This window comes from Anaerocolumna sp. AGMB13025 (genome assembly GCF_029689925.1).
GTDB lineage: Bacteria > Bacillota > Clostridia > Lachnospirales > Lachnospiraceae > Anaerocolumna.
In genome coordinates this window covers 120,001-235,343 of sequence record NZ_CP121445.1, presented here as the reverse complement: position 1 = coordinate 235,343, position 115,343 = coordinate 120,001, and the positions used below count along the sequence as shown (strand labels likewise).

General features: G+C 38.8%; 80 protein-coding genes, 4 tRNA genes and 1 rRNA gene (2 of these 85 only partly in view). 42 read left to right on the top strand and 43 right to left on the bottom strand.

Features of this window, described 5'->3' with window-relative positions; genetic code table 11:
• Nucleotides 1-350, top strand: the 3' portion of a protein-coding gene (locus QA584_RS00930) for a MurR/RpiR family transcriptional regulator (protein ID WP_278272651.1). Its footprint begins 508 nt before the window's first position; the window shows 350 of its 858 coding nt (coding positions 509-858); its start codon lies beyond the left edge, outside the window; it ends in the stop codon at nt 348-350.
• 375 nt (nt 351-725) lie between these two features.
• Here the strand turns inward: QA584_RS00930 and QA584_RS00925 are convergent, their stop codons facing one another.
• The 4 genes from QA584_RS00925 to QA584_RS00910 form a co-directional block, all read right to left on the bottom strand.
• Nucleotides 726-2,318 carry a DEAD/DEAH box helicase gene (locus QA584_RS00925; protein ID WP_278272650.1) on the bottom strand — a complete coding sequence of 531 codons (1,593 nt, stop codon included), beginning with the start codon at nt 2,316-2,318 and terminating at the stop codon, nt 726-728.
• Nucleotides 2,319-2,755: 437 nt separating this feature from the next.
• Nucleotides 2,756-3,622 carry a carbohydrate ABC transporter permease gene (locus QA584_RS00920; RefSeq protein WP_278272649.1) on the bottom strand — a complete coding sequence of 289 codons (867 nt, stop codon included), beginning with the start codon at nt 3,620-3,622 and terminating at the stop codon, nt 2,756-2,758.
• The gene (locus tag QA584_RS00915) at nt 3,622-4,530 is read right to left on the bottom strand and encodes a carbohydrate ABC transporter permease (protein WP_278272648.1); all 909 of its coding nucleotides are present in this window, start codon (nt 4,528-4,530) and stop codon (nt 3,622-3,624) included. The genes QA584_RS00920 and QA584_RS00915 overlap by 1 nt, the downstream gene beginning before the upstream one ends.
• Before the next feature lie 78 nt (nt 4,531-4,608).
• On the bottom strand, nt 4,609-5,958 hold the full coding sequence (locus QA584_RS00910) for an ABC transporter substrate-binding protein (RefSeq protein ID WP_278272647.1): 1,350 nt from the start codon (nt 5,956-5,958) through the stop codon (nt 4,609-4,611).
• A 446-nt stretch (nt 5,959-6,404) separates the two neighbouring features.
• On the opposite strand from QA584_RS00910, the gene QA584_RS00905 reads away from it, so the two are divergent.
• Together QA584_RS00905 and QA584_RS00900 are read left to right on the top strand one after the other, a co-directional pair.
• The gene (locus QA584_RS00905) at nt 6,405-8,141 is read left to right on the top strand and encodes a sensor histidine kinase (RefSeq protein ID WP_278272646.1); all 1,737 of its coding nucleotides are present in this window, start codon (nt 6,405-6,407) and stop codon (nt 8,139-8,141) included.
• A gap of 2 nt (nt 8,142-8,143) precedes the next feature.
• Nucleotides 8,144-9,712, top strand: a complete 1,569-nt coding sequence (locus QA584_RS00900) for a response regulator transcription factor (RefSeq protein WP_278272645.1) — start codon at nt 8,144-8,146, stop codon at nt 9,710-9,712.
• 129 nt (nt 9,713-9,841) lie between these two features.
• Here QA584_RS00900 and QA584_RS00895 read toward each other — a convergent pair whose 3' ends face one another.
• The 4 genes from QA584_RS00895 to QA584_RS00880 all read right to left on the bottom strand — a co-directional run bounded on the left by QA584_RS00895 (nt 9,842) and on the right by QA584_RS00880 (nt 17,783).
• Nucleotides 9,842-11,980 carry a glycosyl hydrolase gene (locus QA584_RS00895; protein WP_278272644.1) on the bottom strand — a complete coding sequence of 713 codons (2,139 nt, stop codon included), beginning with the start codon at nt 11,978-11,980 and terminating at the stop codon, nt 9,842-9,844.
• A 321-nt stretch (nt 11,981-12,301) separates the two neighbouring features.
• Complete coding sequence (locus tag QA584_RS00890; RefSeq protein WP_278272643.1) at nt 12,302-13,270, bottom strand: DHH family phosphoesterase; 969 nt, start codon at nt 13,268-13,270, stop codon at nt 12,302-12,304.
• Nucleotides 13,271-13,473: 203 nt separating this feature from the next.
• A complete protein-coding gene (clpB, locus tag QA584_RS00885; RefSeq protein WP_278272642.1) occupies nt 13,474-16,056 on the bottom strand; it encodes an ATP-dependent chaperone ClpB in 2,583 nt (860 codons plus the stop codon).
• Nucleotides 16,057-16,226: 170 nt separating this feature from the next.
• Nucleotides 16,227-17,783: a ClC family H(+)/Cl(-) exchange transporter gene (locus QA584_RS00880; protein WP_278272641.1), complete on the bottom strand. Its 1,557-nt coding sequence runs from the start codon at nt 17,781-17,783 to the stop codon at nt 16,227-16,229.
• Between the two features lie 692 nt (nt 17,784-18,475).
• Between QA584_RS00880 and QA584_RS00875 the strand changes: the two genes are divergently transcribed.
• From QA584_RS00875 to QA584_RS00865, 3 genes are all read left to right on the top strand, one after another.
• Nucleotides 18,476-19,045, top strand: a complete 570-nt coding sequence (locus tag QA584_RS00875; protein WP_278272640.1) for an N-acetylmuramoyl-L-alanine amidase family protein — start codon at nt 18,476-18,478, stop codon at nt 19,043-19,045.
• 81 nt (nt 19,046-19,126) lie between these two features.
• Nucleotides 19,127-20,869 carry a S8 family peptidase gene (locus tag QA584_RS00870; RefSeq protein WP_278272639.1) on the top strand — a complete coding sequence of 581 codons (1,743 nt, stop codon included), beginning with the start codon at nt 19,127-19,129 and terminating at the stop codon, nt 20,867-20,869.
• A gap of 89 nt (nt 20,870-20,958) precedes the next feature.
• The gene (locus QA584_RS00865; protein WP_278272638.1) at nt 20,959-22,665 is read left to right on the top strand and encodes a S8 family peptidase; all 1,707 of its coding nucleotides are present in this window, start codon (nt 20,959-20,961) and stop codon (nt 22,663-22,665) included.
• A gap of 115 nt (nt 22,666-22,780) precedes the next feature.
• Here the strand turns inward: QA584_RS00865 and QA584_RS00860 are convergent, their stop codons facing one another.
• From QA584_RS00860 to QA584_RS00840, 5 genes are read right to left on the bottom strand one after another with little or no spacing between them, the layout of a single operon-like run.
• A complete protein-coding gene (locus QA584_RS00860) occupies nt 22,781-23,803 on the bottom strand; it encodes a M42 family metallopeptidase (protein ID WP_278272637.1) in 1,023 nt (340 codons plus the stop codon).
• 15 nt (nt 23,804-23,818) lie between these two features.
• Nucleotides 23,819-24,391, bottom strand: coding sequence for a cyclase family protein (locus tag QA584_RS00855; RefSeq protein ID WP_278272636.1), 573 nt, complete (start codon nt 24,389-24,391; stop codon nt 23,819-23,821).
• Between the two features lie 59 nt (nt 24,392-24,450).
• A complete protein-coding gene (locus QA584_RS00850; RefSeq protein WP_278272635.1) occupies nt 24,451-25,212 on the bottom strand; it encodes an exodeoxyribonuclease III in 762 nt (253 codons plus the stop codon).
• Nucleotides 25,213-25,234: 22 nt separating this feature from the next.
• Complete coding sequence (locus QA584_RS00845) at nt 25,235-25,894, bottom strand: HAD family hydrolase (protein WP_278272634.1); 660 nt, start codon at nt 25,892-25,894, stop codon at nt 25,235-25,237.
• 49 nt (nt 25,895-25,943) lie between these two features.
• Nucleotides 25,944-26,465: an STM3941 family protein gene (locus tag QA584_RS00840; RefSeq protein WP_278272633.1), complete on the bottom strand. Its 522-nt coding sequence runs from the start codon at nt 26,463-26,465 to the stop codon at nt 25,944-25,946.
• Between the two features lie 291 nt (nt 26,466-26,756).
• On the opposite strand from QA584_RS00840, the gene QA584_RS00835 reads away from it, so the two are divergent.
• Nucleotides 26,757-27,590 carry an HAD family hydrolase gene (locus QA584_RS00835; protein WP_278272632.1) on the top strand — a complete coding sequence of 278 codons (834 nt, stop codon included), beginning with the start codon at nt 26,757-26,759 and terminating at the stop codon, nt 27,588-27,590.
• 154 nt (nt 27,591-27,744) lie between these two features.
• On the top strand, nt 27,745-28,992 hold the full coding sequence (locus QA584_RS00830; protein WP_278272631.1) for an MFS transporter: 1,248 nt from the start codon (nt 27,745-27,747) through the stop codon (nt 28,990-28,992).
• Between the two features lie 471 nt (nt 28,993-29,463).
• Here the strand turns inward: QA584_RS00830 and QA584_RS00825 are convergent, their stop codons facing one another.
• Nucleotides 29,464-30,030 (bottom strand): hypothetical protein, encoded by a 567-nt coding sequence (locus QA584_RS00825; RefSeq protein ID WP_278272630.1) that lies wholly within the window; start codon nt 30,028-30,030, stop codon nt 29,464-29,466.
• Nucleotides 30,031-30,851: 821 nt separating this feature from the next.
• On the opposite strand from QA584_RS00825, the gene QA584_RS00820 reads away from it, so the two are divergent.
• The 5 genes from QA584_RS00820 to QA584_RS00800 all read left to right on the top strand — a co-directional run bounded on the left by QA584_RS00820 (nt 30,852) and on the right by QA584_RS00800 (nt 37,405).
• Entirely contained in the window at nt 30,852-32,651 is a 1,800-nt protein-coding gene (locus tag QA584_RS00820; RefSeq protein ID WP_278272629.1) for an ABC transporter ATP-binding protein, read from the top strand.
• Nucleotides 32,651-34,447, top strand: coding sequence for an ATP-binding cassette domain-containing protein (locus QA584_RS00815; protein ID WP_278272628.1), 1,797 nt, complete (start codon nt 32,651-32,653; stop codon nt 34,445-34,447). Before QA584_RS00820 ends, QA584_RS00815 begins: the two co-directional genes overlap by 1 nt.
• Nucleotides 34,448-34,733: 286 nt before the next feature.
• A tRNA-Gly gene (locus QA584_RS00810) sits at nt 34,734-34,804 on the top strand.
• A gap of 160 nt (nt 34,805-34,964) precedes the next feature.
• Nucleotides 34,965-35,600 carry a hypothetical protein gene (locus tag QA584_RS00805; protein ID WP_278272627.1) on the top strand — a complete coding sequence of 212 codons (636 nt, stop codon included), beginning with the start codon at nt 34,965-34,967 and terminating at the stop codon, nt 35,598-35,600.
• A 974-nt stretch (nt 35,601-36,574) separates the two neighbouring features.
• Nucleotides 36,575-37,405, top strand: a complete 831-nt coding sequence (locus QA584_RS00800; RefSeq protein WP_278272626.1) for a hypothetical protein — start codon at nt 36,575-36,577, stop codon at nt 37,403-37,405.
• Between the two features lie 177 nt (nt 37,406-37,582).
• On the opposite strand, the gene QA584_RS00795 is transcribed toward QA584_RS00800, so the two are convergent.
• The 5 genes from QA584_RS00795 to QA584_RS00775 form a co-directional block, all read right to left on the bottom strand.
• Complete coding sequence (locus QA584_RS00795; RefSeq protein WP_278272625.1) at nt 37,583-38,503, bottom strand: LysR family transcriptional regulator; 921 nt, start codon at nt 38,501-38,503, stop codon at nt 37,583-37,585.
• Nucleotides 38,504-38,609: 106 nt separating this feature from the next.
• Nucleotides 38,610-39,905: an SLC13 family permease gene (locus tag QA584_RS00790; RefSeq protein ID WP_278272624.1), complete on the bottom strand. Its 1,296-nt coding sequence runs from the start codon at nt 39,903-39,905 to the stop codon at nt 38,610-38,612.
• 26 nt (nt 39,906-39,931) lie between these two features.
• Nucleotides 39,932-40,237, bottom strand: a complete 306-nt coding sequence (locus tag QA584_RS00785; protein WP_278272623.1) for a DUF4387 domain-containing protein — start codon at nt 40,235-40,237, stop codon at nt 39,932-39,934.
• Nucleotide 40,238: 1 nt separating this feature from the next.
• A complete protein-coding gene (locus QA584_RS00780; RefSeq protein ID WP_278272622.1) occupies nt 40,239-41,609 on the bottom strand; it encodes an acyclic terpene utilization AtuA family protein in 1,371 nt (456 codons plus the stop codon).
• Nucleotides 41,610-41,977: 368 nt separating this feature from the next.
• Nucleotides 41,978-42,595 carry an HAD family hydrolase gene (locus QA584_RS00775; protein WP_278272621.1) on the bottom strand — a complete coding sequence of 206 codons (618 nt, stop codon included), beginning with the start codon at nt 42,593-42,595 and terminating at the stop codon, nt 41,978-41,980.
• 117 nt (nt 42,596-42,712) lie between these two features.
• Between QA584_RS00775 and QA584_RS00770 the strand changes: the two genes are divergently transcribed.
• On the top strand, nt 42,713-43,609 hold the full coding sequence (locus tag QA584_RS00770; protein ID WP_278272620.1) for an AraC family transcriptional regulator: 897 nt from the start codon (nt 42,713-42,715) through the stop codon (nt 43,607-43,609).
• A gap of 1 nt (nt 43,610) precedes the next feature.
• Here QA584_RS00770 and QA584_RS00765 read toward each other — a convergent pair whose 3' ends face one another.
• Nucleotides 43,611-44,024 (bottom strand): hypothetical protein, encoded by a 414-nt coding sequence (locus tag QA584_RS00765; protein WP_278272619.1) that lies wholly within the window; start codon nt 44,022-44,024, stop codon nt 43,611-43,613.
• Nucleotides 44,025-44,205: 181 nt separating this feature from the next.
• On the opposite strand from QA584_RS00765, the gene QA584_RS00760 reads away from it, so the two are divergent.
• From QA584_RS00760 to QA584_RS00725, 8 genes are all read left to right on the top strand, one after another.
• Nucleotides 44,206-44,820, top strand: a complete 615-nt coding sequence (locus QA584_RS00760; RefSeq protein ID WP_278272618.1) for a TetR/AcrR family transcriptional regulator — start codon at nt 44,206-44,208, stop codon at nt 44,818-44,820.
• 468 nt (nt 44,821-45,288) lie between these two features.
• Complete coding sequence (locus QA584_RS00755; protein WP_278272617.1) at nt 45,289-46,572, top strand: radical SAM/SPASM domain-containing protein; 1,284 nt, start codon at nt 45,289-45,291, stop codon at nt 46,570-46,572.
• A gap of 42 nt (nt 46,573-46,614) precedes the next feature.
• The gene (locus QA584_RS00750) at nt 46,615-48,198 is read left to right on the top strand and encodes an ABC transporter transmembrane domain-containing protein (protein WP_278272616.1); all 1,584 of its coding nucleotides are present in this window, start codon (nt 46,615-46,617) and stop codon (nt 48,196-48,198) included.
• A gap of 113 nt (nt 48,199-48,311) precedes the next feature.
• Nucleotides 48,312-50,108, top strand: a complete 1,797-nt coding sequence (locus QA584_RS00745; protein ID WP_278272615.1) for a M13 family metallopeptidase — start codon at nt 48,312-48,314, stop codon at nt 50,106-50,108.
• A gap of 96 nt (nt 50,109-50,204) precedes the next feature.
• Nucleotides 50,205-50,885, top strand: coding sequence for a response regulator transcription factor (locus tag QA584_RS00740; RefSeq protein ID WP_278272614.1), 681 nt, complete (start codon nt 50,205-50,207; stop codon nt 50,883-50,885).
• Complete coding sequence (locus QA584_RS00735; protein WP_278272613.1) at nt 50,872-51,945, top strand: sensor histidine kinase; 1,074 nt, start codon at nt 50,872-50,874, stop codon at nt 51,943-51,945. Before QA584_RS00740 ends, QA584_RS00735 begins: the two co-directional genes overlap by 14 nt.
• Before the next feature lie 357 nt (nt 51,946-52,302).
• Nucleotides 52,303-53,250, top strand: a complete 948-nt coding sequence (locus QA584_RS00730; protein ID WP_278272612.1) for an ABC transporter ATP-binding protein — start codon at nt 52,303-52,305, stop codon at nt 53,248-53,250.
• Entirely contained in the window at nt 53,247-54,065 is an 819-nt protein-coding gene (locus QA584_RS00725) for an ABC transporter permease (protein ID WP_278272611.1), read from the top strand. Before QA584_RS00730 ends, QA584_RS00725 begins: the two co-directional genes overlap by 4 nt.
• 330 nt (nt 54,066-54,395) lie before the next feature.
• On the opposite strand, the gene QA584_RS00720 is transcribed toward QA584_RS00725, so the two are convergent.
• The 7 genes from QA584_RS00720 to QA584_RS00690 all read right to left on the bottom strand — a co-directional run bounded on the left by QA584_RS00720 (nt 54,396) and on the right by QA584_RS00690 (nt 68,664).
• The gene (locus QA584_RS00720; RefSeq protein WP_278272610.1) at nt 54,396-57,626 is read right to left on the bottom strand and encodes a X2-like carbohydrate binding domain-containing protein; all 3,231 of its coding nucleotides are present in this window, start codon (nt 57,624-57,626) and stop codon (nt 54,396-54,398) included.
• 576 nt (nt 57,627-58,202) lie between these two features.
• Entirely contained in the window at nt 58,203-59,717 is a 1,515-nt protein-coding gene (locus QA584_RS00715; protein WP_278272609.1) for a DUF5605 domain-containing protein, read from the bottom strand.
• 334 nt (nt 59,718-60,051) lie between these two features.
• Complete coding sequence (locus QA584_RS00710) at nt 60,052-61,506, bottom strand: GH39 family glycosyl hydrolase (protein WP_278272608.1); 1,455 nt, start codon at nt 61,504-61,506, stop codon at nt 60,052-60,054.
• Nucleotides 61,507-61,927: 421 nt separating this feature from the next.
• The gene (locus tag QA584_RS00705) at nt 61,928-64,609 is read right to left on the bottom strand and encodes a glycosyl hydrolase (RefSeq protein WP_278272607.1); all 2,682 of its coding nucleotides are present in this window, start codon (nt 64,607-64,609) and stop codon (nt 61,928-61,930) included.
• 45 nt (nt 64,610-64,654) lie between these two features.
• Nucleotides 64,655-65,551, bottom strand: a complete 897-nt coding sequence (locus QA584_RS00700) for a carbohydrate ABC transporter permease (protein WP_278272606.1) — start codon at nt 65,549-65,551, stop codon at nt 64,655-64,657.
• A gap of 358 nt (nt 65,552-65,909) precedes the next feature.
• Nucleotides 65,910-66,863, bottom strand: coding sequence for an ABC transporter permease (locus tag QA584_RS00695; RefSeq protein ID WP_278272605.1), 954 nt, complete (start codon nt 66,861-66,863; stop codon nt 65,910-65,912).
• A 181-nt stretch (nt 66,864-67,044) separates the two neighbouring features.
• Nucleotides 67,045-68,664: an ABC transporter substrate-binding protein gene (locus QA584_RS00690; RefSeq protein WP_278272604.1), complete on the bottom strand. Its 1,620-nt coding sequence runs from the start codon at nt 68,662-68,664 to the stop codon at nt 67,045-67,047.
• A gap of 251 nt (nt 68,665-68,915) precedes the next feature.
• Here QA584_RS00690 and QA584_RS00685 point away from each other — a divergent pair, with 251 nt between their 5' ends.
• The 4 genes from QA584_RS00685 (at nt 68,916) to QA584_RS00670 (ending at nt 74,670) form a co-directional block, all read left to right on the top strand.
• A complete protein-coding gene (locus QA584_RS00685) occupies nt 68,916-70,673 on the top strand; it encodes a sensor histidine kinase (protein WP_278272603.1) in 1,758 nt (585 codons plus the stop codon).
• Between the two features lie 24 nt (nt 70,674-70,697).
• Nucleotides 70,698-72,299 (top strand): response regulator transcription factor, encoded by a 1,602-nt coding sequence (locus QA584_RS00680; RefSeq protein WP_278272602.1) that lies wholly within the window; start codon nt 70,698-70,700, stop codon nt 72,297-72,299.
• A gap of 345 nt (nt 72,300-72,644) precedes the next feature.
• Nucleotides 72,645-74,294, top strand: a complete 1,650-nt coding sequence (locus tag QA584_RS00675) for a tetratricopeptide repeat protein (protein ID WP_278272601.1) — start codon at nt 72,645-72,647, stop codon at nt 74,292-74,294.
• Nucleotides 74,295-74,597: 303 nt separating this feature from the next.
• Nucleotides 74,598-74,670, top strand: a tRNA-Ala gene (locus QA584_RS00670).
• Between the two features lie 242 nt (nt 74,671-74,912).
• Here QA584_RS00670 and QA584_RS00665 read toward each other — a convergent pair.
• From QA584_RS00665 to QA584_RS00655, 3 genes are all read right to left on the bottom strand, one after another.
• On the bottom strand, nt 74,913-75,491 hold the full coding sequence (locus QA584_RS00665) for a DUF4411 family protein (protein ID WP_278272600.1): 579 nt from the start codon (nt 75,489-75,491) through the stop codon (nt 74,913-74,915).
• Nucleotides 75,492-75,494: 3 nt separating this feature from the next.
• Complete coding sequence (locus QA584_RS00660; RefSeq protein ID WP_278272599.1) at nt 75,495-76,658, bottom strand: ImmA/IrrE family metallo-endopeptidase; 1,164 nt, start codon at nt 76,656-76,658, stop codon at nt 75,495-75,497.
• A gap of 398 nt (nt 76,659-77,056) precedes the next feature.
• Nucleotides 77,057-77,497: a type II toxin-antitoxin system PemK/MazF family toxin gene (locus QA584_RS00655; RefSeq protein WP_278272598.1), complete on the bottom strand. Its 441-nt coding sequence runs from the start codon at nt 77,495-77,497 to the stop codon at nt 77,057-77,059.
• A 1,143-nt stretch (nt 77,498-78,640) separates the two neighbouring features.
• Between QA584_RS00655 and QA584_RS00650 the strand changes: the two genes are divergently transcribed.
• Nucleotides 78,641-78,835 carry a hypothetical protein gene (locus QA584_RS00650; RefSeq protein WP_278272597.1) on the top strand — a complete coding sequence of 65 codons (195 nt, stop codon included), beginning with the start codon at nt 78,641-78,643 and terminating at the stop codon, nt 78,833-78,835.
• 276 nt (nt 78,836-79,111) lie between these two features.
• Here QA584_RS00650 and QA584_RS00645 read toward each other — a convergent pair whose 3' ends face one another.
• From QA584_RS00645 to QA584_RS00630, 4 genes are all read right to left on the bottom strand, one after another.
• On the bottom strand, nt 79,112-79,546 hold the full coding sequence (locus QA584_RS00645; RefSeq protein ID WP_278272596.1) for a DUF3021 family protein: 435 nt from the start codon (nt 79,544-79,546) through the stop codon (nt 79,112-79,114).
• Between the two features lie 13 nt (nt 79,547-79,559).
• Nucleotides 79,560-79,997: a LytTR family DNA-binding domain-containing protein gene (locus tag QA584_RS00640; RefSeq protein ID WP_278272595.1), complete on the bottom strand. Its 438-nt coding sequence runs from the start codon at nt 79,995-79,997 to the stop codon at nt 79,560-79,562.
• 12 nt (nt 79,998-80,009) lie between these two features.
• A complete protein-coding gene (locus QA584_RS00635) occupies nt 80,010-80,921 on the bottom strand; it encodes an ABC transporter permease (RefSeq protein WP_278272594.1) in 912 nt (303 codons plus the stop codon).
• Nucleotides 80,922-81,115: 194 nt separating this feature from the next.
• Complete coding sequence (locus QA584_RS00630) at nt 81,116-82,024, bottom strand: ABC transporter ATP-binding protein (RefSeq protein ID WP_278272593.1); 909 nt, start codon at nt 82,022-82,024, stop codon at nt 81,116-81,118.
• 417 nt (nt 82,025-82,441) lie between these two features.
• Between QA584_RS00630 and QA584_RS00625 the strand changes: the two genes are divergently transcribed.
• Both QA584_RS00625 and QA584_RS00620 read left to right on the top strand, forming a co-directional pair.
• The gene (locus tag QA584_RS00625; protein WP_278272592.1) at nt 82,442-82,618 is read left to right on the top strand and encodes a hypothetical protein; all 177 of its coding nucleotides are present in this window, start codon (nt 82,442-82,444) and stop codon (nt 82,616-82,618) included.
• A 152-nt stretch (nt 82,619-82,770) separates the two neighbouring features.
• Nucleotides 82,771-84,138, top strand: coding sequence for a PhoH family protein (locus QA584_RS00620; RefSeq protein ID WP_278272591.1), 1,368 nt, complete (start codon nt 82,771-82,773; stop codon nt 84,136-84,138).
• Nucleotides 84,139-84,142: 4 nt separating this feature from the next.
• On the opposite strand, the gene QA584_RS00615 is transcribed toward QA584_RS00620, so the two are convergent.
• On the bottom strand, nt 84,143-85,372 hold the full coding sequence (locus QA584_RS00615) for an MFS transporter (protein WP_278272590.1): 1,230 nt from the start codon (nt 85,370-85,372) through the stop codon (nt 84,143-84,145).
• Nucleotides 85,373-85,741: 369 nt separating this feature from the next.
• Between QA584_RS00615 and QA584_RS00610 the strand changes: the two genes are divergently transcribed.
• On the top strand, nt 85,742-86,710 hold the full coding sequence (locus QA584_RS00610; protein ID WP_278272589.1) for a serine hydrolase domain-containing protein: 969 nt from the start codon (nt 85,742-85,744) through the stop codon (nt 86,708-86,710).
• A 194-nt stretch (nt 86,711-86,904) separates the two neighbouring features.
• Here QA584_RS00610 and QA584_RS00605 read toward each other — a convergent pair whose 3' ends face one another.
• Entirely contained in the window at nt 86,905-91,671 is a 4,767-nt protein-coding gene (locus QA584_RS00605) for a cadherin-like beta sandwich domain-containing protein (protein WP_278272588.1), read from the bottom strand.
• Between the two features lie 465 nt (nt 91,672-92,136).
• Between QA584_RS00605 and QA584_RS00600 the strand changes: the two genes are divergently transcribed.
• Both QA584_RS00600 and QA584_RS00595 read left to right on the top strand, forming a co-directional pair.
• Entirely contained in the window at nt 92,137-92,508 is a 372-nt protein-coding gene (locus QA584_RS00600) for a BlaI/MecI/CopY family transcriptional regulator (RefSeq protein ID WP_278272587.1), read from the top strand.
• A 4-nt stretch (nt 92,509-92,512) separates the two neighbouring features.
• A complete protein-coding gene (locus QA584_RS00595; protein WP_278272586.1) occupies nt 92,513-93,982 on the top strand; it encodes a M56 family metallopeptidase in 1,470 nt (489 codons plus the stop codon).
• A gap of 161 nt (nt 93,983-94,143) precedes the next feature.
• On the opposite strand, the gene hisS is transcribed toward QA584_RS00595, so the two are convergent.
• From hisS to QA584_RS00580, 3 genes are all read right to left on the bottom strand, one after another.
• Nucleotides 94,144-95,406 carry a histidine--tRNA ligase gene (gene hisS / locus QA584_RS00590; RefSeq protein WP_278272585.1) on the bottom strand — a complete coding sequence of 421 codons (1,263 nt, stop codon included), beginning with the start codon at nt 95,404-95,406 and terminating at the stop codon, nt 94,144-94,146.
• A 586-nt stretch (nt 95,407-95,992) separates the two neighbouring features.
• Nucleotides 95,993-98,494, bottom strand: a complete 2,502-nt coding sequence (locus QA584_RS00585) for a leucine-rich repeat domain-containing protein (RefSeq protein WP_278272584.1) — start codon at nt 98,492-98,494, stop codon at nt 95,993-95,995.
• A gap of 97 nt (nt 98,495-98,591) precedes the next feature.
• On the bottom strand, nt 98,592-99,734 hold the full coding sequence (locus tag QA584_RS00580; protein ID WP_278272583.1) for a glycerate kinase: 1,143 nt from the start codon (nt 99,732-99,734) through the stop codon (nt 98,592-98,594).
• Between the two features lie 643 nt (nt 99,735-100,377).
• Here QA584_RS00580 and QA584_RS00575 point away from each other — a divergent pair.
• From QA584_RS00575 to QA584_RS00530, 10 genes are all read left to right on the top strand, one after another.
• Nucleotides 100,378-101,121 carry a response regulator transcription factor gene (locus QA584_RS00575; RefSeq protein WP_278272582.1) on the top strand — a complete coding sequence of 248 codons (744 nt, stop codon included), beginning with the start codon at nt 100,378-100,380 and terminating at the stop codon, nt 101,119-101,121.
• Nucleotides 101,118-102,947, top strand: coding sequence for a sensor histidine kinase (locus QA584_RS00570; protein ID WP_278272581.1), 1,830 nt, complete (start codon nt 101,118-101,120; stop codon nt 102,945-102,947). The genes QA584_RS00575 and QA584_RS00570 overlap by 4 nt, the downstream gene beginning before the upstream one ends.
• 176 nt (nt 102,948-103,123) lie before the next feature.
• Nucleotides 103,124-104,479: an ABC transporter substrate-binding protein gene (locus QA584_RS00565; RefSeq protein ID WP_278272580.1), complete on the top strand. Its 1,356-nt coding sequence runs from the start codon at nt 103,124-103,126 to the stop codon at nt 104,477-104,479.
• Nucleotides 104,480-104,632: 153 nt separating this feature from the next.
• Nucleotides 104,633-105,526 carry a carbohydrate ABC transporter permease gene (locus QA584_RS00560; RefSeq protein ID WP_278272579.1) on the top strand — a complete coding sequence of 298 codons (894 nt, stop codon included), beginning with the start codon at nt 104,633-104,635 and terminating at the stop codon, nt 105,524-105,526.
• Nucleotides 105,527-106,027: 501 nt separating this feature from the next.
• Nucleotides 106,028-106,876, top strand: a complete 849-nt coding sequence (locus QA584_RS00555) for a carbohydrate ABC transporter permease (protein ID WP_278272578.1) — start codon at nt 106,028-106,030, stop codon at nt 106,874-106,876.
• Between the two features lie 14 nt (nt 106,877-106,890).
• Nucleotides 106,891-108,474 carry a glycoside hydrolase family 43 protein gene (locus tag QA584_RS00550; RefSeq protein WP_278272577.1) on the top strand — a complete coding sequence of 528 codons (1,584 nt, stop codon included), beginning with the start codon at nt 106,891-106,893 and terminating at the stop codon, nt 108,472-108,474.
• A gap of 655 nt (nt 108,475-109,129) precedes the next feature.
• Complete coding sequence (locus tag QA584_RS00545) at nt 109,130-109,954, top strand: transketolase (RefSeq protein ID WP_278272576.1); 825 nt, start codon at nt 109,130-109,132, stop codon at nt 109,952-109,954.
• Nucleotides 109,955-109,970: 16 nt separating this feature from the next.
• Entirely contained in the window at nt 109,971-110,900 is a 930-nt protein-coding gene (locus QA584_RS00540; protein WP_278272575.1) for a transketolase family protein, read from the top strand.
• A gap of 436 nt (nt 110,901-111,336) precedes the next feature.
• Entirely contained in the window at nt 111,337-112,221 is an 885-nt protein-coding gene (gene garR, locus QA584_RS00535) for a 2-hydroxy-3-oxopropionate reductase (protein ID WP_278272574.1), read from the top strand.
• A 96-nt stretch (nt 112,222-112,317) separates the two neighbouring features.
• Nucleotides 112,318-113,127 carry an SDR family NAD(P)-dependent oxidoreductase gene (locus QA584_RS00530; RefSeq protein ID WP_278272573.1) on the top strand — a complete coding sequence of 270 codons (810 nt, stop codon included), beginning with the start codon at nt 112,318-112,320 and terminating at the stop codon, nt 113,125-113,127.
• Nucleotides 113,128-113,398: 271 nt separating this feature from the next.
• Here the strand turns inward: QA584_RS00530 and QA584_RS00525 are convergent, their stop codons facing one another.
• From QA584_RS00525 to QA584_RS00510, 4 genes are all read right to left on the bottom strand, one after another.
• The gene (locus QA584_RS00525; protein WP_278272572.1) at nt 113,399-113,950 is read right to left on the bottom strand and encodes a helix-turn-helix domain-containing protein; all 552 of its coding nucleotides are present in this window, start codon (nt 113,948-113,950) and stop codon (nt 113,399-113,401) included.
• A gap of 273 nt (nt 113,951-114,223) precedes the next feature.
• Nucleotides 114,224-114,294, bottom strand: a tRNA-Cys gene (locus QA584_RS00520).
• A 112-nt stretch (nt 114,295-114,406) separates the two neighbouring features.
• Nucleotides 114,407-114,478, bottom strand: a tRNA-Asn gene (locus QA584_RS00515).
• A 128-nt stretch (nt 114,479-114,606) separates the two neighbouring features.
• Nucleotides 114,607-115,343 (bottom strand): 23S ribosomal RNA (locus QA584_RS00510) (it continues 2,235 nt past the right edge of the window).

Here is a 115,343-nt window from a genome sequence, read left to right as displayed (position 1 = left end):
GTAACATAGCTCCGGGAGATTTATCCATATTTATCGCTCCTACCATTATGATGCGGGACATCTACCAGATTGCCAATGCTTCCCTGGAACGCGGAGCGAAAAATCTTACCATAACCAGTTATGATTCCCCAAAACTGGGTGACATATCTGATTATAAGTTTATTATTTCTGATAAGATTGTGGCAAATAATTCTGTATCATTATCCAACAATCTCATGTTTTTATACGTAATCGATATTATATATACTGCTTTGCTGGGAAGCGATAAAGCCCTGAGACAGAAAAAATTAAACAGTGATGCAATTCTTAATAACTTCCAGATGATGGACGCTTATGGTTATGATTATTAATTGAAAAAACAGCGCTTGCAGGATGAACTTTCCTAACGAAAAATAGACCGCTGCAAATTTTAATAATTACTTTAAAGTAATTAATTCGAATTTGCAGCGGTCTTTATATAATCCGAAAGTGTCAAGACAACTATATCTATACAACTTTCTTTATAACTATTTTTTTCTATTCAACTATTTTATATAGTAATAGTATACAGATATTTCTATTTACTACTATTAACATACAGATAGTTCTATATACTATTACTATACAGATAGTTCTAAATTCCATTACTATACAAATATTTCTATTTTCTTTTTTCTATATTAATATTTCCAGTTTGTTTTTTCTATATAAATATATCTAGATACTATCTTTCTCTACTGTATCTGTTACTTCCTGTTAGCCGGTTCAATATTAATGCTCTTTCCTTTGATCTTAGCGTCCTTCATAACCTGAATCACGTCAGATGCATACTCTCTTGGCACTTCTACAAAGGTATATTTGTCATACATATCAATAGAACCGATTAATTTGCCGGGCATTCCGGTTTCACCGGCAATAGCACCTAAAATATCTCCCGGTCTGGTGTTCTGCTTTTTGCCTATATTAATAAAGAGTCTGACCATACCAGCTTCTGCTCCGGTATCGCCGTAATCCTCATAACTTGCTTTTTCTTCAATCTGCTCGTTGTCTTCACCCATGGTCATCTTAAGGAAGGCTGCCGCAATATCAAGGGAGGTGTAATCTTCCACATTCACACGGGATTCAATAATTTCTACCATCTTTGCTAAATCTTCCGAAACGATAATGTTATTGACACGGTCTAAAATCTTCTCAGCCTTAACAGCCGTCACATCATTAATAGAAGGAATGGGCTGAGCAATAATCTTAGTCTTGCAATATCTCTGGATATCCTTTAATTTATATACTTCCTTGCCTACTACCAAGGTAAAAGCCCTTCCGGTACGACCTGCACGTCCGGTACGGCCGATACGGTGAACATAATATTCATCATCCTGGGGAACATCATAGTTAAAAACTGCTTCCACATCGTCTACGTCAATACCTCTTGCGGCAACATCCGTAGCTACTAAAATTTCTGTTTTGCCGTTACGGAAACTGTTCATGACACGGTCACGTTGCTGCTGCTTTAAATCACCGTGAAGTCCCTCTGCAAAATATCCTCTGCCCTGAAGCACAGATACCAGCTCATCCACCTGTTTCTTCGTATTACAAAACACCAGGGAAAGCTTCGGGTCATACATATCGATTAGACGGCATAAAACTTCTTCTTTATTCTTTGGCTTTACTTCATAATAATACTGCTCAATCTTAGGTACGGTTAATTCTTTCTTAACCACCTTAATAATTTCCGCATTCTTTTGGTAGGTTCTTGCAATATCCATAATGGGCTTTGGCATAGTAGCGGAAAATAATACAGTCTGTCTTTCTTCCGGTACATCCTTTAATATGGTTTCAATATCTTCACGAAAACCCATATTTAACATCTCATCGGCTTCATCCAGTACAATCAGCTTTACTTCATCAAATTTAACAGTCTTTCTTCTCATATGGTCCATAACACGACCGGGGGTTCCAATTACGATTTGGGTACCGGCTTTTAAGGAACGAATCTGCTTGGAGATTTCCTGTCCGCCGTAGATTGGAAGTACTTTTATGCCGTGAAGGAAGGTAGCTAATTTTCTGATTTCATCAGCGATCTGAATGGCTAATTCTCTGGTGGGACTTAATACGACAGCCTGTAAATGTCTATTTTTAGGATCAATTGCCTGTAACAGGGGAATTCCAAAAGCAGCGGTTTTACCGGTTCCTGTCTGAGCCTGCCCCACAATATCCTTACCGGATAACATAATGGGAATCGCATTGGCCTGTATCGGAGATGCTTCTTCAAATCCCATTTCAACGATTGCCTTTAATATCGGTTCACTAATTCCTAATTCCTCAAATTTCGTTGTCTGCATTCTTATTTCGGTTCCTTTCTTTCTAAAAGCTCTTTCTTATTTTATCCTGGTTACGGAGGATTAAGTCCAAGATTTTTAATCCTCCCCTAATATGTTTACCCGTAACAAAAGAGTCTTTGTAGACTCAAGCACCGGCAGTTATGATTTCTTAAAAATCTTCCCAGTGCAGCATGTGCATCCATAACAGAGTGTTTTATATGAATAGGAAAACTCCTATTGCATAAAAAAAGCTCTTGGCCTTTTTTGGACAGAGAGCTTAAATATATAATGTATGAACTATACTATTCTTAAACTATTCCTATGCTCCAGATGCTTAATCCAGATAAATATACCAACCGTATTATAACACGGTAAATTGGTTTCGTCAATTATTTTCTTAAAATAATATAATTATAGAAATTTTTCTGTAAATTCAAAAAATTCCATCTATTTTAAACTTATCCTTTTACCGCTCCGGCAGCGATACCATTAATAAATTGCTTTTGCAAAACCGTAAACATAATAATCAAAGGAAGTGCACTTAAGACACAGGCTGCAAATAAAATATTCCATTGGGCCGGATTTTCCCTGTCCCCTAAAAACTGTATCATACCAACCGGCAGGGAATACTGGGCAGATTTTGAGATGAAAACCATAGGAAAGAAATAATCATTCCAAATCCACAAGGACTGGGTAATGACTACGGAAACCGTTGCCGGTTTTAACAAGGGGAACACAATACTTTTATACCGCTGCCAAAGATTAGTACCATCTAAGTACGCGGATTCCTCCACCTCTACCGGGACTCCCTTTAAAAATCCCGTAAATAAAAAGGTTGAAAAAGGAAGGCTGCAAGTAATAAACATAATCATGGGGGTAAATCTGTTGTTCGGAATATTTAAGTTTCCAAACATTTGGGCAATTGGCACAATTACCATCTGGGCAGGAATTACCAAACCCGCGATGAAGAAATAGTACAATCCTTTACTAAGTCTGGCTTTAATCCTTGCAATAGGATATGCTGCCATAGAAGATATTAATACAATAATCAGGACAGAACCACCGGTGGTCATAATACTGTTTAATAACTGCTTTGGATAATTCATTTTTTGAAACGCTTTTATATAACTATCCAGGGAAAATTGAGAAAACAGATTTAGTGGTGACTGCATATTGCCCGGTTCACGCAGGGAACTGGAGAATACGATTAATAGTGGTGAAATAATCACGATGCAAAAGAGGATCAGTAAAATGTATATAAGAAATATAGAAAGGGAAAACTTTTCGGTCTTTTCTTTTTCTTTATATGAATTCTTTTTAGCCATTATAATTCCACCTCTTTCTTATTTAAAAACACAAGCATAAATATGGTAATTGCTATTATAACGATAAAAGATACTACGGAGAACGCACTTGCCTTACCCATCATCTGGTCGGTAAAGGCGATTTTATATATGGTAAACATCAACGTGTTTGTAGATTTACCGGGTCCCCCATTAGTCATAATAAAGGAATAGTCAAAAGCTTTCAGGCCGGCAATTACATTTAATATCATGTTAATGGTTATAGTCGCTGAAATAAGAGGTATTTTAATCTTTCTAATAAGCTGCCACTCCGTACAGCCGTCTATCTTTCCTGCCTCGATCAAACTGTCGTCTACGGTCTGAAGACCTGCAAGATATATAATCATAGTGGTACCAAAGCCTTTCCAGATATCAACGGTCGATATACCAAAAAGTGCTGTTTTATAATTACCCAGTATGTTAAAAGAAGAACCGTCCAACCCGATTAAATTCATAATAGAAGCAATCATGCCCGAATCCGGCATATATACATAAGACCAGATAAACCCTACTACGATCGCACTGAATAATGCCGGTATATAAGCCGCGGTACGGAAAAATCCTTTTCCCCGTAACTTAAGGTTAAGTAACAGTGCCATAACCAGACCAAGAAGATTACTGCCAATAACAATGGTAATTGCATAAACTAACGTATTCTTGATAGAGTTAATTAGTGTACCCTCTTTCAATAAAGTCAAATAATTCTTAAATCCTACAAAATCATAATTATGGTCAATTCCGTTGAAATTCGTGATGCTGTAATAGAACAATTGAAATACCGGTATTACCCAAAAAATTAAGAACAGTATCAAGGCCGGTAATACGAATAGATACATCCTCCTTGGAAAAACTAACGAAAGAATACCGGATGATTTTTTCTTTTTTTTCATAGCTCCTCCTTAATGGAACGGGAGGCTGCAAAATAACTGTCTATATAAGGCTTCCAGTTATTTTGCAGCATACCCTGTTTATTTTTCGGCATTCAGTTCTTCAAATTTTGTCTGCATACCTTTTACAATGTCCTCTACTGTAGTACCCTGTCCTCCGATGCTTTCACTGAATAAGGTTTCCATTTCAGTTTCCGTACCGGAAGGCCAGCCCTGATTGCACCAATAGAAGGATTTTCCGTCATTATATAAATCCAGGAAGTTTTTAAACAGTGGATTTACTTTATCAGAACCATATCCATAAGTAACGATTACCTTACCGGAATCTGCATAAGCTTTATAAATATCAGATTCTCCGTCAAACCATAAATCCAGGATTTTTTTACATTCCTCTTTATATTTGGAACCGGAATACACCGCAGGTCCAGCACCCATAGCCATGGAAGCGTAGGTTTGTTCACCTACCGCATTACCTGGTAACGGGAAGTATCCTCTTTCAAAATCAACTGCACCTTTTGCCTGAATCGCTGTTGCATTAAAGGAACCGTCAAAGGTCATTGCAGCTTCTCCGTCTACAAACTTCTGGATTGCCTGCTGCGCACCAAGTCCAAGGGAATTCGAAGCAATATAACCTTTATCATATAAAGTCTTATACATCTCAAGTACCGTATCCCAGATTCCCTTATCGGTAAATTTCGTCTCTCCGGTCCTTAACTGGTCGTCATAGGAGGGATTATTAGGATATACTTTATTTGCCGCCAGCTGGTATAGACCAAACTGCATAACATACATGTCTTTGTCACCCATTACAATCGGCTGGATACCGGCATTCTTTAAGGTTTCACATGCCTTTAAGAATTCCTCCCAGTTTGTCGGTACGGATAATCCGTTGGCATCAAACATATCCTTATTATAATAAGTACCAAGCATAGTAACCCCACCGGGTATACCATATACTTCATTGTTATATTTAAAGGACTCTAACCCTGCCTCCCCTACTTTATCCATTACTTTAAGGTCCGTTAAGGGCTCTAAATATCCTGCTTTTGCAAGACCGATTACCGAATTTGCTCCTGCATACTTAGGCTGAACCAGGATAAGATCAGGGCATTCTCCAGAAGCCAGCTTTGTTTTTAAAGAAGTATAATACTGGTCATCGGGAAGCTTTGTCACTTCCAGTGTAATGTTTGGGAATGCATCATGTACAAGTTTTGGAAGAATTTCTGTTTCAAAATCATTCTCTGCTGTAGTTCCCGAATACATCATTGTAATAGTAATATTTTCTTTGCTGCCGCCTTTGTCACCACTGCCGGTATTGGTATTCGAGCCGGTGTCAGTGCCGTTGCCGGATGACGTACTTTTACAGCCGGTTAAGGCAGACACTACCAGTATACCTGTTAAGGCCAGTGTCAGGATTTTTTTAAGTTTCATAAATTAACCTCCTCAAATTAATAAATGTTTTTTGTTGCTGATATGATAATATCATACCTTTAGTGCATTTTTGTTGGAACATGAAGTATACTATTGTTGGATTTATGATTCTATATTAAGAATTGATTTTTAGAAAAGTATTTCAATCCATATTTTGTGCAAAATTGACTTTTTGGCACTTGATTCTAATTAAATGTTTGACAAAGTTTCTGTTCCACATTAAAGTTATAATACAAGCAGCACATTTTAGAAAGGTTGCCACACTAAGTATCTTTCACACATTCTTATTTGTGGCAGTATCCCAGGCCAGCCTGGGATATGCAATGGGTGTAAACGTTGTGAAAGAAATTTATAATGAGAAAGGTTGCCACACTGAGTATCTTTCACACAATTCTTATTAGTGGCAGTATCCCAGGCCAGCCTGGGATATGCAATGGGTGTACATCATGAGCTTAAGAAAAAAGTTCTTTTTAATTTTTATGCTGATTTCCAATCTGCCCATCTTAATTATGACCATTTATACCTATAACCGGTATACTTACCTGATTAACCGTCAGACTACCCAGGTTGCAGACAGTATTGTGGAAAATGCTTTGTCCACTGCCAATACGACCTTGAGTAATATTAAGCACATCTCTGAGCTGTTTAACTTTGATGCCGGAAGCAAAGAATCCATTGTTAGTGAACTGCATAAATATACCGGCAGTAAAAGGGATTATACCACTTATGATGTATTTAATACCAATAACAATCTTAAATTAATCTGCCAAAACCTTATTTTTAATTCCTCTTATATCAACGGTATTTTTGTCTTCACTCCCAGCGGTGAAATTTTAGGCTACGGCTATGGCGGTAATATTGATATCCGGTACGGGTATAACCCGGTTAATGCCAAATGGTACAAGCAGACCCTTAAATTAGAGGGAAAAACCTATATTGACGGAATACGCTCCAAAGAATATATTATTAACTCCAAACCCTCTATTTCTTTTTCCTCTGCAATATACGATGTTTATACAAAGGAATTTTTAGGGGTGCTCTTAATCGATTGTTCCCCCAAGGTTTTTGATTTATCTACCGTTAACACACTGCCGGATACCGCTTTATTATCCATTGAGCAGGGTAATCAGATTCTATACAGCAATATCGATACTCTGGCAAAGGATTTTAGCTATAAGAATTCCATTAAATATAACAAGAAACTGGACTGGAATAATTTATCTTTCGTGGCTGCATTTAATACAGTAGGACTTTACAGAGAGTTTAATTCCACCAGACTTACCTTATTTGCTATTTCTATCGTCTGTGCACTGGTTTTTATTATTATCTCCATTTTTCTCTCCACCTCCTTAACTAAGCCAATTATCCACTTAAGTAAAAAGATGTCGGTCCGGGGTGGTGATCATACGGTTGATAAGGAACCTTATCTGAACCGGACCGATGAAATCGGTATCCTTTATAATGAATACCAGCGGATGATTGAAGAATTAAATCTCTACATTAAGAACGAACTGGAAAATAAACTGATTACTCTGGATTCCCAGATGAAATCCTTAGAGGCCCAGATTAATTCCCACTTTTTATATAACACCTTAGAATCCATTAACAGTATCGCAGAAATTGAAGAGGTTGAAAGTATCAGCACCATGTCACTGGCACTTGGGGATATGTTCCGTTACAGCATTAAAACCACCAGCGAGCTGGTAACCATAGCAGATGAGCTAAAACATGTTAAGGATTACAGTTCTATTCAACAGATACGTTTTGATAACCGGTTTGAACTGCGCTTACTGATACCGCCTGAAATGTATTCCTTAAAGATACTAAAATTAGTACTCCAACCCATTGTGGAAAATGCTTTCTATCATGGTCTTAAGTATTGCAGTGCGGGAAGTCTCATAATCTTAAACGGATATGTAAAACAGGATATGATTTACCTGTCGGTTTTTGACAACGGTACCGGTATGACCCCAGAACGTCTGGAAGAACTGAATAAAAGTCTTCTTGAAAAAGCACATTTTACAGAACTTGGTCATAGAAACAAGCAAAGTATCGGTTTAAAAAACATCCATACACGAATTCAGCTTTATTATGGGGAAGGCTATGGGATGCAGATACAAAGCCAGCAGAATTACGGTACTACCATAACCTTAAAGGTACCGCTTTTAAAGGGAGGAGATTAACTATGTATACGTATATTGTGGTAGATGATGAATCCTTAATCCGAAAAGGAACCATCAAAAAATTAAGCTCTATTTCAGACCGGGTAACCTGTATCGGGGAAGCCTCTAACGGCAGGGAAGCCCTGACGCTAATTGAAGAACTGAATCCAGATATTATAATAACGGATATGAATATGCCGGTTATGGACGGCGGCGAATTTCTTCCGGAAATCACAAAGAAATATCCGGATAAGCACATTATTGTAATAAGCGGATATAAAGATTTTGAATATACCAGACATGCCATTAAGGCAAATGCCGTGGACTATATCTTAAAGCCTTTCCGTAAGGAGGATTTAATCGAGTCTGTTGAAAATGCCCTCCGGCTCATTGAAGATTCCACCCTAATGCAAAAGCAGCTGGTTTCGAATAAAGCAGAGAAGGAGAATGCCCAGTATGATTATGACATTACCATGCTAAAAAACAGTATCCTTGGCTATCATACCACCGAACTACGCTTAACCTCTGAGAAGCTGAATTTCATTAATGATACCCATAATCTGGTTTTAGTGACCCTCCACTCGAAATCTCCCCTGACAGAAGAAACCCTCCAAAGTTTCCTGAAGGAAAATGGTTTTGGAGATTTGGCTCTTTATTTACAGCATATCCATAATCAGAATCTGGGCTTTATGATATTATTTATCCCACAGCGATCGGCTCTTGGGACCAGGGATCTGTGCAGTCAGGTTATTCGGAGCCTGTCCTCCCTTTTTGCTGCGAGTCACACTATAACCTCCTTTGGCGTTAGTGAAAGCCATAGTTCCCTGACAGAACTTAACGAAGCTTTTATGGAAACGGTGAAGGCTCTAAATCATATGGAGGTAAAAGAACAGGGAAAGACATACTTCTTTAACCAGATTACGAATACTTCAACCCTTGCCATTGAATGGACACGCTCTGAGGAATTAATGTTCCGTATTGAAGCTGGTATGACGGAGGAGATTTCCTCCCTTTTAGAGGATTTATTCCATTATATCACCGAACTGCCCACCTGCACCCTTTATGATGCTAAAAACTACTTATTTGCCCTGGCTGACCAGACGAAATTAATTATGACCAGATATTTTGACCAGGTTGATCCAAATTCCATTAACTCCAGCGTTCAGAATATTCTTAATACCATGTTCAGTTTGAAGGAAATTAAGGAGTATTATCTCCAGTTTTTTACCAACATCTCAAAAATTCTGGCGGAGAAAAGTGTTTATGCTACGGATAACACCATAGAGAAAATGAAGATTTATATAGAACGAAATTACCAAAAGGATTTAACCATAGAGTTTATTTCTTCCCTGCTCTATATGAACCGCAGTTACTTAAGCCATCTTTTTAAAGAAAAAACCGGTGATACCTTTATTAATTATGTAAATTCCGTCAGACTTTTAAAAGCAAAACAACTGTTAAAAGACACGGATAAAAAACTATACACCATTGCAAAAGCCGTAGGCTATGATAATGTTAAGTATTTTTTCCGTGTCTTTAAACGTTATGAGAAAGTAACACCCGAACAATACCGAAGTAATTTCAGGCAATAAGGGTTGTTATACTATGTGCCGTGGTAATAGTGTGCTGTAAATAAAGTACTGTATACATGGCACCGTTATATGACACTGTTACATGAGGCACTGATTAAGAAGTGGTTCAAGTGTGTATTCCAGTTCCTTTTATTTGAGACCACCAACAAGGAATAAAGTCCGGTTGCCGGGTATGGTAAAGGATATTTCATACCCTCCCCTGCTGGACTTTCTTGCAGCCGGACGACTTATTTCACCTGTTTCAGGATTATAAAGTTCAGGCTCTGAGGTTACATCCACCCAGACCGTTAACTCTTCCTCCTTTTCATTGTAATTAGTAAAATTATAGATTCTCTCCTTATCCTTAATATAACGGGATACCCCTACTCCGTAGACTCGTTCTCCGTCATGGATATAAGGATCAATTAATCTGGCCGGGTAACTGGATAAACTATGTGCCATTTCGTCTACCCCTTTACGGATTTCAAAGGGAAGCTCTACCGTATCCTGGCAGTAACGAATTAAGGCAGATATCTTATCAAAGGTTATATGCTTTGTATTGTCAAGATCTGGCAGCTTTTCAGTCCTCATATGGGAACCATCTTTTGCAACCACCTCTTTCAGCTCGGATTCATAACTTAGGATACAGCCGCCGTTCTCAGAGAATTCATTCAAGAGCCTGACCATGTCCACTGTAAGGATTTCCGTTAACGGCAGGATAAAGACCTGAAAGCGTTCTTTTGATAAGGTGTTAACCAGTTCTTTTCCTTCTACTCTGAAATTGCAGGCAGCATCCCCATGTAAAATATCATAATCCAGATTTTTATCCGTAAGACCGTTGCACAAAAGCTGGAACTGATTATCAATAAACTTAGCCCGCTCCTCCTTAATCCAGGGTCCTTCCTTCCAGAAACCAGTCTTAACCGTAAGGTCCGGTTCAAAATAATTCCAGAAGGTCTCCATTGGGGTATACACAAGGATTTCCGCCTCATGTCTGCCGTCACTTAATAGTTTCATCATACGGTTAGCCATTTTTACATAGCCCGGCATATAATCCCAGTATTTCCACTGGTAAAAATAAGAGGGCGGAAAGTCCTTGCTTCTTTCGTCTCTTATGGAGTAATAGAAACCATGCATAATAATTAAATTAATTCCCTGCTGAAACAGCCAGTTAGAGATACGTACCATATCTTCATAGGTTATATCCCAGCCGGAGGCGCCGAACGCTTCACAGGCAATACGGCTCTTACCGTAACTATGGCAGGCACTTACTGCAAATTTCGCATCCAGGCTTCCGATACCATTTCCCAGATGATCGATTGCAGGTACGTGAAAATACTGATATCCCCGAAGCATATCCCCCCCAAAATAGGATTGGGCAGCGATCGTCTCTTCCCCCAGAAAATGTCCCATTGACTTCATATTATGCTGATTACACCAATCATAAACCTGTTTAAAAGTGGCTTCGTTATAAAGGTCTGATATGACATCATAATAATCATAACGGAATTTATTAGACCGGCCGGTTTTGCGGATTAATAATGGTAAGAAGGGCAGCATATCATAGCCTTTTCTCTTTAAGAATTCCTCCGGCAGGGTTTTCGTCCAGGGCATGGCATTGCAGAACCTGGTTTCATCCATAAAGATACCGGATATGATTTTACCGAATTCCTCCCCCATTTGTTCTAGATATTTTTCATGGGTTTTTTCAATAAATACGCCAATGGCTTCTTTGCTTAGATAATCCACGCATAACTTTCCAACCGGCTCGTACTCATCGACTGCCACATAAACTTTTATTATGTCTGTTTCTTTTTGGGCTGTAAAGTTATATGGGTTTTCCTGAATCATGAGGTCTTCTATTTTGTCACCGGTGAAGGCCGAAACCGCAATATAATTCCTTCCAGTTAAATCCAGTACAAAACTTTCATTTTCCTTTAAGTGTATGGTTTCAAACTGTAAATAATGCTCCCGGTATTTTTCCTCCAGGGTTATTGACCAGGAACAGTTTCCGCTTGGCCAGTTATTTTCATCATAAAGCCAGATTTTCTGTCCATTTTCCTTGCAGTTTTCTATTACACTTTTTATCCGGTCGAACCAATCCTGACTGAGATATTCATTTTGCAGTCCAAACCTGGAATGGACCACCGGCTGGTTTGCAGAAATCCGCTTCATAATTGCTAATTGTTCTTTTGTTCTCTCATCCGTTATTTCGTCATTCCAAAACCAGAAACCGGATACGCTGTAATCCGGGTCCGTGATGGGATTTAGGAAAAATTCTTTATCCATGGGCATACTCCTTATTATTTTATTGTAACGACTTATCTGCCAGGAAAACGCTGACGCACCAACAGCAATTTCATTTGAAATGGTACTGCTGTCTCTTGCCCTCCAGACTTTTTGTTTCATAGGAATTTCAGAGGATTTACTTATTCCTAGTTAAAATATAAGAAAACTATACGAGATGCAGATATGCAAGCCAACAGACAAGCCGCTTTTATACCTACTACTAGTATAGTTTACTTTTAGTATCTTTTTGTTATGAATATTGGTGTACTTTTGTTGGGTAGATATCTTAGTTGCCTTTCAATTCAAATAAGGTCTGCTTTCCTAGTTACTTATGACCAGTTGTATTACCCTTTGTTCTACCAGATGTGCCATTTTAGTGATTTCCTCTTCCGTATTCAGATTGGGCAGAAAACCTGCCGCCATGGTGGCATGACCGCCTCCATCTCCTAATCCGGTAAGGGCTTCTTTAATTATTTTTCCGGCATCTACCGTCTTTGCTTCACTGCGTACCGAAAACTTAAGACCTCCGACCCGGTAAGAATAAACGAGAGTAAAATCGACTTCCGATAAGGTCATTAAGAAATCGGAAATACTGCCAATAATGGCTTCAGAACAATCATCTCCTATTTTAGCAATCCCGATTCTTCCGTGGAGCCTGAGGTTAGAGATTGCCTCCTGATAGGCGAGAAGGTCATTTCTCCTAAGACTGCTGCTTTCAAAACTTAACAGAATATCCTTATCCGCTCTTTTATACAGGTGGCAGAACATATCTACATCCAGATTCACTGCCCTTCTGGTCAGATTCGCAGTATCCATCTTAATGCCGTAGGCTAGCGCAGTTGCTAACTCTACCGGTATCTCGATCTTATTCTCAATAAAATACCAGGCTATTACTGTGGAGCAAGCCCCCACCTGACTTCTTATATCATAGAAACGGTATTCGGAGACCTCCTGCCTGGGGTGGTGGTCGATACAGGCTATCTTTTTCCCGATAAAATTCACCATGTTAACGTTGCCCATCTGTCCGTCCACCAGTATAATTTCATCATCTTCGTTCATAACAAATTCTTTATTATTATATATCTCAATGTTCAGCAGTTCTATCATCTTTAAGGTATTGTACTTATCAGTCTGCCCATTATAACAGATAGTAGAGGTTATTCCCCTCTGGCTTAACAGATATTGTAACCCGAATGCAGATGCCAGCGCATCCTGATCCGGATAGTTATGCATCTGTATATATATATGCTCTTTGGTTATTACTTTTACTAATTCATCTAACTTTGTCATACCTGGGGCACCTCATAGAATACAGTGGGAACGGGTTCAAGGGTATTATACCGTATTCCTGCTAGAAATGCACGGGAAAATTATTACACTTATAAAAGGGGTGCAGCAGCAGTATGCCTGTTACATAACATACCTTCTACTGTACCCCAAAGAGATTACGTACTTTTTTATACCGCTGCATTTCTGCTTAGTAAGCCATCTTCTTATTTAATACTTGCAGTCAATTTATCATTCCTTACATCAATAAGAATCGTATCCTGTTCTCTGACTTCGTTGCTAAGGATCAATCTGGCACTTAACGTCTCGATATGCTTTTGCAGATACCGCTTAAGGGGTCTTGCACCATACACGGGATCATAGGCCTGTTCTGCTACAAAGTTCTTAGCTCCGGTGGTCAGTTCTATGGTAATTTCTTTGTCGGATAACCGCTTATTTAAGTCTGCAATCAGAAGTTCAATTATATTCCCGATATTATCTCTGGTAAGAGGCTTAAACAAAATGATTTCATCTAAACGGTTTAAGAACTCCGGACGAAAATGGTTTCTTAAATCATTCATTACCAAAGCTTCACAATTCTCAGAAATATTGCCGTCGGCCCCGATGCCTTCTAAGAGGAAAGCAGAACCTATATTTGAAGTCATAATTAATATCGTATTCTTAAAATCCACAGTCCTTCCCTGGGAGTCTGTAATTCTTCCGTCATCCAAAACCTGCAGCAGTACATTAAAGACATCCGGATGGGCCTTTTCAATCTCATCGAATAGTACAACCGAATATGGTTTTCTTCTTACTGCTTCCGTTAATTGTCCCCCTTCTTCATAACCTACATATCCGGGAGGTGCCCCGATTAATCTGGAAACGGAGTACTTCTCCATATATTCACTCATATCAATACGGACCATATTCTGCTCATTATCAAAAAGAGAAGCTGCCAGTGCTTTGGCAAGTTCTGTTTTACCGACACCGGTGGGACCAAGGAATAAGAAGGAACCAATGGGTTTTGCCGGGTCTTTTATTCCTGCTTTGGAACGGAGAATGGCATCAGAGACTTTGGTTACCCCTTCCTCTTGTCCGATGACCCGTTTATGAAGTTCTGTGTCCAGATGGAGGGTTTTATTTCGTTCACTTTCCGTTAACTTGGCTACCGGAACACCGGTCCATCTGGAAACGATTTTTGCAATTTCCTCTTCGCTGACATTCTCATGAACTAAGGTATGGGCTTCTTTTTTAACCTTATCCTCTTCTTCTGTAAGCTGTCTGGTAAGGGAGGGAAGTTTACCATATTTTAGCTCAGCGGCTTTATTTAAGTCGTAATTCCGTTCTGCTATTTCAATTTCGTTATTGAGGGCTTCCAGTTCTTCTCTATATTTTCTTACCTTTTCTACGGCTGCCTTTTCATTGTCCCATTTTGCTTTTCCTGCGGCAAAAATTTCTCTTTGTTCCGCCAGTTCTTTTCTTAAATCCTCAAGGCGTTCTGCACTTAAGCGGTCGGTTTCTTTCTTAAGAGCAGCTTCTTCTATCTCCATCTGCATAATCCGCCTTTGGATATCATCTAGTTCCGTAGGCATCGAGTCAAGCTCTGTCTTAATAAGGGCACAGGCTTCATCAACCAGGTCAATGGCTTTGTCCGGCAGGAATCGGTCGGAGATATAACGGTTTGATAATACCGCTGCTGATACTAAGGCGCTGTCCGTTATCTTAACCCCGTGGAATACTTCGTATCGGTCTTTTAAGCCCCTAAGGATGGAAATGGTATCCTCAACGGTTGGTTCTTCCACCATAACCGGCTGAAAACGACGTTCTAAAGCTGCATCCTTTTCAATATACAAGCGGTATTCATTCAGGGTGGTAGCACCGATACAGTGGAGTTCTCCTCTGGCAAGCATGGGCTTTAACATATTGCCTGCATCCATGGCCCCTTCTGTCTTGCCGGCTCCTACAATGGTATGAAGCTCATCTATGAACAAAATAATCTGACCATCACTGTTCTTAACTTCTTCTAATACTGCTTTTAACCGTTCCTCGAATTCACCACGGTATTTAGCTCCTGCAACCAAAGCTCCCATATCCAGGGCAAATATCTTCTTATCCTTAAGAGCCTCCGGCACATCTCCCCGAACAATTCTCTGGGCAAGTCCTTCTACTACGGCAGTTTTACCAACACCTGGCTCACCTATTAGAACAGGATTATTCTTAGTCTTTCTAGAAAGAATCCGGATCACATTACGGATTTCGGAATCTCTGCCGATAACCGGATCAAGTTTCTGGGCTTTGGCCCGCTCCACCAGGTCAGAACCATACTTCTCCAGCGTATCATAGGTTGCTTCCGGATTGTCGCTGGTTACCTTTTGATTCCCTCTTACGGACTGGAGCGCCTGCAAAAAGTCTTCTCTGGTAATACGGAAATTATGAAACAGTTCTTTTACCTCACGGTTCGGCTGTTTTAGCAGACTTAAGAAGAGGTGTTCCACGGATACGTATTCATCCCCCATCTGCTTTGCTTCATTTTCCGCATAAATCAATACCTTGTTCAAATCATTACTGATATATTCCTGTCCGCCGCTTACCTTCGGCCTCTTATTCAAAAGCCCGGTCACCTGGGCAGTAAAAACCTCCATGGTGATGTCCATTTTCTTTAATAATTTTTGAATCAGACTATCTTCAACCGTTATCAAACTGTACAGTAAATGCTCCTGATCAATTTCCTGATGTCCGTAATCCATAGCAGTCTTTTCACATTCCTGCACCACCTGCATGGATTTTTGTGTGAATTTGTTAATGTTCATAGGGTTACACCAGCCTTTCCACTTATATAAAAATTTAGTTTAAGTTAATCCTTATCTGTTCTATAACCACTATAACACCTATAATATAGTTTTGCAAGAGGAATTTTTACAATTTTAACGAATGATTTGACACCTGCAACAACGATTAAAGGAAGAAAGCTTTTATTCTGCTAAGTCAACTGATCCGTAACATAACAGTAACCTTCCAGATTCATTCGTATATCCTTATACTGTTCTTCCGGCGACATAATTACCAGATAGTCTCCGGGCATAATAATGGTATTTCCTTTCGGGATAATTTCTTTCATTCCCCTTCTGATTCCAACGATTAATACACCTTCCGGCCATGCAATTTCACTGATTTTCTTTCTGCATATCATGCTGCCGAGCTCTACTGGGAATTCATGGATTCCGCCCTTTTCCTCATCTAACATTTTGCTGCCATTGCTTTCAACAAATCTCTCAAGGAGCGCCTCATAGATTGGCTCGGTTTTTAATAGGTCTGAAAGAAACAGGGCAATAAAGGAACACGCTGCTACGGGAAGCATATGAACCAGCGTTCCTGACATTTCAACCGTCAACAAGATACTGGTTACCGGTGCTTTTACCGATGCCGATAAAACACCAGCCATAGCACATACTGCAAAATCCGCCAGGTATTGAGAGGGTACTCCCACATTCCTTGCTGACAAACCTACTATACTACCCGCCAGTGCCCCTACGGATAAAATAGGGAGAAATATTCCCCCCGGCACACCGCTTCCAAAACTTGTGCTGGTAAACAACAATTTAACAAGAAGTAAGACTGCCAAAAATACAATCCCCTTCTCGGCATTTTCCGATAAACGTATCAGATTCTGCCCTCCTCCAAGTACTTCCGGAAGAAAAATACCGCAGGGCAGGGCAATCAATAACGCAATACAGGGTCTGAAAGCTGCCGGAACTTTACTATACAGGGATTGAAACCCAAGAAGAGAGCGATTCATTAAGGTGCCGACAATTCCCGCTATGACACCTAATGGCAGCAGCCAAATATAAAGATTTATGGGTAATTGAGGTGTCGCTGTAAAATGAAGCACTGGTTTTAGTCCAAAGAAATTCTTAGAAACAAAATCTGCTGTCAGTGAAGCTGTGGTTGCAGATATTAGAATAAGTGGCGAAAAACTTCGGTGAACTTCTTCCAAAGCAAATATGATACCGGATAATGGGGCATTAAATGCTGCGGATAAACCGGCTGCCGCACCGCCTGTAATTAGATAGTTTTCTTCAATATGGGTATTGGTTAACTTTTTTGATAAGAGTTTTCCTCCGGCTGCTCCAATCTGAATAGAAGGGCCCTCCCTGCCTAAAGACAACCCAAAAAGGGAACAGACTAGTCCTCCGGCATAACGGACTGCCAGAATAGAATACCATTTCATTTTCATTCCATATAGCAGTACGCCTTCTGTCTGGGGAATTCCGCTTCCGGAAGCCATTGGCTCCAATTTAACAAACCACCCGATTAACAAACCTGCTCCTGCGATCAGTAAAAGCCATAGAACTATGTAATTCGGATGCCCTCGCAAATATTCATATAGTTTACCTGCATATTCCGTGCCATATTCAATACCAATACGGTAAAGAACCGTCAATAACCCGGCAAATACTCCTATTAATATACTTTTAAAAGCAATCTTCCATTTTGTCTGGTTGAAATTAGATAATAATTTGTGTACCTTAGTCTGCATTTTACTCTCACTTCCTGTCATGATTAAACTGTAAAAGCATCTCTGCCATATTAGCTATCGCGATGCCGAAAAGAGTTATCATATTGGACAATCAACAAGATACCTTTTCACTTTTTACATATCCTAAAATTTAACAGAGTCAATTATAGCACTAAACTATTCGAAAAACAAATATACTTGACAATAAAGATAGTTCTTCTGCCCCTAACTAACATATACCCTCAATGTGAAACGCCCTCTCCTTACCTTTAATTTTTTAAGATGAAATAAGTTAAATAGAATATTAAAAATGATCACTATGACGTTATTTCTGAGTAAATCATGACCTTATACGGCGGCCCGTACGGGGGTAATCAAATTAAAACCAAAGACCCAGCAGTATCCTGGCAGGCTTGTAATTTTTTTGTATTGGGAAGAACCCTCCTGGCACTTAAACCTGGAGAACTGCGCCAAGGAGGAAAAGAGCAACTGTCTGAACGAAGTGAGTTTTGCTCTTTTCCTCCTGCTTTAAGCAGTTCACCAGGTTTTAGTGCCAGAAGGGTTCTTTCCCTACAAAAAAATTACAAGCCTGCCAGGATACTGCCGCCCCCTTTTAATAACTCCCGTTCGCCATCACCAACGCCCCCCCAAGTAACATCTTTCCCCACTTAGAATATAATGTTAATAATAAGAAAACAGAAAGAAGTGTTACTTTGGCTATCAAAATTTTTATAGATCAGGGCCATAATCCAAGCGGTAACTTTAACAGCGGAGCGGTAGCGAACGGCGTGCAGGAATCCGAAGTCAATTATCAGGTCGGTATTGATTTGCAGAATTTATTAAATAGTGATCCCAGATTTGAAGCCCGTGTCTCAAGACCAACTCCGACTACCGTCCTTGGTACAACAAACACCACCAGTCTTGCGGAACGAGTCCGTCTGGCCAACGAATGGCCTGCGGACTATTTCATCAGCATCCATTGCAATTCTAATCCAAATCCCGCAGTCAACGGAACCGAAGTCTATATCTATCAGTATATGACCCAGGCAAACTGGCTGGCCGAACAGATTCTGAATGCAGTTGTTCAAACCGTAGGAACCAAAAATAACGGAATACGGGTGAATCAGTCCCTCTATGTTTTAAGAAGAACAAACATGCCCTCCTTACTGATTGAATTAGCTTATGTTACAAACGTTTCCGATGCACAGAAACTACGAGATGACCAGGCTCTCTTTGCCCAGGGCATCTATCAGGGAATACTCCGGTATTTTGGCTTCGCTTAAGTACAAAATTTTTGAATACCCGGCACTTTTTCTTATATACATCATATAGATTAATAAGAATACTTATTGGTTGGGATAGCTATGACAGACCAGGAGAGATACCAGATTACCAGTAATGATTATGCCGATTTATTAATTGAATATAACGGTAATATGGACGTTTTCAAATATTATCCCAGTGGTTCGATAAATTATATTAATGAGGATTTTGCAATTCTTCACATTCCGGTATACAATATGACCCAGGACAGTATCAGTAAGTATGGGTATTTTTCCATACCAACCTGCTTTGGCCTGTTATCTGTCTGTCAGAATACCAGTTACGAAGCAGACAGCCTGCCTAATGACCCTCCTCAAAATGAATTAACCGGTCAGGGTGTTTTAATCGGTTTTATTGATACCGGAATTGATTATACCAATCCTGTATTTCTAACTTCTGAAAATACGACCAGAATCCTCTCCCTTTGGGATCAGACTGTGGACAGTGACAGATATCCCGAAGGTTTTTATTATGGAACGGAATACAGCAGAGATAGGATTAATGAGGCATTAGCGGTCCCGGATCCTCTGTCAGTTGTTCCAAGTCTCGATGAAATCGGTCATGGAACTGCTCTGGCAGGCGTTGCGGCCGGTTCACCTGAGGACCAGCACAGTTTTTCAGGAATTGCACCAGATGCTGACTTTCTTATCGTTAAACTAAAACAAGCCAAACCATATCTGAAAGAATTCTTTATCATACCTGAAAATGCAATCTGCTATCAGGAAAACGACATTGTATTAGGTGTAAAATATCTGTTCCAGACTGCCAAACGGTTAAACCGCCCTCTGGTCATCTGCCTGGGTATTGGAACCGGGCAAAGTGATCATACCGGCAACCGGATCATCAGCAGATACTTAGCAGCCGTTGGTGCCGTGACAGGAAATGCCATCATTGTGTCAGCCGGTAACGAAGGAAACCGCAGACATCATTACTATGGAGCTATTGAAAATCCACTGGACACAGATAATGTATTTTTAAATGTAGGAAAGGATGAACCAGGGTTTTCCATGCAGTTTCGGAGTACTTCCCCCAACCAGTTCTGGTTTGATATCTATGCCCCTACCGGAGAATTTGTGGTCACTATTCCCCCAATTCCTAATAAAACTCTGGCATATCATTACAAGGACACTACTCTGGTAGTTGACAACAGCCTTTTAGAGCCTCAGACCAATACCCAATTGATGGTTTTCCGTATCCGTAAACCGGCTGCCGGAATCTGGCGGTTATATACTTATAATAAATTAGAATCCTTACCCATGCAGTTTCACCTGTGGCTTCCTATCCAGGATTTTATCAGTAAAAGTACTTTCTTTTACCGGTCGGATAACTATACCACAATTACGGCACCCGGTAACCAGCTGCGGCTGATCTGCAGCACTGCTTATAACCCAGCCGACAAGACCTTATATTATTATGCCAGTAAAGGTTTTACCATAAACAATGAACCAAAACCAGACCTTACCGCACCGGGGGTAGATATCATAAGCCCAACTACAAACAATCATTTTGCCGCCAGTACAGGTACCAGTATTTCTGCCGCCTATATAGCCGGAGTAACTGCTTTGATATTGGAATGGGGCATTGTAAGAGGTCATTACACCAAAATGAATACAGCTAACATAAAGCGATTATTAATCCAGGGTGCCGACCGTGATCCCTTAATAACCTATCCAAGCCCGGACTGGGGTTATGGCATCTTAAATATTACCAAAGTAGTTAATTCTTTGACTATGCTCTTGCCAAATACTACCTCTGCTATTCCCCCTTCCCCTTATCTGACCTAACCTGACCTTTCGATTCTTACTATAATCTGACACATTTTATGTAAATAAACATATATCTGAAATAATAATAGATAAAGGATATCAAAGCTATGAATGAGGAAGAAAAATATAAGGTAGCAAGCAACGCTTATGCGGATCTGTTAATAGAATATAATGAAGATTATAGCCGGTTAGAAAGTTATCCGAACAGCTCTTATAATTTAATCGATCATAAGTTTGCCGTGGTTCATATTCCGGTCGGTAATATGACACCGGACAGCATATCAAAATACGGTTATGCTACATTGCCAAACTGCTATGGCTTATTATCCGCCCCCGGTTATAATACTACGGGAATATCCAAAATCCGAAATATCCCTGATTTGGAATTAAGGGGCAGAGGGGTTTTAATCGGTTTCGTAGATACCGGCATTGATTATACTCATCCCGCCTTTAAGAATTCTGATAATACCACCAGAATCATCTCCCTCTGGGATCAGACGGTTGAGGACGGTAATTCTCCGGATGGGTATTATTACGGAACAGAATATGACAGAGATCTCATTAATACAGCTTTAAGAAGCGAAACTCCCTTATCTATTGTGCCCAGCACCGATGAAGTCGGTCATGGCACCATGCTTGCCGGCATTGCTGCCGGTACACCGGTAAGTAACCATGGCTTTATGGGGGTGGTGCCCAGTTCGGACTTAGCTATCGTAAAATTAAAAACTGCCAAACCTTACCTTAAAAAATTTTTTGCCATTCCGGAAGGCTCGGACTGCTATCAGGAAAATGATATTATTTTAGGTGTCAAATACTTAACTCAACTCGCGAAACGTATAAACCGGCCAATTGCAATCTGTATCGGAATGGGTACTTCTCAGGGTGATCATGAGGGACATGGCATCTTAAGCCAGTATTTGTCCTCCGTTATAGAAAATCCAGGCACTGCAGTTATCGTATCTGCCGGAAATGAAGGAAATACCGGACACCATTATTACGGTGAAAAAAAACCAAACAAAAGCCCTGATACAGTTGAACTTTTTGTTGCAAACCATGATTCCGGTTTTTCCATGGAATTCTGGGGCTTGTCACCGAATAATTTCTGGCTTGATATCTTTGCTCCTACCGGTGAGTTTGTAACAAGAATTCCGCCTCTCCTGCGGCATACCTTGAATATTACCCTTCATGATACCAGCATCACCGTGGACACCGATCCGAAAGAATCCCACACAAACAAACAATTTATCCTGTTTCGGTTCCATAATCCAATACCTGGTGTATGGAGATTCTTAATTTATGAAGAGAAAAGCGACCTGCCTTTAAAATATCACTTATGGCTTCCTATCAGCGGATTCATATCACCGGGAACATTTTTTACAAAATCCAATAATGAAACCACAATAACCACTCCTGGTAATTCCATCGGTCCAATCTGTGTTACGGCTTACAATTATGTAAACCAAAGCTTATATTACAATGCAAGCCGGGGATTTACACTGCTTAACTACCCCAAAGCAGATTTAGCCGCTCCCGGGGTTAATATATTATGTCCCACAAAAGACAGCCAGTTCGTGAATGCCACCGGTTCCAGCATTGCTGCCGCCCACGCCGCCGGAATAGCTGCCATGCTGCTGGAATGGGGTATCATTCGCGGCAACTGCACCACCCTGAATAATGCTTACATCAAGAAACTAATGATACAAGGAGCCCGACGAAGCTACAACCTGGAATATCCCCATCCGGACTGGGGTTACGGACTATTAGACATCTTCAGAACCTATCAGTTACTGACAGCAGACAGAACCAGAATATAAATTAAGGGCCGACTAAAATCCAAGGACTCATTTACTTGGGAATGCCCAAGTCAATAACCCTAAGATTTTAGTCAGCCTCTTTCGTAAACGAAATCTATAAGCCTTCCTTACTCTTTTAAATCACATAAACCTTCAAAAGCTTTAAGGTATTCATAAGCGAATCCCTATGGGTCCGCTCCATACCATGGGAAGCATGAATGCCCTGCCCTATTAATGCACCCTTAATGTTATGACCTCCCCGCATGGCTGCCGATACATCAGAACCGTAATGAGGGAAAACATCCACTGCATAATCAATTCCATTCTCTTTTGCCAGATTAATTAAGTCGGTCGTCAAATCATAATCATAGGGTCCGGAAGAATCTTTGGCGCAGATGGATACGGCATATTCCGTACCGTTTAAATCATCTCCTAAAGCACCCATATCCACCGCTATAAACTCTGTAATATCCTCTGGAATCCAGCTGGCACCAAAACCAACCTCTTCGTAATTGCTGATTAAGAGCTTTATGTTTCGCTTTGGTGTAAGCCCGTGCTCCGACATATCCTTAAGTAGACCAAGCAGTACGGCAACCGAAGCTTTATCATCCAAGTGCCTGGATTTAATGAAGCCTTTTTCTGTATATTCAAAATTAGCCAAAAAGCTGACATAATCTCCGCTGTTTATTCCCAGTTTTAGCACATCTTCTCGGTTCTTAACCACTTCATCAATACGGATTTCCATATTTCTTTCGGTACGGTCTAAGGTTCTGGCATCATCAAAGGTATGTACAGAGGGACTTTTTGATAAGATGGTACCGGTATAGACCTTACCTTCCCTTGTATGTATCTTGCAGTAACTGCCCTCGATACTCTGCATGGTATATCCGCCTACCATGGTAAACTTTAACATTCCTTCCCCTGATACCGAACGGACCATGGCACCTAACGTATCTACGTGAGCGGACAATCCTAACGTCTCACCGCCTAATCCTTTCACCTGAATGACCAGACCGCCCTTTTTGCTCATTTCACAGGCATATCCAAAACCCTCTGCCTCTTTTCTTACAAACTCCATGACTTCCCTGGTATAACCGGAGGGACTTGGTATATTAACCAGCGTCTCCAGGGTTTTAATGATATAATCCATTGTATCCATAATTAAACTCCTGTTCTATAACTCAATCAGCACTGCCCTGCAGGGAGCGCCGTCACTGCCGCCAAGCTTAACCGGTGCTGCGGATAACAGATAATTGCCCTCAGGTACGTCACCTAATCGGACACCTTCTAAGAGGACTACTTCCTTGGCCAGTAATTCCAGATGGACTTCTTTTGGTGCGTCTGCAGGTCCAAAACTCTGTCCTTCGATTCCAATCAGTTCCATGTTATATTCGTTCATCAGCTTTGCAAGTTCTAAGGTAACTACCACATCACCTTTTAATAACAGCCTTTTTTCACTATATTTTAGGACATCTCTCATTTGCGCTGCATCCGGCTGATGGGTAAATTCAACTACACTGCAATTGCCGATACATTTGCTTAAATCCAGCTCATCAATAGTTTTGCCGTCTTCATGGAAATGATAAGGGGCATCCACATGGGTTCCGTTATGGGTACACATATTAAGCACCGTAACATTGCAGGGAGCTCCTTCCTTGATTTGTAACTGGCGCAGGTAGGTCGGAGGCACATCTCCAGGATAAACAACACTGGTAAATAGCTCCTGTGTAATATCATATAGTTTCATAATAAAGCTCCTTTGTATTTGAGAATTGTTCTTCTAGTCAATAAATCCCAGGCAGCTGCTTATTCTCCCAAAGAGATGTCCAGTTCTACCGGACAGTGGTCACTTCCCAGGATATCTTTATGGATGATACTGTCTTTTATCTTCGATTTGATTTTTTCAGATACGATAAAATAATCAATCCGCCAGCCCACATTCTTTTCCCTGGCATGGAACATATAAGACCACCAGGTGTAAGCGCCGGTCTCCTCCGGATAAAGGAAACGGAAGGAATCCACAAAGCCGCTGTTTAAAAGCTCTGTCATCTTGCCCCTCTCTTCCTTGGAAAAACCCGCATTTCCGATATTGGATTTGGCATTTTTTAAATCAATCTCATTATGCGCCACATTTAAATCCCCGCATAAGATAACCGGTTTGACCTGTTCTAATTTCACCAGATAGTTGCGGAAGTCATCCTCCCACTCCATTCGGTAGTCAAGTCTTGCTAACTCTCTCTGGGCATTTGGCGTATATGCTGTTACCAGATAGAATTCTTCAAATTCCAGGGTAATGGACCTGCCTTCCTCATTGTGTTTTTCAAGCCCTAAATCATATGCTACGGATAAAGGCTCTATTCTTGTAAATATTGCGGTACCGGAATAACCTTTTTTAACTGCACTGTTCCAGTACTGAGTATATCCTTCCAAAGATAATTCCGACTGTTCTTTCTGCATCTTTGTTTCCTGTATGCAGAATACGTCCGCTTCCACCTGATGGAAGAAATCCAAAAATCCCTTATTAAGACAAGCCCTAAGTCCATTTACATTCCAGGATATCAATCTCATATACGGCTCCTCCCTGCCCGTACTAACGGGCGTCGTCCTTTAATAAAATTGTCTTTAGTTCCAAAATTGTTTCTGCAATTTGTCCTGCTCCAGCCTGGGTTAATTCCTCCCTGGTGCCATAACCATATAGCACACCAATGGAGTCAATTCCGTTCTCTTTGGCTCCTTCAATGTCATGGAACCTGTCCCCCACCATAACCACCTGTTCCAAATCGGTTATATGGTTCTTATGAAGTGCGTAACGGATCACATCCCCTTTTTTAGATCTGGTAGAGTCCATACTGGCACCGCAGATATCAGTAAAATACCCCTCCAAATGAAAGTATTCCAGTATCATTTTAGCGAACTTCTCCGGCTTGGAGGTAGCTAAAATCAGCGTTCTTCCTGCATTCTTAAGACTTTGCAGCAAGTCTTTCATACCTTCATATTCATAATTCTGGTACATACCCTTTACAGTAAAATACTCTCTATATAATTCAATTCCCCGGTCCGCTTCTGCTTCTGTGAATCCCCAGAAGTCCATAAAACCATACTTTAGCGGCGGTCCGATATGTTTTCGCAGGGTTTTTAAATCCTCTACTTCGATTCCCATATGGTGCAGGGCATATTGAATGGATTTTGTAATGCCCTCCTCCGGTTCTGTAACGGTACCATCCAGATCTAATAATATATACTGTTTCAAATCTTTATTCCTTTCTGCCTGTCAATTTAGCCTTGGTAGACATGAAGTCTTAATCGTATAAACTGCTGTAGTCATTGAGTCTCTTGTTAAGCAGGGTAAAGATATCCTCCAGCGACATATCCTTTGCCTTTTCCACATGAATGGTAAGGGGAGGGTGCTGATTATCTATATTACATTTGGCTATTTTCTGCTTTATGGGTGATAATTTATCCAGGAAGAGGGGTTCATCCTTGGGAATCACTCCGATTACTCTCTGCCCCATGTTGTTAATTATGCAAAACTTCTCAATATCCTGAAAGGGTATATACCCTATAGAACTGCGGTCAGAACTATCGATAATGCCGTCAAAGGTTATGGTCAGCAATGGCTTTCTCTGAAGAGCCCGCCCCAGATAAATGAGAAAACCGATACCGGAAATAATCATAGATAATAATCCGGTAATCCATAACAGCGTCTTTCGTTCCCGCATGCCGATAATCCATATAATAACCGATAGAATTAATAACAATAAACCGATTGACATTAGTTTTATCGTTTTCGATTGTCGTTCCTCGATTACAATCTTTTCCACAAAAAAACCTCCCTTATGTTTAAGGAACCCTACTATTTCAAATCATTGTATATTATTTTATATGTTAATGTAAAAAAAAGCAAGTGAACAAGCCATTATTTTTCAGATAAACTGCGGCTTTTGATTGCATTTTCCAGCTCGTATACCGGGCAGAATGCAGATTGGCCACACCTGTCTTTTCTTTCACATTGACGATATGATCCGTTATTAGTATACTAATCCTGAAACAGGTTAAAAAATGGACCGGCTTAATCCGCCTGTCATATCCAAAACCCGGGAAAGGTCACTCATATGAACACTTTATATATTTCTGATTTAGACGGCACCTTACTTGATCAAAATGCCGAAATCTCCCAATTCACGCTGAATGCTTTAAATGCCCTGATTAAGGAGGGCATGAATTTCACTGTTGCCACCGCCAGAAGTGCAGCCTCGGTTAACAGCATATTAAAAGACGTAATTCTACCTCTGCCCATCATCCTTATGAATGGGGTTTTAGTCTATGATTTTACTCTTAGGCGTTATCTCAATATTGAATATTTAGCCAAAGACAGCCTGTTATTTATACAGGGAATTTTAAAAGAATTCCAATTGACAGGATTTATGTATGAGATTATAGACCATAAACAGATGACTTATTATGAGGAACTAAGCAATCGTGCCCAAAAAGACTTTTATGAGGAACGGGTCAGAAAATACCATAAAGAATTTAAACAGGTATCGGATTTTTCCCTGGTAGCTCCAGAGCATATTATTTACTTTTCCATTTTAGATACCAGGGAACATTTAGACCGTGCCTGTGAGAAACTTAAAAACCGCTCAGATATTTCCTATGCTTATTATAAAGATGTCTATTCTGTGGAGGGGTTATGGTATCTTGAAATCTTCAGCGTAAATGCCACCAAGTACAATGCGGTTAACTATCTTAGGGAACATTATCATTTTGAAAGGGTGGTAGGCTTCGGTGATAATTTAAATGACCTGCCTTTATTTCAGGCATGTGAGGTTACCTGTGCGGTAAGCAATGCCAGAGAAGAAGTAAAAGCCGCGGCGGACCATATTTTAGATAGCAACACACAAGACGGTGTCGTAAAATGGCTGAAACGTAATTATCCCTTAGCTTAGGCGGAGGCTCTTAAATCATAATAAATAACTTGCCATATTCCTTAAAAGAAGGTAAACTGTATCTCGAGTTCATAACATACATAAAAAGCCTTACTTTAAGGGAATGGTTTTAAGATCCTCTTACCTTAGAAGTATATCCGCAGCAGGAGATAACATGGAGCGTTTAGCGAATCAGTTAACAATTAAATACGCCTTTTTACAAAGCACCTACTGGATCTGCCAGTGTGCTATCTATAGTTTTGCAGCAGTCTTTCTGCAATCCAAGAATTTTAATAACATGCAGATTGGCATTGTACTTGCACTGGCTGCCATTCTATCTATAATATTGCAGCCTGTAGTAGCTGCCTTTGCAGATAAAACAAAGAAAGTACCCCTCCGTTATATCGTCGCGGTACTGATGGTTATGGTTTATCTGCTGGTTATACTTTTATATCTATTGCCGAATTCCTTTTTATTGACAGCGGTAATCTATGTAATAGTTGGCGCTATATCATTTACCTTAAATCCTCTTTTTAATTCCCTGGCTCTGGAATACTTAAATCGTGGAATACCTATGAATTATGGTCTGGCAAGAGGTATGGGTTCCATCGCCTTTGCCATTATGTCTTACCTGCTCGGCAATTTGGTAAACCGGTTTGGAGCAGGAATCATCCCTGTCATGTTTATCGGGACTTACTGTTTTGCAATTCTCTCGGCTTTCTTATTTAAAATAGAGCTGCCGGAAACCATGGTTTCCACCGACCTAAATCCTGGTTCTGGCATATCCGTTACCAGCGGGAGGGAACCGTTCAAAGAGACTGCACCCACTGGTATTTTAACTTTTTTTATAAAGTACAAGAAGTTTTCTTTCTTTTTGATTGGTGTGTCCATGATTTTTTATTCACACAGCCTGATTAATACTTACTTAATCAATATAATGAAGCAGGTTGGGGGCGGAAGTACGGATATGGGAATCTCCCTCTCCATAGCAGCGACCTTAGAACTGCCGGCCATGGCAGGATTCATATATATTATAAGAAAAATATCCAGCAATAAACTGGTCATGGTAGCAGCATTTTTCTTCTTTATCAAGGCTTTTATTACCTGGCTGGCCCCAAATGTACTCATGATCCACGTCTCCCAGGCCTGTCAGATGCTGTCCTATGCCATTTTTACTCCTGCTTCGGTTTATTATGTGAATTCTATCGTAGAAGATCACGATAAGGTGAAGGGTCAGGCCATGCTGGGAGTAGCAACCTTGGGAATCGCCGGTTCCATTGCCAATATAACCGGTGGTAAAATTCTGGATACCTTTGGAGTTTCAGATATGCTGCTCCTGGGCACCCTGGTTACTGCCCTTGGATTTGTTATTGTAATGTTTTCAACAGAGAAGCCAAGGGAAAAAGCCAAGGGCATGAGTTAGCTGATTCCTGCTTTTTTCCTTATACGCTTTGTAACTATTATAAAAGCCTGATCCTATATTTCCCTTCCTTTTTAGGAAACTAATTAAAGTTTCTGTTGATTTTGGAAGTAAAATATAAGGTCAGGCCTTTTTCATATTGTATCTTATTAATAAAGCTTTGTAATGCTTTTATTTAAAGTTCTAAGCCAATAATCAGGTACTTCATCTGATTATTGAATCGTTTTTATCTAGCTTTTATTTCGCTTTATTTAGCTTTTATCTTTTTATTTAGTTTTTATCTAGTTTTTATCTAGTTTTTATTTAGCTTTTATCTAGCTTTTACTTAGCTTTTACTTAGCTTTTTCTAGTTTTTACCCAGCTTTTGTCTAGTTTTTATCTAGTTTTTATCCATCTTTTACCTAGTATTTACCTGGTTTTTACCAGTTAATAAATTTGGGTATTATAAATTTTTTTCCTGTACTTTTCCTTCGATTAACGTACTTTCTTTACGCTTGCCGGTACGGAAACAACATTCTGGATCGGTTTCCATACAAATAACGCAATGGTAAAGTCAACCATGCTGTGAATGATGGTTCCCACACCCACAAGACCGATTACGGTTGCTAAATAGCCCTTATCATAATAAGTACTTGGCATCGCTGTTCCCCAATAAAAGAAAGTTACTACCCCTACCTCAAACACCGCATGGATTAGGGATACAAATAAACCGAATAAAACAGTGCTTTTTGTTGTACTGAGTAAATTCCCATATTTCTTAAGGATAAATCCACCAACAGTTGCAAATACGATATGACTAAAAGCACGCAGTACAATTACAAGAGGAAAGCCGGCAATTAAGAATCCAAACCCGCTGATGATTGCCACTGCAATTGCTACAAAGGGTGAGATGAACATGGCAATGAAGATCGGCACATGACTTGCCAGGGTGTAAGATGCCGGTGGAATCACAATCTTGGGTGCATACATGGGAATTAATATCCCGATTGCACTAAGTAAGGCTGCAATCGTCATTGTTTGTAATTTGTAGTTCCGATTCATAAAATCCTCCTGACTTTCGTTTGAAGTTAAGTGGAACAGCTTTTTTACCGTTTTGATTTTTTGTATACTTGTCTGTCTTGTCACCTGTAATGTCAAATGTATTTTAGCTTATATGAACCCAAAAGTCAAGTGTAAATCCTTGTATCTTTCAGACAGAAATACCCGGAGCCCCTCCTGGTATTTTTAGTAAACTTTAACAAACATCATTTATTTTATTATTATAACTTGCAAAACCGAATGATAAATGGTAACTTTATACAGTAGAAAAAATTAAAAAAGGAGGTCAGGCAAAATGATTATTTTAATAAGAAACACAAATCAACAAAATATTACCCGCATGACCGGCCTATATAAGGATATGACGCAGATTATAACATATATGCAGATAGCCCCAGGTTGTGCTTAACCTGGGGTTTTTTTATGTCAAAAAACCATAAGCCGGATTGTTTTTATATCTGGGAGCCACAGGTGTTTTCCGCCTGTGGCTTTTTTATCGAATAAGAAAGTGCTCCTATTCGATAAAAAACCCTCCGGGAGGATGCACATGACGCGCCAAGGAATTTGTCACTATCGTGACAGCGCATCAGCGCCAGAGTCTGGCGAGCCAGACTCTTTGTTCCTCGAATAAGAAAGTGCTCCTATTCGATAAAAAACCCTCCGGGAGGATGCACATGACGCGCCAAGGAATTTGTCACTATCGTGACAGCGCATCAGCGCCAGAGTCTGGCGAGCCAGACTCTTTGTTCCTGCCTGACAGGTCAGATAGCTATTATTTTTAACTTACTATTTATGCCGCCCCTTGGTGGCGGAATGGAGATTTTATGAAAAAGTATATAAAAAATTACACTGGTTTATTAACCAAATATTTAAAGAACTGTAAATTGCAATTACTATTCTTAAGCCTGATTATGGGTGCAAGCATAATAATCCAGTTGCTTAACCCACAAATAGTCCGGTATTTTATTGATGGAATAGAGAAACAGAAACCAATGGATACCCTGTTTATTGCTGCAGTATTATTTATCCTATCTGCATTAATCCAGCAGGTCCTGGCTGTGGGGTCTACCTTTTTCAGCCAGAACATCGGCTGGAGGGCAACCAATTCCCTCCGGCTTGACTTAGTAAAGCATTGTCTGAGTCTTGATATGACTTTTTTTAAGGAACACCAGTCCGGGGAGATTGTAGAACGGATCGATGGTGACGTAACCGCCTTATTTAACTTTTTTTCCAAACTCTTTGTAAGTTTTATTAACAATATTCTTTTAATGGGCGGTATTATTCTCATCCTGACTATCCAAAGCCCGGTAGTGGGAGTCTTCTTTTTCCTCTTTCTGCTTTTTTCCCTGGCGGTTATGTGGAAAACTCAGGGTGGTGCAGTTGATAACTTTGGGAAAGAGCGGGAGCTCAATGCCCGGTTTTATGGATTTTTAGGGGAACATCTAGGCAGTACCGAGGATATTCAGACCAACGGTGCCAGACCTTATGTTATGGAGCGTTTCTACCACCTGCTAAGAAAATGGCTGCCCGTACAGTTAAAAGCCTTCCTGTCCGGTTACAAAATCTGGATTACTTTAGAAGGTGTCTTCGGAGCAGGTAATGTCATGATCTTTGCCTTGGGGGGATATTTGTGGTATACAAGAAGGATCTCTATTGGTATGGTTTACCTTATGATTAACTACATCCAGCTGTTGGAAAAACCTCTGGAACAATTAAGGGAACAACTGCTGGATATCCAAAAGGCATCTGCCAGTATCCTTCGTATGGAGGAGTTATTCCAGATAAAATCAAAAATTGAAACAACAGAGGCTTTAGATACCAGCAAAGAACCTGAAGTATCCCTAGTATCCTCCTGCCACTCTCCGGTAAATGCATATAAACAATCTGATACTGCACTAAGCCTTAAGCAGGTGTCATTTGAATATGAAGATAACTTACCGGTTTTAACTAACATATCCTTTTCCCTTCAAACGGGTAAAATCCTTGGAATCCTTGGTCATACCGGCTGTGGAAAATCCACCCTGGCAAGGCTTATCGTAAGATTCTATGACCCGGGAGCCGGCAGTATTTATCTGAATAACAAACCATTAAAAAGCATCAGTCAGGAGGAATTAAGAAACCAAATTGCCTATGTGACCCAGGAGGTACAGTTATTCCATGCCAGTGTACGGGATAACATTACATTTTTTAATACCGCAATTGATGATTCTCTGATTACCCGAACGATTTATGAAATGGGTTTAAAAGACTGGTATGAGAATTTAAGTGATGGTCTTGATACCCTGATACAGTCCGGGGGAGGAATGTCCTCCGGCGAAGCACAGCTCTTAACCTTAGTACGGCTATTTTTAAAGAATCCAAAATTAGTGATACTGGATGAAGCTTCAGCAAGACTTGACCCTATAACGGAACGGCTGGTGGACCAGGCTCTTAATAAACTTATGGAAGGCAGGGCCTGCATCATTATTGCCCACAGACTTAAAACCGTAGAACAGGCTGATGATATTTTGATTTTAGAAAGGGGCGCTATGCTAGAATACGGGAAACGGGAACACCTGTTACAAAAGGCAGATTCCAAACTAAATGAATTACTACGATACGGTATCGAGGAGGTGCTGGTTTAATGGAAACAAATACTCTTCATGACGGTACGGACAACTCAGCTAAGCTTAAGAAAATCTCTGTCCTGCCTTTGTTTTGGAAAATGATGACTTATAAATCAGGATTATATACTCTAAACTGCTTTCTTTGGGCATTGATTCATGTGGAACCCCTTATATTGGGTCTTATCTTTAATCATTTTTTTAATATCTTAATTCCAGGGGAACAATTTACCCTGAATCTGCTAAGTATTATTGCAGTAACAATAGCCTATGCCGCCGGCAGAATGATAAACATTCATTTCGGCGCTATGGCGGATAATACTCACCGTTTTATCATGAGTGGGCTGCTAAGAAGAAATATGTTTGAAGGTATCTTAAAAAAGCCCGGGGCGAATTCCATGCCCTGTTCCCAGGGGGAAGCCTTAAACTGCTTCCGGGATGATGCCGGAACCATTGAGAATTCCATCAGCTGGACTCTGGACTTTATAGGAAATGTAGTGTTTGTAATTGTTGCAGTTACTATAATGGTTAGCATTAATGCCAGAATAACCCTGTTTGTATTTACCCCTTTAGTAGCAGTGGTAGCCCTCGTCCAGATGCTTCGCTCCAAACTCCTGAAATACAGAGAGGCTTCCAGAGAAGCCACGGGACTGGTAACCGGTGCCATGGGTGAAATATTCTCAGCCGTCCAGGCCATCAAAGTAGCCGGAGAAGAAGAAAACGTAACCCGCCACCTGGAAGAACTAAACCGGAAACGTCACAAAATGATGTTAAAAGACACTTTGCTGACCCAGACCCTTTACTCTGTCTTTTACAATACCGTAAGTATTGGAACCGGTTTTATACTTTTACTTGCGGCAGGCTCTATGAAAAGTGGAGCCATGACAGTGGGCGAATTGTCCCTCTTTATCTATTATCTGAATTTTATATCTGATTTTACCAGTTTTTTTGGGAGCTTTATTGCCAATAACAGACAGGCAAAGATATCATTTCTTCGGATTGCAGAATTAATGCAGGAGGATACCCCTGACAAAGCGGTAGCACATAAGGAACTTTATCTGAAAACAAAACCTCAGCAAAGTGCTGCAAATCAGGCATTTGAGAGGAATGAACTAAATGAGTTATCCGTAGAGGGGCTGACATATAAATATGAATCTTCCGGTAATGGTATAGAAGATATTCATTTTAATTTAAAGAACGGTTCGTTTACGGTCATTACCGGACGGATTGGCTCCGGTAAATCCACCTTATTAAAAGTACTTCTAGGATTATTGCCCGCTGAAAAAGGCAGTATTAAGTGGAACGGCAAACCGGTAACGGATTCCGAATTCTTCGTAACGCCCCATTGTGCCTACACTCCCCAGATACCTAACCTGTTCAGTGACAGCATTAAAAATAATATCCTGTTCGGATTAAAGGAAGAGGAAGTTGACCTGGAGGCTTCCCTTTACTCGGCGGTTTTGGAGACGGATCTAACGGAACTGGAAAACGGACTGGAAACCGTAATCGGTCCCAAAGGCGTAAAACTCTCCGGCGGACAGATACAAAGAGTTGCCGTAGCCCGAATGTTTGCCAGAACAGCGGAACTTCTGGTCTTTGATGATATCTCCAGTGCTCTGGACGTGGAAACGGAAAATAAATTATGGAGCAGGTTATTTCATAACCGCCCTGCTGCCTGCCTTGTAGTATCCAACCGTAGAGGTGCACTAAAACAGGCAGACCAGATCATTGTTATGAAGGAGGGCCGGATTGCGGCAGTGGGTAAATTAGAGGAATTGTTGATAAGTTGTAATGAAATGAAAGAGATTTGGGGATAAAGCGGAACGCTTCTAAATCTGGCAGAGTGCAGTTTTTATATAGTATTTACCGGGTTTTTCCCCGTAAATACTATACTAAAATTCAAGCGGTTAGGATAAGAGATTAAAGAGGGCTGGGCGGTTCTTAAGTTAGAACAGTCTATGGTTGGGCCCAATGGCGCGACAGATCAACATTGGATATGGAAGCTATAAATTTAAAATTATTGAAAAATTATATTGTAAATGGAATAAATTAGCTATATAATATACAAGTATGGATATAAATTTCATATGTGGAAGTAATCCTGCGGATATGGTTCAGTGGTAGAATGCGAGCTTCCCAAGCTTGAGATGCGGGTTCGATTCCCGTTATCCGCTTAGATGAAATGTATGGGAAACCTTTAATATATGGGTTTCCCCTTTTTTGTTTAAGTCAAAACAAAAACTAAAGAAGCTCTGTAAAAAATTGTGTTAATATAATTATTCTGTTATAATTTACTTAACTAACCGTGCTATCTGTTTCATTAAGGAGATAGAAGTGAAGAAAATTATTATAGCACTATCAGCATTATTATTAGTAGTAATGTTTTTTGGTACATACGCAAATAGTGTAGAAGAAAAATATGTGCCCTTAAAATGTGTCGATATCAATGAACTTTCCACTTTACCTTATGAAGATACCTATAGCTTTCAAGAAGTTCTTACAGATATGCAGCATAACAATCTAATAAGTAAAGAAAAAATTAATCAATTTAAAGCTGACAATAGTCAACCTTCTTCACAATCAAATCAAGATATACGTTATGCAATATGTTATATGGAAGCATATACTTTTAATAAAGATAAATTTCTTGGCTCCAATACTTATGAATTGCAACCAAGAATATATTTAGGATTACTTTATGATGATAGTACTTTTGCTCCAGCTAAAATAGTTTCTTTGGATTCGCCTTTTATTTTTACTAAAACTGGTGATCAGTGTATATTTATAGGTGATATTTTTTATAAACTTGAATCTGGAAATCGTATTTTTGTGGGGATTCATGGAGATGTTTATAAAACAGCTAAGGAAGTAAAGAAAAGTTCATCCATTTCCTATAGTACAAGAGCTAAAGATTATTTAAAAAATATAGCATTTGATAGAAATTATTATTCAGCTGAATTGAAGCCTTGAGCATCTTTTATTCTTCCCGCGTGATTCCATAAGTTTTAAGAATCACGCTTTTCCTGTTATCCTTTGTAGAATCATTAAGAGCATCAGCCCAAAAGCTAATGCTTTTTTTATGTGTCATATAAGTAGGCAATAGTCGCCAGGATGGGTGAAAGTAAGACTATGAAATAAAGAATTAAGTCGCTGTATTATCTGGGATTGAACGTTATCACAATTAGGCACTGGCGAATCACTGGCAGGTATCGTCAAGTATGATTCTCTACTGCTATCTGTCGACTACTAATTTGGCTCTTAAAAGGCGGTCGTATAGAATGATTCATTCCGATATAGGTGAAGTATATACTTTTATAGTTTCTATATATTATACATACTATTGTTTTTATGATATGCTTTGTTTGGACATAATTAATTAGTTAACTCAAACTTCGAGGTAAATAAACTAAAAACACTTGATAAAATCATCCCAAAATCTGAATTGAAAGCATGATTATGCCATGTTTCATAAGTGCTTTATTCTGAGTCTGAAAATTCACTTATGACTTTTTCAGGTGGTTCAGACTCAAAATGCACACTGTTTGACGAGCATCGCAAGGAGTTTGTGCTTTTTTGGGTCTTGCTTTACCGCATAAAAAATTAGTGAATTCTAGGCTCAGAATCCTAAGCTTATGAAACATAGCCTAATCAATACTTTCTAGGTTAACTAGGTGCTGATTTTACCAAGTATACAACTACATAAACAACTACGAAGTTTGAATAGTTAATTTATAAAGTCTTTATGATGATTTTTTTAATCCATAGAAAGCCTTTTCCGTTTGCGGTTCTGCAAATTGTATAGGTAGGATTAAGATGTGGCAATACCAGCCTTTAAGACTTTACACTACAAAAAACAAATCTTTAGTCCATGTATTGATAATTCATAAAACTTAATAGAAAGGAAAATATGATATATAGCTCTATAAATATCATATAAGGAAAATATGCAGGCTCAGATTGTACTTACCCCTACAGAATCAAAAAAGCTGATCTCACATGCGGTATTACAGCTTCCCATCGTGCAGAACGCTCTGAAAGAGGGAATTCTTGTATTGCATCCCAGCAGCAGTACCTACTTTATGTATGAAGAACTGGTAGGAAAACCTCCGGAAGGGTTGTGGGTGTGTGGAGTGATTGCTCCCAGCGGTCTTACAGGTTCTCGTGAAGCATCAGAAATGATACTGGCGAGAGGACCTGGGGCACATGATCCCCGTAAGGTATCAAGACAAGCATGGTTTTTCCATCAGGGTGTGCTGCAGGATGCCGCTGCTTTGGGTGATATCCTCAATCAAATGGGAGAAAATGATGTCTACATCAAAGGAGTGAATGCCGTGGATGCCCAGGGAAATGTGGGAGTGTTATTCGCGAATCCGGCGGGTGGCGGCGGAACGATCGGCCGTGTATTGACGGCACAGCGGCAAAAGAATTTTCATATCCTTTTTCCGGTCGGATATGAAAAGCTGATCCCCGGTTCAATGAAAGAGGTGTGCCATTATGTCAACCGTAAAGCAGAGCTGTCCATGGGCTTGCCTTGTGGGGTCTTTCCAGTGGATGGTCAAAAAATAGACGAAATAGATGCCATAGACATTCTTTTCGGCGCAAAAGCTCAAATTATTTCAGCTGGAGGATTAGGAGGGGCAGAGGGTTCCGTGGTTATTGCCATTGATGGAGAAGAAGAGAAGGTACAAAAGGCTTTTCAATATGCTCAAACCCTTAAGGATGCAAAGCTTCCGGTTCTGAAAGTTAGCGAAATCAACAAATGGCCATCGGAATAAATTTTCTGGCACTGCGTTAAATACATAGGTTAATAGTTGTATTAATACGATACGATGGGGCTGTTGCAAAATATAGGTTATAGAACCTAGGTTGGTTTACTTTACCGTGAGGTTGTCCCCTAGGTTCCAGAACTTGGGATAATACAGGAATCTAGTGATGGCAGCAATTGCAAACTCTTATGACAGGTTAATTGTACTGATATATCTTTGAATGGTATCGATTACAGTTCTGGCAGCTGGTGAAATACGACGGTTTGGTGCATAAGCAAGTACCAGTTCTCTATTTAGCCGCGGATTTCCAACAGACAATAATTCGGGCAGAGATTTAACTTCCGATAAATTCAAAAAAGTATCGATGAGAATTGTTGCACCAACACCGGTGCAGGATAAATGAAACGCAGTTACCGCGCTGCTGGTTTCTAGTATGATATGAGGGGAATAGCCTGCGTCCTGAAAGAGGGAATCTGCTATTTGCCTCATTTTTTGCCCGTATTTTAACAAAATGAAGGGCTCCTCTTCCAGTTCGCGGATATCAATCCATAGATGTTTCGCTCCTTCTGCAGGACGGGCTTTTTGAAGGATTGGATTATCTGGGGACACGGCAATGACGATTTCTTCATCATATAATTTTATATAATCCAGCGCATGTTCTTTAAAGGGATAATTGACTATGATAAAATCAAGTTCACCTTCCAGAACCATATTTTCTAGTTCCTCTGAGATGGCTTCTGTGATTTTAATCTGGATATCCGGATGTTCCTTAAGTAACAAAGGAAAAAGCTTAGGGAGTATGTAAGAACCTCTGGTAACAGTAATGCCTATTCTTACCAGGCTGTTTTTGAATCTAGCCATATGCTTTAACTGATACTGGAGGTCATTGTTTAATTGCACGATTTTCTGTGCATAGTCGATGTACACTTTGCCCTCTTGTGTCAGTGTCAGCTTTCTGTCTTCGAAGAAGGTTATATTCAGACGTTTTTCCAGATTTCTGATATAGATACTTAGGGACGGCTGGGAAATAAAAAGAGCTTTAGCAGCCTTAGAATAGCTTCCATGATTTATAATGGAAAGTATATAAGTATATTCTCTGATATCCATTGTAAATATTCCTCCTTTTGTTTATTATACCACGGAGAGAGCAGGAGATTCAAATACAAACAGCTTTGAGAGATGAATAAATCAAAGCTGTTTGTATTATTTCTTGTTAAAGCACCCCAATGATTGCCCCGAAGATAATTAAAGCGGCACAAAAGAGTAAGGATTTAACAAAGCTATATTTGAAGGCTTCTTTATATTCAAGGCCAAACATACCTAAGCCAAAATAAACGGAAGCACTCGTCATACATAAACCGACACCCATATTATGACCAATTGCAATTGCAAGAGCGGACTGAGTAGGTGTAATACCATAGGCTTGTCCCATAGCTGAGATTACTGGAAGGATACCGTAATTCAAAGTGTCAGGGTCAAATACCAGGGACAGAGGAACCGCAAGAATTCCCATGATAATATGGATAAACGGACCTAATGCCTTGGGGATAACTCCAACAATAGCCTTTGCCATGGCATTCACCATACCGGTATCAGTGATGACGCCAAGGAGCATACCGGCACCAATGATGGTAATGATCATTGGAAGTACATTTTTGGCATGAGCCTTAATACGTGCACTCTGTGCTTTTTCTCCACCTTTTCCGTAATTGACCGGAAGTGCAAGACCGATTCCCATCAGGAACGGGATAAACGCAGGGATACCGATAAAGAGCATGACAAGTATCATTACAGTGAGGAGCAAATTAAACCAGAATAGCTTTGGACGGCGCAATTCAAGCTCTTCCTGTGAAAGCTCACGTAAACTTACACGTACATCCGGCTGATATACAAAGTAACCTTTTCTTACTTCCTGCCTGGAAATAAGAAAACAGGCGACATATACCAGGAGGATACCAAATATCTGGACCGGAAGAACGGTCTTCCATAAGGTTACCGCATCACTTCCAACGACGGTGGCTGCACGGCCGATGGGACCGCCCCAGGGTAAAAAGTTCATGACCCCAATACACATGGTGACAATAAAACTAAAAGGCATCACACGGATTTTTAAACCTTTCACAATGGGAAGGAATGCAGGGACGGTAATTAACAGGGTTGCAACACCGGAGCCGTCTAAATGAGCGATCATGGCAACGCTTGAGGCGATAGCCAGAACACTGAAAACATTGGGTTTTATCCTCTTGGATAGCATTGATATAGGGCGGTCAAAAAGCCCTACATCATTCATTATGCCAAAATAGGTAATGGATCCAACGAATAAAGCGGCGGTGGGTAATACCTGAATAATTCCTTTCGCCAGCATTGTCATTGAGCCGGACACACCGCTTCCGACAATAAGTGCAGCGATTAGCGGTAAGGTTGAGAATACAGTGATGGGAAGACAATTAAATTTGACTAAAGCTACAATTAAAATACCAATCATTATAAAGCCTACAATTGCTAACATGATATCTTCTCCTTTGTTATTGATATCTAAAGTTCAAAGTCTAGAATTTGTACATATTGCTGTCCCGAATGCATATCACGTTCGTATTCAGATCCTTGGGGGGTTGATCTGGGAATGGATATTTTCACTGTTTTTAAATCCGGCAGATAAAAAAGTTTCGTATCCTTCTCGGAGACATTATATAATTTTGAAATTGCCTGCGGGGTTAATTTTGTCGAATCTACTATCATTTGATACGCCTCTTGTGTCTCACAGAAAATATCAATGGTGATCCAAAAAGGACCGGCATTTTTGGATCGTACATAGGAAGCGGTATTTGCTATTGTTGACATACTATTTTACCTCCTGTCTGTGAACATCATTCATTTCCATCCGAACAAGCTCCAGTGGATTATCAACTTCAACGACATGATACAGCGTGAACTTATAAAGTTTGCCTCTTTCAATCTCTGCAGGAGAAAAAGGAAATGCAAAGGTAGGAAGCTGCTTATCCTTATGTACCGGGAAGTGAAGCAGATAGGGATTGAAAACTTTAGCAACCTTTGTTGCCAGTTCCTGTGATTTTGCTGTTACAGACAGCAGTAATCCAATTTCATTTGGGATATAGTCCTCCGGTACAGCACCTCCATATACAGCATTCCAGCCATAAGGTTTTAATGAGTAGGTATAGGTTGCAGGATCAAAACCGAGCTTGAGCAGTTTCTTTTCGGTATACTCTCTCAGGGATGAAATCCATGCTTCCGGATTTTTCATGATATCTCTGTCTCGAATGCCAACAAGTGATATGGTCTGATATCCTGCAGGAGCGGCTCCTTCCAGCTTCATGGTATAGGGGGTTTTTTTAAGCTTTGTATTCTTAACATAAACCTTTCCGTTATCAAGCTGTTCATAGACTGACTGTGTTGTGTCAATCACAACACCGGGTTCGACCAGATAAAAGGGATCGGAATTCTCATATAGAAGATGCGCTGATACGGAATATACAGAACAGCTGCTATCGGGTGCAGTAGCCTCAACTAAAAAGCCTGATTCATCCACCGTAAGAAAGACACCGCCTCCAGCAGGGTTGGTTGTACAGATACAGCCGCATTCGGCTGTTTTGGCCGCATGCCAGGCAGCTGCTTCATTACAGCCTTTTAGAATCGGCATTGCTGCTATTACCGCTGTATCGGTGGCCCTTCCGCATAAAACAATGTCGGCACCGGCCTTTAATGCCTCAATAAAAGGTTCGACTCCGGATAAAGCAACGATGTTGGAACATTCCTCGAATAGGGTCTCATTTATTTCAGGTGCAGCAGATAATGGCTTGATTTTTCCGGCCTGATACTTTTCCTTTAGAACCTGAGGGGATTGTTGGGTATAAATTTTTGCAATTTTAGCAGAGATACCTTCTTCTGTACAGATTTCTTTGCAGATTTCCTCCAGTTCGTCAACACAGGCATCCACTCCACAGGTACCGCAGGTACCTATGGTAATGGGGATGGGTTGCTTATTTGCGGCAATTATCAGCATCCTCATATCATTTTTTACTGCTTCTTTTGCGTACTTCGCCTTTCCTGTTCCCAAATAATAGGGACCGGAATCTGTGGAACCCGCATCTGCAGATATAATGTCTGGGCCCAGTTCCATGCCTCTGGCAAAAGCCTCATCTGTGATTCCTGTACCAAGTGCACCAAAAGGCACAAAAACTTTACAAATATTCATAAAAATAAAGTTCCTTTCAATAAAAATTAGTATAATATGTATAATAGCATCCTATCTAATATAAGTAAAATATATAAATGCAATAGTAATATAGATATAAGCTATAAAGTAAAAAAGGTATACCGAAGCACCTAATAAGCTTGACGGTATACCTTTTTATATTTTATTCTCATATCTCTATCCCGGTTTATATTTTTATCTTTTATATCCCAGTAACATATATTTGAAGATGGCTTTACAACCTTCGGATCAGGAGCCCATATTTTTATTCCTTGAATAGTCATTTTTATAATTTATACCCATATATATCCTAGGCTGGTCTGTGATACAGCCACATATAAGAATGTGTGAAAGATTAATTGAAGATGTTATACCAAAGCCAGTACATCATCAATAGAGTTAAAGATCATTTTTGCTTCCTCACAAACAACACCTGCACCGTTCCAGGTCACTAACCCTGACACGATACCCGCATTATTTGCACATTGAATATCACTTGGCATATCGCCTATATATATGCATTCTGTTTTACTTGCTCCCACTAATTCCATATATTTGTATAATGGTTCCGGCTCCGGCTTATGCTGTGCGGTATCTTCTTCTAAAATAACCTTATCAAATATAGTTTCAAACCCAAATCCTGAAAAGAAGTCAGCATACTCCTTCTTTGACCGTGATGAGACAGCTCCGACAGAACAGCCCTTCTCTTTCAAATGCAGAAGCATTTCCTTAGTTCCCTCAAAATAGCCGGTTTCCTTCGCATGTTTCGAGTAGTTAACCTGCCATTTGTTTGTGTAATCGTTATCAACAATAACACCTAACTTCTTTAATCCTATTTCTGTCGTCACTCCTAAAACACATCTAATTTCGTCAATCAAATAAGTGTATCCATATTCGTTCAGGGTTTGCTGCCATGTCTTTAAAATGGCCTGCTCCGTATCAATTAAGGTCCCATCTAAGTCAAAAATAAAATATTTCAATGCCATATTCTCACCTATCCTTTCCGTCTTATCATTTTATAATTATAACGCATATTTTTGCTTGATTCTTTCTAATATACGCCATAAACTATAATTATAACGACAATCTGCAAGGAGTAACGTATGCTTTCAACAACCTATGATATTTCCCTGAATGAACAGAAAGAAGAAACGATCGAACGAGGAACCGTTTTCTTTCCATGTTCCGCATATACTGGTGATATTCATCAATATGTCACAAAAAATCTGCCGTCACACTGGCATCGTGAAATGGAACTATTTGTTCTTGACGAAGGCAAAGTCCGCATCACAACAGTGAATGGAGAGTTTGAACTTCATTCTGGCGATGGTTACTTTGTGAATTCCAATGTTCTTCATGGAATCTATGCCTTGACCGAAAGGCCATGCCGTTTTCATTCCATTGTATTTGATCCGGTCATTATAGCCGGTGCACCCGGCAGTGCTTTTGATCTGTTGTACGTCCGGCCTTTTATAGAACATGCTTCTCCAATAAGGGCCCTGTATCAAGGCAATCGTGATTCCAGCTCAGATATCTTTTTATTATTTGAAAATGCCTACCAGGCTTGTGCCATGGAACAAGAAGGTTACGAATTCATTGTTAGAGAATCTTTATCACACATCCTTCTTACCTTGAAAAGCAATCAAAATTACTTACAGACACCCCACAATTCACAGCAGGAATTACGATTAAAGGATATGCTCACATGGTTAGAGCTTCATTATTCTGATTCCATTACAGTTACACAACTGGCCGATTCTGCCGGAATAAGTGTTAGAGAATGTCAACGCTCGTTCTCTGCCACTTTACATACTACTCCGATGAACTACTTAATGAATTATCGAATTGCCGCTGCTGCCAAACTGCTTCGCACTACTAATTTACCAATCACTGAAATAGCGATACACTGTGGGTTTGGAAGCCCCAGCTATTTCACCAAACAGTTTAAAGCCATTATTGGTAAAAGTCCTCGAAACTATCGTTTTAACAAAAGTACGTAACTTATTTCGTTACCTTAATAGATTTACATAGTAAAATTGTACCCCAGATACCGCCTAGAAGCAAAACCTCAAAAATTCCCATAACATGTATAATATAGCCTAAAGAAAAATCCAGTAATAAGGAAATGAGATGGTTAAGTCCTAACAGCCAGCAAAGAACAGTGGATTGGATGGTTAGTATTTTCATATATTCCAGGTTCTCTTTTATGAGTGCCACAATAATTGCTGTGATAATACCTATGTTCCATAAGGCTATTTCGCGCTGCCAGCCCATATTATTTCCCCAGCTTGTAAATTGCCCGCTTAAGTTTGGTATAAAGAATTGCCAGATAAATGCGCCTCCGCAAGCAAGAAGCATGAAGGTGAGATAAAATTTATAGTGCTTCATTGTAATACCTGTTCTGTTTTTTTTCATAGTAACCTAACTCCCTTCTATTTGCCTATTCAAGTATAAACATGAAACTAATTTCATATTTCATATCATATTCTTTTCGGTGGTGGTTGTCAATATAATATGAAATATTTTTCACATTTATTGATAACTCCTTATTTTTATTATATAATAAGGTTATAAAACTAAGGCAGGTGGAAGTAATATGGCAAAACTGGAAATCAGGGAACCAAGGCAAAAGCGTTCAATTGAGAAAAAACAACGTATTATAAGAACAAGTTACAAGCTTTTTTGTGATAAAGGTTACTACAAAACCAATACAGCGGAAATTGCCAAAGAGGCTGGTATTTCAACGGGTATCGTATATAGTTATTTTCAAGATAAAAAAGACATCCTCTTAGAAGTTGTCAAGTCCTATCTTGCTTCTCTTTCTGAGCAGTTCCTGCCCTTGTTTGACAACCCGATAAGCCAGGATAATCTGTCTGACATGATAAAAAACTTAATTGACATTGTCATTTCATCCCATGTAATGAATGTGGAAGCCCATAATGAGTTTATGGCATTGTCTCTGCTTGAAAAAGATATATATATTTTATTTCATGATTTTGAAGATTCTATATTAACAAAGCTTTATGAATTATTGACGGCTGGGGGATTTTCTAAAACCAATCTGCTCGAAAAAATAAGAATTAGTTATGGTATCGTGGAACAGGTAAGCCATGATTCTATTCATAATGCAAGACCGCAAGAAGAATTGGATTCGGCAAAAACCCTTGCTATTCGTATAATTGTAATGTTATTCCATGATATAAATGAATAGTTTTCAATTTTTTATATGTATTATTTTCTTTACATGGATCCTGAAATCTTGGGTTTATAGAAACTCTACTTCTTTTTTATTTCATTTACTTGCTTTCTAAAAATTATGGTTAAGTTTGGATTTTATTAGATTTTGTCAGCGAATTACAGTGTCAATTCAACCGTAGAATCAATTGGTAAATTTTGTATAAATATGGTTGCTCATGTCCATTATATGGTATATAATTCCAATATAGTGTTTCGTACACTATACATATTTAATCTTACCAAGAGAGGAGGTAGTATAATGATTAAATTCTCAGTCATTCAAAAACCTGTCAGAAAAGAAAAGGCACAGGGTAATTGCTGCAATGGTTCAGTAGTAACAAAACCCAGATAGTTGACAATTTATTAAGTTAACAAAAAAATTATAAGGGGATCATTTTTTAGCAAATGATTCCCTTATAATTAACCAATGAGGGGAAATTATATGGAATATAAATATTCAAGATATAATGTTGTAGTAAAAGATGAGGATGGGTTTTTCCTGCATAACACCAAATCCGGTTACATGGTACAAATGGACAAAATGAATTATGAAACCTTTAGCGAGTTAAATAAAGTTACAGATAATGAGACCCTTGAAACATTTAAAAATATGGGTTTTATCGTTTATAGTGATACTGACGAGGTTGAAGAGCTATATTTTAATAACATGCGAATGAAATATGATAGTACGAAACTGCATGTCACTGTGCAGACAACTAATATGTGCAATTTTTCCTGCCCCTATTGCTATCAGGACCATATCCCTGCTACATTCGATCAAAATAGTCAGGAAATATTTATTAAATTTATCGATAACTCAATTAGCAGAGGAATAAACAATATCAGAATACATTGGTTTGGCGGTGAACCTACATTAAATGTTGACTGTATATTAAATATCGAAAAATATTTAACTAAGTTACAAGCTAATAATAATGGCTTAGAAATAAGTAATTATATTACAACCAATGGATACTCTCTTGATGCTAACCTATACAAAAATTTTACTGAATATACAAATATAAAGGATATACAGATAACGATTGACGGACCAGAAGAAATACATAATTTAACCCGAATAACCCATAGTAAAGAAGGTACCTACTCAAGAATCATAAACAATATAGTGTCCTGCTTAAAAATTGATAGTGATATAACTTTTACTATAAGAATTAATTTGAATACAAATAATGTTAATTATATTTCCGAATATCTAACTGAAATGGAAAAGCATGGTATCTTAACAAATGATAGAGTTGACTTTAGCTTTCAGCAGACCCATGATTTTAATCATGAAAAATCTGATTTATATTTTAAAAATAAAAATGATTATGCAAAGAGTTTGATTCAAGTATATAAAACAATCATCAATAAAGGGTTAGGTATTCCAAGATATTCGAGTATGAAATATTGTAACTGCTTATTTGATTGTATAAATACTTTTTTAATATCACCGGATATGAAATTATATCATTGCTCTGCTACATCCGGAACTAATTGTGTCGGAAAAATATCTGAAGATGGAGAAATGGTTTTATATAGCAATTACTATTCAAAAATAAATAGGAACATCTTTGAAAAAGAGAAATGCAAAGAATGCAAATATCTCCCCATATGTTTTGGGGGGTGTTATAATCTGGAGACTTTAGGAGATGACGAATGTATTCCGGAAAAATATCAGTACAATGAGTTAATCCGTTTGTATGGATACGAAAGTACGATATAAATCGTTGGGTAATGGCTTACAACAGGGAGGAAAGATTAATAAATGTATGATTCTTTAAAACCATATACAAAAAGTATGAAAAGAACTTTTTTGTTCCTTTTCATAACACATTTAGTTGGTAAAATAATGATGTTATATTTTCCCTTAGCTACTGAAATGTTAGTTGATCATATAATCATAACGCAGAAATTGAATTTAATAATCTTATGGGGAGTAATTTCAATTTTTATCGCCATATTAGTGTATGGTTTCAATTTCTATTTTATTGAATATTTGGGTGATAAGTGCTGTACGATACTAGCTAATGATATTAGAAAGAAATTAATTAGTAAAATATTAAATATGTCATCCGGCGCTTTTAATAAACTTGATAAGGGAATGGTTTTTAACACCGCTATATCTGAAACAAATATTGCCGCTGTTGCATTTTTTAATAATAAAATTTTGTTATCTACAACAATAATTCAAACAGCCATATACATTATTGTGCTTGGAGTTGTTAATCTTCAAATCGCTATTATTACAATTATGATAATACCCATATTCATTATATTCTCGAAATTAAATCAGCAGGATTTTAACAAATCAATTGAAAAAGAAAGAAATGATATAGATAATGTTGTGAAATGCTTTAATAATATTGTAGATAATAAAAAAGCCATTACAATGATAAAAAAAGAAAACTTTTTTTTAAACAGATTTTCTGTAATACTGGATAAATGGGGAGGTACGAGAATTAGATATAATTTCTTTTATACTTTTTTAAAAATTTTGCCAAGATTACTGGATCAATCAACACTAATATTATTATATTGTATCGGTGCTGTTATGGTTATGTATAATAAAATCAGCTTTGGCGAATTAATCATGATGTCGCAGATTATAGTATTTTTGTTTCAGGAAATTACTTCCATCGTGTCCGTACGTATTGATTTAAAAAATGCTAAGCCACTTTTTAATCGCATTAATTATATACTAAAATTTGAAAGTTCGGAAGAGAATGATTATAAATATGGAAATCAATTAGAACTATCTGACACTGAAGTATATGTTGAGGATAATAAATTGTTTTATGTTGATAATTTCGTAATAAAAACCCCAAATTTATATTTAATTAATGCAGAAAACGGATGCGGTAAATCCTACTTTATGAATTGTATTATGGGGTTTTCATCCGGAATAAGATCCGGTAAAAATCAAAACATTGTACCAACTACTGAGAATATCGGAATGATGGCTAAAACAGACTTATTTATTGAAGATAAAGTGATTAACAATATTTTTATAGATGAAGATCCGGATGATAGTTTTATAAAAGAGATGATTGAAATTTTTAATATGGATTTTTTAAATAAAATCATCACATTATCTCCTATAAATCTTTCCTTAGGACAACAGCAGAAAATTTCTTTGTGTCGATTTTTTTGGTTTAACCGAAATAAAGAATATTGGATATTAGATGAACCCTTAGTTAATCTTGATATGGAATGTATAACAAATGTTATAAAATATATTAAGAACCAGTCAATCGAAAAGAAAATTATAGTTATTAGTCACGATGAGTATTTTGAAAATATTTCAAATGAAAGATATGTTATAAAAAATAAACTATTAATGAAATACTAGCTAATATGATTCGAGTGTCAAAAGTCTCTCAACGTGTATTTTATGAATATCATGTGCAAAATTGACCTTTTGGTACTCGAATTAAATATACTAATAGGAAAAATGAGGCAGTTATGGCAATATTAAAAGATGATTTTTACACATTTATTAATGAAAAATGGCTTAATAGTGCACGGATACATAATAATAATAAAGTTAATTCGGTATTTCAAGAATTAAAAGATAATCAAATACAGATTTTAACAAACTTATTGAAAGGTGATGAATTATACTCTAACACCTTTTGTCAAGTTAAATTTTTTTACAGATGTATATTAGATTCCTTTAAAAATTCGAGCAATGAGACGAATCAGTTATATCATATAATCCATGAAATTGAGATGGTTAACAATTTGAATGATTTAATCTTATTGGCAAATGGTTTTCGTATAGAATTTGATTTAATTCAAGTGTATATAGAACCCAATATATATAATAACGAAGTAAATAGTATTTACTTATGTCCGCCCAATATACCTGATTTCAATAACGATCAAAGAGCAATTTACAAAGAATATCTAATGAAAAACTATCTTCTAATAGGTTATACCTACGATAGTGCCAAGGAAAAAGTTGAAAATACCTTGATACTAGAAGAAAAACTAAGTAATTATTGCGATGATGTTGATTGTGCCTTTCAATATTCGGATGCTGAATTTAGAAACCGATATTGTAATAAAGCAATTGGCAGCATAATAAATAATGTTAGATTGCATGAAGAGATGGATATAGTTACATATGGTACGAAATGGTTAGAATTTTTAAATGAATATTTCGTAGAAAATAACCTTACTATCATAAAAAATTTTATTGAGACCAATACCCTCAAATTCTATATCGACTATATTGGCGGCAAATTCAAAGAATATAAAGATAAATATGATGCGGATCTTTATGGGGAAGTCAGTAAATCTTCTGATGAATTTGCACTGCATATAACAAACAAATTTTTTGGGAATAGCTTAGGTATTCTATACGCGTCAATATATCATAATGAGCATAAACTGGAATTGGTAAATAAAATTACAGAAGATATCATTCAATGTTATATTACAAAATTGAACAATGTAGACTGGCTTTCAGCACCACTTAAAAAGCATACAATAATTAAATTAAGAAAAATGAAACGAAATATCGGATGTTTAGAACAAAAGGATTTGTTTCATAATCTTGATCTAATAAACAATAATTATAATAAAACTATCGTTGAAAATATTATATTGTATAAGAAATATTTGAATGAAAATATGAATGAAATTCCAAATGCATATGGCGAAGAAACTTATTCCACCAATACTTCTTATGATTTTAATACCAATTCTATTAATATTCCCTTAGGGCTAATAAATGGACTTCTGACTGAAAACTATAGGTATGAAGAATTACTGGCTACAATCGGGTTTTTAATTGGACATGAAATTGCGCATTCCTTTGATTCCAATGGACTAACCTATGATTATCAAGGTAATTTTACAGAAAATATTGATGATAACGCATTACATAATAAAAAGCTGGAAGAACTAGTACTCTTCTATAACGGTATGAGTATTATAGAGGACTTAAAGGTTGACGGGCAGTTAACTTTACAAGAAAATTTCGCTGATAACTGTGCTATGAGATGCATGCTTGATTTATTAAATGAATATAGCAATGCAGACTTTGATTTATTCTTCCGAACATTTGCATCGACTTGGAGAATTATATATAAAGAAAGTTACCTTTATAATTTAATTCCTGTAGATGAACATCTTATATATAAATTGAGGGTTAATGGTGTTCTAAAAAACAATGAGGAATTTTATAAGACATATAATATTTCAATCAATGATAAAATGTATATTGATAAAACAAGACGTATAACTCTATGGTAAACAGGTAATCCGCTTGTCATCGTTCAGTCCTGTCACATTTTGTTTAACTTGCGTTTACATTCCTGCTTTACAATCAGATTGTGGAGGATACTTTTTATGACCAATATAATGATTATAGATGATGACCTATATATCCGTGAGCTTGAGCGAACCCTGCTTAAAAACGAAGGCTATACGATTTTCGAAGCCGCCAATGGGCGAAAAGCCCTGCAGCAGTTAAAAGAAAACAAAATCGATTTATGTGTACTTGATCTTATGATGCCTGAAATGGATGGTTTTGAATTTTGCCGCCTTGCCAGAAAATATTATCCGGATCTACCGATTCTGATGCTAACGGCAAAAGGGGAGTTAAGTCAAAAAGTAAAAGGCTTTGAACTGGGAGCAGATGATTATTTAACAAAACCTTTTGAGGGAATAGAGCTTATCCTGCGTGTAAAATCCCTGCTAAAACGTTACAAAATTGATTATGTTGTGGAAATTGGGACTCTTCTCCTCGATAAGTCCAGTTACTCTGTCACCTGTAACAACACCCAGAGTGACATCCCGATGAAAGAATTCGAACTCTTGTATAAGCTTGGTTCTATGACAGGAAAAACCCTTACCAGAGATCAGCTTATAGAAGATATCTGGGGTTATGATTTTGAAGGCAATGAGCGTACACTGGATGTTCATATTAATCGCCTGCGTGAGCGATTCCCCAGTGAGCAATACGGATTTAAGATCTCCACCATCCGAGGATTAGGTTATCGCCTGGAGGTGCTTCATGAACAGGAATAGAAAAAAAGATAATTTCCGTTTTGCAGTTGGTATCATCGTTTCTACCTTTTTCTTCGGTGTATGTTTTGGGTTATCTTATCTCCTAACAGACTTTATCTATCAATATACCGGAGCGCCGGTAAAAATCTGGACTTATATCATTACCGGTGTTGTGGGACTATACATTTTTTGGGCCTTTGCTCAAATTATAATTACTACCCATCGCAGAAAACATCAGCACAATGACCACCGGGAACTTTTGGGGGAAGCACTTGATGCCATGAAGCGGATTACTCAGGGTGATTTTTCTGTAGTAATGAAAGTGGAAAAGTATGACCCCTTTTCAGAACTAGCCGAAACCATTAATAAAATGGCTCATGAGCTGGGAACCATGGAAAATCTACGGCAGGACTTTATTGCCAATGTTTCTCATGAGATACAATCTCCCCTTACCTCTATTTCCGGCTTCGCCGAATTACTTAGGAACGGTTCGGTCACTGCCGAAGAGAAGGCTCATTACATTGACATTATAGCGGCTGAAAGTAAACGACTTTCAAAACTAAGTGACAATCTCCTTAAGTTATCTTCCCTGGACGCAAATGCCACTCCGCTCTCCTGTTCTAAATTCAGGTTAGACAAGCAGATACAAAGCTCACTCTTACTGCTGGAATCGCTATGGTCGGAGAAGAATCTGGATATTTCTTTGGAAGCAGAGGACATATCTATGTTTGGTGATGAACATTTACTGGCTCAGGTTTGGATTAATTTACTTCACAATTCCATTAAGTTTACCCCCAGGGGCGGCATGGTCACTATTTCTGTTTTACGTGAGGATTCTATGATTGTATGCCGTATTGCAGATAGCGGCATTGGAATTTCCGAGGAAGATAAACTCCATATTTTTGAGCGCTTTTATAAGGTGGATAAAGCAAGGGACCGGGATCTGGGCGGAAACGGTCTTGGTCTCGCTCTGGTAAAAAAGATTGTTGAGCTTCACAACGGAACAATAGAAGTGGAAAGTTCTATTGGCAACGGAACCACCTTCACGATTAAATTCCCCAAAGAAAAGGAGTCCGACTAAACTTTTCCATATTAATATTTCGATAAGTAATTTGATAGGTTTACATTCCGTTTAAATTGGGTTTAACCTCTGTTTAATTAACAACGCTATGATAAGGTTGTTAACAAAACAGAGGTTAATTTATTTAGATGGGTGTAATGAGTGAAAGAAAATGTTGAAAAAAGAAAGGTGCCACGCTGTGATTCTTTCACTCTGTTTTATTTGTGGCAGTATCACAGGTCTTGCCTGTGATATGCAATGGGTGTAATGAGTGAAAGAAAATGTTGAAAAAAGAAAGGTGCCACGCTGTGATTCTTTCACTCTGTTTTATTTGTGGCAGTATCACAGGCTTTGCCTGTGATATGCAATGGTGAAAATATGGAAAAAATGATCCGAGTAGAAAATTTAGTAAAACAGTATGATAAAGCGAAAACGCCCTCCGTTAAGGGTATCAATTTCGATGTAAAAGGAGGGGAATTTTTTGCTTTTTTAGGTCCAAACGGGGCAGGCAAAACAACGACAATTTCAATCCTGACCACCACCCTGTCCAAAACCTCCGGTAATGTGTTCATAGCCGGTTATGATGTTGGTAAAGAAGCAAAGCGCGTCAGGGAGAATGTAGGAATTATCTTTCAGCAGCCCAGTCTTGACCCCCAGCTCTCAGCCGAAGAAAATATCCGGTTTCATGCCTGTCTATATGGCATGTACAGCTACCGTCCGACTTTTAAAATGATGCCTGCAGCTTATCGCAGGCGGGTATTAGAACTGGCTGAAATCATTGGCATACAGGATGCTTTAAACAAACCAATCAAAAAACTTTCGGGTGGCATGCAGCGTAAATTTGAGATTATCCGCAGCTTAATCCATACTCCCAAAATATTATTTTTAGATGAACCCTCACAAGGACTGGACGCAGTAAGCAGACGTGGGTTATGGGACTATATTAATGCAGTCAGACGGGAGAACGGAACTACCGTGTTCCTAACGACCCATTATATCGATGAAGCAGAACATGTGGACAGAGTCTGCATTATAAATCAAGGACTAATAGCTTTTAACGGGACTCCTGACTCCATGAAACAAGACTTGCTTAAGCAAGAGATTATTTTAGATTCTGATAATCGTTTGGCCCTTACAAATGAATTATCGGCTATGGGAATGGAACATCGTGTGGAAGATCACGTTATCGTTCCATATCAGGATATGACAGCCCAGGAAATTATAGCTAAACTAAAAACCAAGCTTACACTTCTTAAAATGCAGGAGCCAACACTGGAAGATGCTTATGTAGATTATTTATTAAGAACCGGAGGAAAAACCGTATGAATGAAATGACATTAAAAAAGCCCGTACCAAAACTCCTAAGAGAAATAAATGTAGTAATTACCATATTAGCCCGTGATATCAACTTATGTTTCAAATCTCCGGGTATGCTGATTATGAGTCTTGCCATGCCTATCGTTATGATGGGCATGCTTGGCGGCAGCCTTTCTCAAAACATGGCAGGAGGACTTGGTTTTAATTATAATCAATATCTGTTGATTGGCATGCTGGTAAATATGCTGTTTATGACTACCGCTTCCGGTATTTCCTCCTTAGTGGAAGACCATGTAACAGATTTCACCCAGGAAATGATGATTTCGCCTATATCCCGATATTCCATTGTAATCGGCAAAATCCTTGGTTCCTCTTTTGGTGCAATCGTAGGAATGCTTGGCACAATAGTAACCGGATTCTTTATGGGTATTTCCCTGACCCTCGGACAATATTTATTAATACTTTTAATGGCTCCCTTCATGTGTTTATCTGCCGGTGCCTTGGCTATGATCGTTATTGGACTTATCAAAAGCAATAAAATGGCAAACATGGCAGTTATGCTGATCACCATGCCCCAGATGTTTCTATCCGGTGCCATTATTCCAATCAATAATTCAAAAGGCATTCTATATGTATTATCCCGTATCATGCCCATGACCTATTGCCTTGATCTGACCCGTGCCGTGGTTTATTCTGGAACAAAAGAGTATGATAGTGTGGTGTTGTTTAACCCTCTTGTCAGCCTGATTGTCATTGCTGTACTTACGGTTGTTTTTCTGGTAATCGGTACCTATTTCTTTGCACGAAGTGAGAAAAACCGATAGTCAATTTTTTCCCTGTTTACATCCTTCTTATAGCAAAACAGACCTTCTTATATAATGATTTTCACAATATAAACACCATGATCGAGTTCCATAACTTTGTTGTTATTGAGTTCGTGATAAGTATAGCAGCATTTAAAATATAAACCTAATTCGAACGAATTAGCATATTTATACTGACAAACGTTCAGAGGGGAATGATTCACAGGAATCATCCCCCTCTTTCATAAAGAGCCGTATAAATTATAATATCTCAATGATGACCGGATATATTTCAGAAACTATATGTGTCCGAAAACCTTTTTCTATGTGATTACGGTCTGATTTTAACGGTTACGGCTCAATTCCCCAGATCAGGCTGCCATTCCTATAAGCCGTTACCTTACTCCAATCCCCATAGGACGTACCACTGGAATTGAAGGAATAATCATTGGTCTGGGTATAGTTACTCCAGTCAGACTTTGAGAATCTGGTCTGTATAAATGCGCTGGAGCCGGGGGACAGGCTTCCTGCACCGGCAGAAATAGTAATTTCAAGATAACAGTCTGCCGTGGTCTTAACAGAAGTCATATCTACAAATGCCCCGGTAACATTAACAGCACCCACAGAGGACCAGTCACACCAGAAGTTCTGTGATACCGCACCGTCATCAGTATAGTAATATCTCAGCTTTAAACCTTCCAGACTGATGGGGCTGGTTCCGTTATTGATCAGCTTAAACTGGGGAGCTATGCTCTGGGTACTGGCAGTAAGTGGGTTATTATACATCTGAACCGTCAATCCACTGCTGCCGCTGCCGGTGCTATCTGAAATTACAAGGCTTAATACCGGGTCAGTTCCACCGCTAAAGTCAAAGGTCAGACTGGCGCTGCCTACAGACAGGCTAGATAAATAGGCTTTCTTAATGATCACCGTATTACCGGATATCGTATAGTCTGTTCCTGCCGTAAGGGTTTTTGAACCATTTTTTATTGCACTCAGGGTATTGCCGTTAGGTGTAAGCGTTACGGTAATATCCGCCTGCAGGGTAGTATTTTTATCAAATGCAGCCGTCTGGGGTGAAATAGAGGCCGAATTTGTCGGTGTGGGAGAAACTGTCGGTGTGACCGTAGGCGTTACGGTAGGTGTTGGTGTTGCCGTAGGCGTGGGGGTTACGGTAGGTGTGGGCGTTGCCGTGGGTGTAGGTGTAACGGTAGGTGTTGTGGTGGTATCACCATAGATAATACCCCTTCCGTTGGTTCCGACATAGACACGCCCGAATATTCTGGGATCACCGGTTATGCACATGTTAATTCTTCCGTATTGGTGGCTGTCATCGTTGATTCTTACCCAGCTTCCTCCTGCATCTGTGGAGCGGAAGATTCCTCTTACCCCATCAATCTGCGCACAGATATAAAGTGCCATATAGTCTGCACCCGGGGCAGCCATACCAAAGCCGACAACATCTGCTTCTTCCACATTGTCAAGTCTTGTAAAGGTAGCTCCGGAATTGGTGGAATGCCACAAACCATAATCATAACCTTCACTTCCCCCTGCAAGCCAGATATCACCTTCAATGCCAGGCATTGCCTTAAAGTTAACCGGAGTTGTCTCAGGGGACGGGCTGGAGGACGGATCTGGAAGTCCGGTGGCAGTAGCTGTGAAGGTAGCTCCCTTATTGGTACTTACATAGAAAGTCCCTCCTGAGTAGCCATAGAACTTATTGGAATTCACACGGTCGGAAGCAACAAAGGCATTTACCGGCAGACCTGCACAGGCTGTCCAGGAACTTCCTGAGGTAGTGGAATAGGAAGGTGCTTTTCCTGCGGGGGCCCAAACAATGGTATTGCCGTCAGCGGACATCGCTACTTTTCCACCTTCCGTCGTATCAGAACTATTTGAAGACCAGGAGTTGGTACCGGCAGACCAGTTATTGCCGGAGTCATAGGAGATACCGATTCTGGGGTTTGTCCCGGCATCTGTATTTCCCACCCTTACATACCTGGTTGGATTCAGCTGTGCGAAATCCATGCTGGTAGTAGAGGTAAAATTAGGAGTTATCATCATCATGGCTGGTATTTTTGTTAAATCCGTATGTACAAAACCGCAAAGATCACCAAGTCCGCTGACTAAATGAGCTGTACCGCTGTCCGGACTTATCAGGGAAAGTACTGCTGTCTGTTCGATTCCTACCGATTTTACAGAGATATTTACTAAACCGCCGGAATCAATTGCTGTAAGGTTGTCCGTTCCATATACGGTTGCTCCGGTTCCATACATCATACGGTCTGAATTAAACGGATCAATTGCTATATTACCCATCATCCAGCCCATTTTGGGAATGGCATCCGGCGGAATATATTGTTTACCGAAGGTAAGCCAGGGTGAGACAGAAATATCCTGTTTAAACCGAATTGTACGGTCCGGATATCCATTCCAGTCCCAGAATCTGGTCCAGGTAGCACCTCCGTCTCTGGAACGGAAGATATTGGCATCGGGCCACCAGCTATTTAAGGTCGTAACAATTAAAGTATCCGGATCCTGTGCGTCCACAGAGAGTCCGCCATATCCATAATAATTGTCTTCACTGGAGGAGGGAACCGGACTAATCTTGGTCCATACACCAGTGCCTGTATTGTATTTCCAGACGTCCCCTTTCGATCCGTCATAGGGTCCTACACCGTTGCTGTAAGGTATATACAGAATACCTTCGGATGACAATACTCCATGGTGAGGGAAATAGCCGTCTTTTGGCTGTCCGGCCACTGCACTCCAGGTAAGGCCGCCATTGGCAGTATAAAATACGGTATTCTTAGGTGCCTCGCCGTTCTTTGCCTTATTGACTACCCCAACATAAATTTTATTACAAGGTGTACCGGCTGTGCTGGAAGCAGGATCAAACGTAACCCATACCACACCGGTAATTGTATTATCATAAACTGTAGGATCTAAATCTGTAGGTACAATATTGCCGACCTCTGTAAAGGTACTTACCTTACTCCAGGTTACACCATAATCCGTGCTTTTCCACAAGCCGTTTCCGTTTCGGGTTCCCATATAAAGAACATTATTGCTGTTTGGATCCACCACAAGGCGTTCTCCCATGGACCGGCCCATCATATTGGCACCACACTTAAAAGGCAGATTTGTTACCTCCCAGGTATCTCCCTTGTCTGTGGAACGCAGGATACAGCCATTTGCAACTGCCCAATTATTAGTATATGTTCCTGCCGCTATGTATACACGGTTGGTATCCACTGGATCTACTGCAAGACTGTCACAGCCTAAGTTATTCCAGTCATCAAAACCGATGGTATCCATGAGGGGTATCCATTTTCCGGTAGAAGGATTCCACCTATATGCCCCGCCCATGTCGGTTCTGGCATAGATTAAATCCTTTTCCCCGGGATTAAAGATTACATTATCTACATATCCGCCTCCGCCAATCTGTACATTCTTCCAGTTGTAAGCTTCACTGGTTACTTCTGCCGAAACAGCTGTCGGAACCATAAGTGCTGCAGCTGAGGTAATTATCATAGCCGCTGCCGTTAATAAACCAATGGTTATTCTTAGTTTTCCTTTCATTCTTTTACCCTCTTTTCTGAATATCCCTAACCAGGGACATTTCTTAATTAATACTCACCGCATTATTTGTATAATGGCTATTACCGATATAAGACCATATATTCTACTGACCTCCCTTCTTTTTTATATCAAAAGTAAATACCAAGTATTTATATAAAATGGCGTGCCATTATGCACAGAATTATCTGGGTATTAGCCTGTTGTTTTTGATGGTTTCATTCGATGAATCATGCAGTAGTAATATTAGCCGGGAAATCATGTAAGCGTTGATAAGCTCCGGGTAAATTAGTGATTTTAACGGAGCATGTGCGAAGGAGAGAGTAAGTAAAAACAGAGTTGATGTCAGAATATGTTATATATTTACAATGATGTAACTTTATACTACCTATAGATAGGAGGCTTGTCAATAATGATGTTTCACAGATAATGGTTATAAAAATGGTTATTTTTAACAAAATGCCACTGCAAAATCCAAAGAATAAATTACCTGGAAGAGAATAAAGATTCTAACCCAGATTTATATCCTGCGGATTTGCAGCAGCACTTTTAAGTGTTTATATGTCAGTGAAAAAATACTTACTCACATTCTTTTATGCGGATTGCCATAAACTCCCGCCCTGGCAATGGTATACGGAATTTCCCTTGAAATCTGCCTATAAAAGTAACCGTCATATTCCAGGTATCAATAACCTCAACCAGATACTTTTTATCTGCTTCTAATTTAAAATCCCGGAAAGAAGGTCTGAAACGGTCATAATAGTGAACCGAACACCCCTTAGCAGTTCCCACCGTTTCATCCCATTCCATTTCCTGATAAGTAAACGTTTCTCCGTCTGCCTCCTTCATAATATCAGAGAGGAACCGGATTCTTTCTGTACTTTCACCATATAGTTTTCCACCATGTGACCACCATAGAATATCATTATGTCCAAGATAGGTTTCACCATGACCCGGATGACCGCCTCGTAGCACAGCCTGCCAGAATCTTCGTGTCATTTCTTCTCCGTTTATATTTCCCCAGGCATAATTTATGTTTCCTTCATAGCATATTTCATCCAAAACCACGGGCTTTTGATATTCCCTAAGCCATTGGTCCGTCAGCTCAGCGGTGCGGTAAAGCTCGGTACGCTGTATGCTGCAATGGGTAATCCAGTTCTGGTGAAAATCATAAAACTGAAAACAGTTATGAATGGAACGCAAATGCACATAGGGATCATAATCACAGAGAATACCGGCATTTTTTTCCCAATCACTTACCGGTTTACCAAAAAACAAGTCATATTCATTTGCCAATGACCACCAGACATTCCGGTAAGCCGCAAACCTTGAAACAACATATTTAAGGTAATAATTTTCATTCTCCAGTCCCATTTTAGAAAATCCCCAGCGGTCATAGGGATGCAAAAGGATAAGATCCGCTTCTATTCCCAGTTCCATAAGTTTCCTAATACAATCTTCCAAAAGGGCAAAATGTTCTACCTGAAAACGGGAAAAGTCCCAGTTATTTGATGGATCAATGGCACCTTCTCCAAACAGGACAAAATTCTCTTCCGTAAGATTGCTGGAATCACAGGGCGTACCTTCATAAGGATAAGAAACCGGCTCGTGTAAATTATAAATATAATGTTTTGGAAAAACACAGAAACGGATTTTGTTAAATGGTGCGTTTTTTAAAGTAGCCAGTGTATCCTGGCGCAGCGATTCTTTTTGAAATGCCCAGGCATAACAAGTGGTACCAAGGCTTAAATAGGGCGTTCCATCCTCATATGCAAACTTAATTTTATCTTTGACCCGCACCGGTCCATGATTCTTCTCTAATGGTTCTGTCCCCTTAAATTCTCCCGTATAAATCTGTTCAGAGAAAGATCCCCATATTTTAAAATGATAAACTTCCGTATAAGACGGCATAAAACGCACTTTATAGCATCCATTTCCATCATAAAAACCATGTACCGTAATAGTTTCACTATTTGCTTCAAAACATCCCATAACGGTATAATCCCTAAAGGGATTACCCTCTGTCCTGCCCGGGATAGAGGCTTCAAAGCAGCCCCATTTTTCTACTGTTTTATTGTAAATTACTTCATTCATATTTTACACCCCTTACGATACTGCCATCAGTATGCAGTTTGAATGAATCGTATCGTGGTATCCTTTCCATTCTTATATTTTCAGGCAATTGCGAAACGATATGATTTTTTGAATATATCCTGCAAATAAACTTGTTTCTAGCTTCAGTTGCCCTATTGGCAAGATTCAGCGCTGAAAAAAGTATTATTTGTAGGATATAGAAATACAATATTTGTGTTTCGCAATTACCTGCTTATATTTCTCAACCTTCCCGTCATGCTGCCACTTCTGCGGTATCTCAAACAATGGAGGACGAACTTCATCGAAACCATTCTGAGGAGGCACTATCTGTAAACTAAAAATCTATCACTACAACACCATGAGGTGGAACGGTACATGTAATTGTATCATTACAGCTTAGTTTTTCAGCCTTCAGCTCAGATTCTGTCATAAGTTTATCCACTTCCTCTGTTTTCAGATATTCCGGGGAACCCATTTTTATCCAGAGTTTTTTTGCATTGGCATGGTCTTCATCAATCCGGTAGACCATTACCTCGCTGCCGGTAACCATACCCGGGATATGAATTGTAACCTCTTCCTCCTGAATGGCTCCTGTCATGATATTATGATTGTAAACTGCAAGCCTGTGGCCCTTATCCGTTTCCGTAGCTAACAGCTCCACGGTGCTGTCCTTATCATCACTTTCAACCTTAAGCCGCTTGCTTCCAAGTCCATGAAATAATTCGAATAACCGATAAGCCGGTTTTGGGATTCCCGCATAGGTCATTAGTCCAAACCCATCGTGGAAAGCACCCGGGATTTGAGAACCTTCCTCAAAGATATCGGTAAAGGTCCAGTAAGAATAACCCTTTACAAGCCCGTCATTATCAGCCAGGGTTTTTGCTATCATTGCAGAGGCATAACATTCATCATGCCGGTCGGCATTAGTCATGGCTGAGGTATTCCACTCCGTATAATAAAGAGGATACTCTCCTGCTTCTTCCCTGGCCTTTTCTGTCATTTTCCTTAATATACCCCGTTCGTATTCCCCTTTGCCGGCAAGCCCTGATTTAAAGAAATCTGTGATATCCATCCCGGACCTCCAAAGAGGATCGTCTGTGGGATAATGATGAGTAGAAATAAAATCCAGAGGTACTTTATTGGTTTCACAATAATCTATTGTATCTTTTATCCAGGAATTACATGAGGTGGCAGGTCCCCCCACTTTGAGGCTGCTATTAACCTCCTTGATGGTCCGTGCAGTAACTTCGTAAAGCTTAAAATACTCTTCCTTGGTTCCTGAGAAAAATACCGCCAGATTTGGCTCATTCCAGACTTCAAAATACCACTGGCTGACTTCCAAAAGTCCGTATCTTTCGATTAAATGCTCCGTCAGTCTTCTGATCAGTTCTGCCCAGGCATGATAATCCATCGGAGGGGTAATATTTCCCTTATAGTGAAATACTGTTTTGTCTTCACTGGCTAAGGCAGAAGGCATAAATCCCAGCTCAAGAAAAGGTTTCATTCCAATGCTTAACAGAAAGTCACAGATATTATCTATGTTTACAAAATTATAAACTAAGCCCAGTTCATTGCCCATAAAGTCTTTTTTCATAACCAGCACACACATATCATCATCTAATAGCCCATGGAATCTCACATATTGAAATCCCAATTCTTCATGGGCCTTTTTTAACTGCTTTCTGTAATCCTCTCTTAATGCAGTATATGCATGACAGCTGCCGACACACAGTTCCCAGTAATGGGGAAAGTCTGTTTTTATATTATTATCAATCTTAAAGTTTACCATTTTACTCCTATCTGTACTTACTTGCGTACCTACTTAGTCAGATTTAAGCTGTTTACCCTGTCTCTTGTAAAAACCCATTTTTTGTTTACACTTCTATGATTCACTTTCAATGATTTCACTTTCTATAATTTCACTTTCTATGATTGCATCTATCTTTGATTGTATCTTTCTTTGATTGCATCTTTCTTTAATTGCATCTTTCTTTGATTGCATCTATCTTTGATTGTATCTTTCTTTAATTCTTTCTTTAATTGCATCTTTCTTTAATGCATCTTTCTTTGATTGCATCTTTCTTTAATTGTATCTTTCTTTGATTGCATCTTTCTTTAATTGTATCTTTCTTTGATTGCATCTTTCTTTAATTGTATCTCTTTTGATTAATTCTTTCTTTGATTCTTTCATTAATTTTACAGGATTTAGCTCAAAATTCTAACACTGGATTTTTTAAAAGCCCCGAAGGTGCAGTTACCTGAAACCCGCCAAAGAAACTGATACCGGACTTAATTTCATGGGCCAGTGTATTTGAAACTTCAATAACCAGCTGGTTCTCACCTGTCTTTAAGGTCTTACCGCAATCAAACTCATAAGGAGGACAAATCTCGCTGCCAAGGAGTACCCCATTTAACCAAACTTCTGCAAATTCATGGGCATCTAAAAGATTGATTCTTGCGTTATCCGGTACTTCCTTTAACCTAACTGCCGTTTCATAACGTATTGTACCGCTAAAGTCAGGATGCAGTTCGGAAATATTAATCAACTCCTTACAGATCTCAGTATCCGTAAACTCAGGATAATTCTTTGCTCTGGCATAAGATACCTTATAAGGACCGGTAATTTCCTGTCTCTGGGGCAGGGTGATAATCCTTGGTGCTGCCATCTCTGTAATTTCCTGCTCTGTAATTTCTCGCTCCATGCTGATAATCACCGACTGATAAGGAGCCAGTGACAGCTCCATACGACACTTACCAGGCTCTGCTGTAAATTTAACGGTATGCAAGGTATTGTGATAGGCATCATAGACCACCGGAATTCCTGCTGCCGGTACTGTCACACAACCGCAAAACGTTTCAGAAGGGTCTTCATTGCTGAACATATAAATATGTCCGGACTTTTGATAATGAAGATATCGAAGCATGGGAAAGGGATGGGATAAGGTAACCTCTGCCAAACCCTCTTTCGTCAGTACGTCAGCGATTTGGTCAAGCTGCACGATCCTACAGGTCTTTAGGGCTGCCAGAATCACTTCCTCCTCTTCTGCCTCAGCGCCGATCACTGCCTTTGGAAGCGCATTCATAAAATAAACGAAAAAACCCTCCGGTACTGCTTTTGCAATAAAGCGTCCTACATCAACAGGCAGATAATCGCACTGGGGAATGACCAGGGCCTGATACTTTGCAGAACCTGAGATAAGAACACCCGCAACAAAAGAGCTATGATAGGGATTTTCTGCTGTCCATAGATCACACGGTACAAAATCAAAGTCAATCTGGTGTTCCAATAGCTGTCTGGCGGGCTTTTGCATCAGCATGGTATTTCCCATCCAGTCTGCCTCACCGTGATATAAAACTGCAACCTTTACCTGCTGTCTGCCCCCTGAGAACACGTGGCAGGCGCGGTTCATGTACCTGGATAACAGACCCATGGGCCGGTACATCGGATTATGCCCACGGGCATAAAAATGAGGCGGACAGTCCGTATCCGGGAACTTCGGTGAAAATGCATGGAAGACAAAGTTGTTGACTCCCCGTACAAGAAAATGATCCGCCAGATACTTCATCAGGCGGGTGCCCTCCTCCCAGCCATAAGCGCCGAAGATCTCGCACATGGTACGTCCCTTCTTTTTACTGTCTATATGTGCATGGGAAGAACCCAGTTTGCCCAGGGCATAGTGATAGAATTCTCCGTCGCCCGGAGCAATACCACCCTCTCTTAAGCTGCTTTCACCGCCAAATATAACCTGGTTCCCAATATCGTCAATCCCTGCCATATGCTGACCGCTTAAAGCCCGGAAGTAATGACCCATACCGCACCCCAGGCGGCTGTGGGAGTTGTTATCTTCCAGAACGTGACCAATATATTCAACACCGTGCTTTCTACACCATTCCCCCAGAGCTTCTGAAAAATTACGAGAGATTAGTTTAGTAATACTGTCCATATAAGCATAGCAAAAGGCCGCGCACTGTTTCTCCTCCTCCATGGGAAACCAGAGGGAGGGCAGTTGTTTCTTCCAGTCAGGTCCATACGTATTGCGAAGCATTTCACCTAGTTCATTTGAATAGGGAAGTGCTTTTGGACCTTGTCCCAGCTTATCATTAAAGTTATAACCGGCGGAGTTTCCAATCTCGGCTTCGTCAGAAAAGAATCCTGCCAGGGTTTTACCGAATTCTTCTCCGATATGCTTAAAATGTTCCTCATATACTGCTTCAATCTGCAGATGGGCGGAATCCCGGTCCAGCATGTTGATATAAGACAGACGGCCGCCGCCCTGACGGGTCAATAGAATAACATACAGTTTCCACATACCGGCAGGGACATCCCAATGCAAAATACCGTCCTTAAGATTTGACGTCAGGTCGATGGGATTACTCATGTTACCGCTTTTTTCTACCCTGCAGGCAATTACCCCATAGACAGAATCGTCCTTTGGCAGTTCCGGCTTTAAAAGACCGCCCTCTAAAAAAGCACTCATAGGATTAGGGGGTATCGGCAGATTCAGAAGGATTTTTGTATCAAAGGTAACTCCGTTCAACGGTCCAGCCACTTCTGTAGCCTGTATTTTTAAATACTGCTTGCTTTTTCCCGGATACTTTTTTGCAATAATACCGTTGGCATAGCCGGTGGGGAAATGGGCATCATCAAGAATCCACACTTTCATGCCATACTTTTTTGCTTCGTCGAAAATTATTTTTAAGTCCTCCCACCACTGTTTACCACAGTAGTCCGGGTGAGGCCTTCCCTCTACGCAGAAGGCATAAATTCCACACTCATAGATTTTCCGAATTTCCTCACGAAGTATAGCTTCTTCCTCACCACGGACCCAGAGAAAGGGCATCAGATAATTCCCGTTTTTATTATTTAATGCTTCGTTAATAGACTTTTCCATGGTTTTCTCCTTAATAAGAGGCATAATTTCTGCTTATTCCTTCACTTACCCCTTTACGCCCCCAAGTGTGATGCCCTTTACAAAGTTATTCTGTACTAAGGGATATATTAAGATAATCGGCAGTATGCCAATGACTGCAATGGCCATACGGACAGAGACCGACGGTATAGCGGCAAGCCCTACATTGGCATTGGAAATATTAGCTGAATTCTGGGATAAAAACTGTATATTTTGTATCATTCTATTTAACAGATTCTGTATGGAATATAGATCTGTTCGTTTCGTAAGGTAAATATAACCGTTCTGCCAGTCATTCCAGTAAGCGATTCCCGCAAAGAGCCCAATGGTAGCAACAACGGGCTTTGCAAGGGGAAGTGCCACCCTATAAAAGGTTTTAAATTCAGAAGCACCATCAATATAAGCTGCCTCCAGGATTTCATCCGGTACACCGGTAACAAAATAGGATTTCATAAGCAGTACATTAAAACCATTCATCAAAAGACTGGGTATTAAAAGTCCCCAGAAAGTATTTTTAATTCCAAAGGTATTCGTATAATTCATATAGGTTGGAACCAGACCGCCGTTAAAGAGCAGTGTAAAGAATACCAGGAAGGTTAGAATCCCTTTTCCCGGAAGATACTTTTTGGATATGGTATATGCAAGCATTGTAGTAATGACCAGGGAGGACACGACTCCAACTGACGTCAGCAATATGGATATTCCATATGCGTGTACTACTGAATTACCGGTTCTAAAAATATATTCATATGCATAAAAGCTTAGTTTTTCCGGCCAAAACGAATATCCATTCCTAATTAATGTGTCATTATCGGTGAAAGAGGAGATTACCAACAACACAATAGGAATAATTGCACAGGCAGACAACAGCATCATAACGATGTGACCGCTGGTTTGAAATATTTTATCTTCTCTTGTTTTCATATTTTATACCCATTGCATATCGCAAGTTCCTTGCGATACTGCCACTAATGAAACAGGCTGAAAGAATCCTATTGTGGCATCCTTTCAATTCATATATTTTCTTTCAGCTTATACCCATTGCATATCGCAAGTTCCCTTGCGATATTGCCACTAATGAAACAGGTTGAAAGAATCCTATTGTGGCATCCTATCAATTCATATATTTCTTTCAACCTTATACCCATTGCATATCGCAAGTTCCCTTGCGATACTGCCACTAAATTAAACAGGCTGAAAGAATCCTTTTGCGGCATCCTTTCAATTCATATATTTTCTTTCAGCCTTATACCCATTGCATATCGCAAGTTCCCTTGCGGTATTAGAAAAGTGCATTTTCAGAATCAACCTTACGTACAATCAGGTTGGCAGACAGAACAAGTATAAACCCAATGACCGATTGATACAGACCTGCCGCGGAAGACATTGTGATATCCCCAAGCTCAAGTAATCCACGATAAACATAAGTATCAATGGTGTTCGTAACGGAATAAAGAGCTCCTGAGTTTTGAGGCACCTGATAGAATAATCCAAAATCGGAATAGAATATACGTCCGATTGACAATAAAGTAAGCATTATAATCGTAGGTTTCAAAAGGGGTATTGTTATGCGTCTCAGCTGCTGCCACTTTGATGCACCATCGATAGAAGCCGCCTCATAATAAGCTCTGTCAAATCCTACAATGGTCGATAGATAAATAATACAATTATAGCCAACTGTTTTCCAGGTATTAACAAGTATCAGGATGAAGGGCCAGTATTTCTTTTCCGTGTACCAGGATATTCCCTCTATTCCAAACGGTTTTAAGATAGAATTATTGACAAACCCATTTTCTGTTGAGAGAAATGCAAATACCAGATAACTGATAATAACCGCTGAAATCAGAAACGGAAGTAAGATTGCGGATTGATAAAACTTCTTTACCTTTGATGTCAATTCCGCAAGTATAATTGCTACCGCAATTGCACAAACTGTATTAATAACAATAAACGTTAAGTTATAAAGGATTGTATTTCTTGTAATGATAAAGGCATCCTGTGTGGTAAACAAATACTTAAAATTTGATAGCCCTGCCCAATCCGAACCAAAGATACCCTTTCTGGCATTGAACTTTTTAAATGCCAATACCAGTCCCGGCAGCGGCATGTAATTATTAATAAAAAGATATATGATTCCGGGCAGAGCCATAAAATAAAGCGGCAGACACCGTTTGAACTGTGCCAGATTTTTATTTTTTTTATAGGAAGACCCGGCGGCTGTAACTGTTTTAGCCATATTAACCTCTATTCTTGCGCACGCTCTTTGCACATACCAAGTTTGCGGTGCGCAAGCACAAACTTGTGGTTGAAAAATCTATTTTTCAACCTAACCTCCATAACCCGGCATTCTTAACTTTAGCAAAAGGATGGACCAGCAAGGTCTTAAGCTTCCCCATCCTTTTACCATATTTATCTTATTATTTTACACCATTTGTTTTAGCCCACTCGTCATGAGCGGTTTGTTTTGCCTTCATATACGTTTCTAATCCGGCTGCCTTAAACTTGTCTAACATTTCCGGTATTCCGGTAGCAGGATCCTTAAATCCATACATAAGCTGGAACGCATATTCGTTGTAAACATTAGTAAGTACGGCATATTCTGTTGACACACTGCTGTTATCAAAGGAAAAACCAAGTGCTTTTGATTTTACGGAATCCTTATTAAATGAGGCCATGCGGTCCCAGATATCTAACGGGTTGCCATCCCAGATTTCCGCGATAAACTGGTTTGGCATAAGCCAGTTAACGTTGTTATAATATTCTGAATTTGCTGCCGTAACACCCTCTGCAAAATTAATATGTCCGTCTTCTGTTTTTGTATATTCGGTACCCTCCTGACCCCAGCAAAGTAAGTTAGAAAGATAAGGATCTGTGTAGAAAGCATTTAATACCTGCATGGCAGCTTCAGGGTCTTTTGTTCCTGAGTTAATACACCATGGCATGGTAGCAACTGCTGAGGATTTAAGGAAGTCATCTCCTGTCTGGAATATTACCATATCGCGTCCGCAAAGACCGGTTTCCTGGGCTCTGATGCCAGGTTTTGTGGCGGTAGCATAAGACATTGCTGTACCGGCTTTCACCTGGGCAGTAGCAGATGTATCATCCGTCAGTGCATCCTTTGATATATAGCCTGCCTGATTCCATTGATACATTAATTCACAGTAGTTTTTAAACTGTTCACTTCCCCAAAGATCATTCATAGTAAGGCTATTTTCCGGATCCAATAAAACACCATAATTATCTCCGCCAAGGGCATCATATTTTACATACTGACCAAGCGTAGCCTCCTGGGGAGCATATACATATAAATTGGGATACTTCGCATGAAGCTTTGCATAAATATCACTGATTGTATTAATATCCGTATAGATTACTTCATCGCCGTCTTTGTACTGTGAGGCATAATCATATCCGATACCATCCAGGTATTCTTTACCAATAGAAAAGCCTCCAAGTCCGATTGCCATATCCCGCTGCTGCGGAAGACCGTATAAAGCACCGCCTACACGGCAGGCATTTACATAGGACGGATCCATGGTATTAAGGATTCCTGCACCATATGTCTGAATCAGATTATCGTCTTCAAGATTAAGACAATAACCATTATTAATTGAAGATGTATACCCAAGAGTTATTGCATTAAAAATATCAACCTGTTCCCCTGAGGAAAGCATTAACGTAAGACCCTGTTTGTAGGACGCAAAATCCAGGATTTCAAGTTCTACGGAAACACCCAATTTTTCTTCCGTATAATCACTGATTAGTCCTTGAATCCGCTCCAAACCAGCCGGTGAACCTGACCAGTTCATAAATGCCATAACAACTGTCGGAATTTTTCCGCTGGCTTTTCTGTCAGCAATTGCTTTGGCCCCAGCATCTGCTTCCTGGGTGGAAGCTGTATCCTCAGGAGTACTTGATACCGTATCCTTACTGCCTGTATCCTTGCTGCCCGTGTTGTTGGAACCTGATTTGCCGCAGCCGGTAAGGCTTACCATTACTATGGCCAAACTAAGTAGTACTGCTAAAAACTTTTTCATAAAAATACCTCCGTTTCGTTTCATATCTTCAAGGAAATCTGCTTAAGACGTGGAAGGATCTTCTCCAGGATCCAAGTTTCCCTTGATATTAGTTACAAGGATATTATATAATATAGCGTAAACAATGTAAGGAATTATCCTTAGAGGTTATTCTACTTTCCTTAGATTATTGTATATAATATCTAATTTTTAATCCTATACCATACCAATCCATACAACTTATACAATGGTTATTTAAGAGGGTGACAATTATGCATGTAAATACTTACAATGCCGCAAAAAAGACCTATTCGTTCCGAAGCCGTATGTTTACTATTATCTGTCTTATATTTTTATCCTTTATTCTTATTATTGGCTGGTTATCCAGCTATTTTACCAGTGTATTGCGGGAAAAAACCTATGATAACTTAAAAGATACCCTGGAATTATACAATCATCAGTTAAGCGACTCACTAGAGGAACTCGATATCTACCTTTATGAAATGAATTCCTATAGTTCTGATATCTCTTCCATTTCCTACATGGGGGATGTGAATTATATTTATAATAATATTATGCGAGCCAAAGATTTACTCGATTACAGCCTTCCTGCGTTTTCAGAAATTGGCGGTTTATTTATTTATGCCCCTATTAATGATACTTTTATACAGTCCCACAAACTGACTAATGATGCATTGGCAGCAGATTACCTTCGGACTTATTTAAGATCTTTAAATGCCAGCAGCAATTTGGATGAAATCAATATAAAAACCTGGTTTACCAAAGAGATTAATAATTCCTATTACCTTATACGGATACTAAGAATAAATAACACCTACCTGGGTGCATGGGCAAATGTTGACCAGCTTACATCTACCTTCAAAAATATAGCCGAGCATGGCGGCAATGTTATCTATGTAACCGAAGGCGGTGTTCCATTATGTGAAAATAAGCTTTCCGGCTATACCTTTGATGTCGAAAGCTCACTAAACAATTACAGCATTTTCACAATGAATGACAAAAGCAAAGCCCTGCTAGTTACCAATGAACTGGATTACTGCGATTATTATCTGCTGGCACTGATACCCCTTAAAAATATTGATATGCAGCTTTATACTATATATCAGATTCTCCTTATTATGGCTGTTTTCATAATTATCCTTACTCTGTTTCTTCTGATATCGGTAAGTAAATTTTTATCGAGGCCCTTATTTATGTTAGAAAATGCTGCCGTATCCATTCGGCTTGGTAATTTTGAACAGAAAGTAACCGCCGATGCCTCGAACTGCCGGGAAATTATAGAAATCGATACGGCCTTTAATAACATGATCGACGAAATACATAACTTACGCGTCGATATTTATGAGGAGAAACTTGCAAAATCCCAAATAGAACTCCAGTATTTAAAATCACAGATTGCACCACATTTTTTAATCAACTGCCTGTGTTCCATTGGATCAATGGCTGCTGATATTTCTGAAAATCAGGAAGTATTACCGAAAATGATCCAAACCCTTTCCGATCATCTGCGCTATACCTTATCAGACCGTACCACCGTTGCGTTAAAAGAAGAATTACTGTTCATATACAATTATATAGAACTGACTAAAATAAGATTTCCCGATTGTCTGACCTATGAAAGCCATATCGCCGCAGAGACTGAGGAGGCATCCGTATTTCCTCTTATCCTGCTGATGTTTACCGAGAATACAATCAAATACAATATGGTAATGGGGGAACCCTTACAGATTAAAATCACCTCTTATATGATTGAAAAAGAGAATAAAAAATGGATCCATCTGACCCATATTGATTCGGGGGATGGTTTCAGCTCAGATATACTGGGAACCCTGGAAGATATCAATAATAAAAAGCCCAGTCAAAAAGACGGACGTCATCTGGGGGTCCACAATGTTGCTAAAAGACTTGCACTTGTATATGGCGAAACCGCCGTAATACATTTTTCCAACGAACCAGGTTCCGGTGCAAGAATTGATATTGAAATACCATATATTCCATTTCAGCAATAAGCGAACCGATAGGAGGATGCTCACATGAATATACTTGTAGTTGACGATGAATATTATATTGTTCAAGGTATTACCAAAAATATTAATTGGGATGACCTGGGAATCCATGCTGTATATACTGCCTACAGCATGAAACAGGCTCAGGAGATTTTACAGCAACAGGAAATCGATATTCTGCTGACCGATATTGAAATGCCAAAAAGCAGTGGTCTTGACCTGATTGCCTGGGTAAATGAGAATAACTTCCATCCTGTCAAGTTATTGCTTACTGGACATCAGAATTTTGATTATGCACAAAAAGCTATCCTGTTACAATGTTTCCAATATATCTTAAAGCCGGTTGAATACAGTGTTTTGGAAGAAGAACTAACGCTTGCGGTAGAAAAAGTATATGAAAACCAGAAGGTTGACAGGGCTAAAAACATTGCAGAATCCTGGGATTCCAGCAAATCCCTCCGTGTGGAAATGTTTTGGAAGGAAGTCTTTACAAGAATTATATCCTCTTCAAAAACCAGTATTACAGAAGCTATGAATCGCCTGAACGTGCCGGTGTCCTGGCTAAAGGAGGATTTTTACTTTCTTCTGTTTGATGTCCATGCCAAAAATATTACCGGTGATGAGGAAGACCCGATTCCACTTGGTGAAATACTCTCCATTGTTTCTGAGCTGATCTGTGATAAAGAAGATGCTTCCATATATAAGATTTCTTCTTCCGAATTTTTACTGGCTATGATATCCGGTAATTTTAAGGGCTATCAGCATATCTTTGACTTCTCCGAAGATATCGTAAGAAAACTATGTCAGGCTCTGCCCTCTTATCGGTTTTCAATCTATTTGTCGGACCAAACACCGGTTACCTCTGTTGCTGACTGTTACCAGCTCCTTAAGAATTTTGAATCAAGTATCTTTACTAAGGAAAGTATCGTGATACCAGTTCATACGTTATCAGATCCCCATACCTGGGAATTCTCGGACTCTCAGATGAAGAACATACCTCTGGCTGAATGGACAGAGCTCCTATTGCAATATAAATCATCTCTGATTCTTGATAAAATTAAAGCCTTGTTCAAAGATACTTCCACCTATTATCCGGCCAAGATGCTTATCGCTATTTACTATGGCGTATTACAAACCGTATTTTCAGTTCTGGAATCAAAGGAAATTTCAATCAACGAATTATTCCCGAAACTGACTCATCATACAGACTTAATTAAAGCAACTTCTTCCATAGAGAACTTCCTCTTTTGGGCAGGGCATCTGCTTTCAGACACCGAAGAAATTCTGAAGGTAAATGCTGATTCTGCTTCTTTTGTGGAGTCTGTCAAAAAGTATATAAAAGCCCATTTAGACTCCGAAGATTTAAACCGGAATTCCATTGCAGAAGCAATCCATATGAATCCTGATTATATTTCTTATCTTTTCCATAAACAATCCGGTCAGCTCCTTAGCACCTATATAAAAAGCGAACGGATTCATGCCGCCAAAAAACTTCTTATAACCACTGATTTATCGCTGCAGGCCATAGCGGATGCAACCGGTTTTTCCAACAGTTCCTATTTTCATAAACAATTTAAGAAAACTGTCGGAATCACACCGCAGCAGTACCGTGCTAAGGACATGCTGTAATATTGACCCGTAAGCCTGCTATTTATAAATCTTAACCTCCTTATATGTATCAACAACCAGTAAAAACATTACTAAAACAGTCTAAATAATAGCGGATAATTTAAAGGGACGATCGCTGTATTCTGGAAATACTTATTGCTATTTGTATTGGCTTGGTACTTAAGGGGGCTTATATCATTGAAATTATCCCAGAAATAAAAACAACTACCTTCAATCTATAGTAACAGCTAATTTTATATCCAGTTGCAGCCAGCATCAATCTTTAGATAGTTTTATTCATGTATCTGTTGTATAATATTGTTTTAAAATCTTTATAATACTGCTTATATTTCGGAGGAACTGTTTGTGTCAAAAATAAATAAAAAATATACAATCAAAAAAATAGATAACTTAAAAGCCTCAGAAAAAACCACCGAGGATTCCGGTTTCATACTCGAAGCTAATAAACCCTTGTCACTGTCCATGGTGTGGAAGCTTCAAGCTGACTTCTATGCTAGTCAAGGACCAGAGGCCTGGATTAAAGGAATTGTACCTCAATATATAACTACAAATCCTTATATCGCTAATCTATATGCCAAAATAGTATTTGGCTACTGCAGAGATATTGCTTCCAGTAAAAGCTTTAATAAAAATACCACCATTTATATAATGGAGCTTGCAGCAGGAGTAGGCCGGTTTACTTATACTTTTCTTAAAAGATTTTTGCACCTCCTTGCCAATTCGCCGCTAAAGGACTTAAAATTTAAGTATATCATAACAGATCTTGCCGAGCGAAACGTGATATACTGGCAAAGCCACAGCTATTTAAAACCTTATTTTGAAAGTGGAATTCTTGACTGTGCAACATTTGATATGACAGGGGATAACGCACTTACGTTAAGAATCAGCGGCGAAGTTCTGGGTAAAGGCAGCGTTAAAAATCCTTTGATTTTATTTGCCAATTATACCTTTGACAGTCTTCCTCAGGATACGTTCTATGTTAATAAAGGCAAGCTTTTCGAGGGACTGATTACAATAACTGCTAAGGATGGTCAGGCAGACTCTTTGGATAAATCCATCCTGGCGGGTTATGATTATTACTATACCGACAAGCAGCTACAAGGAAGTAATTATTATGAAGAAGCTAATCTGAATGAAATACTTTTGTATTATAAAGATTGTTTTGAAGATACAGCCTTTTCCTTGCCGATTGCAGCCTTAAGGTGCCTTAGCAGATTACAGACCCTCTTTGGTGATGACCTGCTTTTAATTTCCGCTGATAAAGGGTATAAAGATACCGCCTCCATGAACCAAAATTATCATCCCTACTTATCAAAACATGGCTCCATCTCCCTGACCGTTAACTTTCACGCTCTGGAGCTGTATTTTAGAAGTCATGGAGGAAGTGCGATTCATAGTATTTATGAACAGGAAAGTGTTACTATGTCCATGTTTTTACTAAGCAAACGTTCACATAACTTTACAGAAACCACTATGGCATATAACGAGGTTATTGAAAGTATAGGACCGGATGATTTTTATACAATAAAAAAAGCTGTTGTGCCTTCTCATAAATCATTTACTACAAAAGAACTGCTGACCTTTTTACGATATACCGTCTGGGATTCAAGGACATTTTTAGAATTCTATAATACCATACTTGAGAGGATTTCAGAGGAAAAGGACTTTCCAAAAGAGGAACTGATTGACGTAATTTATAAAGTCTGGGAATATTATTTTCCCATAGGGGAAGACGGTAATTTATTTTATTGTTTAGGTTCTTTATTGGGGTACTTTGGCTGTGATAAGGATGCTGTTAAGCTATATCAGTCTTCCGTGGAGTTTTATGGAGAAGATGCGGCAATTAATTACGAACTTGCAGTATGTTATTACAATATGCAGGAACTGGAAACAGCTATGGAATACATTAACCGGTCTCTTGTTTTGGAGCCTGGATTTTTAGAGAGTCTTAATTTGAAGGGGATTATTGAGGAGTCAGTGCAAGGGTTATTCTAACGTTTATTATGTGCTGATAACTTTATTTAATGTTTTGGAAGAGTTATCGAATGAATGATAGCTATGTGTGGGGGTGTTATCTTTTATAGTTATTGTTTTAATCGACTTTACTTTTTATTGTTTTCTTTCTTTTTTAGAAAGAATATTTTATGTTTTAAGCGTTTTTTGCTTTCAAATTAAATTTTTTGCTATTATATATAAATTTTTATTGATATTAATGCGAATCCGTTTTATAATAGTCTGGTGATTACGGTTTTTTGATATTATATAAGCAAACTTGTTTAAATTAATCACAATTATTTCGGGGCATTAGCGCAGTTGGGAGCGCACCACACTGGCAGTGTGGGGGTCAGGGGTTCAAGTCCCCTATGCTCCACTTAAATAAATATAGGAAAATCAAGGGTTACGGCAATTAATAAAAAATTATACCACTCAGCAATGAGTGGTTTTTTGATGCCTTGGGGTTTAATTGGGGTTTGTCAGTATTGAATTTTACTGCATTATAAAAGCAGCTACCTTGTGATAGCTGCTTTTTATAATTGAATTACTTCCTATCTAAAATAATTTATTATTTGGTGAATAAAATGAGTTTTGAAGGATTTTAGTATCATTTTAGTATCACGCTCGCTCCCTGAGGTTACCTAAGTATTCATTCAATAATATAGGTTCACACAAATCTTTGCATATATATACTTCCTCATACTCATTTTTACTTTTATAAATATTCTTCAATAATTTATAGAAATTTGATATATTCATATACGGAACGTTTAAACTAACAGCAATGTTTGGTATTTTTTCAGAATTAGGTTTCTCATCACTTTCCGCGGTAACAACAATTCCATTTATTACTTTTGCTTTTGCAACTAAGATCGCATCAGCTTCAGGGGTTCCATTACGAAGACTACTCTCTTTAATACCTTCTCTAAACTTCTTACTTTTAAATATCTCCCTAATATAAAAACCCTCTTCATTCGTTGGTTTTAAGAAATAGCCTTTATGTTCTTTTAGCCATTTACCCTCTTCCGTATCTGGTCCCCAACGTTTTTCCATTTCACAATAAGCTTCATCTACAGAAATTATTTTACCATTTTTCATACACTTTGACCAAGGTTCCCATATATCATCAAAGACATCTAATGGAATGTTCCTGAATGATCTTGAAAAAATATTATTATCAACTACATATGTTATCATACATCACAGGGCCCCCCACCCTTTTTTCTGAGCAATAACTTTTAAGGATGGTATCTTCATATTCATATATTGTGATAACTGCATAATGGTAATTTTATTATTGTAATAGCATCCATATGTTAATCTTACATATCTTTCTCCCTTGTAAGACATTTGAGTATTATAATAATTACCTCTACTTTCTTTTGAATCATTAATTTCTGTAATACGTTTATAGTCTTCTAGATATGCATTTCGTAACTCGTTATAATATTCCTTATCTATAACTTTTTTATCTAAAAATTTACGCAAAATAACTTCTCTACTTACACAAAAGGTATTTGCTAATTGTTCAATAATTTTTTCATTGAATATTTTACCCCTGATCCTGCTATCAAACTCAACATCTGGTACCAAAAACTCACCGGCAAATTTATTACAATTTATCTCAATCAATTCATCAGCCTCATTATAATAACTACAGCCATTTGAATCATTAAAAATATCAATACCGCTAGTCTTATAAAGTATATGAAAAATTTCATGAAAAAGTGTAAATATTTGTCTTGCAAAAGAAAATGAATTGTTAATATACACTACAGGAAATTCTTTATCATATAAACAGAATCCAGAGATTCTTTCATCTTTAAAGGCATCCTTAAATACATATATTCCAATTTGATAAAATTTTTCTCTCCAAAATTCAAATGCAGTATCATATTTTTTTAATTTATTTTGTTCTTCCAAACTAACATTCATTATTTTCCTTAGCTTTGCTGCAGTTGATTTGATATCAAAACAATTAAACTCTTCCCTAACAATTTTATTTATTTTCTCATTCTTATTTTCGTTTAACTCGTATAGGTTGATTTGCATAATTCTAGCTTCATCCATAAGCCTTTTAATGTTTCGTGTGAACATCATTCCCATATCTTTAGGTAAGGTTCTACATGAAGTAACAATATTTTTCATTACCGGAGGAGCAGGAAAGAAAAAAACTGCAACTGGCTTACGATAAATATTACCTAAATCTTTTAACTGCTTATATGTAGGATAATTTGTTCCGTTTTCCCATGCAGTAACCTTTTCCGATCCAAACTTTTCTATTACCTCATCTATAAGTGTACAGCTTTCTTCTCTCGCCCATATTAACATTTCTGGATTAATATAGGTCATCTTTTCAGCCATTAAATGCACCACCAATCTTCCATTTAAACGTGTGGCATTATATACCCTGCCAATAGTACTTTTTTCCCATTATATACCTTAAGTAAATAAATTACAACACAAAATGCCAACTTTTTCCACCGTGATTTTTGATTAACAAAAAAGCAACCACCTAGAGGGAAGTTGCTGACCGAATTAAATATCTTTTTCAATAAATACAAAAGGCATTAACCTAAGTCAATGCCTTTTGGAAAAATAATGATTTGCACAGCCTAAGCTGTGGAAAAATAATGTTTTTATTTATAACTAAACATTACACTATTATTATATGTTTGTCAATACATTTTGATACACAAATTATACTTTTTTATAACTTTATAATACTTTATAATAAATTTTGTATACTTTTATATAACTTGTTATGTTTCACTTAATGGACTAAGTTTATAGAGGTAGTTGATTTGTTTATTTATTTTTTTCCAGTCATCTTCTGTTATCGCTGCTATTTTACCAGCTGTTCTAAAGGGCTTCTCAATTCGGATTATGTCAATAGTTCTCATTTGCTCTACCAGTGCTGTACTATTTCTATTTTCTAAATCAACATGATACCAGAAACCATCATTCAATCTTTGTGAAGTTAATGGAATCACTGTCACTATGGTAGATCTACCATAGGTTCTAGTAACTAATACAGGTCTATGCTTTCCTTCCTCTGATCCAATATTACATCCCAAATAAGCCCAATATATGCAATTGTAGTTGATAGGAAAATCCTTAGCAGTACGAGGCTCAAATTTAAGTTGGCTTTTTACATTTGTCCAATCCATAAAATCCTTAAAATCATCATAGCTTATAGACATATAAATATTCCTCTTTTCAGCAAGTATTATTTTTCATTATACCCCAATAAATGACAAAAAGAAATATTTATTTTCATCACTTCCCCCACCGTATAAGTCAGTCTATCGCCTCATGGGGTATACCTCATATTGATGAATGCCCTCAATACAATTTAGGGCAGTTAGTATGTAGTCGTTTCAAACGACCACCTTTGAAGGGTGTCCACTTAACGGACAGAACTTTTCCGGAAGGGTTACTCACTTTATGAATACCCCCTCAAAGGGTAGGTACTTTATACTCTTCCTTTCTTCCCTTTTTTGAATGATAGACAGTGTTGATCATAATCAACTATTGGAAGTAAAGGTATATCCGAAATCGGAGTGGCTAATTATTTCATCTATATAAGATGGGAATATGTATCCTATCCCTCGGATAAGTCATCCCTGCAGCCGTTCTTCATCCACCCATCCCATCCTCCGGGCATACCTTAATTCGTTCTTATCCAGATAATCATAATGCCCTCTTTCACAATGTCTCTTCACCATAGCAGCACTAAAGGGCTTGTCTGCATCCCATAGCCCTGTTTCAATGGCTAATCGCCTTATTCCGGCATTCCTTTTGATAAGACGGTTACAATAGCATCTGTCTTACTGCCGATCTGCTGATTTTAAACTGTTTCCCTATGCTCTCAAAGGCAAGATTATCTAGCCGGTAGGGCGACCATGCCATCCGTTTCGAGTCTTGCGAAAGGGGTGGTACATTTGTACATTACATATAGTGATTTATTTACTTTTGTAATTATGATAGTTGCTATAATAACACTTGTCAGAAATGACAAGCACAAAAAATAGCCGTCCCGGTCTCAGCAAAGGTTAGGACGACTATTTTTATAAGTTCTTAGTTTTCGCCGAGGCGGATAGGTTTGAGCTATCTTCCGGCTGTCTTGCTAAGTACATTATAAACCACATTTCAATGTGATGTCAATGATAATATACCCCCCCGCAGCAATAAGTAATCGGAGTAAAGGTGTCTGAAACGAAGCAGTCAGCACTAAAACCTTCCTTGAATATGGTATTAACCGTAACTGGCATCCGAACATATTCTTCTTGAATTTCGTTCCATTTTGTTATAAATTGTACCCATAGAGTAATGGAGGTCTACGAATGATTACAGTAAAAGCCGAAGATGTGCAAGAAGAAATGGTATTTAAGATGTGGTTTGGAACCCATTCTGTCCTTAGAATTGATCCTTATACCGGTACGGATGATACTATACTAAATATATTAATCTTTTCGAATGGTTATAAATTGACGAATTGGAAAAGCAATGTTTATCGATTAAAAAATACATCAAAGTAAACCATCAAAACCATTCTTAACCGTTACTTAATAGTCATCTGTTAAGTAACGATTAAGTACACCGCGTCCCCTTGGGGCGCTTTTTTTCTTATCCGAAAAAATATGGTCACAATTATAACTTGCTGGTATGCGTATATAATACCATGATATTTGTCCGGAAAGGTTACAATAATAACAACAGGGAGATTGTTACCTTCTATGAAGATAACGGCTTGTTGTCTTTCATCAATCAGCTAAAAAATAAAATGTGACAGCCGGTGAATAAAATTACTTCTTTTATACGTCATCCTCCCCGGCATTATATTTCCTAAGCTTCTTATTCAAGGCATTTGCCACTCTCTTATCACTTTCAATCATTGCCTTTGTGATGTAGATATAAGTTACCGTAAAAAAGATACCAATCAGAATAACATATTTAACCTGATCCGGCTCAATCCAATGAAAGAGAAACGCACCACCAAATACAACCAGCCCGTCACAGAGAAAATGCAGAACATACCGTACCTTTATCTGTTCTTTACTTAATTCCTTTCTGGACCAGAAGATAACCTTTGTAAAAGCGCAGGCTGCCGCAATGGCAATAATCTGCCAGAGGAACATATAATCAAGTCTTGCATCACGGGCAAACAAGGTCAGATAGAGCGCTGCACCTATGGCATTACCTGCCAAAACATAAATAAAAACCCGAAACATACTTTTAATCGTTGACATCTTGAAAGCCTCCTTATAACCCAAGCTTTTTTTTAAGCTCCGGAACGTACTGTCTTGAAATAACTACCTTTTCCCCATTAAAAAGCAAAGCCTCAAAACGTCCTGAAAATGCCGGGCTGATACTTTTGATTTTTGAAATATTTAAAATAACTGATTTTGACGCCCGGAAAAAATCGCAGTTCTCATAGGTTTCCTCAATTTCGTACAATTTGAGCTTAGATTCGTAAACGCTCTGCTTACAATATATGAATACCTTGTTATCAACACCTTCAAAATAATATACATTTTTGGTGTCAATCATCGTAATGATCCCATCCTTACTTCCCGTAAGTTTTTTCTGTTCTGTCTTTAATTCCGATATCAAACTCAGAACTTTTTCATTCAAGCTGTTGCAGCGTATGATAATCTGCTCTTCTTCTCCTGGATTGATATCTTCAATAATAATCTTCATGGAGATTTGCTCCTATCTGATAACCGTATTTCTTTTTCTTTGAATAAACGCAGATATTATGATTAAAATTATACCACTAATGAACAAAAATGCCACCTGAAATTGACTGCTAACCAGATGCTCTCCCATACGTACCGTAATCCCCATGTAATCTTTGAACCCTTTAAGGAGTTCCCCTGGACAATTTTGAAAAGTGGTCTTAAGTATTTCTTCCGTAAAAGCCTCCCTCATTAAGGCTGAGCCATGTAACAAAGGCAGACTTTTCACTACAGTCTGTACTTTAGCCGGTAATGCACCCATAGGCAAATAGATAGCCGCTAAAAAACCCACTAAAGTCCCGATTATCGTACTTAGACCGGAAAATGCGCTGGTACTGTGAACAAAATTGGTTATAAAAAACATCAGACTGGAGGACATAAATACATTTAATACGATAAATAACAGAACTCGCAATAATTGACCCCCATTTAATAATTCCCCGCCGGTATACCAGACAAACAATTCCCCAAATATAAGGGTCAGACAGCACATAGCAATTCCCATTACAATAGCCGCAACGATATATCCCAGGACGAAAACTCCCCGATTAACAGGTGAAACATAAAAAGACGATAACTTATTATATTCTTCATCAGAAACCATAAACCCAACCATAGAAAGTGTAATGGTAACCGAATTTACAACAAGAATACCTGCCAGAGTCCATAATAATACCAGCTGTTCCGCATTGTTCCTGTCTGCTGCCGCATCCCTTACCCCTCCATATTGGTTTAAAAGATTTACTACATTATCCGTATTTGACTGTCCTAAAAACATAGCCATCAAAGCAATGATTATAATTGTTGACAATAAAGAAAAGAATATTGTGGATCTGTTTCTGGAATAAACCAGAATATTTCGTTTTACCAATCTGCATAATGTCATATGAATGAACTTCCTTTCCTCTTTTTAGACCCTTTCGTTAGATAAAAAGTTTTACTTGCCTTTTTGTAAGCTTCACCTTTAATATTCTAGTAATTGCATGATATAGTTATCATATTAGAGTTTCGTAACTTATCTTTAATTTATTTCAATTACAACGATAGTGTAAATTTTTACAAATACAAAATCCGTATAAATTACAGTGACTTTCCGGTAACATTTAAAAACACGTCATCCATGGTTCCCTGAAGGATTTCACAGGAACTTAGCTCCTCTTTGATCCCATTTAAAAGCGCTAAACCAAGTTTGGTATTTGCAACATTTATCCGGATATGATTGCTTCGTTCAACATAGATACAGGACTTTTCTTTCAGATATTGGATTACTTTATCCTTATCCTTTGGATAGATTCTAAGAAAATCATTGGCATACTTCTCTTTTAAAGTATGGGGTGTTCCGCCTGCTGCCAGTTTTCCGCCTTCTAAGATTGCAATATACTGGGCTTTCGCGGCCTCCTCCATATAATGGGTGGTAAGAAATATGGTCATATGTTTTTCTCTTCTAAGACCTTCCAGGCTGTCCCAGACCTGCTGCCTGGTCTGAGGGTCCAAACCCGTGGTTGGCTCATCTAAAAATAATAGTTCCGGTGTATTCATTAAGGCTCTTGCAATTTCACAGCGTCTTTTCTGACCCCCGGATAACTTTCTAAACTGCCGGTTAAGAAGCTCTCCTATCCCTAAGATTTCACAGACAGAATCCAGATTTTTTTTAATTGCTTTCGTATCTTTATTGTAAAGTGATGCTCTGATTGTTAAATTCTCCTTAATGGTAAGTCTGTTATCCAGTGAATTCTCCTGAAACACCACTCCAATCCTGCTCCTGATCTTGTCATTGTCCCTGCCTAATTGATAACCGCATATGGTGACCTCTCCCTCCGTCTTTGGAAACAGGGTACACAGTATATTGATCGTAGTGGACTTACCCGCACCATTTACTCCCAAAAATCCATACAACTGCCCCTTTTCAACCTGAAAGCTGATATCATCCACCGCTTTTATATCGTTGAAATATTTCTTTAGGTTCCTGACTTTAATGATATCCTCCATAAATTACTCCTTTCCTAAACCGCCCAGTAACATAATTCACTTTCTTTTTGCACTCCTGCTGCTATCTTTGCGTATGTTTAAAAGTATATGTATCTTTTCCCGCCTCCGCAATATACCACCTGGTGAGTTGCCATACAGCTATGGTAAGATGCCCCCAAAAGCCGGTATGAGGATTCTATGCCTTGAATATGGTAATATTTCTTTTCGTTTGTATTCATCACCTGGTATAACTACATATAATAGCCGTAACAAAACTGATTATGCCAAACACAAGTACTTGCAGTTTTACACATTGATAATCTATACTTTACGTAAGTATGATAGTTTTTCTCCAGCTAATGTTATATAAATGAATCATAACATCTGATAACTGCCTTTCAGACACTGCTAGTATTTCTTCCACGGAGGTAACTGCCTATGTTTAAGCTATTCCTGGTTCATAGAACCCTTCTTTATCCTTCCATCTATTTGTTTGGTCTGGAAGCCCTTCTTACAATTTTTATGTTTATTTATCTTTCTACAAGTGATAAGCTTCAAACTTCAAAAGACAATCTATATATTACTGTAATGCTTGCTGCCTCGAAGATGCAGTGAGCATTATTTTGTTATTTTCAAAGAAAGTTTCACTCTATTTCTTAGGAAACAAGAAGCCCTGCAGGACAGAAATTGTAGTTGGCAGGATATTCGTATTTAGCAGTAAGTCTCTTCTTTGTTTCACTAAAATAAATCACATAACGGAGGTATCCATGAAAAAAACTTATGTTATCGATACGAATGTTTTAATTCAATCTCCTTATGCTTTATTATCTTTTGAAGATAATAAGGTAGTACTTCCAATCGCAGTTTTAGAAGAATTAGATAAATTAAAAAATGATGATGGAGAACGGGGAGCCAATGCAAGACAGGCAATCCGTTACTTAGAACAACTGCGGCAGACCGGCAGCTTGTTTGAAGGTGTTTTTACTGGATTTGGCGGAATTATTAGAATTGAGGCTAATTTTGTGGCAGTAGAACTCCCTCACGGCTTTCATACGGATTCTAACGACAACCGGATATTAAAAGTCTGCAAAGGTTTAATGGACAAAGGCGATTCTGTTACTCTGGTCACCAAAGATATTATTGTCCGCTTAAAGTCCCAGATGTTAGGAATTCCCGCCGAAGATTTTACAACAGAACAAGCTCCAAATATTGAAGAACAGTATACCGGAAGAATGGATGTCTATACTTCTGATAAAGTTATGAGTGAGTTTAAGAAAAAAGGAATTGCACCAAAAAATATATATGTGATGGACGGTACCGATAAAATACCCGTCCTTCCGGAGATAAACCAGTTTTTTATCATCCATTCGGAAACCAGTGAAAAGAAAACTCTCCTTGGCAGATATGACGGCAAAAACATTATACCGCTGAAAAGCCTGAAAGCAGAACCCTTCGGAGTCCAACCCAAGAATGTAGGTCAGCGGTTTTTACAGGAAGCCTTAATGCAGAATGCAGACACTGCACCCCTGGTTATTGTCAAAGGAACAGCCGGTACTGCTAAAACCTTCTACTCCCTGGCCGTAGGTCTTGAACAGACCTTAGAGGCAGACAGTAAAGCTTACCGCAAAATCCTGATTACCAGACCTAACGTCCAGTTCGATGAGGATATCGGCTTCCTCCCTGGAAGTGAACAGGAAAAAATAGCTCCTTATTTACGTCCGATCATTGATAATCTGGAGATTTTAGTAGACCGAAGTGAAAAAGAACGGTATAAGAATGAGAAAGAACTCAGGGGTAAAATAGATGAACTGTTTGACCGGGGCGTCATTACCACGGAAGCTATGAACTTTATCAGGGGTCGCTCCATAACCCAAACCTATCTAATTATCGACGAAGCGCAAAATCTTACCCCCAAGCAGGTAAAAGGTATCGTAACAAGGGTAGGAAAAGGCACGAAAGTAATCTTACTTGGTGACCCGGAACAAATTGACCATCCACTGTTAGACGAGCGCACCAATGGTCTTAGCTATGCTTCCGAGAAAATGAAAGGCAGCCCCTTATGTTTTCAATTAACTATGCAGACGGATGAATGTGAACGGTCTGTGTTAGCTTTTGATGCGGCAATGAGAATGTAACTCTTTAGCTGCTTACGTGATTTCTTTTCTCTTCCCTCAAGGAGAATGCATAGATTGCTACTGTAGGGATTAATAATAGACCTGTATAAAAAATCCCAAGGCTGCCAGAGATTTTAGCTGCAATAAAACCAATCAACGGTCCCCCAAGGATTTGTCCCAATGCATTTATCTGTCCGCTGGCAGATAAAACGGTAGCTCTTGCATTCTCCTCTATAAAACCATTCAGTCTGGTATTATAAACCGGATTATTAATTGTTTTAAAACAACCAGTCAGTAAATATGCGGCAAGCATTACCTTAAAGTCTTTTGTTAAGGCAAACACTAGTATTCCTACGATGGTAAAACTATTAATATAGATTAAAAATAACACTTGATTTAATTTACTTTTCATCAGCTTTTCAGCTAAGTGCAGCGCGGTAATACTAAGTACCGTGCCAGCCATACTAAATATCCCAAACCAGGTCACAGACCCAAACCCGCCGATTTTAGGCAGTACCGTATCCTTTAGGAAGTGAACCGTATAAAGTCTGTCAAACCCTTCACTGGATAGCCCATAAAATAAGGTGATTAATAAAAGCCTTCGGATTTCCTTATTGCCCTTTACCTGTGTAAACCCGGACACAAAAGTATTTCCCATGTTTCTTAGAATACCTGTCTTAAGATCTTTCGTAGGTGTAAAATTATTTTCCGGCATAAAACCCAATAGGAATAAGGTAAGTCCAAGGAACAAACTCCCTCCGGTAATGATAGGAAGTGAAAGTGATACATTCCCAAGACCTGTACCAATTAAAATCCCCACGGCAGAACCAACCTCACCAATTCTTGCTCCTCTTAGATAGATACGATCAAGATTAATAACCTTCTCTTCTTCTGCAATCCAGGCGTCAATCGCCCCACTGATAAAAGTATAGCCCACTCCCCATAATACCTGGGCGGTCAGTACCGCAGCAAAATAAGGCACCGCACCCTCCACAATAAAACCAAATCCCGTTAAAACCAACCCGATTAGGACCGAGATCTTCCTGCTGTATAGATCTGCAACGATCCCTGTCGGAATTTCAAAGAGAAAACAGGTGGCCTCTAACACGGTACCCACAAGAACTAACTGCAACGGATTTAGGTTAAGAATCTCAACCTGATAAACCAGATTAACCGTAAATACCATGGAAAAGAGAAAAGCCGTAACCAGGGAATAAATGTTGTAAATTTTATAAGCAGATAGTTTCGCTGTCATTCAAAATCTCCTTTTTAACATATGCTTTAAATGAAGATGTAAAAAATCCTCTATAACAGCTTAACGTAAAATTCCCTGTTTCTCTGGTCCAGTTTTGCTAAGTTCATAAAAATTTGTAATGCATTGTTATAATGAACCTTCATTAAATCTATTTACTTAACTAGTAAGAAACACACTGCTTAAATTCCAGCTGATACGTTTCTGTATTTCAATATGGTAGTTAATGTCTCTTTTAATTCTATATTCAGTTCTCAAATTTTATGGTTATAAAAACTCTGGATGGGCTCCTCTTTATAGCCAAGGTAAATGATTGACTTTACCCTTAGGGTAAGGTTTACAATAAAAGAAAACCCAAAAGGAGAAGTCAATATGAACACTGTGCTATGGCAAAAACTAAACAAATTGTATAGGGAAGATGAGATTTTTCAGGATTTTAATGGTTATATTCTGATCAAAGAAGGTAATGAACTCCTATTTAAACAGTCCTTTGGATATTCTGATTTTAGTGAAAAAAAAGTCGCAGATGAACATACTGTTTACAGCATAGGCTCCATTACAAAACAATTTACAGCCATGAGTATTTTGCTGTTAGTGCAAAAAGGATTACTCTCAATTGACGATTATATCGGTAACTATTTAACAGATTTTAAATATGGCGCAAACATAAAAATACGCGATATGTTAAACATGGTATCTGGAATGCCAGAATACTGGAACCAACCGGGTTGGCAGGAAATCGACGGTATTACAACGGAGGATTCTTATGAATTCATCAAAACTCTTACTGACTACAATCCGCCACATCAAAATTTCAATTATTGCAATTCTAACTATATCGTACTAGGTAAATTAATTGAACAAATATCAGGACTCAGCTTAGGTGAGTATATGGAGCAGAATATCTTTAAGACCCTTGGTATGGATAATACCAGACTACTTACAGCTCCAAAATTTATTAAGGAACTGGCAGTAGGATATAAATCACCCCGTGTTTCCAAATGGGAAAAAGCAACCCCGATTTACTCCTTTGCAGGTGCTGGTGGAGTTTATTCTAGTGCAGCGGATCTATGCATATGGGATAGTACCTTATATAAAAACTCTCTGTTAAGCAAGGAATTGCTAGCAGAAATGTTTAGACCTGTTTTTAACGGCTATGCCATGGGTTGGTATATCAATGGGGATAAGGTTAGTCATGGTGGAGATGCCCCTGGCTTTAGTACCAGTATCAGTCGTTTCAGAACCCGTAAATTATTAATACTATTATTTTGTAATGTTGACGGCTGTAAGGAATCCAATATGAGCCATTATGTGAACAAGGTGGAAAGTCTTATTTTGTAATTTCTATTAACTGAGACGAATAATACAGTGTGATTTTTAAAAGGGCTAAATGAAAGAGTAAATTCTGGTTTGCAGATATTTGAAAAGCTGAGAGGAGTACTTTGCTGATCAGCAACTTACTCCTCTCCTTCTGATTATGATTACCTTAGGTTTTGATACACTGTACTATTTACTGCTTTACCACAGGCTGTTTTTTACTGTTTCTTTTTTTCAAAATAATAATTGATTATATATTTCCTGGTTATCATATCCTTGCAGGCCACGTTAGCGGCTGTCTTATCTATAAAGTCCATGGATACTCTGTAGTACTTGCCCTCTGGTGTAACCGTGACATTCTTACAATCGTATTCCTCTGCAAAAATCTTAGCTACCTGTTTCGCATAGCTCTCACTTCCGATCAGACCAAGCATGATGTGTTCTTTATAATCCGGTGATTTCCGGGTTATCTTTACGGTATAAACCTTACTGGTCTTTTTATTTTCAGCCGTTATTTTTACGTATACGGTATTATCGCCTTCCTTCAGTTTTACCTTATTACCAGATATAAGCTTCGTACAGGTCTGATTACTGTAGAGTTTCCAGGTTGCTTTCTCACTTACCTTTAACTTAAGGGTCACCGATGCAGTTTTATTTTCTGTTGTAGCCTTAACTACCTTTCCCATAACCGAGGCTTTTGCCGGAGTGATAACCTTAAGCAGGTTAGCTTCATTGGATTTTTTAACAGGAGCTGGTTTTATAAAGGCATTGGTCTTTACCACAGTAAAGGTACTAAACTTTTTGATATGGAAACGTATGCCATATACCCCTTCCTTATATTCCACCAGTTCGCCTTGTATCAGCTCTTTGTCTCCGTCAGAATGTTCAATATAGACTGCAAGCTGATTTAAGAAGGCAGCTTTCTCCTTTGGATTGGAGGGGAGGGTGATACCCGTAAGTGGTAAGGTGATATCCGCCTCTGTAGACGGCATGTTCGTTTCAATGGTTATTGGACTGCCAATAATGGATGCAGAACCCTTCTGATTACCACTTACTAAGTTTGCCTGAAGGATTGCATGGTTAACGGCAGTATCTTTTTGTGACTTCTCTTTTACCGGTATCAGGCGGAAATACATATCCTCCTCAGAATTCTTGCTGATACTTTGAAGCTCTGTTTTAGAAATATCAATCTTTGCGTGTTCCGTATCTATTTGTAAATTAATTTTTCCATCGGATAAGGTTGCAATTGATTTAGCCGGAATAGTAACCTTAGTCTCTGATATCGTCTCTTTTCTATCAGGAATTACGATCCTTGCCGTATCCTTCCCTTCTTCTTTCAGAGCTTTCACAGTTTCTACGGCTTTTTCTTCTCCAAAAGTAACTTTATCGGACTTCTTTCCGTCTTTTTCCGTGGTTCTTTCAATGGTTATCTGCGCTACCGTTTTATCTGTATTTCCCTGCTTCACATCTACTGTAATTATTTCCGTACCTGGAGCAGGAGTTGTGGCTGGTACTGGGTCCGGTGAAGAATTTTGTACATAATCACTGCGGAAAACTGTAATCGTATAGGTTACAGTAGTAACACCATCCTCTGCCATTACTCGAATCGTCACCAGATTCGGCCCTACACTCAGATTAATTGCATCTGATGCCTGTCCGCTTAGTACGGTATTTCCATTAACTGTTACAATTGCATTAGCATGAACGGTAGTCGGAGTAACTCTTATACTGCTTATGCTGTAGGAGACGTTCATCGTATAGGCGTTGGTGCCAGAAGCAAAGGCGGTATTTAAACTTCCCCCGCTTACTAAAAGGCCTGATAAGGCAGCCGACTTTGAATAGGTGGTTATTTCATTGGAGGAGGTGGATTCTACTCCTTCTCCCAGGGCATTGACCGCAGCAACTTTAAAAGTGTAAGTGGTCTGGCTTTTTAATCCGGTTACCGTTATGGGACTGCTGCTGCCTGAGGCGGTTAATGCATCCAGTCTTACCCCATTCTCGTATACATATACTTGATAACCGGTTACCGCACTTCCCCCGTTATTAACCGGTGGAGCAAAACTTACAACTGCCCTTTCATCTCCTGTTACCGCGCTCACATTGCCAGGTGCCGCCGGACTAGAAATCGGATTGGAATAGGTTGTCAGTGTCCGTTCTTCTGGATCATTCTCTTCTACGTAACTGTTATGACTCATCTTAAAACGCAGCTGATAACTATGTCCAGCCTCTAGGGTCAATTTTGCTTTCACTGCCGAAAGCCACTCAATATGAGCCCCTGACAATTCCGTCCATTCCGCACTGCCGTCTAGTTTGACTTCAAATTCTTTTGTGATGGCTGCATTCATAATATCCACTGCATCCTCTGGAAATTGTATAGTTACTGTATTCCCTTGTGTCTCTGCAACTGAAATAAGCGGAGAGCGATAACCACCCAATACAGTATAATAGCTGTTATTATTACTATCTGTAACAGAAACTTCATCATTCTGATCAAAGGATACATTTACATAATCTTGTTGATTGGCTTGTTTCATTGCCTCTCCGATTGCATAGGCATCCTCGCTGGTACTTAAGGTTCGTCCGTTTACGATCAGACTACGGTTTGTTCCGGCATTTGACCAGTAACCAGTAATGTCAATCCCGCTGGAATTGTAATCCAGAATATTATTTTCAATGGTCGCATCTACAGGGTAAAAGCCAATAACAGAGATACCACCGCTGGAATACCCCGGGAAATTTGTACTGTTATAGTGAGTAATATTATTATTCCTGATTGTCCCGGTTCCTCCAAAGATATAGATGGCATATTCATATCCATCATCCCGTCTGAGTTTTAAGGGGTTATCCGTTCCTTGAAACGTGTTTCCGCTGATGTCATAATTACCAGTCCTTATAGCAACGGCATTACGGAAGGCATTGCTGCTGTCAAAGGTGCTGTTTCTTATGGTTATGTTACCAGCACCTGGTTCCGCATGGACACCAAAAGCATTCTTAAAACCTTCTGTGGGATTATTATCAAAGTTTTTCAACGTAACGCCGTCCATCTCAAAGGATGCCTCTGGCTTTATATTGATTACCGCGCAGATACCGTCATCATCTGTATTTGTTCCATTTTTCATGGAGCCATTACAGAGTGTAAGCTGATTAAGTGTTAAGAACCCCTCCTGTCCGTCAACCTTAAGAAAGGTTTTCTCATTCATAAAGTTACCCAGTCCATAAAATATAACTCCATCGCTTCGGATGATATTTTCCGTAACTCCCTGTCCTGCCACAATGGTTGCATGATTTCCGTTAATGGTAAGATTTCTTGAAATTATACCTCCATTATACTGGTAAGTACTGCCGCTTAAGAGATTAATAACGGATACCTTCGGGTCTTCCATATAATAAGCTAATTCTTCCGAATCATTCGCAGTAACCTCCGAAGTGATTGCTGACCGGTTAATACTAATCTTATAATACTTTATGGGTGTACTGTTTCTGCCGGTTACCTTGATGTAGACTGTGGTTTCTCCTCCAGCTGCCAGGGGGATGGAATCTGTTCCGGTTATCTCCTGTGTATATGCGGCATTGGTATACAGTTTAACCGTCGCATCCATTTCTGCTGTTATCTCTGATAATTTCAAAGTGTCAATGGAACTGATTACACTTACCGTTGCAGTTACCGGCTCTGACAAAGTGCCCGCCTGTGAACCAGCTATAATTGTCTTACCCAATACACGAAGCAGGGAAGCGCCTCCGTCTGTTAAAAGGCTTCCGTTATAATTTACCTCAACCATTAACCGGAGGACTTTTATAGGACTGCCGGTGCAGGTCTCATTATCATACCATTCAATAATACGAAATCTGTCTGCGGGGTCCACCAATATACGTGAACTATCACTTTGCCGCTCCGATGCAATCTGACTGTACATTGGCAAAAAGGCAATTGTCTGCCAATATCCGTTATCTACAAACCCAGCATCCATTTTGTGATTATTATAATAGTCCTTTCCGTTTTCTACCGTCTCCTGTAAATTAGGATTGCCATCAATTAGAGAATCCTCTGTCACCTGAAGTACCTGTCCATTGGTTCTTAAGGTTTTTACGGCTTTGGCTCCGGCAGGAGCTTGTGCGAAAACTCCGATTAGACGCGTTGCTGTACCGTTATCCGGATTACCATTATTACTGTCGATCGCAGTATAGGTCGTTCCGGAATAAAGCCTCGCATTTGCAGCATAGTTGCTGTTATTGATAGAAACCAGCCCCGGACCGGTTAATACTCTTTCAAAACCTGTAAATATATTCGGCTCATTTGCCAAATCCAAGTCAGCAGCCTCTGCAAGGGTTCCGAAAAAGCTGGTATTTGTATAAGTTCCATACCCTTCTTTTTCTATCGTTAAGGTATAATCATCATCATAATTCATACCGCTTATCACTACCGTATAGTTATCCCCCGAATACACGGCACTATCTACTGTTACGGTTGAACCAGGTACTGTATTATCAGCAACCGAAAACGAACTGCTGTCAAGTCCTATATCCGCCATGGTAACAGTAAGTGTAGTAACATATGGCACTTGGGCAGTATTAAATGAGACTACCTTGACACCACTGACGTCCATAGGTTCATTCACTGAAACCTCAAAATTCTTGACAAAATCGGCTGTTATTGACGCACCGCTGACAACCGTTGCGGATACTCTCACCTGACCTGTCCCAATCGTACTTAAGATATTACCATTAATCGTCGCACCAGTTGTTCCTGGATTTTCCACCTGCCATATTATCTCTTTATTGGTAGCACTATTAGGGATTACTTGCCCGCTCAGTGTCAGGTCTGTACCAGCTACCGCTGTGTCCGGTAGTTCCATAATATCTGTCACAGCCTCAAAGTCGGTAGTTTCAGCCAGGGTTCTTTCTGGTAAGAACGTGATACCACCCAGAATAAGGGCTGCTGACAGCAGCCAGGAAAGAAGCTTTTGTTTCGCTTTAGACATTTTCATAACGTTTCCTCCTTAGTTTCATAGTTTGTTTAGACATATTCCCTTATCAAAAATCATAGTTTATTATTTACTTCTCCCCAGCAATTAGCAGGACTAATGTACTAACTAAATTGTATCAGACGCATCTCGCAAAATTCTCGCGAGAAATTTATTTTTGTATACGATCAGAGACAAATTGCAAAAATATTGAAGCTCTTTTTGCCGGTCTTCATTAATTCCCTAAGCCATAATGAAATGAAATAACATACCAATTTTAATATCATTCAATAATAGTAAGCCAGCAATAAAATATTCGTGTTAAACCAGTAATAAATATTCGTGTTAAACCAGTAATAAATATTCGTGTTAAATCAGTAATAAATTTTCGTGTTAAACCAGTAATAAAATATTAGTTGACAAAATTACACAATAGCAGTAATATATTTCCATAGATTACATTTGTAATCGATTAGGAGGAAATTAATTATGAAGAATAATGCTAACATATCCGATTCCGAATGGGAAATAATGAATGTTATATGGAAAAACCCCAACTGCACTGCGCAGGAAATCATAGAGCAATTAAAAGATACCAGTAAGTGGAAGCCTAAAACCATAAAAACATTAATAAGAAGGTTAATTGATAAAAAGATTGTTGGTTTTGAACCCTATGGAAGGGAATATAAATATTTCTCTCTGGTGAATGAAGATGAGTGCAGAAAATCAGAAAGCGTATCCTTTTTGCACCGGGTTTACAGTGGTTCATTAAAATCCATGCTGCTTAACATTATGGAGGAAGAAAATTTATCAGAAGAAGAGATTGAAGAATTAAAATCCATTCTGAATGAAAGGAAGTAGTTTTATGGCATTTATTTATTTACTATTTCATAAAATCCTTCAGTTATCCTTTATGGGTAGTTTTATTGTAGCTTTTATTCTTTTTAGTAAGTTAATAATAAAAGACCGGATTGGGTTGAGGTTTTCGTATGCTGTCTGGTTCATATTACTTCTCCGCTTGATCGTGCCATTTACTCCATCTAGCAATTTAAGCTTATTTAATTATATTCCTTCTTACAACAGCACGTTAACTTTTAATCCAACCCCTACCAAAGCTCTCATTGTAAATGAAACTACCTACAAGGCCAGTGAAGAAAAAGCGGAAACCCCCTTGGTAAAAGTGGAATCTAAACCAAAGCGTATTATAACTATCATATCCTCAGCTAAGAACATAGTTCCTTTTATTTGGTTATCCGGGGTTTTAATTTTCGGTACGGTGACATTGATAACTAATCAATTATTTTTTTTCCGCATAAAAAAAGCTCCCCGTGTGAAAGACCCTAACATATTAGCTAACCTTAATGAATGTAAACACCTGTTGAACCTTTCAAAAAATATTTCTATAGTTAAGACCTGCCTTGTTAAATCTCCCTGTGTCACTAGTTTTTTTAATCCCATCATACTAATACCAGAATATTCTTTAGACAAAAATAATTTAATCCATTTCAAGTATATCCTTTTGCATGAATTGGCACATGTAAGGCGGAAAGATATCTTAATAAATTATATTGTAAGCTTTTTAAGTATCCTTTACTGGTTTAATCCTCTAATCTGGTATGGTTTTCACAAAATGAGGGAAGACAGAGAAATCTGCTGTGATTCTCTTGCCCTGTCTGTTTTAAGTGAGCCGGAAGTAAAAAGCTATGGATATACCATTATAAGAATCGCAGAATTATCAATTGGGGCGCCATGTCTGCCAGCAGTGGCAGGCATTATAAATAACAAATCTAAAATAAAAAGGAGAATTAAGATGATTAAAGTATTTAAGAAGAATTCTTATCGATTATCTGCTTTTGCTCTGGCAGCACTGCTCCTAACCGGAGCGGCTTTTCTTACAGGCACAACGGAAACAAAAGCGGATACCACCAAGGTAACCACACCTCAGCGAATTGAAGATAATATTGATTATCCCTTTGTAGATGATCAAGATGCGCTTGGAAAGTGGGAAAGTGTTGATTTTGTAGAGGAAATTGAAGACTTCAATGTAGGAGAACCATCCTGGCAAGGTGAATTATTTCTTAAGAGCCTTAAACTGCTTCCCAATGGTCAAATGGCACAGCCTGTTGTCACTGGTGTCACCTCAGACGAAACTACACCGGTTGATTGGCTGACCTGGACAAAAGGATATATTCTTCACCATAATGACAAGACCGCCAGTAAATATACGATAGAAGAAATCGACGGTTCCCAGTATATGTTTTTTGAATGGAAATCCGGAGATTATACAATGGGAGGTATGAAACCTTATTATTATGTACTAAAAAAAGTGAACTAAAAAACCCCTATTATACTATTATCAAAAGGTAAGGATTGCTGTTAGTAATATACTAGATTACTATTTTAACGTCATTAAAAACAATTCCAATAGCGATTAATTTATAAGGCTTTCTAGGGTAAAATAAAATTATCCTAGAAAGCCTTATCCTATACTCCTAGCTAGGTATATACTTTCCTTATCTCTGTATATCCCTCTCTCTCGAGATTTTCCACTTGATATTTGACATTTTTATTCAAAGGCTGAACTAAAACTATGGCTCCGCTTTTTCTTAAAACAGTTGCCTCCTTAAGTATATCTATGGTTTTTTCGGCACTCATATTCTTATCAATTAAAATGGCAAGCCTCTTTTTTATACTAAAATTATTTTCTTTTGCATAATCCTTAAGGATTGTGACAATCCGCTCAAAACCAATGGAGAAGCCGCAGGCTGCTATACTTTGACCGCTGAATTTCCCTATCATTTCATCATAGCGACCACCGCCGGCGATTGAAAAATTATATCCCTCAATACCGATCTCAAAAATAGTACCGGTATAATAAGACATTCCTCTTACCAGGGCAGGATTATACACTAACTTCACGTTCTTGTTAATCATGTTTTTAACACTAGTAATTATGGTATCCAAATTTTTAATTACTTGTGTGTCAATAAAACCCTTAGTTAAAAACTCGCAGAATTCAGCACAGCTAATATCAATGTATGGGTTGTCAAACACAGAGATAAATTTTGACACCTTCTCAACGGAATATCCTTTTAAGAGCAACTCTTCTTTCACTTTTTCTGCACCGATTTTGTCCATCTTATCAAGACTTATGAACACTTCATTGAAGTCGGCTTCACAAAAGCCAGCATAAGCCCCTATAGCTTTTAGTATTTGTCTGTCATTTATGTGTACGGTAAATTCAGTTATACCGACTTCCTTAAAAATGTTAGTTAACATCGCCGAGGTAGCAGCAATCAATTCTATTTCAGCAAGAATTGTGTTGTCCCCTAATATATCGATATCGCATTGCATAAACTGACGGAATCTTCCTTTTTGGGGCTTATCAGCCCGAAAGACATTGCCTAGCTGCAAGGCTTTAAAGGGCATTGTCAATTTATTCATATTATTTGCATAATACCTGGCCAAGGGTACTGTTAAATCATAACGTAAACCTAAATCCGCCAGTTCTTCTTTTCCCTCCTGAAAAGCCTTTTTAAGCTCCTCTCCCCTTTTCATAATTTGAAACATTAATTTTTCATTTTCACCGCCTTGCTTTCCTGTTAAATTTTCGATGTGTTCCACAACCGGTGTTTCTATTTGAGAAAAACCGTACAACTCATAGGTATCTTTTATCATAGTAAGCACATATTCCCTTAATCTCATTTCCTCCGGTAAGATATCACACATACCTTTTACTGGTGTTTTAATAAATTCCATTTTATTTTCCTCCTGATTTAATAATTTACTGTCTAATCGGCAAATTTACTGTGCAAAAAAAGCCATCCGGGTTATCCCTGGATGGCTTTTTAAGATAGAAAGACTTTCACCTTTATCAAATAAGCATCTCATGGGCATAACCAACAAAACAAGCCCATGAATATTCATAGGCTAGCTTTTCCAATGATTATGATGATGCATATTAGATAAATACATGTTTATGTCCTCCAATTAATAATTTTAAATTATTTTGATAATACCTCATAATAAATAGTAAGTCAAGAAATTTCAGCGCATATATACCCATGATGTGATGTACAAATGAAAATGCCACATTCCCCACAAAAGAAATTTCACTTATATACCCATAAAGGAAGGATAATTTCAAAAATCCGATAGCACTAGTATTTTTATTATAGGTAAAACCCTTATGCCACGAAAAACTTGGTGTATTGTTTATTCCCTCATGTTTTTTGCCATTGGGTTTTTAAGTACCAAAAAAGTGTAGATATTAGAGAGTAACTCCAACATCTACACTTTTTATTGAATGACAATCAGATCGTTTAAAGCTTCTAACTGCTTATATCTAATCACTATAGATCACCTTGTTATACTCTGTATCACCAATCTCAAAATATTTATGATTACCCATATAATTCATTAAAATACTGCCGTCCGCACTGAATGCTTTATTATCATCTTTCACTGCAATTGATGTCAAATATTTATTGTTCGCGGCTGATGCCAGACAGGTAGTTTCAATCTTTTTAACTCCCCCAGGAATTGTTAATACCGTGTTTCTGGATTTCTTTGGATAAAGATACATAATGGAACATTCTTTATTATAAAGAATTCCGTCTTTCGTGCTAAAATACTTATTCTGTTCATTCACTTCAAACTTTTGAAGGTTTTTAAAATCCCAAATTGGGTCCCCATCATAACTACTGAACAAAGTTTTAACATTTTTCCCAAGTTTCAAGGTTTCAAGATAAGGATTTGAAACTGCTTCCACTGTATACTGATAATCATCAATTAAATTACGTTCTTTGATACCGCAAAAGCCAGATACAGTAATTACACTATCTGGTATTGTAAATGTCTTATCAGGCTTTTGGTGAGGGTATGCCAGTAACTCCGTCATATCTTTATTATACAGTACACCATCCAAACCTTTGTAAAATGCATTGTCGTCACTTACCTTAATTTCTTTCAGGGACCGGCTCATATGCAAATCATAAGCCCTATACTCCAATGCCTTTGATAAGGTCAGGTCTTCCAAATAAGGGTTATTTACAAGACTGCTAGAAGCAAGGATAACCTCTACGGTATCTGGAACTACATAACTTTTATCAGTTTTCCTAATAGGATAATATAATAATAAGGTAACCCCCTTGTCATACAGAACTCCGTCTATACTGGTAAATGATTTATTATCCTTATCTACAATAACCGAAGTAACTGAGGTAAAGTTATCAAAACTATTCGTGTTAAGATCCGGAAAGGACTCTGGAATGCTAATCTGGGTAAAATTCCGCCTTGATAACGTAAAAATTGAATCGATTTCTCTTACCGTATCCGGAATATCCAGGGTACTCCTATTCCTTGGAATATCGTAGAGAATCTTCCCGTCTTTACTTAAAAGCATACCGTTTTTTAAGGTATAATACATACTGCCATTGGCTGTAACCTTTTTAAGAGAGGGAATATCATAAATATTTTCTGTCCAGGATATAATCTTAGCCTTCTTAGGAAGAGCTAATTCTGTTATACCGCTATCAAGCAGATTGAGGATATTAAGTTCCATAAGCCCCTCTGGGAACTCTCCTTTGGTTTGCTTTTTAAATAAATAAAGTATTGTTTTATCCTTACTGTATAAAGAACCTTTATCTAATACAAAATTTTTGTTACCGGCATCCACGGTGATTTTATCAAAGCATTTTGGAGTATCCGTAAATGAATCTAATTTTTTTAAAGCCTTCGGTATCTGTATTTCTGTCGTTTCTGATAAATCAAAACTATTTAAGTTCAGCTCAGTTAAGGTATTCGGAAACTTTAAAGCTGATTTCTTGTACGCCTTTGGTACTAATATTAATTTTGTCTTTGCTGTATTATACAGTATACCGTTGTAGGAGGAATACAGCTTGTTTCCGCTTTCCATCCCGATATATTCCAGTTCTTTTGATTGCCTGAAATCAGAGATCTTTATCTTGGTAACCGATTTTGGTATTGTAATTCCGGTCAGTTGAAAACATGTAGAAAAAGCATTGTCATTTATTGTTTTCAGCCCTTTTGGTAAAGCAACTGTCTTAAGGCTGCTTTGATAAAATGCATAAGTCTCGATGGTAAGGGTTCCCTTTGGTACGGAATAGGATTCACCCTTTCCATTCGGATGAAAAAGAAGAGTATCACCTTTTTTGTTAAATAGGACGCCGTCCTTTGCTTGAAAAAAAGGATTTTTACTGCTGACTTTAAACTCTTGTATAAAGTTTAACTGCTCTCTGATATTCTTAATCTGATCGCTTTTTAACTTAGCCCCTATGGTTAAGGTCTTTAGGTTACCGGCATTCATAAACGCATTGCCCGTAATTGTAGTTACGGTATCCGGGATTTCACAAAAAGTATTATCCCTTGCCGGTGGATATTGAATCAACAAAGCTTTCTTTTTGTTAATGAAACAACCGTTTTCCATTGAAAAAATGGGATTATCCTCTGCAACCTGAATGTCTTTTAAACTTACCAATTTATTGTAGAAATTGTACCCGCTGCTTTTTATATCCGTAACCGTACCAGCTATCTTTATTGTCTCTACATTGGGGAAATACCCCTTCGTTAATGAATCCCAATCAAAAACAGTAACTCCCTTGGCCACAATAATTTCTTTTACCTGGGGATAACTAACACTTCCATCCTTACTAAAATCATCAGCCGTTACATTTTCTTTTATTTGAAATACTTCTTCTCCCTTATATGTATACGGATTATCGTTCGAAAAAGTATAAACCGATTCTGCCGTACAGGTTTTACCTGCCTGAATATATATAAAAATTACCATTACCAGATACAAAATCTTCTTTAGCGTCTTATGCATATTTACTCCCCCTATCGAATTCATATTTAAACATCCTGTTATTTCCATAAACACTTGAATAGTATTCCAAGTGTTTGTTAAAAAGATGTCATAAACATTAAAATGCTTTTACTGCTTTTATTAATCGAAAGACCTGGGCGGCAGCGGAAAATAAATTCATTCTGGCAGTATTAAACTCCATGGCTTCCTCTACTGTCATGGGAAGCTGCAAAATACTAAAATATGCATCGATACCTTCTTCATTGCATTTGGCCGCATCTTTTGTGGTGCCGCCTGCAAAAGCAATTACCTTTTTTCCATACTTTTTGGCTAATTTAGCAACGCCAACGGGGGCTTTCCCCATGGAAGTCTGAAAATCAAGCTTTCCTTCTCCCGTGATGACATAATCTGCATCTAGAATATCTTCCTCCAGACCGATTTCCTCTAATATAATATTGATACCGGATTCCAGCGTGCCATTTAAAAAGGTCAGAAAAGCAAATCCCAGACCACCGGCTGCTCCAGTTCCCGGATAAGAAGCCGTATCCTGTCCGAGTACTTTCTTTACCACCTCTGCGAAATTTTTAAGACCTTTATCCAGAATTTCAACAATTTCCGGTGTTGCACCTTTTTGAGGACCAAATACAGGAGAAGCTCCTAATGGACCATAAAGAGGATTTGTAACATCACAAGCTATTTTAAAAGTACACTCCTTTAATTCCTTTAAACTTAAAACAGTACTAAAATCTGCAATTTTATTAAGTTCTCTGCCTTCTGGTCCAACCAGTTTTCCCCTTTCATCAAAAAACTGATACCCAAGAGCCTGAAGCATCCCAAGCCCTCCATCATTGGTTGCACTTCCACCGATTCCAATAATAAAATTCCTGCACCCTTTGTTAATGGCATCTTTAATCATTTCACCAACTCCGAACGTGGTCGTATACAGTGGATTTAAGTCTTCCTTAGAAACCAGTTTTATCCCTGCGGCAGCGGCCATCTCAATTACTGCCGTCCTATTATCCGTAAGAATCCCATAACTGCTGGTAAGCTTCTTACCCAAGGGTCCGGTAACATCAAGTATAATTTCCCTGCCTCCCATACCGGCAAGCAAAGCCTCAACCGTACCTTCCCCCCCATCCGCCAGAGGTTTTACAATTACCTCAGCTTCGCAAACACTTAGAATGCCTTCCTTAATTGACGTACCCGCCTCTATTGAGGATAAACTTCCCTTTAACGAATCAATAGCTACAACAACTTTCATATTAACTCCTATCTGTGCGCATAAGAGCACATAAAATCAAGATGTTGAAAACCTTTTTTGGTTTTCAACTTAACTCCTATCCGTGTACATAAGCGCACATAAAATCAAGATGTGGTAAATCATAAAATAATCATAACACAGGTACCAGGAGACGAAAAGGATGATAAATTATTTCTTTTCATCATTATTTATCGAGTTTTTAAATATATTATTAGCCATTGCATAATTCAAAGACTAAATTACCTGGGAGAGAATAAGGATTATATTTTGTAAAAATTTTGTGGAAAGTATGCGCGAATAGCTGCAAGAAAAAGAATGCAGCTGCATATTCGCGCAATCTTTAATCAAAATTTTTACAAAATATAATCCTTATTCTATGCCCAGGTCCAATACCCTAAATCATAGCAACAAGTCCTTACTAAGAGACCCAAAATTTATGATAATTCTTCATTTTTACGGGTATTTAAACTACTTTATATTATGTTAATTAAGGTTATGATATAATTAAGTTGAAACTAAAATGGGACGAATTATTCTGCTAAGTATTCCGAACAAGGCAGAGCATTAAGTAACAATGATAATAAAAAAATAAAATAAGTTTGCAATAACCGAATCTTCCATATTGGGGCAAAGGAGAAGAACTATGTATCAATTAGTAATTATTGATGACGAAGAGAAGATTTTAGAGGGTATTTCAGAATTATTTCCCTGGAACAACATTGGCTTTCACGTAGTGGCACGTTTTATTGATGCCCGGAGTGCATTATCCTATATTGAAAATAACCCGGTAGATGTGGTTATGACCGACATATCCATGCCAAATATGAATGGCATTGAGCTGACAAAGGAATTACAACGTTTTCCCAATCTTAAAATAGTCCTTTTCAGCAGCTATAAAGATTACGAATACATGCGGGCAGGAATCCTGTACGGAATATCTGACTATCTGCTTAAACCTATAAGATACGACGAATTGGTTCTGTGTTTTGAAAAAATCAGATCAAAGCTTGACGAGAAAAACCTTGTGGAGGCAGCTAAACCAAAGACTTATTACAGCGAGATTATCACCCGGGTAGACAAATATCTGTCAGACAATTACCAAAAAGCCTCTCTGGAAGGCGCCGCCGAGGCAGTGGGATTAAGTCCAAACTACCTTTCAAAGATTTACAAAGAAAAATCCGGCTGCGGGTTTTTAGAGCGGCTGAACCGGATTAAGATGGAAAAAGCCTGTGAACTTTTAATGGACCCCAGTTATAAGCATTACGAAATAGCCTTTTATGTGGGATATGATAATCCAAAGAATTTTTCCAGAGCATTTAAGGCTCATTTTAATATGAGTCCCATGGAGTATAGAAATGGACAGAGAAAGGGGAACCCTAATTCATGATGCAGAAATTTTTCTTCAAGCGCTTTCGGTCTTTTGCTTTAATCATGATTATTCCCTTAATGACAATTTTCGGAATTATGGGTTATCTGGTAATTAATGCACAGCAAAATGATTTTAAAAAGATTGGATCAAATACCTTAACTAACATTAATGATAATATTGTTAATGTAATCTACAGTTCCATTTACCAGCAGGACGTAGCTATGCGGAATGCCCAGTATATGATTTCTATGAAAAAACTCATGCGGCATGATATTTTAGAATACCGGGATATTATTTTTATGAATTCCATTATTAACTATCTGACAAGTGCCCAGACCTCTTACCGGTACATAGATTCCATTTACCTGTATATGGATGGTCTGAATAACTTTCTGGCCTCCTCCTCCGATGAGCTGGTTTCCTTTCAAAGCTTTTATGATACGGAATGGTTCGACCATTATAAGAAAATACCACAGGAAAGTAGTCAGTTTGTAGAGACCAGAAAACTAAAACGCTATAGCTATGATAAAGCAAAGGATGTAATTACCATTTACCGGCGGATGTCTTATGCCAAAGGTGTAGTTATCTTAAATGTCAAGTCGGATAATTTTGGACGTAGATTAAATGATATGCTGATGTCAGGTCAAAGCTTTTATTATTTAAATAAAAACGGTGAAGTTTTGTACCGGAGCAATAAGAAAACGTCTTTAAGTATTGCTTCTGAATCTACTTTGTTTAATAAAATAGCAAAAGAGTATGCTTCCAAGGGGCGGTTTTCCCTCAATCAAAAATGGGTTAAATTAAACAATAAATACTATCTTATCACTGTAAAACCCGATGATTACAAACAGACCTACCTATTGTCCATGATATCCTTTCAAGCATTTGCAGAAAAATTAACAGACTTTATACGGCTAGCCTTAGCAATCCTAGCAATTAACCTATTTATTGTAATGCTCCTTGCCTGGATGATAACCAAAGATGCCTTTAAGCACATTACCTATTTAGTAGATGTATTCAGTTCTGCCGAAAGAGGGGAAGTAATCGGACAACCGGAACCGATTATTAAGGATGAATATAATCTGATACTTAATAACATTTTGTTTCTCTTTATTAAAAACAGCCAGATGCAGGCCAATTTAATGGAGAAGCAGCATCAATACCAGATATCAGAGCTAATGGCACTGCAGCTCCAGATTAACCCCCACTTTATTTTTAATACTCTCCAGACCATGGATTTGGAGGTGTTAAAGGAACTTGGAGGCCAGTCCACACTGCACATCTTAATCCAGGAGTTATCCAATATCATGAAATACGCCCTGACTAATCCAACAGAATTTGTTTCACTAAGGGAAGAACTGGATTACCTAAGGGCTTACATTGAAATTCAGGAGGTACGGTTTAATAACAACATCGTCATCTATTATGAGCTGGAGGATTCCCTCCTGGAATTTTTCGTATTCCGGCTTATGCTTCAGCCCATTATTGAAAATTGTGTAAGCCATGGTATCAGGTCTTATCATGAGCGCTGCTGCATCAAAATCAAAATACGCCGGAAAAAGGAGGACATCTGCATTGATGTCATAGATAACGGCTGTGGTATGACCAGAACGACATTAAAGGAAGTAAAGGTAAAGATTAATGATTCCAAGTCAAAGAATATCGGGCTGACCAACTTAAACCGCCGATTGATTCTTCAATACGGTGAATACAGCGGTCTTCATATCCTAAGTAAAAAAGACATGGGCACTGCCATCAGCTTTAAAATTCCAATCCGGGATACCGACAAACCCAATAACACTCCAAGGGCTTCTGGGTCAGAAACAGCTCCAACCATTAATTAAGCAGAAAAAAAAGTAAAGATGATACCATCCTCTAAAAACACCGTAAAATATGAATTCTTATGTTAGGATGGATACCTTTTTGTATGGGTTTACCAATGATACAATATTAGTATTGAAAGGCTTATTTTCATACCTGTAAGAACTTTCAATAAATAAAAATAGGAGGTATTTTATTTATGAAAAAGAAAATGATATCAGCTGTTATCCTTGCTTCTTTGTTGGCGGTTTCCTTAGGAGCATGCAGCAAAAAAGACTCCGGCAGCACCGATGTGGTTTCCGACGCCGGAACTAAGGTTACCGATTCTAAGGCTTCCACTTCAGGTGATAAGCAGGATCCGGTATCCCTTCGTTTCTCCTGGTGGGGTGGAGATGCGAGACATGAAGCTACTTTAGCAGTAATAGACGCATTTGAAAAGGAATATCCCTGGATTACCATTGAAGCGGAATACGGGGCACAAGATGGTTATAATGACAAGCTGATGACACAGTTTGCTTCTGAAACTGCACCTGACATTATCCAGCTGGAAACTGGTGCGGCACCGGAATACTATAAACAGAACCAGCTTTTAAACCTTTCCACAACAAGCATTGATTTCTCCGGCTTTGACCCAACCTTCTTAGAAAACAACGGTCAATTCGGCTCCGGCAGCCAATATGCAATTCCTATGGGCAGGGCTGGTACCGCAATTGTTGTGAATAAGGATCTGGCTGACAAAATTGGCATTGATTTCACCAAACCTTATAACTGGGAACAATTAATCGAGTGGGGCAAACAGGTACAGGCTTATGATCCCTCCATGTATCTGATCTCCGGCAACGATTCCTACATGATGCCCTTCGTACTTCGCGCTATGGCAAGACAGATGAACGGAGCTCCCATCATCAATGATGCAGAACATAAACTGAATATGACAGAAGAACAATTTACAAAAGCGTTAGAATTTGTACAACAGTTATACGAGAATAATGTAGCAGTACCTTTGTCTTATATGGCTACCTATGGCGTAAACAATCAAGATGATCCTAACTGGATTGCCGGCAAATACGTAGCTTACGTAGGCTATACTTCCTCTGCTGATGTTATGCAGGCGGCTAATCCAACTCCGAATTACATCGCCGGGCAGCTTCCGCTGTTAGCTGATGGCAAAAGTGACGGCTGGGTCAATGACTGCCCTCAGTATGTAGGTATTTATGCAAAATCCGAGCATCCAGAGGAAGCTGCTTTATTCTTAAACTACTTCTTTACAAATGAAGAAGCCATGAAAACACTTGGTACCGTACGTTCTGTTCCACCTACGGAAAAAGCTCAGAAGTTAACCTTAGAGGCAGGTACCTTAAATCCTTTAACAAAAATGGCAGTTGATGTAAGTATGCAGTACAATGGTAAATCCGATTCCGGTATGACTACCAGTGCAGAAGTTACCGCTATCTTAATTGATGCTTATGAAAATGTTGCTTTTGGTGAAAAATCACCTGCCGATGAGGCAAAAGAAGTGGTATCATTAATAACAGATTATTTATCCTTACAATAGTAGACTAAAAAAAATAGAACAATTCTTCTAAAAGAAGGAGCTGTTGCAAATTCATAACGTAATGTACTTGACAGGGAGGACTCCTTTAACCTGCCAGGTTTAAAAAACTTACAATTTTGCGGCAGCTCCTTTTAACACGCGAGGTGATAGGAAATGAAACATTCAAAAATAGCAAAAAGGGGTCATAAGGCTTATATCTATATATTACCTTGGCTGATTGGTTTGGTAGTATTACAATTGTATCCATTTATAGCTTCCTTACTATATTCCTTTACAAATTATAATGCTTTTGGAAAAATGAACTTTATTGGATTCGATAATTATGTTAGATTATTTACAAAAGACAAAGAATTTTATAAATCTCTGGGAGTCACAATCAAATATACCTTATTAACCGTACCCGGCAAAATCATATTATCCTTAGCCATAGCCGTTATGCTTAATAAAACAAGAAAAGGTATCGGCGTATTAAGAACAATCTTTTATCTGCCCTCCCTGTTTGGCGGCAGTATAGCAGTGGCACTCCTTTGGAAACTGCTGTTTATGGATAACGGCTTAATGAATTCTCTCTTACATATCTTTAAGCTTGGTCCGGTATCCTGGTTAGGCGATCCCAAAGTTGCCCTTACTACACTTAGCTCCCTGGAAATATGGCAGTTTGGTTCCTCCATGGTTATGTTTCTGGCCGCACTAAAACAGGTACCCCAATCCCTGTATGAAGCAGCTGGTATTGATGGCGCCAATAAAGTACAGTCCTTTTTTAAAGTTACCTTTCCACAGATTACTCCTATTTTATTCTTTACTATCATCATGCAGACAATTAATGCTTTGCAAAACTTTACCTCTGCATTTGTCATTACCAAGGGCGGACCGGTAAAATCTACGTATATGCTGGGTTTAAAGCTCTATAATGACGGTTTTGCTTATTATAAGATGGGATACGCGAGTGCTTCTTCCTGGGTTATCTTTATCCTGATTTTAGCAGTCACACTTGTCCTCTTTGGAACTCAGCGCTTTTGGGTGTTCTATGAGGATGATGTTAAATAAACCCGAAATTATTATTCTTTCAACTTTTATTATTGTGGCAGTATCACAAGTAAACTTGCGATATGCGATGGGTGTAAAGTTAAAGTAAATTTATGAATCGAAAGGATGCCACATTTTATTTCTTTCAACTTTTATTATTGTGGCAATATCGCAAGTGAACTTGCGATATGCAATGGGTGTAAAGTTGAAAGTAAATTTATGAATCGAAAGGATGCCACATTTTAATTCTTTCAACTTTTATTATTGTGGCAGTATCGCAAGTAAACTTGCGATATGCAATGGGTGTAAAGTTGAAAGTAAATTTATGAATCGAAAGGATGCCACATTTAATTCTTTCAACTTTTATTATTGTGGCAGTATCGCAAGTAAACTTGCGATATGCGATGGGTGTAAAGTTGAAAGTAAATTTATGAATCGAAAGGATGCCACATTTTAATTCTTTCAACTTTTATTATTGTGGCAGTATCGCAAGTAAACTTGCGATATGCGATGGGTGTAAAGATGAATAAAAAAACAAAGAAAAATATACACGAGGCTATCGTATATGCCCGTTTTATAATTTTAGGTTTCATAATGATATATCCTTTGATCTGGATGTTTTTTGCCAGTTTTAAGACCAATGATGAAATCTTTGGATCTCTTGCATTACTTCCAAAGAGCTTTCGTATACAACCCTTTATCGATGGTTGGAAAAGTGTAGGTGGAATGACTTATGGAAGATTTTTTCTAAACACCTTTAAACTTGTGATCCCAACTACCCTCTTTACCATAATTTCCAGTACCCTGGTGGCTTACGGCTTCACTCGTTTTGATTTTAAAGGGAAGAAATTTTTATTTGGAATACTGATTTCTACTTTAATGCTTCCAAATGCGGTAATTATCATACCTAGATATACCATCTTCCGGTCCCTGAATTTTATTGATACCTACAATCCATTTTATATGGCGGCACTCTTTGCCTGTTATCCTTTTTTCACCTATATGCTAATCCAGTTTATGCGAGGACTGCCGGTGGAACTGGACGAATCCGCTTATATGGATGGCTGTGGAACCTTTAAGGTTCTTTACCGTATTTTATTACCCCTTTTAAAGCCCGCCTTGTTTTCAGCCGCATTATTCCAGTTCTTGTGGACTTATAATGATTACTTTAATTCCTTAATATATATTAATACCGTTAAAAAGTTTACAATATCACTTGCCCTGCGTCTATCCATTGATGCAGAGTCGGTAATCCAGTGGAATGAAGTAATGGCAATGGCCTGTGTGGCAGTATTACCAGTAATCATTATATTTTTTGTTGCCCAGAAGTATTTTGTTGAGGGCATCTCAACCACAGGTTTAAAAGGCTGAAAGGAGATTTTTATATGGCTTATGCAACCAATCCAATTTTAACCGGTTTTAATCCGGACCCCTCCATTCTCTGTGTAGGTAATGACTATTATATTGCAACCTCAACCTTTGAATGGTTTCCGGGAGTGCAGATTCATCATTCAACGGATCTTATCCATTGGGAGTTAATCTGCCATCCCCTAGAACGATTATCCCAATTAAACATGATAGGTGAACCGGATTCCTGCGGTATCTGGGCTCCGTGCTTATCCTACTGTGAAGGGACGTATTATCTGATTTATACCGATGTGAAATCTTTTATCGGCATGTTTAAGAACACTCATAATTACCTTGTAACTGCCACCGATATCCGGGGACCCTGGTCAGAACCGGTATACTTAAATTCCAGCGGTTTTGACCCTTCCCTCTTTCATGATACGGATGGGAAAAAATATCTGCTGAATATGCTCATGGATCACCGGAGTTTTAGCACTAAATTCGGTGGAATTATAATACAGGAATATTCACCGGAAAAGAAAGCACTGGTAGGCGAACCGGTTAACATATTTAAAGGGACACAATTGCGATTTACGGAAGGACCCCACTTATACCACCTGGATGATTATTATTATCTAATGACTGCGGAAGGCGGAACCGGTTATGAACACGCGGTAACCATGGCAAGGAGCAAAACTCTTTATGGTCCTTATGAAGTTGATCCAAAGAATCCGTTGTTAACCGCCTGGCATGACCCTTTAAATCCCCTTCAAAAAGCTGGACATGGAAGTTTAACAAAGGGACACAATGGAAAATGGTATTTGGCCCATTTATGCGCAAGACCTGTAGGCAAAGACCGTCTATGCATTTTGGGACGGGAAACTGCACTGGAGGAAGTTGTCTTTAAAGACGGATGGCTTCGCCTGGCAAATGGCGGGAACACCCCCTGTGAAAGAGTTGAAATCGACGGAATAGAGACCACTTCTATTATAGAGAAAAAATATCTGCTGGAGGACTTTGACCAGGATGCCTATAGTATTCATCTGCAAACTTTGCGGGTGCCTTTAGGAGCGGCCGCCTCCTTAACAGAGCGGAAGGGTTATTTACGTTTATACGGAAGAGAATCCTTTAGTTCCTTCCATCATCAGTCCCTCTTAGCCCACAGACAGCAGAGCTTTTATACCGAAGTTACCACCAAATTGGATTTTAGACCGAAAAACTTCCAGACTATGGCTGGTCTGGTCTACTACTATAATTCCCTTAGCTATTACTACTTATATGTGTCCGAGGATGAAACTGCCGGAAGAGTGTTAAGTATTATATCCTGTATTCTTGGCAAGGGAACACAGCCAATTGGCGCAGGTATATCTTTACCGGAGACAGGGGAAATTTACTTAAGGTTGACAACAGACAAAGAAACGGCACAGTTTTCTTATTCTTTAGAGGGTAACAGTTTTATAAAGGTTGGAACAGAACTGGATGCCACCGTACTCTCAGATGATTATTATGCCTCTACCGGACATATCATGTTCACCGGCGCTTTCATCGGTATCTGCTGTCAGGACCTTTCCGGTCAGGGAGCTTATGCAGATTTTGATTCTTTTGAATATAAGGAGCTATAAAATTGCTTTTTGTACTTTTTTCTGTACGTTTATTTATAAATGTTTATTCCTGCACTCTTGAGGGCTGCCGGTCAGTCAATCTGTAAATGTGAGGAAGTATCATCCCCACAAGTTGTAGATTGGACTAGTAAGGATAATATCTGTACAAGGGTTATTAAGATAAACCATCTCCACTAGGGTGATGACCAAAAATTATAAGAATTAACCATCTGCACTAGCGTGATGACCGAAATTATAAGAATTAATCATCCCCACTAGCGTGATGACCGAAATTATAAAAATTAACCATCTGCACTAGCGTGATGACGAAAATTTTAAGATTAACCATCTGTACTAGGGTAATGACCGAAATTATAAGAATTAACCATATGCACTAGAGTGATGACCGATATTATAAGAATTAATCATCTGCACTAGGGTGATGACTGAAATTGTAAGGATATATTACTGTACAAGGACGAAGACTGAATATGTAAAGAGAAATCATCCACCAGGGGTAATGACTGAAATAATAATGATGAATTATCTGCATTAGGGAGAAGGCTATTTATAAAATTTATATGTAGTTTAAAAATATGTAACTTAACAGATTTGTGTTTGCGCTGCATTCACAGGTCTGGGGTGTACAAAAAGCAGCGCAGAAATGAGGATGAATATGGTTTACAGTAAGGAATTGATTGAGGAATTAACCCACATAGCGAAGAAACTTCGAAGGGATGTTGTCATAAGCATCGGAGTTGGAGTTGCAGGTCATATTGGCGGTTCCAATTCTGCTGCCGACTTAGTAACCGCTTTATATTTCCATAAAATGAAGCATGACCCCAAGAATCCCGGTATGACCGACAGGGACCGTTTTCTTTTAAGTAAAGGTCATGTAGCAATACTACAGTATGCTGCTCTCGCTGAAGCTGGGTATTTTCCAGTGGAGGATTTAAAAAACACAAAAGAAATCGGTTTTTATCTCCAGGGGCATCCGGATGTCCTAAAGACACCTGGTATCGAAGCCGGCACAGGCTCACTGGGTCAGGGCTTATCCATAGGCCTTGGTATGGCACTTGGTATGAAGCTTGATAAAATTGACCGCAAGGTATATGTCCTGGTTGGGGATGGTGAAATTGCCGAGGGTCAGATCTGGGAAGCAGCTATGGCAGCCAGTGCTTTTGGTGCGGATAACCTGGTAGCAATCGTAGATCACAACAAGCTTCAGGCAAACGGCAAAATCGAAGAAAGATTTAACACCCTGCCCCTGATTCCAAAATGGGAAGGCTTTGGCTGGAACGTAATAGAAATAGACGGACATAACATGGAAGAAATCCTTGCAGCTTTCGATGAGGCTGATACCGTAAAAGGTAAGCCCACGGTAATTGTGGCCCACACGGTAAAAGGAAAAGGTGTAAGCTTTGCTGAAAATGTTGTCAGCTTCCACAACGGAATGCTGACAGAAGAAACCTATGCACAAGCACTCAAAGAATTATCGTAAGCAGGAGGATAAAAAAATGGCATATACAAATCAAAGAATGGCATATGGCAATACATTGGTTGAATTAGGACGTGAGGATAAGAGGATTGTAGTACTGGATGCTGATCTTGGCGGCTCGACTATGGGAAAATTATTTGAAACAGCTTATCCGGAAAGACATTTTGAGATGGGAATTGCAGAGGCTAATATGACCTCCGTCGCTGCGGGACTTGCACAGACCGGGAAGATTCCATTCACAAACTCCTTTGCTGTATTTGCAGGCGGCAGGGCCTATGACCAGATACGGCAGACCATAGCAATCGGAAAGCTCAATGTTAAAATCTGCGGTTCCTCCTCCGGGATGTCGGATTTCGGTGACGGGGCAACTCATCAGGCGGTAGAAGACCTGGCTATTATGAGAGCAATCCCTAATATGACCGTTATCTCCCCAGCGGATGCCAATGAGACCGTACAGGCAGTAAAAGCTGTAGTAAATATGGATGGTCCTTGTTATATCCGGTTAAACCGTAATGATTATGAGAATGTAACCACAGAGGATAAACCTTTTGAAATTGGTATCCCAAGTGTAATAAAGGACGGCAGTGAAATTGTAGTATTTGCCACCGGCATAATGGTTGGGATGGCTTTAGAGGCTGCCCAGGAAGTAAAAGATAAAATCTCAGTAAAGGTGGTCAATGTCAGTACGATCAAACCGCTGGATAAAGAAGCCATAATCAACCTGGTAAAGGACTGCAAAGCCGTAGTCACAGCCGAGGAACACAGTATAGTCGGCGGCCTTGGCAGTGCAATCTCAGAAGTTCTATGCAAAGAGTGTAAACCCATTGAATATGTAGGTGTTATGGATACCTTTGGCAGCAGCGGACATAATTACAAGGATGTCTTAAATTATTACGGACTGACAAAAGAATCCATTGTAAAGGCTATTGAAAAAATGATGGTGCTGTAGAGAATCGTTATAATACCGGATAGGACTAATAGATCGTACATAATAACTTGTTCTTACAAAGATTATCCTATGGAAAGGATATCTTAAACGTACATTATAGCAGGGTTGGGGTCAGTGCTTTGACTGTTTTATCTTCAAATTTAGGAATATTACCAGGAACCTTGTGATAAGCCTGTGTTGTAGAAACCTAAGTAACTGTTTTACAATATTTGATTGAAGGTTCCCAGAGATAATTAGTTATGCTTGAAAATGAAACGAGGCACTCGCTAATTAACGAACTTGTTTATTAAAGCGAAGAAAGCAATTATATTACTCTCCCACAACACACTGTCATTGTAGCTATTGTATTAAATATAACAGAAAAGTAAAAAAACACACAGGCACTTTATTGAGGGTTTGTGCCTGAGCGAAGCAAAAGGAAGGTAGGTAAGTTAACATGAAGATAGGATTTATCGGACTTGGAATTATGGGTAAACCCATGGCAAAAAATTTAATAAAGGCAGGACATGAACTGGTTGTATACGATGTAGTTTCGGAAAATGTAGCAGAGCTTGTGACAGCCGGCGCAACCGCAGCATACTCCTCTAGAGAGGTTGCAATGGAATGTAAATTAATTATAACCATGTTACCCAACAGTCCACATGTAAAGTCGGTTATACTTGGTGAAACCGGTGTGCTTACAGGTGCCGCACCAGGAACAATACTTATTGACATGAGCTCAATTGCACCAATTGCCTCTCAGGAAATCGAAAAAGCCTGTGCAGATAAGGGTGTAAGAATGATTGATGCTCCGGTATCCGGTGGTGAACCAAAAGCAATTGACGGAACCTTATCTATCATGGCAGGCGGCGATAAAACCGTATATGATGAAGTATACGATATCTTGATGCTGATGGGTGCAAGTGCCGTACATTGCGGCGATATAGGTGCCGGTAATACCACCAAACTGGCCAATCAGGTAATCGTTGCCCTAAATATCGCAGCCGTATCAGAAGCGTTTATGCTTAGCACAAAAGCCGGTGTTGACCCGGTAAAAGTATTTGATGCAATCAAAGGCGGTCTTGCCGGATCAACTGTCATGAATGCCAAAATCCCAATGATTACCGAGGGTAACTTCAAACCTGGCTTTAAGATAGACCTGCATATAAAAGATTTAAATAATGCTCTGGAAACCGGACACAGCGTAGGCGCTCCCCTGCCCCTTACCGCAGCAGTAATGGAGATGCTTCAGATGCTCCATGCAGATGGTTATGGACAGAATGACCACAGCGGTATTGCCTTGTATTATGAAAAGTTATCCGGTACAGAAATCCGTAAATAGTGTGTGAGAACATTAATGGGTCGTAAAAACTAAGTAATGTCATATGAAGTTTGTCAGATAGAATAAGTTATCAGACTAACTAGGGAGGTTTATTAAATGTCAGAAAAATCTTATTTAGAGAAATTATTTTCTCTTGAAGGGAAGGTTGTAATATTTACCGGTGCTGCCGGAGGAATCGGGAGCGAACTATGTGAAGGGTTAGCGAAAGCCGGAGCAGCCATCGCTCTGTGCGATATTAACAAAGAGCGGCTGGAGGAGTTAAAGGCAAAAATAGTGGAAGCCGGAGGTAATGCTTCCACCCATCTTTTAAATGTCATGGACAAGAACAATATAAAAACCTGTGTTGATGAAGTGGTCGGACAATATGGACATATCGATGTACTTGTAAACTGTGCCGGAATAAATAAGCGTGAAGGTATTCTCGATGTAGAAGAAGAAACCTATGACCGAATTATGGATATCAATTTAAAAGGAGTATTCCTTGTGTCCCAGGCTGTTGGTCATTACATGAGAACCCAGAACTATGGAAGCATCATCAATATAGGCTCTCATAATACCGGTTGGGTCCTTGGCGGCTGCTCCGTATACGCGGCGACCAAAAGCGGAATCGTTGCATTAACCAAAGCTCAAGCCGTAGAATGGGCCAAATTCAATATCAGAGCCAATGCAATCAGTCCCGGTCATATACAAACCCCTCTCACAACCGTTACCTGGCAGCATCCACAACGTTCCAAATATCTTCTTGACCGGATTGCTATGAACCGCCCGGGATATCCGGAGGATATTGTCGGTACCTGCATCCTGCTTGCCTCCGATGCATCTGCTTATATCACCGGCTGTGAGTACCGGGTGGATGGCGGATGTATCGCCGGCGGTCAGCCTTGGCCCTATGATACAAAATATTAAGCTGCACAGTATAATTACTAATATAAGACAGTACAGTATTATAAACTCAAAAACAGCTCACAGTGGTTCATTCATCTTTGTGAGCTGTTTTCTTACAACGAATTACATTCTATTATATTCTCTAACTTGTATTCTTTCCATAGCAAATGCCATAAATGTACCTGATAAAAAATCAATGATAATGGATTAGGTACATTATGGATTACAAAGATAATAAGCTTGGCTATATTATGATTTATAAACTTGATGCTGTAACTAAAAAACTACCCCTTCAATCTTCATCTAGTTTTACTCTCAGCAATTTATTTTTTACCTTAGAGGCATATTTCAAATCGTAAGCTGGAATTCCCTTCTTAATGGCTTCTGCGATATCATCCATTTCTTTTTTTATATTACCTTCATTGGCATACCATCCAAGTAAAATTGACTGTTCTCCCCAAAATGCACCATTATTTACTCCAAATAACCAATACCTGGGCTCATCCTCCTTCGCTTTAAACATAACCAGCGATGCCAGTACTTTATAGCAATTAACAATTGATTTTCCATCATAGGATCTTATTGTAATTTTTCCTGTTGGTGCTATTATATTTTGCGCTAATGGTTTTTCACTAATTGTGTTACCTCTTTCTCCTAACATTAAATAATCTAGAGAAACATTCAGCTTTCTGGATAAGATAAGTAATTTCTCTGTTTCCGGATAACCACTCCCCTGTTCCCATTTCGAAACCGCTTGGCGGCTTACTCCAATCAGTTCGGCTAACTCCTCCTGGGAGAGTTGTTTCTCTTTTCTTATCGATTGCAAATTATCTGCAAAGCTCATATTAGCTACCTCTTTTCTTTGTTTTTTAGGTAAAGTATACTGTATTTATCAGCAAAATCAACCATTTTAGAGTTGCAGATTGGCAACCTGAGTTTGCAGTTATAAATTATGCTTGTTAGTAAAGTGGCATTGGCAGAGTACACTAAGAATCTTTAAGCCTTATTTAAAAGTTTAGATGATCTTTTATTACTTCTAGTTTATACGTATCTTACAGATCATTTTTTAAACATAAAAAAGCCCCCAAAACTAAAAGTTTCTGGGGGGTTTCTGTAGAGGCGACAACCAGATTTGAACTGGTGATCAGGGTGTTGCAGACCCATGCCTTACCACTTGGCTATGTCGCCATAATATATATATAACTAATTATACCAATATATTTTTTACTAGTCAAATAAATATATACCATATTTAAGTTCAAACATATCACTTAAACAAAATTAAATAATACTAGGAAAACTCCCCGAGTTGGGCTCGAACCAACAACCCCACGGTTAACAGCCGTGTGCTCTACCATTGAGCTATCGAGGAATAACTACATCTGATAATATCTTCAACAAGTTTAGAATTTTCCGATTCAATTCGAATCTTACAACTCTAGAGAAATTGGTATTCATGAACAAATACCCTATAGGATATTCTAAAGAACAACCTATTCTTTGGTCAAGCCCTCGACCTATTAGTATTAGTCAGCTACATGCATTACTGCACTTCCACCTCTAACCTATCCACCTTGTCGTCTTCAAGGGGTCTTACTGCTTTCGCATGGGATATCTTATCTTAAGGGGGGCTTCACGCTTAGATGCCTTCAGCGTTTATCCCTTCCCGACTTGGCTACTCGGCCATGCCATTGGTATGACAACCGATCCACCAGAGGTCAGTCCAACCCGGTCCTCTCGTACTAAGGTCAGCTCCTCTCAAATATCCTACGCCCGCGCCGGATAGGGACCGAACTGTCTCACGACGTTCTGAACCCAGCTCGCGTACCGCTTTAATGGGCGAACAGCCCAACCCTTGGGACCTACTACAGCCCCAGGATGCGATGAGCCGACATCGAGGTGCCAAACCACTCCGTCGATGTGAACTCTTGGGAGTGATAAGCCTGTTATCCCCAGGGTAGCTTTTATCCGTTGAGCGATGGCAATCCCACTTTATACCACCGGATCACTAAGTCCTACTTTCGTACCTGCTCCACCCGTCGGTGTCGCAGTCAAGCCTTCTTCTGCCTTTGCACTCTGCGAATGGTTTCCAACCATTCTGAGAAGACCTTTGAGCGCCTCCGATACCCTTTCGGAGGCGACCGCCCCAGTCAAACTCCCCACCTGACATTGTCCACTGCCCGGATCACGGGCACATGTTAGAAATCCAATACTGCAAGGGTGGTATCCCAACAGCG

Coding starts and splice junctions, on each gene's coding strand:
- QA584_RS00755 (WP_278272617.1), top strand. CDS start 45,289: ATGGAATATAAATATTCAAGATATAATGTTGTAGTAAAAGATGAGGAT.
- QA584_RS00635 (WP_278272594.1), bottom strand. CDS start 80,921: ATGACATTATGCAGATTGGTAAAACGAAATATTCTGGTTTATTCCAGA.
- QA584_RS00660 (WP_278272599.1), bottom strand. CDS start 76,658: ATGGCTGAAAAGATGACCTATATTAATCCAGAAATGTTAATATGGGCG.
- QA584_RS00680 (WP_278272602.1), top strand. CDS start 70,698: ATGAATATACTTGTAGTTGACGATGAATATTATATTGTTCAAGGTATT.
- QA584_RS00615 (WP_278272590.1), bottom strand. CDS start 85,372: ATGACAGCGAAACTATCTGCTTATAAAATTTACAACATTTATTCCCTG.
- QA584_RS00835 (WP_278272632.1), top strand. CDS start 26,757: ATGAACACTTTATATATTTCTGATTTAGACGGCACCTTACTTGATCAA.
- QA584_RS00770 (WP_278272620.1), top strand. CDS start 42,713: ATGCTTTCAACAACCTATGATATTTCCCTGAATGAACAGAAAGAAGAA.
- QA584_RS00625 (WP_278272592.1), top strand. CDS start 82,442: ATGTTTAAGCTATTCCTGGTTCATAGAACCCTTCTTTATCCTTCCATC.
- QA584_RS00540 (WP_278272575.1), top strand. CDS start 109,971: ATGGCATATACAAATCAAAGAATGGCATATGGCAATACATTGGTTGAA.
- QA584_RS00585 (WP_278272584.1), bottom strand. CDS start 98,494: ATGCATAAGACGCTAAAGAAGATTTTGTATCTGGTAATGGTAATTTTT.
- QA584_RS00690 (WP_278272604.1), bottom strand. CDS start 68,664: ATGAAAAAGTTTTTAGCAGTACTACTTAGTTTGGCCATAGTAATGGTA.
- garR (WP_278272574.1), top strand. CDS start 111,337: ATGAAGATAGGATTTATCGGACTTGGAATTATGGGTAAACCCATGGCA.
- QA584_RS00895 (WP_278272644.1), bottom strand. CDS start 11,980: ATGGATAAAGAATTTTTCCTAAATCCCATCACGGACCCGGATTACAGC.
- QA584_RS00695 (WP_278272605.1), bottom strand. CDS start 66,863: ATGGCTAAAACAGTTACAGCCGCCGGGTCTTCCTATAAAAAAAATAAA.
- QA584_RS00825 (WP_278272630.1), bottom strand. CDS start 30,030: ATGAATCGGAACTACAAATTACAAACAATGACGATTGCAGCCTTACTT.
- QA584_RS00650 (WP_278272597.1), top strand. CDS start 78,641: ATGATTACAGTAAAAGCCGAAGATGTGCAAGAAGAAATGGTATTTAAG.
- QA584_RS00740 (WP_278272614.1), top strand. CDS start 50,205: ATGACCAATATAATGATTATAGATGATGACCTATATATCCGTGAGCTT.
- QA584_RS00570 (WP_278272581.1), top strand. CDS start 101,118: ATGATGCAGAAATTTTTCTTCAAGCGCTTTCGGTCTTTTGCTTTAATC.
- QA584_RS00745 (WP_278272615.1), top strand. CDS start 48,312: ATGGCAATATTAAAAGATGATTTTTACACATTTATTAATGAAAAATGG.
- QA584_RS00815 (WP_278272628.1), top strand. CDS start 32,651: ATGGAAACAAATACTCTTCATGACGGTACGGACAACTCAGCTAAGCTT.
- QA584_RS00860 (WP_278272637.1), bottom strand. CDS start 23,803: ATGGATACAATGGATTATATCATTAAAACCCTGGAGACGCTGGTTAAT.
- clpB (WP_278272642.1), bottom strand. CDS start 16,056: ATGAACATTAACAAATTCACACAAAAATCCATGCAGGTGGTGCAGGAA.
- QA584_RS00705 (WP_278272607.1), bottom strand. CDS start 64,609: ATGGAAAAGTCTATTAACGAAGCATTAAATAATAAAAACGGGAATTAT.
- QA584_RS00575 (WP_278272582.1), top strand. CDS start 100,378: ATGTATCAATTAGTAATTATTGATGACGAAGAGAAGATTTTAGAGGGT.
- QA584_RS00600 (WP_278272587.1), top strand. CDS start 92,137: ATGAAGAATAATGCTAACATATCCGATTCCGAATGGGAAATAATGAAT.
- QA584_RS00710 (WP_278272608.1), bottom strand. CDS start 61,506: ATGGTAAACTTTAAGATTGATAATAATATAAAAACAGACTTTCCCCAT.
- QA584_RS00630 (WP_278272593.1), bottom strand. CDS start 82,024: ATGGAGGATATCATTAAAGTCAGGAACCTAAAGAAATATTTCAACGAT.
- QA584_RS00580 (WP_278272583.1), bottom strand. CDS start 99,734: ATGAAAGTTGTTGTAGCTATTGATTCGTTAAAGGGAAGTTTATCCTCA.
- QA584_RS00735 (WP_278272613.1), top strand. CDS start 50,872: ATGAACAGGAATAGAAAAAAAGATAATTTCCGTTTTGCAGTTGGTATC.
- QA584_RS00665 (WP_278272600.1), bottom strand. CDS start 75,491: ATGATAACATATGTAGTTGATAATAATATTTTTTCAAGATCATTCAGG.
- QA584_RS00640 (WP_278272595.1), bottom strand. CDS start 79,997: ATGAAGATTATTATTGAAGATATCAATCCAGGAGAAGAAGAGCAGATT.
- QA584_RS00905 (WP_278272646.1), top strand. CDS start 6,405: ATGAGCTTAAGAAAAAAGTTCTTTTTAATTTTTATGCTGATTTCCAAT.
- QA584_RS00750 (WP_278272616.1), top strand. CDS start 46,615: ATGTATGATTCTTTAAAACCATATACAAAAAGTATGAAAAGAACTTTT.
- QA584_RS00565 (WP_278272580.1), top strand. CDS start 103,124: ATGAAAAAGAAAATGATATCAGCTGTTATCCTTGCTTCTTTGTTGGCG.
- QA584_RS00685 (WP_278272603.1), top strand. CDS start 68,916: ATGCATGTAAATACTTACAATGCCGCAAAAAAGACCTATTCGTTCCGA.
- QA584_RS00780 (WP_278272622.1), bottom strand. CDS start 41,609: ATGAATATTTGTAAAGTTTTTGTGCCTTTTGGTGCACTTGGTACAGGA.
- QA584_RS00545 (WP_278272576.1), top strand. CDS start 109,130: ATGGTTTACAGTAAGGAATTGATTGAGGAATTAACCCACATAGCGAAG.
- QA584_RS00795 (WP_278272625.1), bottom strand. CDS start 38,503: ATGGATATCAGAGAATATACTTATATACTTTCCATTATAAATCATGGA.
- QA584_RS00920 (WP_278272649.1), bottom strand. CDS start 3,622: ATGGCTAAAAAGAATTCATATAAAGAAAAAGAAAAGACCGAAAAGTTT.
- QA584_RS00785 (WP_278272623.1), bottom strand. CDS start 40,237: ATGTCAACAATAGCAAATACCGCTTCCTATGTACGATCCAAAAATGCC.
- QA584_RS00550 (WP_278272577.1), top strand. CDS start 106,891: ATGGCTTATGCAACCAATCCAATTTTAACCGGTTTTAATCCGGACCCC.
- QA584_RS00890 (WP_278272643.1), bottom strand. CDS start 13,270: ATGACAAAGTTAGATGAATTAGTAAAAGTAATAACCAAAGAGCATATA.
- QA584_RS00925 (WP_278272650.1), bottom strand. CDS start 2,318: ATGCAGACAACGAAATTTGAGGAATTAGGAATTAGTGAACCGATATTA.
- QA584_RS00655 (WP_278272598.1), bottom strand. CDS start 77,497: ATGTCTATAAGCTATGATGATTTTAAGGATTTTATGGATTGGACAAAT.
- QA584_RS00800 (WP_278272626.1), top strand. CDS start 36,575: ATGCAGGCTCAGATTGTACTTACCCCTACAGAATCAAAAAAGCTGATC.
- QA584_RS00730 (WP_278272612.1), top strand. CDS start 52,303: ATGGAAAAAATGATCCGAGTAGAAAATTTAGTAAAACAGTATGATAAA.
- QA584_RS00775 (WP_278272621.1), bottom strand. CDS start 42,595: ATGGCATTGAAATATTTTATTTTTGACTTAGATGGGACCTTAATTGAT.
- QA584_RS00790 (WP_278272624.1), bottom strand. CDS start 39,905: ATGTTAGCAATTGTAGGCTTTATAATGATTGGTATTTTAATTGTAGCT.
- QA584_RS00700 (WP_278272606.1), bottom strand. CDS start 65,551: ATGAAAACAAGAGAAGATAAAATATTTCAAACCAGCGGTCACATCGTT.
- QA584_RS00910 (WP_278272647.1), bottom strand. CDS start 5,958: ATGAAACTTAAAAAAATCCTGACACTGGCCTTAACAGGTATACTGGTA.
- QA584_RS00605 (WP_278272588.1), bottom strand. CDS start 91,671: ATGAAAATGTCTAAAGCGAAACAAAAGCTTCTTTCCTGGCTGCTGTCA.
- QA584_RS00610 (WP_278272589.1), top strand. CDS start 85,742: ATGAACACTGTGCTATGGCAAAAACTAAACAAATTGTATAGGGAAGAT.
- QA584_RS00760 (WP_278272618.1), top strand. CDS start 44,206: ATGGCAAAACTGGAAATCAGGGAACCAAGGCAAAAGCGTTCAATTGAG.
- QA584_RS00595 (WP_278272586.1), top strand. CDS start 92,513: ATGGCATTTATTTATTTACTATTTCATAAAATCCTTCAGTTATCCTTT.
- QA584_RS00555 (WP_278272578.1), top strand. CDS start 106,028: ATGAATAAAAAAACAAAGAAAAATATACACGAGGCTATCGTATATGCC.
- QA584_RS00560 (WP_278272579.1), top strand. CDS start 104,633: ATGAAACATTCAAAAATAGCAAAAAGGGGTCATAAGGCTTATATCTAT.
- QA584_RS00645 (WP_278272596.1), bottom strand. CDS start 79,546: ATGTCAACGATTAAAAGTATGTTTCGGGTTTTTATTTATGTTTTGGCA.
- QA584_RS00530 (WP_278272573.1), top strand. CDS start 112,318: ATGTCAGAAAAATCTTATTTAGAGAAATTATTTTCTCTTGAAGGGAAG.
- QA584_RS00525 (WP_278272572.1), bottom strand. CDS start 113,950: ATGAGCTTTGCAGATAATTTGCAATCGATAAGAAAAGAGAAACAACTC.
- QA584_RS00765 (WP_278272619.1), bottom strand. CDS start 44,024: ATGAAAAAAAACAGAACAGGTATTACAATGAAGCACTATAAATTTTAT.
- QA584_RS00715 (WP_278272609.1), bottom strand. CDS start 59,717: ATGAATGAAGTAATTTACAATAAAACAGTAGAAAAATGGGGCTGCTTT.
- QA584_RS00855 (WP_278272636.1), bottom strand. CDS start 24,391: ATGAAACTATATGATATTACACAGGAGCTATTTACCAGTGTTGTTTAT.
- QA584_RS00900 (WP_278272645.1), top strand. CDS start 8,144: ATGTATACGTATATTGTGGTAGATGATGAATCCTTAATCCGAAAAGGA.
- QA584_RS00820 (WP_278272629.1), top strand. CDS start 30,852: ATGAAAAAGTATATAAAAAATTACACTGGTTTATTAACCAAATATTTA.
- QA584_RS00865 (WP_278272638.1), top strand. CDS start 20,959: ATGAATGAGGAAGAAAAATATAAGGTAGCAAGCAACGCTTATGCGGAT.
- QA584_RS00725 (WP_278272611.1), top strand. CDS start 53,247: ATGAATGAAATGACATTAAAAAAGCCCGTACCAAAACTCCTAAGAGAA.
- QA584_RS00880 (WP_278272641.1), bottom strand. CDS start 17,783: ATGCAGACTAAGGTACACAAATTATTATCTAATTTCAACCAGACAAAA.
- QA584_RS00850 (WP_278272635.1), bottom strand. CDS start 25,212: ATGAGATTGATATCCTGGAATGTAAATGGACTTAGGGCTTGTCTTAAT.
- QA584_RS00620 (WP_278272591.1), top strand. CDS start 82,771: ATGAAAAAAACTTATGTTATCGATACGAATGTTTTAATTCAATCTCCT.
- QA584_RS00720 (WP_278272610.1), bottom strand. CDS start 57,626: ATGAAAGGAAAACTAAGAATAACCATTGGTTTATTAACGGCAGCGGCT.
- QA584_RS00830 (WP_278272631.1), top strand. CDS start 27,745: ATGGAGCGTTTAGCGAATCAGTTAACAATTAAATACGCCTTTTTACAA.
- QA584_RS00915 (WP_278272648.1), bottom strand. CDS start 4,530: ATGAAAAAAAAGAAAAAATCATCCGGTATTCTTTCGTTAGTTTTTCCA.
- QA584_RS00870 (WP_278272639.1), top strand. CDS start 19,127: ATGACAGACCAGGAGAGATACCAGATTACCAGTAATGATTATGCCGAT.
- hisS (WP_278272585.1), bottom strand. CDS start 95,406: ATGGAATTTATTAAAACACCAGTAAAAGGTATGTGTGATATCTTACCG.